This is a genomic window from Xylanibacter brevis ATCC 19188, assembly GCF_000621725.1.
GTDB lineage: Bacteria > Bacteroidota > Bacteroidia > Bacteroidales > Bacteroidaceae > Prevotella > Prevotella brevis.
Window position 1 is genome coordinate 1 of record NZ_JHXM01000008.1, and the last position, 115,343, is coordinate 115,343.

At 43.2% G+C, this 115,343-nt stretch carries 107 protein-coding genes and 2 pseudogenes (1 of these 109 running past the window's edge); 46 read left to right on the top strand and 63 right to left on the bottom strand.

Annotation, left to right across the window (positions count from 1 at the left end):
• The first annotated feature begins 677 nt into the window (after window positions 1-677).
• From T433_RS14690 to T433_RS0105105, 23 genes are all read left to right on the top strand, one after another.
• Window positions 678-1,694 carry a Fic family protein gene (locus tag T433_RS14690; protein ID WP_162164172.1) on the top strand — a complete coding sequence of 339 codons (1,017 nt, stop codon included), beginning with the start codon at window positions 678-680 and terminating at the stop codon, window positions 1,692-1,694.
• A gap of 117 nt (window positions 1,695-1,811) precedes the next feature.
• On the top strand, window positions 1,812-2,120 hold the full coding sequence (locus T433_RS0104990) for a hypothetical protein (protein WP_027455074.1): 309 nt from the start codon (window positions 1,812-1,814) through the stop codon (window positions 2,118-2,120).
• Between the two features lie 7 nt (window positions 2,121-2,127).
• A complete protein-coding gene (locus tag T433_RS0104995) occupies window positions 2,128-3,327 on the top strand; it encodes a hypothetical protein (protein ID WP_027455075.1) in 1,200 nt (399 codons plus the stop codon).
• Window positions 3,317-3,874, top strand: a complete 558-nt coding sequence (locus T433_RS0105000) for a condensin complex protein MksE (protein WP_027455076.1) — start codon at window positions 3,317-3,319, stop codon at window positions 3,872-3,874. Before T433_RS0104995 ends, T433_RS0105000 begins: the two co-directional genes overlap by 11 nt.
• The gene (locus T433_RS0105005) at window positions 3,858-7,511 is read left to right on the top strand and encodes an ATP-binding protein (protein ID WP_027455077.1); all 3,654 of its coding nucleotides are present in this window, start codon (window positions 3,858-3,860) and stop codon (window positions 7,509-7,511) included. The genes T433_RS0105000 and T433_RS0105005 overlap by 17 nt, the downstream gene beginning before the upstream one ends.
• 2 nt (window positions 7,512-7,513) lie before the next feature.
• Window positions 7,514-8,341 (top strand): DUF7281 domain-containing protein, encoded by an 828-nt coding sequence (locus tag T433_RS0105010; protein ID WP_027455078.1) that lies wholly within the window; start codon window positions 7,514-7,516, stop codon window positions 8,339-8,341.
• Window positions 8,342-8,345: 4 nt separating this feature from the next.
• Complete coding sequence (locus T433_RS0105015) at window positions 8,346-8,681, top strand: GmrSD restriction endonuclease domain-containing protein (protein ID WP_027455079.1); 336 nt, start codon at window positions 8,346-8,348, stop codon at window positions 8,679-8,681.
• A gap of 85 nt (window positions 8,682-8,766) precedes the next feature.
• Window positions 8,767-9,327 carry a methyltransferase family protein gene (locus T433_RS14695; protein WP_081778375.1) on the top strand — a complete coding sequence of 187 codons (561 nt, stop codon included), beginning with the start codon at window positions 8,767-8,769 and terminating at the stop codon, window positions 9,325-9,327.
• Window positions 9,328-9,389: 62 nt separating this feature from the next.
• On the top strand, window positions 9,390-9,857 hold the full coding sequence (bcp, locus tag T433_RS0105025; RefSeq protein WP_027450413.1) for a thioredoxin-dependent thiol peroxidase: 468 nt from the start codon (window positions 9,390-9,392) through the stop codon (window positions 9,855-9,857).
• 383 nt (window positions 9,858-10,240) lie between these two features.
• On the top strand, window positions 10,241-12,997 hold the full coding sequence (locus T433_RS0105030; protein ID WP_044109257.1) for an AAA domain-containing protein: 2,757 nt from the start codon (window positions 10,241-10,243) through the stop codon (window positions 12,995-12,997).
• 847 nt (window positions 12,998-13,844) lie between these two features.
• Window positions 13,845-16,952 carry a leucine-rich repeat domain-containing protein gene (locus T433_RS0105040; RefSeq protein WP_162164173.1) on the top strand — a complete coding sequence of 1,036 codons (3,108 nt, stop codon included), beginning with the start codon at window positions 13,845-13,847 and terminating at the stop codon, window positions 16,950-16,952.
• A gap of 5 nt (window positions 16,953-16,957) precedes the next feature.
• Window positions 16,958-17,125, top strand: coding sequence for a hypothetical protein (locus T433_RS16425; protein ID WP_155808386.1), 168 nt, complete (start codon window positions 16,958-16,960; stop codon window positions 17,123-17,125).
• A gap of 991 nt (window positions 17,126-18,116) precedes the next feature.
• Window positions 18,117-18,704, top strand: a complete 588-nt coding sequence (locus T433_RS0105050; RefSeq protein WP_027455082.1) for a hypothetical protein — start codon at window positions 18,117-18,119, stop codon at window positions 18,702-18,704.
• A 60-nt stretch (window positions 18,705-18,764) separates the two neighbouring features.
• Complete coding sequence (locus tag T433_RS0105055) at window positions 18,765-18,941, top strand: hypothetical protein (protein WP_027455083.1); 177 nt, start codon at window positions 18,765-18,767, stop codon at window positions 18,939-18,941.
• Window positions 18,942-19,998: 1,057 nt separating this feature from the next.
• Window positions 19,999-20,376 (top strand): single-stranded DNA-binding protein, encoded by a 378-nt coding sequence (locus T433_RS0105060; protein WP_027455084.1) that lies wholly within the window; start codon window positions 19,999-20,001, stop codon window positions 20,374-20,376.
• Between the two features lie 87 nt (window positions 20,377-20,463).
• The gene (locus T433_RS0105065) at window positions 20,464-20,886 is read left to right on the top strand and encodes a single-stranded DNA-binding protein (RefSeq protein ID WP_027452765.1); all 423 of its coding nucleotides are present in this window, start codon (window positions 20,464-20,466) and stop codon (window positions 20,884-20,886) included.
• A gap of 22 nt (window positions 20,887-20,908) precedes the next feature.
• Entirely contained in the window at window positions 20,909-21,130 is a 222-nt protein-coding gene (locus tag T433_RS0105070; RefSeq protein ID WP_027455085.1) for a hypothetical protein, read from the top strand.
• 989 nt (window positions 21,131-22,119) lie between these two features.
• Window positions 22,120-22,395 carry a hypothetical protein gene (locus T433_RS16735; RefSeq protein WP_027455086.1) on the top strand — a complete coding sequence of 92 codons (276 nt, stop codon included), beginning with the start codon at window positions 22,120-22,122 and terminating at the stop codon, window positions 22,393-22,395.
• A 12-nt stretch (window positions 22,396-22,407) separates the two neighbouring features.
• Window positions 22,408-22,794 (top strand): hypothetical protein, encoded by a 387-nt coding sequence (locus tag T433_RS0105085; RefSeq protein ID WP_044109262.1) that lies wholly within the window; start codon window positions 22,408-22,410, stop codon window positions 22,792-22,794.
• A 25-nt stretch (window positions 22,795-22,819) separates the two neighbouring features.
• On the top strand, window positions 22,820-23,365 hold the full coding sequence (locus T433_RS0105090) for a hypothetical protein (RefSeq protein ID WP_027455088.1): 546 nt from the start codon (window positions 22,820-22,822) through the stop codon (window positions 23,363-23,365).
• Between the two features lie 57 nt (window positions 23,366-23,422).
• Window positions 23,423-23,719 (top strand): hypothetical protein, encoded by a 297-nt coding sequence (locus T433_RS0105095; protein WP_027455089.1) that lies wholly within the window; start codon window positions 23,423-23,425, stop codon window positions 23,717-23,719.
• Window positions 23,720-23,833: 114 nt separating this feature from the next.
• Window positions 23,834-24,676, top strand: coding sequence for a type I phosphoribosyltransferase (locus T433_RS0105100; protein WP_248616486.1), 843 nt, complete (start codon window positions 23,834-23,836; stop codon window positions 24,674-24,676).
• Entirely contained in the window at window positions 24,660-25,172 is a 513-nt protein-coding gene (locus tag T433_RS0105105; protein WP_248616487.1) for an SLOG family protein, read from the top strand. The genes T433_RS0105100 and T433_RS0105105 overlap by 17 nt, the downstream gene beginning before the upstream one ends.
• A 152-nt stretch (window positions 25,173-25,324) precedes the next feature.
• Here the strand turns inward: T433_RS0105105 and T433_RS16905 are convergent, their stop codons facing one another.
• Window positions 25,325-25,456 carry a hypothetical protein gene (locus T433_RS16905; RefSeq protein ID WP_282706090.1) on the bottom strand — a complete coding sequence of 44 codons (132 nt, stop codon included), beginning with the start codon at window positions 25,454-25,456 and terminating at the stop codon, window positions 25,325-25,327.
• Between T433_RS16905 and T433_RS16175 the strand changes: the two genes are divergently transcribed.
• On the top strand, window positions 25,431-25,994 hold the full coding sequence (locus tag T433_RS16175; protein ID WP_248616488.1) for a BCCT family transporter: 564 nt from the start codon (window positions 25,431-25,433) through the stop codon (window positions 25,992-25,994). The two genes, T433_RS16905 and T433_RS16175, sit on opposite strands and share 26 nt — an antisense overlap.
• Before the next feature lie 220 nt (window positions 25,995-26,214).
• Here T433_RS16175 and T433_RS0105125 read toward each other — a convergent pair whose 3' ends face one another.
• From T433_RS0105125 to T433_RS0105190, 13 genes and pseudogenes are all read right to left on the bottom strand, one after another.
• A complete protein-coding gene (locus T433_RS0105125; protein WP_027455093.1) occupies window positions 26,215-27,246 on the bottom strand; it encodes a YeiH family protein in 1,032 nt (343 codons plus the stop codon).
• A 79-nt stretch (window positions 27,247-27,325) separates the two neighbouring features.
• On the bottom strand, window positions 27,326-28,219 hold the full coding sequence (locus T433_RS0105130) for a LysR family transcriptional regulator (RefSeq protein ID WP_027455094.1): 894 nt from the start codon (window positions 28,217-28,219) through the stop codon (window positions 27,326-27,328).
• 16 nt (window positions 28,220-28,235) lie between these two features.
• Window positions 28,236-29,531: a Y-family DNA polymerase gene (locus tag T433_RS0105135; RefSeq protein WP_027455095.1), complete on the bottom strand. Its 1,296-nt coding sequence runs from the start codon at window positions 29,529-29,531 to the stop codon at window positions 28,236-28,238.
• 31 nt (window positions 29,532-29,562) lie between these two features.
• Window positions 29,563-29,970 carry a hypothetical protein gene (locus tag T433_RS0105140; RefSeq protein WP_027455096.1) on the bottom strand — a complete coding sequence of 136 codons (408 nt, stop codon included), beginning with the start codon at window positions 29,968-29,970 and terminating at the stop codon, window positions 29,563-29,565.
• A 21-nt stretch (window positions 29,971-29,991) separates the two neighbouring features.
• Window positions 29,992-30,426, bottom strand: coding sequence for a LexA family protein (locus T433_RS0105145; RefSeq protein ID WP_027455097.1), 435 nt, complete (start codon window positions 30,424-30,426; stop codon window positions 29,992-29,994).
• A gap of 1 nt (window position 30,427) precedes the next feature.
• Window positions 30,428-30,865: a hypothetical protein gene (locus T433_RS0105150; protein WP_027455098.1), complete on the bottom strand. Its 438-nt coding sequence runs from the start codon at window positions 30,863-30,865 to the stop codon at window positions 30,428-30,430.
• A 30-nt stretch (window positions 30,866-30,895) separates the two neighbouring features.
• On the bottom strand, window positions 30,896-31,552 hold the full coding sequence (locus tag T433_RS0105155) for a CatA-like O-acetyltransferase, family 3 (RefSeq protein WP_044109265.1): 657 nt from the start codon (window positions 31,550-31,552) through the stop codon (window positions 30,896-30,898).
• Window positions 31,553-31,568: 16 nt separating this feature from the next.
• Window positions 31,569-32,918 (bottom strand): hypothetical protein, encoded by a 1,350-nt coding sequence (locus T433_RS0105160; RefSeq protein ID WP_027455100.1) that lies wholly within the window; start codon window positions 32,916-32,918, stop codon window positions 31,569-31,571.
• Between the two features lie 24 nt (window positions 32,919-32,942).
• Window positions 32,943-33,884: a carboxylesterase family protein gene (locus T433_RS0105165; protein ID WP_027455101.1), complete on the bottom strand. Its 942-nt coding sequence runs from the start codon at window positions 33,882-33,884 to the stop codon at window positions 32,943-32,945.
• 102 nt (window positions 33,885-33,986) lie between these two features.
• A pseudogene (locus tag T433_RS14705) lies at window positions 33,987-34,555 on the bottom strand (DapH/DapD/GlmU-related protein).
• A 225-nt stretch (window positions 34,556-34,780) separates the two neighbouring features.
• Window positions 34,781-35,161 (bottom strand): MmcQ/YjbR family DNA-binding protein, encoded by a 381-nt coding sequence (locus T433_RS0105180; RefSeq protein ID WP_027455103.1) that lies wholly within the window; start codon window positions 35,159-35,161, stop codon window positions 34,781-34,783.
• On the bottom strand, window positions 35,158-35,844 hold the full coding sequence (locus tag T433_RS0105185; RefSeq protein WP_027455104.1) for a nitroreductase family protein: 687 nt from the start codon (window positions 35,842-35,844) through the stop codon (window positions 35,158-35,160). The genes T433_RS0105180 and T433_RS0105185 overlap by 4 nt, the downstream gene beginning before the upstream one ends.
• On the bottom strand, window positions 35,841-36,485 hold the full coding sequence (locus T433_RS0105190) for a recombinase family protein (protein WP_027455105.1): 645 nt from the start codon (window positions 36,483-36,485) through the stop codon (window positions 35,841-35,843). The genes T433_RS0105185 and T433_RS0105190 overlap by 4 nt, the downstream gene beginning before the upstream one ends.
• A gap of 293 nt (window positions 36,486-36,778) precedes the next feature.
• On the opposite strand from T433_RS0105190, the gene T433_RS0105195 reads away from it, so the two are divergent.
• The 8 genes from T433_RS0105195 to T433_RS0105230 all read left to right on the top strand — a co-directional run bounded on the left by T433_RS0105195 (window position 36,779) and on the right by T433_RS0105230 (window position 43,955).
• Window positions 36,779-37,864, top strand: a complete 1,086-nt coding sequence (locus T433_RS0105195) for a hypothetical protein (protein ID WP_155808387.1) — start codon at window positions 36,779-36,781, stop codon at window positions 37,862-37,864.
• Between the two features lie 13 nt (window positions 37,865-37,877).
• The gene (locus T433_RS0105200; RefSeq protein ID WP_027455107.1) at window positions 37,878-38,324 is read left to right on the top strand and encodes a hypothetical protein; all 447 of its coding nucleotides are present in this window, start codon (window positions 37,878-37,880) and stop codon (window positions 38,322-38,324) included.
• Between the two features lie 3 nt (window positions 38,325-38,327).
• On the top strand, window positions 38,328-38,690 hold the full coding sequence (locus T433_RS0105205; RefSeq protein WP_027455108.1) for a hypothetical protein: 363 nt from the start codon (window positions 38,328-38,330) through the stop codon (window positions 38,688-38,690).
• A gap of 25 nt (window positions 38,691-38,715) precedes the next feature.
• Window positions 38,716-39,213, top strand: a complete 498-nt coding sequence (locus T433_RS0105210) for a hypothetical protein (protein WP_155808388.1) — start codon at window positions 38,716-38,718, stop codon at window positions 39,211-39,213.
• 79 nt (window positions 39,214-39,292) lie between these two features.
• Complete coding sequence (locus T433_RS0105215) at window positions 39,293-40,180, top strand: helix-turn-helix domain-containing protein (protein ID WP_155808389.1); 888 nt, start codon at window positions 39,293-39,295, stop codon at window positions 40,178-40,180.
• A 242-nt stretch (window positions 40,181-40,422) separates the two neighbouring features.
• Window positions 40,423-41,880, top strand: a complete 1,458-nt coding sequence (gene mobV, locus T433_RS0105220; protein ID WP_027455111.1) for a MobV family relaxase — start codon at window positions 40,423-40,425, stop codon at window positions 41,878-41,880.
• Between the two features lie 83 nt (window positions 41,881-41,963).
• A complete protein-coding gene (locus T433_RS0105225; protein ID WP_027455112.1) occupies window positions 41,964-43,424 on the top strand; it encodes an OmpA family protein in 1,461 nt (486 codons plus the stop codon).
• A gap of 33 nt (window positions 43,425-43,457) precedes the next feature.
• The gene (locus T433_RS0105230) at window positions 43,458-43,955 is read left to right on the top strand and encodes a hypothetical protein (RefSeq protein WP_027455113.1); all 498 of its coding nucleotides are present in this window, start codon (window positions 43,458-43,460) and stop codon (window positions 43,953-43,955) included.
• 229 nt (window positions 43,956-44,184) lie between these two features.
• On the opposite strand, the pseudogene T433_RS14710 reads toward T433_RS0105230, so the two are convergent.
• The 17 genes and pseudogenes from T433_RS14710 to T433_RS0105310 all read right to left on the bottom strand — a co-directional run.
• Window positions 44,185-45,279: pseudogene (locus T433_RS14710) on the bottom strand (zincin-like metallopeptidase domain-containing protein); the annotation flags it as partial.
• 5 nt (window positions 45,280-45,284) lie between these two features.
• Entirely contained in the window at window positions 45,285-45,899 is a 615-nt protein-coding gene (locus tag T433_RS0105240) for a hypothetical protein (RefSeq protein ID WP_027455114.1), read from the bottom strand.
• Between the two features lie 37 nt (window positions 45,900-45,936).
• Window positions 45,937-46,128 (bottom strand): hypothetical protein, encoded by a 192-nt coding sequence (locus T433_RS14715; RefSeq protein WP_044109270.1) that lies wholly within the window; start codon window positions 46,126-46,128, stop codon window positions 45,937-45,939.
• Window position 46,129: 1 nt separating this feature from the next.
• Window positions 46,130-47,680: a glucosaminidase domain-containing protein gene (locus T433_RS0105245; RefSeq protein ID WP_044109271.1), complete on the bottom strand. Its 1,551-nt coding sequence runs from the start codon at window positions 47,678-47,680 to the stop codon at window positions 46,130-46,132.
• Window positions 47,681-47,746: 66 nt separating this feature from the next.
• The gene (locus tag T433_RS0105250; RefSeq protein ID WP_027455116.1) at window positions 47,747-50,254 is read right to left on the bottom strand and encodes a MutS N-terminal domain-containing protein; all 2,508 of its coding nucleotides are present in this window, start codon (window positions 50,252-50,254) and stop codon (window positions 47,747-47,749) included.
• 24 nt (window positions 50,255-50,278) lie between these two features.
• The gene (locus tag T433_RS0105255; RefSeq protein WP_248616489.1) at window positions 50,279-51,652 is read right to left on the bottom strand and encodes a hypothetical protein; all 1,374 of its coding nucleotides are present in this window, start codon (window positions 51,650-51,652) and stop codon (window positions 50,279-50,281) included.
• A gap of 72 nt (window positions 51,653-51,724) precedes the next feature.
• Window positions 51,725-52,456: a DUF4134 family protein gene (locus T433_RS15850; RefSeq protein WP_081778379.1), complete on the bottom strand. Its 732-nt coding sequence runs from the start codon at window positions 52,454-52,456 to the stop codon at window positions 51,725-51,727.
• Complete coding sequence (locus tag T433_RS0105265; RefSeq protein WP_027455118.1) at window positions 52,363-52,644, bottom strand: hypothetical protein; 282 nt, start codon at window positions 52,642-52,644, stop codon at window positions 52,363-52,365. Before T433_RS0105265 ends, T433_RS15850 begins: the two co-directional genes overlap by 94 nt.
• A gap of 23 nt (window positions 52,645-52,667) precedes the next feature.
• The gene (locus T433_RS0105270; RefSeq protein WP_027455119.1) at window positions 52,668-53,498 is read right to left on the bottom strand and encodes a M23 family metallopeptidase; all 831 of its coding nucleotides are present in this window, start codon (window positions 53,496-53,498) and stop codon (window positions 52,668-52,670) included.
• A gap of 28 nt (window positions 53,499-53,526) precedes the next feature.
• Complete coding sequence (locus tag T433_RS14725; RefSeq protein WP_044109272.1) at window positions 53,527-54,231, bottom strand: hypothetical protein; 705 nt, start codon at window positions 54,229-54,231, stop codon at window positions 53,527-53,529.
• Window positions 54,232-54,260: 29 nt separating this feature from the next.
• On the bottom strand, window positions 54,261-54,929 hold the full coding sequence (locus T433_RS0105280; RefSeq protein ID WP_081778380.1) for a hypothetical protein: 669 nt from the start codon (window positions 54,927-54,929) through the stop codon (window positions 54,261-54,263).
• A 43-nt stretch (window positions 54,930-54,972) separates the two neighbouring features.
• The gene (locus T433_RS0105285; RefSeq protein WP_155808396.1) at window positions 54,973-55,641 is read right to left on the bottom strand and encodes a hypothetical protein; all 669 of its coding nucleotides are present in this window, start codon (window positions 55,639-55,641) and stop codon (window positions 54,973-54,975) included.
• Window positions 55,642-55,702: 61 nt separating this feature from the next.
• The gene (locus T433_RS0105290) at window positions 55,703-56,194 is read right to left on the bottom strand and encodes a PH domain-containing protein (RefSeq protein ID WP_027455122.1); all 492 of its coding nucleotides are present in this window, start codon (window positions 56,192-56,194) and stop codon (window positions 55,703-55,705) included.
• A gap of 2 nt (window positions 56,195-56,196) precedes the next feature.
• Window positions 56,197-57,723 (bottom strand): toprim domain-containing protein, encoded by a 1,527-nt coding sequence (locus tag T433_RS0105295; protein ID WP_044109275.1) that lies wholly within the window; start codon window positions 57,721-57,723, stop codon window positions 56,197-56,199.
• 23 nt (window positions 57,724-57,746) lie between these two features.
• Window positions 57,747-59,393: a hypothetical protein gene (locus T433_RS0105300; RefSeq protein ID WP_027455124.1), complete on the bottom strand. Its 1,647-nt coding sequence runs from the start codon at window positions 59,391-59,393 to the stop codon at window positions 57,747-57,749.
• A gap of 24 nt (window positions 59,394-59,417) precedes the next feature.
• Window positions 59,418-59,642, bottom strand: a complete 225-nt coding sequence (locus T433_RS0105305) for a hypothetical protein (RefSeq protein ID WP_027455125.1) — start codon at window positions 59,640-59,642, stop codon at window positions 59,418-59,420.
• A 31-nt stretch (window positions 59,643-59,673) separates the two neighbouring features.
• A complete protein-coding gene (locus T433_RS0105310; protein WP_027455126.1) occupies window positions 59,674-60,432 on the bottom strand; it encodes a DUF4099 domain-containing protein in 759 nt (252 codons plus the stop codon).
• Between the two features lie 217 nt (window positions 60,433-60,649).
• Between T433_RS0105310 and T433_RS0105315 the strand changes: the two genes are divergently transcribed.
• The 14 genes from T433_RS0105315 (at window position 60,650) to T433_RS0105380 (ending at window position 83,462) form a co-directional block, all read left to right on the top strand.
• Window positions 60,650-61,300, top strand: coding sequence for a M23 family metallopeptidase (locus tag T433_RS0105315; protein ID WP_044109276.1), 651 nt, complete (start codon window positions 60,650-60,652; stop codon window positions 61,298-61,300).
• 196 nt (window positions 61,301-61,496) lie between these two features.
• A complete protein-coding gene (locus T433_RS0105320; protein WP_027455128.1) occupies window positions 61,497-61,718 on the top strand; it encodes a helix-turn-helix transcriptional regulator in 222 nt (73 codons plus the stop codon).
• Window positions 61,719-61,823: 105 nt separating this feature from the next.
• The gene (locus tag T433_RS0105325; protein WP_027455129.1) at window positions 61,824-65,087 is read left to right on the top strand and encodes a helicase-related protein; all 3,264 of its coding nucleotides are present in this window, start codon (window positions 61,824-61,826) and stop codon (window positions 65,085-65,087) included.
• 3 nt (window positions 65,088-65,090) lie between these two features.
• Window positions 65,091-65,735, top strand: coding sequence for a DUF4391 domain-containing protein (locus T433_RS14730; protein ID WP_044109278.1), 645 nt, complete (start codon window positions 65,091-65,093; stop codon window positions 65,733-65,735).
• Between the two features lies 1 nt (window position 65,736).
• Window positions 65,737-67,677, top strand: a complete 1,941-nt coding sequence (locus T433_RS0105335; protein WP_027455130.1) for a site-specific DNA-methyltransferase — start codon at window positions 65,737-65,739, stop codon at window positions 67,675-67,677.
• Between the two features lie 5 nt (window positions 67,678-67,682).
• The gene (locus T433_RS14735) at window positions 67,683-69,722 is read left to right on the top strand and encodes a DUF262 domain-containing protein (protein ID WP_044109280.1); all 2,040 of its coding nucleotides are present in this window, start codon (window positions 67,683-67,685) and stop codon (window positions 69,720-69,722) included.
• Between the two features lie 83 nt (window positions 69,723-69,805).
• Window positions 69,806-71,047, top strand: a complete 1,242-nt coding sequence (locus tag T433_RS0105345; protein WP_162164175.1) for a hypothetical protein — start codon at window positions 69,806-69,808, stop codon at window positions 71,045-71,047.
• 2 nt (window positions 71,048-71,049) lie between these two features.
• On the top strand, window positions 71,050-73,023 hold the full coding sequence (locus T433_RS0105350; RefSeq protein ID WP_052357005.1) for a site-specific DNA-methyltransferase: 1,974 nt from the start codon (window positions 71,050-71,052) through the stop codon (window positions 73,021-73,023).
• A gap of 3 nt (window positions 73,024-73,026) precedes the next feature.
• Window positions 73,027-76,137 carry a restriction endonuclease gene (locus tag T433_RS0105355; RefSeq protein WP_027455133.1) on the top strand — a complete coding sequence of 1,037 codons (3,111 nt, stop codon included), beginning with the start codon at window positions 73,027-73,029 and terminating at the stop codon, window positions 76,135-76,137.
• A gap of 2 nt (window positions 76,138-76,139) precedes the next feature.
• Complete coding sequence (locus T433_RS0105360; RefSeq protein ID WP_027455134.1) at window positions 76,140-77,222, top strand: hypothetical protein; 1,083 nt, start codon at window positions 76,140-76,142, stop codon at window positions 77,220-77,222.
• Between the two features lie 37 nt (window positions 77,223-77,259).
• The gene (locus T433_RS0105365; RefSeq protein WP_027455135.1) at window positions 77,260-78,333 is read left to right on the top strand and encodes an AAA family ATPase; all 1,074 of its coding nucleotides are present in this window, start codon (window positions 77,260-77,262) and stop codon (window positions 78,331-78,333) included.
• A gap of 5 nt (window positions 78,334-78,338) precedes the next feature.
• Window positions 78,339-79,763 (top strand): VWA-like domain-containing protein, encoded by a 1,425-nt coding sequence (locus T433_RS15855; RefSeq protein WP_052357006.1) that lies wholly within the window; start codon window positions 78,339-78,341, stop codon window positions 79,761-79,763.
• A 6-nt stretch (window positions 79,764-79,769) separates the two neighbouring features.
• The gene (locus T433_RS0105375; protein WP_027455136.1) at window positions 79,770-82,325 is read left to right on the top strand and encodes a UvrD-helicase domain-containing protein; all 2,556 of its coding nucleotides are present in this window, start codon (window positions 79,770-79,772) and stop codon (window positions 82,323-82,325) included.
• 69 nt (window positions 82,326-82,394) lie between these two features.
• Window positions 82,395-83,462, top strand: coding sequence for a DUF4238 domain-containing protein (locus T433_RS0105380; RefSeq protein ID WP_081778381.1), 1,068 nt, complete (start codon window positions 82,395-82,397; stop codon window positions 83,460-83,462).
• Between the two features lie 70 nt (window positions 83,463-83,532).
• Here T433_RS0105380 and T433_RS0105385 read toward each other — a convergent pair whose 3' ends face one another.
• The 32 genes from T433_RS0105385 to serS all read right to left on the bottom strand — a co-directional run.
• On the bottom strand, window positions 83,533-84,051 hold the full coding sequence (locus T433_RS0105385) for a glycoside hydrolase family protein (protein WP_027455138.1): 519 nt from the start codon (window positions 84,049-84,051) through the stop codon (window positions 83,533-83,535).
• Window positions 84,048-86,237: a type IV secretory system conjugative DNA transfer family protein gene (locus T433_RS0105390; protein WP_027455139.1), complete on the bottom strand. Its 2,190-nt coding sequence runs from the start codon at window positions 86,235-86,237 to the stop codon at window positions 84,048-84,050. The genes T433_RS0105385 and T433_RS0105390 overlap by 4 nt, the downstream gene beginning before the upstream one ends.
• Before the next feature lie 24 nt (window positions 86,238-86,261).
• On the bottom strand, window positions 86,262-86,909 hold the full coding sequence (locus T433_RS0105395) for a hypothetical protein (protein ID WP_027455140.1): 648 nt from the start codon (window positions 86,907-86,909) through the stop codon (window positions 86,262-86,264).
• Window positions 86,910-86,930: 21 nt separating this feature from the next.
• On the bottom strand, window positions 86,931-87,440 hold the full coding sequence (locus T433_RS0105400) for a hypothetical protein (protein ID WP_027455141.1): 510 nt from the start codon (window positions 87,438-87,440) through the stop codon (window positions 86,931-86,933).
• Window positions 87,441-87,443: 3 nt separating this feature from the next.
• Window positions 87,444-88,289: a conjugative transposon protein TraN gene (gene traN, locus T433_RS0105405; RefSeq protein ID WP_027455142.1), complete on the bottom strand. Its 846-nt coding sequence runs from the start codon at window positions 88,287-88,289 to the stop codon at window positions 87,444-87,446.
• Window positions 88,290-88,312: 23 nt separating this feature from the next.
• Complete coding sequence (traM, locus tag T433_RS0105410) at window positions 88,313-89,539, bottom strand: conjugative transposon protein TraM (RefSeq protein WP_027455143.1); 1,227 nt, start codon at window positions 89,537-89,539, stop codon at window positions 88,313-88,315.
• Window positions 89,517-89,939: a hypothetical protein gene (locus T433_RS14745; RefSeq protein WP_081778382.1), complete on the bottom strand. Its 423-nt coding sequence runs from the start codon at window positions 89,937-89,939 to the stop codon at window positions 89,517-89,519. The genes traM and T433_RS14745 overlap by 23 nt, the downstream gene beginning before the upstream one ends.
• A 12-nt stretch (window positions 89,940-89,951) precedes the next feature.
• The gene (traK, locus tag T433_RS0105420; protein WP_027455144.1) at window positions 89,952-90,566 is read right to left on the bottom strand and encodes a conjugative transposon protein TraK; all 615 of its coding nucleotides are present in this window, start codon (window positions 90,564-90,566) and stop codon (window positions 89,952-89,954) included.
• Between the two features lie 20 nt (window positions 90,567-90,586).
• A complete protein-coding gene (locus tag T433_RS0105425; protein ID WP_027455145.1) occupies window positions 90,587-91,717 on the bottom strand; it encodes a hypothetical protein in 1,131 nt (376 codons plus the stop codon).
• A gap of 1 nt (window position 91,718) precedes the next feature.
• Entirely contained in the window at window positions 91,719-92,462 is a 744-nt protein-coding gene (locus T433_RS0105430; protein ID WP_044109282.1) for a DUF5045 domain-containing protein, read from the bottom strand.
• A gap of 58 nt (window positions 92,463-92,520) precedes the next feature.
• Window positions 92,521-93,246 carry a hypothetical protein gene (locus T433_RS0105435; protein ID WP_027455147.1) on the bottom strand — a complete coding sequence of 242 codons (726 nt, stop codon included), beginning with the start codon at window positions 93,244-93,246 and terminating at the stop codon, window positions 92,521-92,523.
• On the bottom strand, window positions 93,239-95,788 hold the full coding sequence (locus T433_RS0105440; protein WP_027455148.1) for a GumC domain-containing protein: 2,550 nt from the start codon (window positions 95,786-95,788) through the stop codon (window positions 93,239-93,241). The genes T433_RS0105435 and T433_RS0105440 overlap by 8 nt, the downstream gene beginning before the upstream one ends.
• Entirely contained in the window at window positions 95,785-98,502 is a 2,718-nt protein-coding gene (locus T433_RS0105445; protein ID WP_027455149.1) for a TraG/VirB4 family ATPase, read from the bottom strand. The genes T433_RS0105440 and T433_RS0105445 overlap by 4 nt, the downstream gene beginning before the upstream one ends.
• 106 nt (window positions 98,503-98,608) lie before the next feature.
• Complete coding sequence (locus tag T433_RS0105450; protein ID WP_027455150.1) at window positions 98,609-98,911, bottom strand: DUF4133 domain-containing protein; 303 nt, start codon at window positions 98,909-98,911, stop codon at window positions 98,609-98,611.
• Between the two features lie 26 nt (window positions 98,912-98,937).
• Window positions 98,938-99,294 carry a DUF4134 domain-containing protein gene (locus T433_RS0105455; protein WP_027455151.1) on the bottom strand — a complete coding sequence of 119 codons (357 nt, stop codon included), beginning with the start codon at window positions 99,292-99,294 and terminating at the stop codon, window positions 98,938-98,940.
• A gap of 121 nt (window positions 99,295-99,415) precedes the next feature.
• Window positions 99,416-99,769: a DUF4134 family protein gene (locus tag T433_RS0105460; protein WP_044109284.1), complete on the bottom strand. Its 354-nt coding sequence runs from the start codon at window positions 99,767-99,769 to the stop codon at window positions 99,416-99,418.
• Window positions 99,766-100,215: a hypothetical protein gene (locus tag T433_RS15860; RefSeq protein WP_052357008.1), complete on the bottom strand. Its 450-nt coding sequence runs from the start codon at window positions 100,213-100,215 to the stop codon at window positions 99,766-99,768. Before T433_RS15860 ends, T433_RS0105460 begins: the two co-directional genes overlap by 4 nt.
• A 216-nt stretch (window positions 100,216-100,431) precedes the next feature.
• Window positions 100,432-101,331 (bottom strand): toprim domain-containing protein, encoded by a 900-nt coding sequence (locus T433_RS0105470; protein ID WP_027455153.1) that lies wholly within the window; start codon window positions 101,329-101,331, stop codon window positions 100,432-100,434.
• 45 nt (window positions 101,332-101,376) lie between these two features.
• A complete protein-coding gene (locus T433_RS14755) occupies window positions 101,377-102,483 on the bottom strand; it encodes an AAA family ATPase (protein WP_044109286.1) in 1,107 nt (368 codons plus the stop codon).
• 2 nt (window positions 102,484-102,485) lie between these two features.
• Entirely contained in the window at window positions 102,486-102,953 is a 468-nt protein-coding gene (locus tag T433_RS0105480) for a helix-turn-helix domain-containing protein (protein ID WP_044109288.1), read from the bottom strand.
• Window positions 102,916-103,320, bottom strand: coding sequence for a helix-turn-helix domain-containing protein (locus tag T433_RS0105485; protein WP_248616490.1), 405 nt, complete (start codon window positions 103,318-103,320; stop codon window positions 102,916-102,918). Before T433_RS0105485 ends, T433_RS0105480 begins: the two co-directional genes overlap by 38 nt.
• Before the next feature lie 160 nt (window positions 103,321-103,480).
• On the bottom strand, window positions 103,481-104,251 hold the full coding sequence (locus T433_RS0105490; protein WP_027455156.1) for a hypothetical protein: 771 nt from the start codon (window positions 104,249-104,251) through the stop codon (window positions 103,481-103,483).
• Window positions 104,252-104,590: 339 nt separating this feature from the next.
• Window positions 104,591-105,649 (bottom strand): hypothetical protein, encoded by a 1,059-nt coding sequence (locus tag T433_RS0105495; RefSeq protein WP_027455157.1) that lies wholly within the window; start codon window positions 105,647-105,649, stop codon window positions 104,591-104,593.
• Window positions 105,650-105,674: 25 nt separating this feature from the next.
• Window positions 105,675-106,841, bottom strand: coding sequence for a site-specific integrase (locus T433_RS0105500; RefSeq protein ID WP_027455158.1), 1,167 nt, complete (start codon window positions 106,839-106,841; stop codon window positions 105,675-105,677).
• 248 nt (window positions 106,842-107,089) lie between these two features.
• Window positions 107,090-108,424 carry a tRNA uridine-5-carboxymethylaminomethyl(34) synthesis GTPase MnmE gene (gene mnmE, locus T433_RS16430; protein WP_044109290.1) on the bottom strand — a complete coding sequence of 445 codons (1,335 nt, stop codon included), beginning with the start codon at window positions 108,422-108,424 and terminating at the stop codon, window positions 107,090-107,092.
• Between the two features lie 18 nt (window positions 108,425-108,442).
• On the bottom strand, window positions 108,443-109,477 hold the full coding sequence (locus T433_RS16435) for a threonine aldolase family protein (protein ID WP_027455159.1): 1,035 nt from the start codon (window positions 109,475-109,477) through the stop codon (window positions 108,443-108,445).
• A gap of 25 nt (window positions 109,478-109,502) precedes the next feature.
• Window positions 109,503-110,378: a nucleoside phosphorylase gene (locus tag T433_RS0105515; RefSeq protein WP_027455160.1), complete on the bottom strand. Its 876-nt coding sequence runs from the start codon at window positions 110,376-110,378 to the stop codon at window positions 109,503-109,505.
• A 20-nt stretch (window positions 110,379-110,398) separates the two neighbouring features.
• A complete protein-coding gene (locus tag T433_RS0105520; protein WP_155808392.1) occupies window positions 110,399-111,295 on the bottom strand; it encodes a hypothetical protein in 897 nt (298 codons plus the stop codon).
• A 241-nt stretch (window positions 111,296-111,536) separates the two neighbouring features.
• Entirely contained in the window at window positions 111,537-112,286 is a 750-nt protein-coding gene (locus tag T433_RS0105525; RefSeq protein ID WP_027455162.1) for a tRNA 2-thiocytidine biosynthesis TtcA family protein, read from the bottom strand.
• 7 nt (window positions 112,287-112,293) lie between these two features.
• Window positions 112,294-112,662: a DMT family protein gene (locus T433_RS0105530; RefSeq protein WP_027450401.1), complete on the bottom strand. Its 369-nt coding sequence runs from the start codon at window positions 112,660-112,662 to the stop codon at window positions 112,294-112,296.
• A gap of 113 nt (window positions 112,663-112,775) precedes the next feature.
• The gene (locus T433_RS0105535) at window positions 112,776-115,157 is read right to left on the bottom strand and encodes a bifunctional dihydroorotate dehydrogenase B NAD binding subunit/NADPH-dependent glutamate synthase (RefSeq protein WP_027450400.1); all 2,382 of its coding nucleotides are present in this window, start codon (window positions 115,155-115,157) and stop codon (window positions 112,776-112,778) included.
• Window positions 115,158-115,299: 142 nt separating this feature from the next.
• Window positions 115,300-115,343, bottom strand: the final stretch of a protein-coding gene (serS, locus tag T433_RS0105540; protein ID WP_027450399.1) for a serine--tRNA ligase. 1,276 nt of this gene lie beyond the right edge of the window; only the last 44 of its 1,320 coding nucleotides appear in the window; its start codon lies off the right edge, out of view — the gene reads right to left on this strand; its stop codon occupies window positions 115,300-115,302.

Below are 115,343 nucleotides of genomic sequence, written 5' to 3' on the forward strand. Positions count from 1 at the left end.
CCCTCAGAGGCACATACCCAGACAGGTCCGCAGAAGGTGATGTGGAAGTCCGCAGGAAGGCTCTCGGGGGCTGTCTGCCCCCTGCCGCTGGGCACCCCCTGAGTGTTTTTCATGGCGTGGGCTTCGCCAAGGCGAGTCAACGAATCCAGTATGAAGTCATATTCTCAGATGAAAAGGTCAACGTTTCCAGTACGAAGTCCACTAACCCGGGAAAAGAGACAACAAAAACAGGAAAGCAGACAACCTAATCAGAGAGATAAGTCAACAAAATCAGTATAATAAACAGTAATTAACAAAACAGTAACAAATCAAGGCTCTGAGGGAGTCAACACTATACAGGGAAAGACATGGCTTAATGCCCTTGGCATCGTTTTACCAAATGTATTCTTCCCCATAATTGTATCTTATTGAGCGCAAAGTTAAATAAAAATGTTTAATATAATAAACATTTTTAAGAATATTTGTGCTTTAACACATGTTTTTGGTTCTTTTGGTCTGAAAACTGCGCTCCGTCTGTCGATATAGTGGAACTTTTGCTGTTTTTGCTTTCATAATTTGTTAAAAGACTAATATTTTTGCCTCTGTGCTCATATTTTTAGCAAACAAATCATTATCTTTGTAACCTATAATGTAATGATGTGTAACATAGAACGAACACAGGTCACAAGAAAAGATACATGACAGATTTACAAAAGAAATATAGTCAGGCAGACGAGAACAACCGAAAACTATCTGCTTATCGTCCACTGCCACCAGAGACACTAAAGTCGCTGCGTGAATACTATCGTGTGGGGCTGACCTATACCAGTAATGCCCTGGAGGGCAACAGCCTGACTGAATCTGAAACCAAAGTGGTTATCGAGGACGGATTGACGATAGAAGGCAAACCACTACGCGACCATTACGAGGCTGTTGGTCATGCGAAAGCCTACGACTACATTTACAATATCACCGAGAAAGAAGGGTTGGCGGAAGAAGATATCCTCTGTCTGCATCGTCTGTTCTATCAGCAGATTGATTCTGAAAAGGCAGGCCACTACCGCAACGTTAAGGTGTATATCAGCGGCAGTCGCTATGCCGTTGCTGCTGTATCGAAAATCCCTGATGAGATGCAGAAACTTGTCAGGTGGTACAACGAAAACGAGAAGAAACTGCATCCTGTGGAACTGGCCGCAACGTTGCACCAGCGTTTCGTGTTTATTCACCCATTCGTTGATGGTAACGGACGTGTGGCCCGACTGTTGATGAATCTAGCTCTGTTGCGTAATGGCTATACTATCGCAATCATTCCAGCTATCCTTCGTCACGAATATATCTATTCGCTCGAAACAGCTCATACCCGCCCAGAGGTGTTCACCGACTTCATTGCCGACCGTGTGGTAGCCACCCAACTCGACCTGCTAAGGCTGATGAGAGACGATGATACTGTAAATGATACTTTAAATGATACTGTAAATGATACTGTAAAACGCACGAATACCTCTCTGTTGTCCAAAACTGAACAAGCGGTACTGGATGCTATTAGTACGCATCCCGATTACTCTTATGAACAACTGGCGGCAACTTGCGGCGTCTCGCGCCCAACCATTGCCCGAACAGTCAAGTCACTACAGATTCATGGACACATACGTCGTGTCGGTTCTGATAAAACAGGTCATTGGGAGGTGATTAACGAAGTTATACGTGAATCTTGAAACCAAAAGTAGGCTTATACCTTCGGAGTGGGTTCGTAGTAGGTTCGTAGATGGAAGAAGAAAGAACGCTCATTGGAGTATGCAAAGTTAAAAAGTAAAACGATAATAGATAAGAGAATGGACTACGATGGCAGATTTATCATGCAGAAGACGGTGGATTGGTCGCTGTTGAATGACGGAATGACCATTCCTGTGTCAGCATGTGCGCCTATTTCCTGTATCACTCGTTCACAGAACAACGACTCCACGAACATTATTATCATCAGTCCCCGCTCGAGCTCCGCTCGCTTGCTACCATCGGGACGCAAGAACTACCATCGTATTATTCATAAGAACAATCCGCACTTCAACCGCAAGAAGTTCCAGTTTGAATTTGCAAATGGAGAGGTGTTGAGGCTTAAGCTTTATGAGCATTTGAAATTTTGATTGCATAATGGAGATACTTTCACATTTCAGAACGATAGAAGAACTCACGAAAACACTCTCGCGTGAACAAGGACTGCTAAGTGAGATGTTTGAGAAGCGAAAACTGATGAAGTTTCCGTTGGGATTGGCTTTGGAACTCGTTGGCGGAAATGAGACACGCCTCAGAAGACTCGTTGATTATGGTGTATTGGTAGAAACAGGGAATACCATAGAGATAGAAAGCGACTACCTGAACTTCTTCGAGGAGGTACTGAATGTCAACGAAGAAATAAGCGTGTTGAGCGTTCAGGAGTGCATCAATACGCTGAAAGAGTACATCGGCTATTTCCTGCAAGAGACCAATACCAACCGAAAAGCAGGATACCAGGACAGTGTGCGGCAGCTGCTGAAAAAGACTGGATTCAGAACGCTGAAGAATGTTGTAGATTTGAAACGCAATATGGACAATGCGTATAAGCAAGAGCCCAACTACATCATCAAGAAAAAGAAACTTCAGAATCTAGACGAGAAAAGCCACAGTATCCGTTCGATGATACGTGAGTGTGAGAAACTGATGGATAACGAACATGCTTTCTTCTTGATGGCCAACGATCCACACATGGCCAAGACATGTAGCGATGTCAAGCATGACTTTGTGGAGGCTTATCATGCTCTTATGGAGATAGACAGGCAGATTATTGTATATATCAACCAGATAGAGCAGCAGAACCAACTCTATAAGAAGATACGTAAGCTCAAATATTTGCAAGACCAGTTACTCATCAAGACAGACACCAATCTGTTACAGGTGTTAGAGGACAGCAACCCTCTTTGGATGGAATCACGACAATACAGCAAAATTCGTCTTTCATTGGAAATATTGAGAGAGAGTGACCAAATAGTAGCAGTTTTGAGACGAATAGCTGAGCGTAACGGCTTGAAGAAAACAGCCAGGACAGAAGCAGAACCGCTGACAGATGAAGATTTGCAAGAACATACTCAAAGACTGAAGGAGGTGGATCCTGCTGAAGTGTGGAATGCGTTCTCGGCTTCAAGTTATAATCTGTTTGATTTCATCTTGAGATACGACTATAAGGCGAAGCTTGATCTAGAAGATCATACAGCGCTCTTCTGCCAGTTGGTCATCCTTCATCCAGACGAATGTAGGATGACCGGGAAATATGCAACTTATCAAGACATCGAATATCCTATCATCTATGCGAAATAACACTCAAAGAATATACGAGCGACTGAGCCGAGGAGAATTCCTCTCGGTTGATAGTACGGACACCTCTATCCGTCATTTATATGAGGATATAGAGGAAAATACAGAAGATTATACAGACTATTTTAAGGAAATTGGTCTGCAACTGGAATCAGGAAATGGCTATTTCTATTTTTCACGAATAGACGAAGGAAAACAGTCTATTGAACAGAAGTTGGATAGCTTTTCCAAGTGGCTCGACTACTTAGACTTTTTGAAGTGTTATAATCAGTCGTTTACAGCAGGTTATCAGTTCCGTAAGAGTCATCTGATAGAGCAGATAAGCCTGGACATTGAACTGAAAGAGAAAGCTGGACATCTGTTTAAGAAATACGGAGTAGGCTCTTATTTGGAGATAGTAAACAAGCTGCTTCAGGAAATGCTGAGTATGGGCTTTGCAGAGTGCATCAGCGAACAGGATGAGACCTATAAAATTACTTCGGCTTTCCGTTATGCCGAGGAATTGGTTAACATGATTCAAATAGCCAACGAAGATGAAGTACCTGAATAAGATCATATTTATCAATAGTGCTAACATACCGTATGCAGAGATTTCTGTAGATGGCAATGTGCATTTTACTGGAACTCAGGGCGTGGGAAAGAGCACCGTATTGAGGGCGTTGTTGTTTTTCTACAATGCAGACAAGCACCGTTTGGGCATTCAGCAGGGACAGAAGTCTTTCGATGAGTTCTATTTCCGTCAATCAAACTCTCATATACTATACGAGGTGATGCGCGACAATGGGGCCTATACTATTTTGGTAAGCAGATACCAAGGTCGTGCATCGTGGCGATTCATCGATGCACCTTATCAGCGCGAATGGCTCGTTGAGGATGATAAACAGGTTTTAAGCGACTGGGTGAAGATACGTGAGCGTATCGACAAAAATGTGGCTGTTTCTGCAAGAATAGATTCGGGCGTGATGTTCAAGGACATCATCTTTGGCAACACCCATGATCATAAATATACCCGTTATGCTTTGGTGCAGAGTGCTCACTATCAGAACATTCCGCGAAGCATACAGAACGTGTTTCTGAATACCAAACTTGATGCCGATTTCGTGAAGAACACTATCATACAATCGATGGCAGACGAGGACTTGCCTATAGACTTGCAAACCTACAGACGACTGGTGACTGATTTTGACCGCGAGTATGACGAGATAGACTGTTGGTTCAAGCAGACACGTGATGGAAACTACCCTGTGCGTCAACAGGCATTGAAGATAGCCGAACAGGGAAGGCGAATTGTGGCACTCGACCAGCAATTATTGGATGTGTGGCGTATGCTGAATCATGCTGTGGCAGAGAGCGAACAGAAGATTCCATTTTTGGAGGCTGAAGCGGCAGAAATGAAAACGAACATCGAAAAAGAGCGCACACATGAAAAGGAGCTCACAACAGAATATGACAAGGATAGAGATGCGTTAAACCAAGAGTTAGGAGGCAAGAAGGGTAAGCTAAAGGAGATAACACAAACCAGAAAGGACTTCGAGGAACTTGGCATTGAGGAGAAACTGGCATTGGCGGCTCGTGAAGAGAGCATCAAGCAGGAAGCTGCCGACAAACAAATGTTGTTGGATGATCTTTTGAAAACCCATGCATCCATAGAAGAAAAGTACAATATTGCCCGAGGGAAGCTGGAGAATGCCCGGCAGGCGTTCGATATTGCACAAAAGGAGGCTTACTATCAGAAGCAAGAGGCGTTGCAAAAAGAACGCAAACGACTGGAAGAGGAGCGCACAAAAAACAGAAATGTTATAATGGACGCCTTCAATAGTTGGCGACATGAGTCTGACGAGCGATTGCAAATGCTGCTGGCAGAGCAAAACAGGGCCGACAATGCCGTGAAGGAGTTGCGTCTGTGGCATCCAAAGGCCGAGGAATTGTCCCAGATAATGGAACAGCTTAAGCAATTAGAGGTGACAGAAAAGGAGAACGCAGCACAGCAGACAGCCGTCAGAAGCCAGATTGCCCAGGTGGCTGCTGCGTATGAGATGAAGGAGACAGAACTGAAACAGGCCTCTCAGCATGAGCAAGAACGCTTAGAGGAAAGCCGCACTCAATGTAAGGAGCAAATCGCCAAGATAGAAGTGTTGCTGTCACATCTCGATGGTTCGTTGTATCAGTGGCTGACCGAAAATGCGGAAGGATGGGAAAAAACCATTGGTAAAGTGGTTGACGAAGAAAGAATACTGTATGCGGGGGGATTGGAACCGCAGTTGGATACAACTGCTTCCGCCAGTCTGTTCGGCATCAAACTGAACTTAAACGACATTGATGCTGTCCATCACACACCAGATGATTATCGTGAAGAGAAAAAACGTCTGGAAGAGCAATTGCAACAGACAAACCGAGAATTTACACAATTACCCACCACTCTTCAGGAAGACATCTCGAAACTTGGGAAGAAATATGCCATTCAGCTCAATCCTCTCCGTCAGCAGGCAACATTGCTAAAAGTGGAGGAAGAACAGATTCCCATGAAGCGGCAGAATCTGCAAAATCAGCAGCATCAGTTAGAGATGGAAGAGCAAGAACTGATAGCACAAGAAAAGGCTATCCGTGAACGATCCTTCAATGAAGCCCTACTGAAAGTTCAAGCAGAAAAAGACGCCCGCGAAACGAAAGAGATCAAGAACAAAAAGGAACTCAAAGACCTTGACACTGCCTTTAACAAGGCGTCAAAAGCCCTTGACGAAGAATTACGACTGTTCAAGGAATCGCAAGCTAAAGAGGCAACTGTCCGTCATCAAGAGTTCGCTGCTCAAAAGGTTCAATTAAACGAACAACAGAAGGCAGAATTGGCTGGTAAGGGCGTGGACGTAACGCTGCTGGAGCAATATCGAAAGGCTCTGGACGCTCTCAATGAACTGCTGAAACAAATAGAAGCAGAACGCTCAACGGTGATTCGGTTCCGCGATGCAGAGCAAAACCTGTTTGCCAAGGAGCCGGAAATCAAGAAGAGTATCAAGGAAATAGAGCAACAGCTCACGATGATGCGCCAGCGCTATGAAGACAAGCGTGCCCGTATTGAGAAGAAACGGCAGGAGATAGAAGAACGTCAAAAATCGATTCTGAAGGAATTGACACACAGACGCGAGGGACTGAACCAATATCACCAGATGGTGGAGAATGAGCATCTGGTCCCTGATTCATTCGTTACGGATGATAAGGTGGTAGAGAGTCATCAGGACTGCCTGCAACTCATCAGCCAACTGAGAGGAACAGTCAATCAGAAGCGTGAGACGATGGAAAAGCTGAAGGATACAGTTGTTAACTTCAACCGCAATTTCAAGCCTCAGAATGCCTTCCATTTCAACACGATGCCTGTGACGGATAATGACTACCTGCAGATTTCCGTTGATTTGCAGGACTTCATGGATAATAACAAGATAGAAGAGTTCCGCTGTCGCACCAGCGAGCATTATAAGGACATCCTGGGACGTATCTCTACGGAGATTGGAGCACTGATGAAACGCCGCTCAGATGTGGACAGTGTGATACTGGATATCAACAGGGATTTCGTAGAGAAGAACTTTGCAGGAGTCATTAAGAGTATCGAACTGAGGGCGAATGATTCGTCAGACAGGCTCATGCAGTTGCTTATCTCCATACATGACTATACGGTGAAAAATGCTCTATCGATTGGCGAACTTAACCTTTTCTCGAGTGACAATCGTGACGAAGTTAACCGCAAGGTAGTGGACTATCTAAAAAATCTCTCCCATCAGTTGCAAGATGAGCAAACCAGACCAACAGTATCACTTGCTGATGCTTTCCGTCTGCAATTCCGTGTGAAAGAAAACGACAACGACACCAATTGGGTAGAACGTATAAATAATGTAGGATCTGATGGTACGGATATTCTGGTTAAGGCAATGGTGAACATCATGCTCATCAATGTATTCAAGAAGAAAGCTGAGCGAAAGAGCGGTAGCTTCATTGTACATTGCATGATGGACGAGATAGGAAGACTGCACCCCAACAACATCAAGGGCATCCTACAGTTTGCTAATTCGCGCAATATCTATCTCATAAATAGTTCACCCACATCTTATAATCCATACGATTACAAATACACCTATTTGCTCAGCAAACATGGGGTAAAAACTAGAGTGGACAAACTTTTGAAACGGACAAAATAATTATGGCTATAAGTGCATCTATAAAAGCATTGATCTCTGGTGAGCAGGTTGCTGGCTCAAAGTTGAACTGTAAGCTACTTGATGAACTGATGGCAGAAGGTTTACTGCTGGTAGCGACTCGTGGTTCTAGAAAAACATATCGTGCCCGTGATACAGAAGCGCTGAAAAGATACCTCATTGACAAAGATGAGAGTTATCGGATACTTGAAGTGACCGTTACAGATTCTCGCGCTTCATTGGCTGTAGAAACAGGGAATTCTAAACTTCTGAATGTTCGTTCTTGCCCAGGATTTCCCGTGAACAGCTATGAACCCATTACATGCTTGCTTCGTGATAATGTATTTGTGGTCAATCCTCCGGATGGCAGTTTTGTGTTCATCGACGACTGGAAGCATTTTTCCGTTCCAGAGGATATCGTTGTAGTTGGAATAGAGAATATGGAGAACTTCCGTATGATTCGTCAGCAGAGAAAGATGTTTGAGTCTTTATTGGGAGGCAAATCACTATTATTTGTCTCACGCTATCCACAATCGACAGATTTACGTAATTGGCTTAAAAGTATTTCGAATAAGTACGTTCACTTTGGCGATTTCGATATGGCAGGAATTAGTATTTACTTGACTGAATTCCAAAAATATCTTGGTGACCGTGCTTCGTTTCTGATACCGTCTGATTTAGAACAGCGATTGTCACAAGGTTCTTCTGTTCGATACAACGCCCAATACGACAAGTTCCACACACTTCATTGTTCAGACAAAAATATACAGTCATTGCTTGAGTTAATCAATAAATATTGTCGTTGTTACGACCAAGAAGGATATATACAATAGTAGTATGAATAATCATCAAAATCATATTGACATTCTTCCTGTTTCTGAGTGTTTGCTACTAAATCTGTCAATACCAGAATATCAAAGGCCATATAAATGGAGCGTGTTGAGTATAGATACTATGCTTTGGGATATAAACAATGCCATTCAACAAAGTTTTGTATTCTCAGATTACAAGTATCGTATCGGTACAATAATCCTTCATAAGTCGGACCAAATACTTGATGTGGTAGATGGTCAGCAACGATTAATTTCGCTAACATTGATATCCAAATATTTGGATGCCGATTTTGACAATGCTATTCTGCAAACAATGGGTGCCACAGGGACAGGTGACTGACATGTTGATGCTGATGGTAGGGCACAAAGGGGTCTGACCTTATTGTGCCCTTCCGTTCGAGAAAACCTAAAAAGAAAAGAGAAATATGAAAGACAGGTCTTTGAACTTTAGAGTGTTTAAGGCGATTTTGGCATTGCCCGTCACTGTAGGTGTTTTGATCCCCGCAATCCTATTGTACCTTTCTGGTTGGCAGTGGGGCGATGGCTGCCTTTGGAGATTGATGGTAGGGGCGATCTGTCTTCTTGCCGGTTTGACGCTGGCAATATGGACTATCAGACTATTCCAGAATAAGGGTAAAGGAACGCTGGCTCCATGGGACGCCACAAGACATCTAATCACTTCCGGCCCCTATGCCTATGTCAGAAATCCTATGATTACTGGAATCATCCTGATTTTAACTGGCGAAGCGTGCTTGCTGGGCTCTTATGCAATCGGCATCTGGACTGTCCTATTTCTTGTTATCAACTTGATTTATTTCCCTTTGTCGGAGGAGCCGGGGCTGCGTGCACGCTTCGGAAAGGAGTATGACACGTATTGCCAGAACGTGCCTCGATACATCCCACGGCTAACACCATGGAAACGGAGGGAATCATTTGGGACAGGAACTTTGATTCACAGCAATGAAGCTCAGTCAGAAATAATGTGAGAAGTTTGGTGTTCTCAATTTTTTGTGTTTTTTTTGCATCATTGAACAAAACGGAAACGATTATGACTATTGGAGACAAGGCGCCCGAGATTCTGGGTAAGGACGAACAGGGACGGGACATCCGTCTGAGTGATTACAAGGGACGTAAACTAGTGCTATACTTCTACCCGAAGGACAATACGAGTGGATGTACAGCAGAGGCTTGCAGCTTGCGCGACTACTACAGCGAACTGCAGGGTAGGGGCTATGAGGTGGTTGGTGTGAGCAAAGACTCGGCTGCTTCGCACGTGAAGTTTAAGGAGAAGTTCCAGTTGCCGTTCCCCTTGATTGCTGACATCAATCATGAATTGCTGGAGGCGATGGGTGCTTGGGGTGAGAAGAATATGTATGGCAAGAAGACGATGGGTACCATACGCACTACTTTTATCATCAACGAGGAAGGCATCATCGAGAAGATATTTGCAGGGAAGCAGGTGAAGACCAAGGAACACGCTGAGCAAATTTTGCAGAATCACGAGACGGTTCTTTGATTCGCTGAAGATGGCTGATGTAAGAGGGCTGATGTTTGATGTATGAAGGCTGAAAGTATTACGGACTTACGAATCTACGGATACACGGAAATAAGAACGGAATAAATGCGTTATACGAAATATGGACAAAGAGAACAAACTGATATTGTACAAGGATGAGGAAGGCAGGGTGAGTGTGAATACTCGCTTATGGAATTGAGCGAAGAGGAAACTCGAAAGAAATTCTTACAAGTTCATCAAGAGGGCAAAAGACAAGTGCGTCGAAACCCGTGAAACGGTTGAAAAATCTTAATGATAACTCGGATTGTGGCGACAGCAGTGGAACTGGCGCATCTTGAATCTATCAATATGATAGAAAATGGAGTTAAAAAGAAGGGGAAATAATGGATTATAAAAAGCCAAACACATTCATCATCATAAAAGGGCAGCCCAAGGCTTTGCAGATAGAGCAGTTTCGGATGGGCGATAATGGTGTGTACGACGTGAAGTTCAAGTCTTCACCTCGTACATATCATTATAGGTATAGTGATGTGGTTTGGTTGAAGGATGCCGTCTGGCATGATCATCTGCATTGTAAGGTTTACATCGGTGGAAGAGAACAACATAATGTTGAAGACATTCGTTCCTTCCAACATGGTGAACAAACGCATTGGCGTATTACATTCAACAATGGTTATGTTCAAGACTACCTTTATGGTAGTATTCATGTGGTAGAATCGTGTCTGGCAGACGACATCGCAAATAATGCTTTTGAATTCCTAAAGCGTATTGCACAGGTTAATGAACTGGGAAAGGATGAAGAGCATGGTGGCATCCTTCCTGCACTTTATGAAAAGATAGATTTCATTGATAAGGAGTTGGCCGCAGCCCCATATCTTAACCCAAATGTATATCATGTCAAGAGGCATCGTGTATCTGACCTGATTTTCCCTTTTGGCTGTAACTCCAGTCAAGAAAAAGCTGTTACCGCTGCCTTTGAGAACCAAATCAGCGTGATTCAAGGGCCTCCAGGAACTGGAAAGACACAGACGATCCTGAATATCATTGCCAACATCTTGGTACAGGGAAAAACGGTGATGGTGGTCTCTAACAATAACTCTGCAACAGCCAATGTGTTGGAGAAATTGCAGAAGTATGGACTGGACTTCATTGTGGCTCCATTAGGAAAAAGGGAAAACAAGGAGGCCTTTGTCAGTAACCAACCTGTTGTGCCAGATGAATTACAGACTTGGAGTTTGTCGATGACAGATTCGTTCCAAGAGAGACGAAGAGTGGCAGACACCTTGAAACAACTGCGGAAAGTATTTGAGTTGCAGGAGAGTTTGGCTTCTGCGAAGCAAGAGCTGAAGGCAATAGAACTGGAGTGGGAGCATTTCAAGCAGGACAATCAGATAGGCGAAGAAACATATTCGCCTAAAAGAACTGCTAAATCCCAGCGCATTATGAATCTATGGCTTCGCTATCAAGCTTATGTTGAGGGCGATATCGTTTCATTCAGCACATTCGGTCAATTTGTGGAACGTATCAAGTGGGCTTGGATGAATTTTACCAGGAAATATCTTCTTGGCGTAAAGTCACCATTAGATAGAAACAATATTCAACCGACCATTTTGGAGCTTCAGGCATTGTACTACATTGTGAGAATTAAGGAATTAAACGACCTTATATACCACCATACAAGTTTGCTCGCCTCATATGACTCAAAGGCATTGACGTCTGCACTAACAGACCATTCAATGGCCGTTCTAAAAAATGCTCTCAATGGCAGATACTGCAAGGAGCAACGCCGGATGTTTAATGACGTGAAAGAGTTGCGCCTTTACGCAGAAGAATTAGTGAATCAATATCCTGTTGTTTTGAGTACAACGTTTTCTGCAAGAACAGCTGTCCCTGATATGGTTTATGACTACCTTATTATGGATGAAGCTTCGCAGGTCTCTATTGAAACTGGTGCTTTGGCTCTTACTTGTGCTAAGAATGCTGTAATTGTGGGTGACACCCTCCAGCTCCCGAATGTGGTTACGGATGAAGACAAGTTGAAATTGGACAGCATATTCAAAGAATACAAGGTGATGGAAGGGTACAACTGTGCTGAGTACAGCTTTCTGCAGTCTGTCTGTGCAGTCATACCAAACGTCAAGCAAACCTTGCTCAGAGAGCACTACCGCTGTCATCCAAAAATCATCAACTTTTGCAATCAGCGTTTCTATGGTGGGAATCTGTTGATTATGACAGAAGACAATGATGAATCCAATGTACTGACAGCTGTGAAAACAGCTCCAGGACATCATACGCGTGGTCACTATAACCAGCGCGAGATAGATGTGGTAAAGGAAGAAATCATGCCAAACTTGCAAGATGAAACGGATATTGGTATCATTACACCTTATAACCAACAGGTGAATGAATTTAACCATCAGATTCCCACTATAGAGGCCGCCACCATTCATAAGTATCAGGGGCGAGAAAAGGACGCCATCATCATGAGTGTTGTGGATGACGAGATAAGCGATTTCGCAGATGATCCCAATTTGTTGAATGTCGCCATATCAAGAGCGAAGAAACACTTCTGCCTGGTCGTTTCTGGTAACGAACAGGAGCGAGCAGGAAACATCACAGATTTGGTAGACTATATCGCCTACAACAATTTCTCCGTAACGGAGAGTAAGATCAGCTCTATTTTCGATTATCTTTATAGTCAATATACAGCTGAGCGTATGGCTTTTCTTGCAGGTCATCGTAATATTTCTGAATATGATTCAGAGAATCTGACATTCTCATTGATTGAGAACATCATTCATGAGTACCCTGAATACGCTCACTTGGGTGTGTTCTGTCACACTCCGCTAAGGACCGTTGTAAGAGATTGGTCGTTACTCAATGATGAAGAGTGTAAATACATCTCTCATTATTCGACTCATCTTGACTTTCTCATAGTAAATCACGTTACAAAAAAGCCAGTGCTTGCGATTGAGACCGATGGGTATAACTTCCATCATGAAGAAACGGACCAACATCGACGTGACGAAATGAAGAACCACATTCTTGATGTATATGGTTTGCCCTTGCTTCGTCTGTCAACGACTGGTAGTGGAGAAAAGGACAAGATGATAAAAGCATTAAAAGATATAACGAGCTAAAATTGTCCGATGAATATTGATATATATTTATTATCCCCGCTGAATCTACTTTCCCACGCAGAATCTACTTTCCGACGCAGAATGCAAAATCTGCAAATATAAGTCGTTGATAATCAGTATAAACGCCTTTGTTTTAAGGTGTCTAAAGTGACTCCGAGGGACGGTAGGGAGACGCAAAACAGGCAAAAATCTACAAATATGACTGCCGTCAAAAAAAGGAAATGCAAACATCTGCAAAATCGTTTTTCCAGTTCTTTGCACGTTCACACTTTTTAACGCAGATTTTTGCACATTATTGCAATCGCTGTGAAGCGAGCAAGGAATGAATCTGTTGTGCTCTTTAGTGATGCTTATTGTCATTTCTAATCATTTTTTTGGTAGGGAATTTATAGAAGGCTTCGTTGTCGAAAAAAAGGTTTAGTTTGGATTATGGATATATAATATGGGAATAAACTAAACCAAACGGGAGTGCTATCAAACTGAATAATTGGCTTCTCTTTTCTTTTGATGGCAATTGTATCTCTATTTATGGTTTTATGCACGTTTTTTGTTTTTAAATTCGTGAAAAATATGAATTTGGAGATAATATTCTATAAAACAGAGTGATTTTAGACGAAAACAGTACAAAGCTAATATTTTTTATTATATTTGCACCAAAATTACTTAGTTTGACATTACAAAAGTGGATTGAAGATAGAGCTATTCATGGTTTTCCTACGTTTTCTGTTGAGGATGTTAGGGCTGCTGACTTGTGCTCTTCAGAACAGATTCTTCAAAATGAACTTTCCAGACTTAGTTCAAACAGGACTCAAAGATAAAATATTTAATTACTAAGAACTATATGAAGATGAGAAGACTACTATTTTTAGTAACAACCATGTTCTTGATGGTGCAGGGTGCAAGTGCTTGGAACGGCTCGGGATCATCCGGAGACCCATACCTTATCGCAAGTCCTGCCGACTGGGAAACGTTCGCCACGAGTACTAACGCCTATAGCGAAACGTTTTTCAAGTTGACTGCCGATATCACTGTGACCACGATGAGAACCAAAACATTCTCGGGCACGTTCGACGGAGGCGGAAACACGCTGACCTTCAATTACACCGCGACAGGTGATAACGCTGCGCCATTTGCATATATCACTGGCGCAACTATCAAGAACCTTAGGGTGGCAGGTACCATAAATACCGGATATAAGTTTGCCGCCGGTATTGTAGCCATCAGCAACGGAGGTTCTATAGAAAACTGCCAAAGCAGCGTTACCATCGACTCCAGTACAAGTGGAGATGGCACTCACGGCGGATTGGTGGCAGACAGTTACACAGGTACGCTCGACATCAGCAACTGTCTTTTCGACGGCAAGCTGTTGGGAAAAAATACCACAAGTTGTGGTGGTATTGTGGGTTGGCACAAGCAAGGTACTCTCAATATTTCTAACACTCTCTTTGCTCCGGCGGAAGTTACAGTTCAAGGAGGCGCCATCTTCGCCCGCAATGGTGCAACAAGTCTTACCAACTGCTATTATATCTCCGACTGGTCTGCTGCTACCGATCAGGGCACCAATGCCAACAGCATGACTGCGGAAGCTTTAGTGGCAGCGCTGAACAACGGCACCAAGAACTGGTGTGTTTATCGTGGCAATGCCATTCCTATTATGGTGAACCTGGTTATCAGCACTAAGGCCCAGTGGGATACGTTTGCCGCAAATGTGGGCAACTACGACGGCAAATATGTGCAACTAAGCGCCAATATCGGAACGGCCAAAATCCCAGTCACTGCAATGAAAAGTGGTGAATTCAAAGGTGTTTTCGATGGCAACGGATATACACTGACTGTCAACCTTACAAATAGCGGAGGAAATGTAGCGCCTTTCTATTATCTCTATGGAGGTACTATCATGAATTTGACAGTGTCAGGAGGTGTAACCACTGCAGGAAGTTTTAACGCAGGATTGGTAGCAAGAACTCATGGCGGAATAAATTATATTCAAAATTGTATTATTCATACCAATGTTGCAGTAAAAGACTATGGCGGAGGTGTTGTGGGACATGCCGACAATGCTTCATCTCTTACGATAAGTGATTGTATCTATGACGGAACAATTACACATACAGGTGACTATGCTGGTGGATTTATTGGCTGGTATAACAATAACCAAACTTTGGATCTCGTCATGACCAATTGCCTGTTCAAGGGAGACTATACTGGAAATGGCCAGTTCCATCCGATAGGCGTTAAAAAATTGGACGGAATCTTTAAAAGTATCAACTGTACGAACTGCTACTATACGAAGAATCCCGCTAACATAGCCGACACTAGAAGAACTTTCACAGACGGCACCAAAGTATGCGAATTGAGCTTGGGTGATAATATCATTGCGACGGGCAGCTCGTGTACTTTCGATGGCAAAACTTACCACTTGGGTACTGTTTCGCTGTCCTATACCCCCTCTAAGTCCACGCTTTTTTATATGATAGATGGTAACGAAATTAGTGGAAATAGCTTTACGATCAGTAAAGATAATCAAGCCTTTGATGCAGGTGCAGTAACCATAACGGCAGGCGACACCTCAATTACCTATCACTATGGGGGAACTAATAACACCATCTTGTATATTGACGTAAATAACGGAAATAGTAACATGGTTACCCATCCTTGGACGTCAGGAGCCAACTATTCGTCCATTACGAGCGTCGTCATTGGGGATGGTGTCACGAGTATTTGCGGCAATGCATTCAAGCAATGCCCGAATCTGACTTCCGCTTCCATCGCCTCTACGGTGACGAGCATTGACAATCAGGCGTTTTCCGAATGTGGAAAGCTGGAAACGGTAACCTTTACTGATGCAGACAATAGTCATCTGACAATCATCCGACCCAACGCCTTTGCCAATTGCGAGAAACTCTCTTCCATCACAATTCCCGAAGGCGTGGGGGAAATCGGTGAATTTGCGTTTGTTTGCTGCTCCGCTTTGGTTTCCGCCACTCTTCCCAGCACGTTGTCAACAATGGGCGTTCATGTGTTCCGCGACTGTACTAGTCTGGCTTCTGTCTTTTGTTTAGCATCGACTCCTCCAACAGGAGGGTCAAACATGTTCAACAGCAATGCCTCCGGTCGCAAAATCTACGTTCCTGCTGGAAGTGTTGGTGACTATAAGACAGCAGCTTACTGGAGCAGTTATGCCAGTGATATTATAGGCATTCAGTTTCTTACACTCAATGAAAGCACGAGCAACTCGACTGCAATCCAAAACGCCAACGGCCAAATGAGCGAAGTTACACTGAGCGGCCGCACCCTCTACAAGGACGGTAAGTGGAACACGCTGTGCCTGCCCTTCAACTTCTCGGCGGAGCAGATAGCAGCGCACAAGGACTTCGCAGGAGCAAAGCTGATGGAGCTGAATACGAACGGCAAGAACGGCTTCGACGCGACGAACGGCACGCTCTACCTGGCATTCAAGGAGGCCACGGCCATCACTGCCGGAGTGCCCTATCTGGTGAAATGGGACGCTGCTGGAGCCGACTTCACCTCGCCCGTGTTCTTCGGCGTGACGATCAATGCTACGGCTACAACCACGGTGAGCAACGCCGACACGGGGCTGGCGGAAGTACAGATGGTAGGCTGCTACTCGCCCGTATCGGTGGATGCCAACGACAAGAGCATCCTGTTCCTAGGCGACAACAATACGCTCTACTACTCGACCGAGAATCGCAACATCCGCTCGTGCCGCGCCTACTTCTCGGTACCGTACCTCAAACAGAATCCCGGCGCCAAGACCCGCGCCTTTGTATTGAACTTTGACGATGAAGAGGCAACAGGCATTCTGGAAATCTCTGCAGATTCAAAAGAAAAAAAGGATGATGCATGGTATTCACTTGCCGGTGTGCGCCTGAGCGGAAAGCCTGCACAGCGCGGAATATATATCAACAATGGAAATAAGGTCGTAATTAAGTGAAAGATATGAAAAAGGATTATATGAAGCCCGCCATGTGCGTGGTAGAACTACAGCATAAGACACACCTGCTGATAGTCAGCGAGACAAGTAGCATCAGCTCCACCGGCCTCGACAGCGGCGAGGAGATTGGCGTAAGCGATCAGGGCGGCGGCAGCAACATTTGGGACAGGTAAATAGTGAAATATGAGCGGAGGTTTGTAAACATTAGTGCCCTCCGCAGGGCAGCGCTGCTGAGCGTAAGCAGGAGAGACACTGCACGCTCAGCGGCGCTATTGCGCGGCCGCAAGGATGCTTTACTTTCCCACGCAAAACCTACTTTCCGACGCAGAAGTTACTATCTGCAAATATAAGTGGCTGATAATCAACGTAAATGCCTTTGTTTTAGGGTAACTAAAGTGACTCTGAGGGACAGTGGGGGGACGCAAAATAGGCAAAAATCTGCAAATATGACTGCCTTCAAAAAAAGAAAATGCAAACATCTGCAAAATCGATTTTCCAGTTCTTTGCACGTTTACACTTTTTAACGCAGATTTTTGCACATTCTTGCAATCGCTGAGAAGCGAGCAGCGAATGAATCTGTTGCGTCCTTTAGTGATGCTCATTGTTATTTCTAACCCTTTTTATAGTAACGCACTTGGTGACCTTTTATTGCTCCATATAAGACGAATACGTTTTTGTCCCTGGGGGACAAATTCGAGTAGTGATTTGTCCCCCGTCAGTCTTCAGTCGTATTCGAGTTTGTCCCTTGTAAAGTAATGCTGGTTTCATAGCCGGAAGATAAAAGGTTTAGTTTAGGTTATGGATATTTAAAATGGGAATAAACTAAACCGTACCTTATCCAATTAAACCGAGCTACCTCTCTCTCTTTTGGACGGCAAATATAATTATATCCTCAGAATCCTTCGTGCGCGTATGCGTGTATAATAATAAGGACTGCCGTTTCTGCCTTCGTGAGTCGATGAAATTAGGTTGCAAAGGTAACTGTTGTTCCTTCATCTACCCAAGGTGATCCATTAGTATGACTCAAAATCTCCACACCATACGGGTTGTATTTAGAGCCATAACCTTGTGCTGATGGTCACAACACCTTGTGAAGCAACATAATTTCTAATCACTCCCGAAAGTAGAGAAATCTACAGTAGGGAAATAAAAAACATCGAGATTATGGCAAATCAAGCAACGACCACCTACAAGGTAACAGGCACACGCAAAGCAGTGAATGACCTGTGGAGCACACTCCAAAAGATGGAGGTGAACAGTAAGAACATCTGGCTTTACCAGTTGGCAGAGCACTATGGCATCGATTATGAGAAGAAGGGTATCAGCGTCAGAGGTCACATCTATTGGGCAGAATTTGAGGCAGACGAAGCCAATGACTACTATTTGCTATCTTTCGACACAGAAAGTGCGTGGGATGCTTGCTCGGAGTTATTCGAGGAAATAAACCATGTGCTTGGTGACCAACTTTCTATATCATACAGAGTTTGCGAATGTGGCTGTGAAGTCTATTATGTGCATGATGAAGGTGACTTCTTCCCCGAAGAGGTGGCAGTCAGTTCCAGCGGTGAACCATTCGAGGATGCTTGTGATGACATCTACACCACCCTCAAAGATGCTATCAATGATTGGTGTGAGAAGATGAACATCGAGCAAGGTGAACGAACTGACGAGGAAATGATGAACTTCATCAATGAGTATGAGTATGACGATGATGACACCTACTTCTACATCCGTCAATTTACCTTTGAATAACTAACCTGCGGTGGTATGCGGTCGTTACTGATGGCATACCATCGCATAATACATACAACTATGTACACAGACGAAGATAACAGCACCGATTTGATTGGAGCGTTTTGTGAACTCCTATTCCCAAGGAAAGGTCACAGCAACGGCATCATCGTTGATGACTATGGTACTGAATGGCTTGTTCAGTTGACCAACGGCAAAGAAGTCCCTGTTTATAAAGACGAAGTTTTCATTGTATAGATTTTTGAGAGTCCATCTGTCGCATTTGACATTTGGGCTCTCTTTCTTTTGGACGGCAAAAACTGTTGTAGTTCCACATGTGGTTTGGAGAGCAATTCTGCAAATGATGATTCGATGATGATTTCAATCACCATCAAATCATCATAAAAATGACTCATTTAAGCCAGCTTTTCTACCAAAGAAGCTGTTCAAGTTACCCTTATAAGCTTATTTTGGGAATATGATGATTTCGTGATGATTCCAATCACCATCAAATCATAAGTTCTAATATCAGGCTTGACGTACAAATCTACCACATTCTTTCGTTGATGTAGTAGATTTGTACAAGAACCTTTATATGTTGAGTGTTTTCGGTGCAATGCTATCAACCATTGAATTTAGATTTTACCCACAATACTCAATAAACCTCTTATAATCCGTTTGGGAAGAAAACCTTCATTTTCATTGTATATTCGTTCTCTTGGAAAGGAAAGGCTTACTTGACCTTCTTCTTCGAGTTCATTCTTTTCCTCTTTCCTTTCCTGCAGGAGTTCTCATGCTGCTGTCTTACAGACCGCGTTGCTGAACATCCTAATTGCTTTTCCCCTGTCTTCTGTTGTAACCTTCCACTGCATTGCCTCGATAGCATGTCAATGGGCATCCTTCGTTTACCATACTTCCTGATGAATATGAATGATATGCTACATCTTCGCTTTGTCCTTCTCCGTCTGATAACCATTACGTGCCACCAATGAGCAGTTGACTGTCGAGCATCCTCCTTATCATATCTGTTACTGAATTGTTCTTATTCCGACTTCTTCATTTATGCCTTTTCCGGGCGAAGCGAGTCACACTTACTTTTTCCGTCGCAAAGTTAGTGCAAGCCGTATTCTGCAAGTACCAGGTGCCTTATTCCTCGGATTTTTTCAAAAACTTTTTGCCGTCTGTGCCAGCCAATAAAAACTTTTCCTGGCCCAAGGGTGAAATAATTCGGTAATTCCTTGCATTCCCATACTTTCCTTGCCAACTCTTAAAGCAACGTAAAAAATAAATGTTTCACTTCTAAAAATTCAAAAAAATGAAAAAGATCGAGAACAATTTCGCAGTAACAGGTTTCGTAGGTAAGGATGCAGAAATCCGTCAGTTCACAACCGCTTCAGTAGCACGTTTCTCATTGGCCATCGGTCGTAGCGAGAAGAACGGCGAAGAGAACAACCGCGTATCGGCTTTCATCAATGTGGAAGCATGGCGCAAGAACGAGAACGCCGATTCTTTCGACAAGCTCACCAAGGGTTCAATGCTCACCGTGGAGGGTTACTTCAAGCCCGAAGAGTGGAGCGATCAGGAAGGTGTCAAGCACAACCGAGTTCTGCTGGTAGCCACCAAGTTCTATGAGACTCCTGACAAGGAGGAAGCTCCGAAGGAGGAAAAGAAATCTAAGAAGAAGGCCAAGTAAGCCTTCTTCTTCCTCTTATGAGGAATCTCCCTAATGAAAGGGAAAAGTAAACTCGAAGATTATTCACCAACAAACAATTTCATAGTTATGATTTACACTCACACAATCGGTCGTATCGGCAAGGACTGTAAGACCATCACAGGCGCACACGGAACATTTATCGCAGTTGACATGGCTGTCGATGACTACTCCAAAGGTCAGAACATCACCACATGGGTAAGGGTACGCAGCAGCAGAGAGAACCATATCCGTTTGGCTGAATACCTCACCAAGGGCAGACTCATTCTTGTAGAGGGCACAATCTCCACGTCGCAGTGGACTGACCGCCAAGGTGAGAGCCACACGCAAATCTCCATCAATGCTGATAGCATCGCTTTCGTGAACGCTGGAAAGAAAGACGAGCAGGACACTGACCCGAAGAAGGCTGCCAAGAAAGGCGCAAAGGCTAAGAATACACCCCAGCCACCACAGGATGCTCCAGAGCCAGACGAGAAAGATTTGCCATTCTGATAACCCCTTAATCCCTTCAGTTATGGAATATCATATCGTCTATGCTAAGTTTGATGGATGCAAGAGCTTCAAGGCTTTTGATGTCAACGAGGGCAGACAAGTGGGCAATCTCATTTATGCCTCACTGGTTGAGAACACAGAAGATACCAGGGCTAAACTTCAGAAACTCGCAGACATGAACAAGAGTTGCAACCTCGTTCTCCAGTTGAGGAGAAACGGCAAGGTTAAATTTCAAACAACATAATAAGGTAACGGGCAGACCAACCATCTGCCCACAATTTTTATTCTCATGGATATAGTCGACAAAAAGAAGGAGCAGATAAAGACTCTGATTGAAAAGATGAAGCAAGAGGGAAAACCCATTGATTGGGCAACCGCCGTTCTATGCTGAATGTCAGTCCGTCCTGCTGTAAACGGCAGGACGGTCACTTGTTTTACCCTCATTTCATTATCCTTCAGAAAGTGTACTTCATCGGTGGAGCACAGCTGCACTGACCAAGTACACCTACTTCAGGAGAGGCAAACACGGAACAACTTGCTTCAGCTGCCAAGGATGATCGCATTGCGCACATGCTCAGCATCTGAAGCAAGTCCATCCGTTTGGTCGTTTGCCTTTATAATTTCATTTCATATTTCATCTGGACTTCTTATAGCAGCTACGCAGGTTGAATATTCTAATCAGAATACCTTACTCTTTGGTATTATAATGCTTCGCCCCACACCATGAAGCCAACCCCAGTCCCATTAACAGAGTCTTTATTTTCAGTCAGCAGAGCGTGACATGAAAGAAAAGACACAGTTACAGGGATTGGCAATCACGAAAAGGTGTCCAGTCATCTTCAAACAGGGTCGGTGAGATCGCAAGGCGAAAACTCACTGACTCTGTTTTTGCTAACAGTACACCACTTCGTCGGGAAGATTGCTTTTCTGGAATTTGGCTTCACCCCATCCCAAACTGTTATATTCTTACGACTATCCCTTTTCTAACCTGATGTACATAATTCTTATAATCTACGCCCACACCATTGTCTAAACAGCATCCTCAGTTTGTCATAGAGGGAAAACTCTTGTGGTCAAACGAGTTGATCATAAGAGTTTCCTCACTCTGCCAAAGGTATGTCAAGGAGACTCTATCAATCATTGACAGAAGGTATTTGGCAAAACTAAACACTTTGCCAGATACTTTCAGTCTTTTATGCTTGATGGAGACTCCTCTTCCTGACATACTGGCTGATGATTCCTGTTTGGACAATCCCGCCCCACCTTTATAAGTTGTTATACAAGACATTTTCTGTCATATCCTTCAAAGCCCGTGAAAAGGAATTCTTCTGCAAAGGTAGTTTCGCCATTCAAACCGTCAAGAATAGCATGGCTTCGCTTTCAACAATCTTCCTTTTCGCTGAAAAGAGTATTCTTGAAACTATTTTTGCCTTATTGCCTTGCTGTCACCTTGAAAAGCAGAAAAATTCCCAATCACAGGCTGAAAGGCTTGAAAGAAAGGGAAAATAAAAATTTCAGAATATGGCAACAACAAATTTCAACAACCGACTGATAACGCCAGAGCTGACTGAGGCACTGAGCAGTTATCCCCTGTATTCTCAGGACGCGAAGAAGAAGGATGCAATGTGCATCGCAGTGTTTTATCTTGGCAATATCCGCTGGTACATCATGGAAGGTCAGCAGGAGGGCAATGACTTCACGCTCTATGGTATTGTTGCAGGTCTGCAAGAAACCGAGTACGGCTACCAATCCGCAACCGAAATGGCAAGTATCACCTATGATGCAAGCGAGTACGGACTTGGCACATTAAGAATTGAGCAGGACAAGGATTTTAAGCCTTGCAAACTTGCAGACATCAAGGACGAGGAACTGCAACTTTTCCTTTCACGGCTCTATGATAAAGACTAATGTATACCCCCAAATATTGAAGATTATGAAAATTATCGTAATGGACAGCGCAAATGTGCGTATCGAGGTATTAAATGTTCCCGACCACATGATTGAAGAGGACATCGAGCAGTTCTTGGCAGAACATGACTATTCGCTCAATAACATTTCATGGATGGCTGCACCCATCGACTTTGTGCCGGTGCAGTTCCATGAATATGGTATCTGCCATTCGGATGGAGAAGAGTTGCACTTTGTTCGTCAAGGAAAACTCAAAGACTTCTCTATCTATGACAGTGTGCAGGAGGTGAAGCACCGTGAGCAGGAGGAACTTGCCGAAAAGCTCAGACTTCGTGGCGAGAAGGTGGATGATGGCTATGAGTGGCACTTTGAGGGTGAATGTCCCATCGTTGCAGCTTATGACTATGATGAGCCATGTGATGTGGTTATCCTTTCTGTCAGAGTTGACAAGGACGGATATTTCACCATCATTGGCGACGAGAAGAATGACCGAGGTAACGAGCACGAGATTGATATTGACGAAATCTTTGCAGGTCATTTGGACTTCATCATTTCCGAAATAGGAAAGTAAATCACTTTGGGGATAGGTGGCAACTCCGCTGCCTATTCCCAATAATAGCCAACCATTATGAAACAGATTTTTGTAGTTTACGAAACTGACCCCTGGCATAGTACCAGCCATAGAGAGTGCGCTGGAGTCTTCACCAGCAAATGGGCTGCCGTGAATGCCATTGTGAAAAACCACCGCATAGAGCTGGATGAGTTCTTCAGCGAGGAAGAGATAGAAAAGACCTCAAAACGAGTGTTGGAAGCCGAAGTTAGACGCAGACTCCGCAAAGAACTGGAGTTTGCCTATCAGACACAAGGCTATGAAACCAACTATGACATTGAGGTATGGAATATCAATGAATGGTATCTGACATAACACTAAAGATTGTGGAACGATGCCTTGAATGGCTGCTTCGCCCTTCAGATGACGGATCCGAAGGGCGAAATGGCTGTTATAATATCCTTGCAGGTTAATACTCTTGAACTATACATGAACTACAGTTCACTTGATGGTTTCACCAATCTCCATGTCGGACAAGTGACAGCGGAAAGTTTTTTCTGCGAAGTTATCACGTCCGCGTCAAATAGCAAGTCGTACTTTGTGAACAATCTTCCTTTTCGCAGAAAAGAGTATTCTTCACAGCAGACTTGCCTTATTGCCGTTACCGTACTTCTGGAGGCAGAAAAAATCTTCCCTGGTCACGGTCCGAAAGGATTTAATGAAAGGGAAATAAAAAACGAAACGGCAATGAACATGGTCAAGGTTTTCATCAAGGGTCAAGAGGACAAGGAACTCAGCAGTTTCCTCCGTTACTATCCAACTCGCATCAAGAATGTGGGCATAGATGGCGTATTCGACCGACAGACTATCTTTGATTTCAAGGATGGCTGCAATCAGCCCCAAGTGGCTCAGTTCGTAGCAAAGGAACTTGTAAGAAAGTTCGGGCGCAAGATTGGAAAGGTGGTTTTCTCATGTGTCCCTGCAAGTAGCCAAGAGCGCAACGAGACGCGCAACAAGGCTTTCTCTGCACTTGTATGTCAGTTGTCGGGAGCCATCGATGGTTTTTCCCATGTCAAGGTCAATGGAGAGCGGTCTGCAGTTCATGGCACAAAGATGAAGAAAGAGGTTCGTGCCAAGCGACTTGAAGAGAGCAACACCATAGAGGTAGATGCAAGTTTCTTTAAGAACAAAATTGTATGTGTTTGGGATGATGTGGTGACTACGGGAACGTCCTTTTGTGCCTATGCAGCGCAGTTGGAGAGTGTCGGAGCACACGTAACTAATGGCATCTTCCTTGGAAAGACTTCATATAGATATGTACCAACTTATTGATGATTATATGGAACAAAGAAAATTTAGCAGGGCGGCAACAGCCGCCTTTACTGGGCATCGCTTTGTCGATGCTTCACAGAGGGAACACGTCAAGAAGCGGCTTTCAAATGCTGTGCTTGATGCTTATGGGCATGGCATCCGAAATTTCATATCCGGCTTTGCCATTGGGTTTGATATGATGGCGGCAGAAGCGATCGTTTCACTGAAACGTAGCTATCCCGACATCACATTGATAGCTGCAATTCCCTTTAAGGGTCAAGCCAGTCGTTTCGGTTTTTATGACCGAAAGCGATATGACAGGTTGCTGGAGGTTGCTGATGATGTGATTGTGCTCAGTGAGAGTTATTATCCAAGGTGTTTCTTGGACAGGGATGAGTTCATGGTGAACAACTCCTCTAAGCTCATCGGCTATTATGATGGTCGAGAGAAAGGTGGAACGTTCTACACCATTCGTAAGGCAATGGCTCAGAACATCCCTATAGTGAATGTGTTTTGAAATCTAAAAGTTTGATTTATGGGTGATATTGGAAGCATTATTATCATCGTCATAGTCTTCCGCGTCATCTTCCTCGTGCTTAGTGCATGGTGGAGAGGTGATAGCAGGAATGACTTTAGACGTGACAGATAGCAGTCTGGCATATAGCCACACTACTCTTCTTCGATGTCGTCAGGCCACCAGAACTGTTGCAGTTCGTGGATGATGTCATCCCAATCCTTCATGGTGAACGTACCTTCGCTCTTTATCTTTCTTTGGATGACCGTCTTTGGAAATGGAGCCATCTGGATGGATAGAAATGTATTGGGTGGTACACTCAGTAAACTGGTGAATGAACCAGATATTCTGCTATTTGCATTCTTCGAGAGTTTCCCGATGGCTAAGGCTATCTGTGTGATGGCAATTACGATGATTGCTATTTTCTTCGTTACTTCTGCTGACTCAGGTATCCTGGTAATGAACAGTATCTCTACTTCCAATCATCCTCATTCTCCTAAATGGCAGAATGTATTCTGGGGAGTACTCATGGCTGTTATAACCATGGCGTTGATCTCTGCAGGCGGACTGAAATCATTGCAGACAATGACTCTCATATCAGCATTGCCTTTCGGTATCATCATGTTTATACTCTGTCTCTGCCTCTTTAAGGGTTTGCGCACCGACGAACTGTATAATTCGGCGCACATGCCATACGGCAGCCGTAACTGGAATGGTGAGCACTGGAAACTGCGCCTGCAGCAAATCGTCACTTTCCATCAGAAGAGCGACATCAAGCGATTCTTTAAGGAGAAAGTTGAGCCTGCCTTCGCCGAGCTGCAATAGGAGTTTGCTAAGTATGGCATTGAGGCCAATATCCTCAGAGGTAAGAATGGTCCGCTATCTATCGAACTCAATATTCCTCATGATCGCATTCGCAACTTCCGCTATGGCGTGACAACGGAAAAGCTGCAGATGGCCGATGTGCTCCGCGAGTACGACCGTTATATCAGTATCGTAGCCGATGAGCGCAACGCCATGGTATTTGTGGACAAGAATCTGAAGTCTACATAATGGCAGGCACCATGTATTTTGCCATGCAGTAACCCCCACCTATGAGCCATATCCAGAGGATGAAGGCCAGGAGGAAGGGCTTGGCACCTGCCTTCTTGAATTTGTCTATACTGGTCTCTGCACCAAGGGCTGTCATCGCCATGGTGAGGAGGAAGGTATCGAGCGTATTGATAAATTCCACTGCGCTGGCTGGCAAGAGGTTGAGAGAATTGAATCCGATTACCACCAGGAAGAGAATAGCAAACCAAGGGATGGTGATCTTGCCTTTCTCGCCGTCCTCTCTGCCTGCCACATCCTTTGCCACAAAGAAGGCGATGACCAGCAATACTGGTACAAGCATCATCACGCGTATCATTTTTACGATGATGGCATTATCGGATACATCGGCACCCATCGCATTGCCAGCACCCACCACATGAGCCACCTCGTGAATGGTGCTACCTGCAAAGATACCCATCTGCGATGCTGGCAGATCAAATACGCCTGCACGATACAGCATGGGGTAAACAAACATAGAGAGTGTGCCAAATATCACCACCGTAGCAACGGCCACAGCAGTCTTATAAGGTTTGGGCTTGATGGCGCCATCTACACCCATCACTGCAGCTGCACCACAAATGGCACTACCACAGGCTGTAAGCAGGGCGATAGAACGGTCCATTTTGAGCAATCTACCGATAAACACACCCAGCAGGATGGTACAGGTCACCACAATGGCATCTACCACGATGGCGGGCAGTCCTACTGCGATAACATCCTGAAACGAGAGTTTGAAACCATAGAGGATGATACCAAATCGCAGGATTCTCTTGCCGGTAAAAGCGATGCCTGGCACCCATGCATCGGGCAACTGATTGCGCAGACTGTTGGCATACAGCATACCAAGAATAATACCTACTACCAGCGGACTAAAGCTAAGCGCCTTGACCAACTGCATATCACCAATGTAAAAAGCGGCACAAGCAAAGAGTGCCATGAGTAGCACACCATTGAGCATGCTGCCACGTTGTTCTGAAATCTTCATAATTTTGTCGTTTGTTTTTTTTGCCTGCAAAGGTACGAAAAGTTACGAAGAATACAGTCTATATGGTCATACAAAATAACTATCCCTTATAACCAGCAGTTATAAAGCGCTTGAATGATTTAGCGATTTCAGAGGTCTCGCCTTGCTTTTCCACGAGAGATAATTTGCGATTGATGCTCATCCCATCTATCTCCACTATGCGGAAGATATTGCTGTATATTTCCTTGTTGACCGAGCGTATGCTCACGATGCCCAGCGCATCTGATTTCTCTACATAATGCTTGATACCCTCTGTTGTTCCGAAGTTCATTTCTATGTCCAGGTCGGATAAGCTAATGCCCTGACGCTTAAGTGCTTGTTGCATCACGTCAAGAGTACCAGAGCCGAACTCTCTGATCACGATAGGGATAGATTTCAATTCTGCCAGCGAAATGCTTTCCTTCGTCAGTTGGGTGTTGTCTGAGCGAACGATAGCCACCAGTTCATCATCCATGAAGGATGTATATTTCAGTTGTGGCTGACGTATCACGCCCTCCACCATACCTATATCAATTCTGTCTGACGAGAGCGCATATTCTATTTCTCTGCTATTGCCACTCAGCATGGAGATGCGCACATCAGGAAACTGGCGATGAAAAGCTGCAATCATCTCTGGAACCACATATTGCGAGATGGTGGTACTTGCTCCAATACGCAGCTCACCTGTGGTATACTGCTGCAGGGCATTCATGTCGTAATTTAGTTTCTGGTAATTCTTCAGAATCTTGTTGGCATGATCTAGCAGCAACTGACCGGCCTTGGTCAGTTGAATTTTGTTACCCAAGCGCTCGAAAAGTCGCACATTATACTCCTTTTCCAGTTCCTGCACATGCTTGCTGATGGCAGGCTGACTGATAAAAAGCTCTTGAGAAGCCTTGGTAAAGCTCAAGTTTCGAGCCACACTCTGAAATACCTTCAATCGAATATCTATCATATTATTGAGTGTATTGTCATTTCAAAACTATAATGTCACTCCAACGAGTCGTTGGATTTTTACTCTTGAAATCATGCTTGATGGCATTGGCAAAGACGTTGGCCTTACCCTTGCCATCCTTCTGGGTGTATTGCTGACTGCCAAGAACAATGGTCTCAGTTCCATTGACCTTGTTGATGCGGTCGATAACGGCATCCAGTCGCTTCATCTTCTCAAACTGTTCCGCATTTGTGTCAAACAAGTCCTGCTGAATTGGACTGTTAGGCCCAATTCCCATAACGATGACACCTGCTTTCTTATAGTGATAGCCCTGACGGTAGAGTTTCTGAAGAACTTCATTAGCTGCTTTGACAATGGTGACAGTCGAGCTGGAGGGTGTGAGAAGACGCATTTCCTGAAAGTTCCAGTATTGAGGCAGGTCTTCACGGAAAGCATTGGTGTTGAGAAATACGCCTACGATGGACGCGACCGTACCTTGCTGACGTAGTTTCTCTGCACATCTGGCAGCATAGTTCGATACATGAGTACGGAGTCCATCAAGGTCTGTAATCATACCATTGAAAGAACGGCTGGTACAGATAGATTTCTTCTTAGCCATCTCTTCATTGGGCACACAGTCCTCTCCGTTCAGTTCTCGCCAAGTACGCTCAATAACGATGTTGTTGAATGTTGCTCGCACCCAACTCTGGTTATGCTCTGCAAAGTCATAGGCAGTCTTCACGCCAAGAGCTTCAAGACGTGCGGCATAACGTCGGCCAATGCCCCAGACTTCATCTATGGGGTATAGTTTCAATGCTTTGATACGCTTCTCGTCTGAATCGATCATGCAGCAATGGCGGTAGCCCTGGTATTTCTTGGCGAAATGGCTGGCCATCTTCGCAAGGGTCTTATTAGGTGCCAGTCCGATACTGACAGGCATTCCCACGTTTCGCTTGATTTTCTTGTGCAGCTCTTCGCCCCATGCTTTCAAGTCCATATGCTCCATGCCATCAAGATAGACAAAGCATTCATCGATGCTGTAACGGAAGTAGGCAGGTGCCTCCTTGCTGATGATTGAAACCACACGGCTTGTCAATTCACCATACAACTCATAGTTGGATGAGAATACGACAATCTTTTGATTGGGGAACTGCTCTGCCAGTTGGAAATAAGGTGTTCCGGCTTTGATGCCCATCTTTTTGGCTTCATTTGACCGCGCCACCACGCAGCCGTCATTATTCGAGAGCACAACGACAGGCTTGTCTTTCAAGTCTGGTCGAAAGACACGCTCACATGAAACGTAACAGTTATCGCAGTCAATGATGCCGTACATGGTTTCCAAGCATTGAATTATACTACATAAATTAGTCTTTGGCAGTTCTCAGATAGCCAATTACCATATTCATCCATCTACCATATCGAATATGCGGTGGAACACAGAGCAAGTCAGGACTGAGCTGATTATATATAGATTCAGCAAGGACAAGGAAATTTCCTGCTCCTAAGCTTATGCCTTTCCATCCGTTAGGAGTTTTTTCAACCTCGAAGAAACCGAATAAACAGCCTTTTAATGGAGGACAGACTTCATCGCACATTTCGATGGTCATATAGCCATAAGCATAATTCATACTATATTTCCGACCATCCTGAGCAATGACAATAATCTCACCCGGACTGCCTTGTGCGCCTCCATGAGCAAATGAAAATGCTATTACATTAAGATTTAGGAAATCCCTGTAATTTTTCTCATCTATGTATATTAAGTCCTCCATAATACAAATATTCGCATAATATCACTTCCATCTTTTTATAGTCCAAATCACCACACCCCACACTTCAAAGTCATCATCTGCATCGATGCGAATAGGCTTGAAGTCCTTGTTGGCAGGACGTAACTCAATATAGCCGTCCTTACGGTGACGTAAGTCGAGGTATTTGATGGTGAACTCGTCATTGATATATCCAACGACAATATCCCCATCCTGAGCTTCAACGGAACGGTCGATGACGGCAATATCTCCGTCATTGATACCTGCTTCAATCATCGAATCGCCTTCCACCTTGCCATAGAATGTTGCTTCTGGGTTCCGAATCAGATCACGATTGAAATCCAGTGTCTCATGGCTGTAGTCTTCAGCTGGAGAAGGGAATCCGGCTTTTATGCCAGGAGCGAATTGAAGCTTCAGCTTCTTTTCAAAGTCACCTTGTATAACTCGAATGCTTGACATATTATAAACTCTCTATTTGATATAGACACTTTCCTTTTCTATAGTGATTGGGAGATAATCTCTTAATGCTGTCAAAAGCTAATATGTAATCCTTTACACACCATTCCCATGCTTCTTGTATGACATAGTTTTTATCGTAAAGGATCCATACCAATTTGTCCCATTCGTAATTAGAAGCCTTTGGAACCATTGTTACAAAACTGCCTTTTTTCCCGCTTGGACGATTAGCTTTTACTTGATATCTTATATTGTTAAAAACAAAATCTGCACCTTTACTTACAGCTGTTTTGTCCTTCATGTATTCTGAATACTCATTTTCAGACATCCCGACTAACATGGCGGCATCATATTCGGAAAGGGCACTTGTAATTGATGGTGCAACCCCGAAGCTTTCTTGCCATTGCAAAGCAATATCTATAAGTTTATTTCTTAAAGTCATATCACACTCAGATAAATTGGAATTTACCCATTACCCCTCCACAAACGCCTTGATTTCTTGCTCCAAGAGGCGGAATACATTTGCAACCAGATAGCCATCTGCAATCGCATGATTCAGGCGGACTGTCACTGGCATAACAAGCCTACCGTTTTCTTCCCTGTATTTCCCCCAGTTGACAATAGGCGCAAAATACAGATGCCCGTCAGGCAGTTCTATGTTCAGCGAATCGTACGAGAGCCATGATATGAACGATGCATCAAACCAGTTCGGGTGGTTCGCCATATCCAGTCCGTATTCCCTTGTTTTCTTTGCCTCTTCAACATCCCGCAAAGCAGAAGCATAGAACTTTTCATAGTCCTCAAAGTATTCTGTATAGACAGGTGTGCATGTTTCCGTATCTTCATGAAAAACATACTGTGTGGGATTTATCACGTCGTAGCAGATGAGTTCATCCGTCTGCCAGAGATAGCCCATTCTGTAGTCTTCACGTGAATTCATCACATTGGAGAGAATATACAGGAAGTTGATATAAAACTTTGTCCCTGTTTTCTTGGAGTATGAAGCAAGTTCTGTTACGTCTATCCTCGCCGTTATGGAAGTAGAGCATTTACAATCTTCGGAAAAGTGACGGAAGACACCTTTCCTATAGTATTTATCTCTGTCAATTACCTTATAGTTCGTATTCATAATTGTAAATTCCGATTTATCTATCAATTAGCGTATATTCATTCTTGGCTTCCTCATCAGTCGCTTCAGGTTCCTTTATCCAGCCACCACGATAATCAGCAATGGGCGCTATCTGCAGTGGATGACGGTCAGTAATCTCGTAAGTCAGTCCCTGCTGATGCAGCTCGTCAAGGAATGTATCAAGATAGACATCGGTCGTAAACCGCTGCATGAAACTGATGCAGAAAATGCCAGCGGCAGCACTGACTTCCACCACAATCATATAGGCAGAGTCGGTCTCTGTGCGCATCTCCTTTACATACTGTTCGGCTGCGCCCAGACGGGCCTTCCCCACATAACTGAACATACACGAACCGTACTGCTGACTCAGTTGGTTTGTCGGAGCAAAGGCCTGATAGCGGGCTTCAAGCGTGGGCAGCGCCTCCACTCTGTCCATTCTGCCCTGTGTCTGCCAGAAGTAGTCCAGCAGATTGTCTGGATATGTCTGCTCCTTCACCATCTTACGGAATGTGGCTACCTGCGCTTCGAAATTTTTACCTTGTATGTCTTGTCCAAACGAAAGGAACAGTCCGCCGACTTGCGAATGATGTGCCGCATCGGTTCCAAGGGTGTGCCTCAGATCTACCGCTACGGTAACGGTTGGTGCCTGAGGCGCACTCTCTGGATGCAGACGGGCGATGGCTCTTGCAAGGAGCAGAGACAGGAAAGAGGTTGGCGTGGCACCGCAGGCGCGTACACGCTTCATCATCTGTTCCTCAGAGATACGTATCTGCACCACTTCCTTCTTATCAGCAAGGGGTACGATGGCATCGGTTGCCAGATTGATAACCTTGGGACGCTCGGGCAGTTGCTGCGGATGAATGCTCGTTGGTCTTGGTCCTGTGGCAGGATCTGTCCATTCTGTCTCGTCGATGATGTCACCTGCCACCCAGACTCCTGCAGAGTCTAATCCACAATCGTAGCGTCTGCGGCAGTATTCATAAAGCAGTGTCCGAAGGATGCGATAGGCGGCAGTCCCGTCGATGAGCGCATGAAAAAAATCCAATGCCATGCAATCGTCCCACCACGCGAATGCCATCAGATGTTCATTGGCTTCTTCACTACACAAGCATACCGGATGACGACTGTCCGTGACTTTCCAAGGCCGTGGATTGTCGTGATAGACATAGTGCTCGCTGCCATCAGCATCGCGTACTACACCGAGTTTGACGCACAGGTAGGGGTATCTCGTCCGTGTTGCTGCAACTGCTTCTTCGAGCAGATGCCCATCCACACCATCCTTCATCTGCAGAATGATGCGCACAGTCATAGGGTACTCATCATCGGCCCTGTTCAAGTAAAAACGCTCAATATATAATCTTTTCATCTGTCGGTTTGGATTTGTCAAAGTCTATTTACTCTGTTTGAACAGCCAGTCGCGAACTGCGGCAATCTTATATCCATAGTCGAAGGATGCCATGTGCTCCATGCCCTTGCCCGATTCGGGGAGTACGCTTCCTGCCTCCCAACGAATGAAGTTGATATTGCCGTCACGGGCAATCAGTTTTTCTGCCAACTTCTCTTGTTCCGCAGACGGCAATTTTGCACTCCAAGATGCAGAGTCAACCCTTGCATTATTCTCCTTCAGCACCTTCGCCAGGTCTCTCATGCCGCCGGAAGCCTTTTGGTCGCCACCAGCCACGATGTAGAAGAAATGCTTCTTGCCGAAGTCCTGCATCTTCGAGGTGTCCCACTGACTGCTGACGAAGAGTGAGGCAGCAAAGAGGTCTGGATGGGTGATGTTGAAGTAGAACGACATCATGCCGCCCATCGACTGACCGGTGGTGTATAGACGGTTGGTATCTATATTGTATTCCTTGCAGACCTTTTTAAGCAGACGTATGGTCATCTCCACCTCGTCCGTCGTGCTCCAGTCGTCCTGCACCGCCCATTCAGTGTATTGGGGAACCAATACGAACGCTGGATGCTCTTTCTGATCCCTGTCTGAGGCGAACTCCAACGCTCCATATCCCTGAGTGAGCGGAGCCGTCACGTCCTTACCTACGGTACTGGCATCGGCCATGAACAACACTAATGGGAGTTTGTGACCTGCCTCGGCACCTTCGGGAACAAGTAGGTTATAGGACATTATCTTACCCGTCTTGGCATCCTCAAAGGTGAGCTGTCTGAACTTCTTCAGTGTCTCGTTCTTCAAAGCAACAAACGCGCTGTCAGAATCCTTGTTAACACTCATACCGCCACCCATGCGCGGTCCTCTTTCTCCGCCCTTCTTCTGGGCACAGGCAGTCAGGCACATGAGTCCTACTGCCAGCAAAAACATTACTTTATTCATATTTTCTTGGAGTGTTTCGAGTCGCGGCTCTGGTCTCTACCAAGACCTTTTAAAATTAACTATTATTCAGTTCCAACAGATAAATTGGAATTTTTCTGTCTTTTATACTTCTATCTTTTTTATCACTTTGGCTGGAACGCCACCAACAATGGTATTCGGTTCAACGTCCTTTGTCACTACTGCACCAGCAGCTACTACGGCTCCATCGCCGATGGTTACTCCAGCAAGAACGGTGGCATTGGCTCCTATCCAGACATTCTTGCCAATATGGATGGGGCATAGCTCATGCTCTGACGCTTGGCAGGGTCAAGGTCGTGGTTGATGGTTGCCAGCACGACATTGTGACCAATAAGTGCGCCTTCGTCGATGGTGATACCACCCTGATCCTGGAACTTGCAGCCCATGTTGATGAAGACCCGTTCACCAACGACGGTGTTCTTGCCGCAGTCGGTGTGAAACGGTGGAAACATCCCAACCGTCTTGGGAACCTCTCGCCCCCAAAGCTGCTCCAGTAAATCGTGCAGCTGCTCTGGAGTATGATACTTGCCGTTAATCTCAGCCGTTATCTGCAGAGCTTCCTGAGATAGCTGATGAAACATCATGTGGACATCGCCGCCTCCGATGACAGGCTTGCCCGATGCCATGTAGTCACGAAATTCTTGTATTGTCATTGTTCTTTATTTTTCTTTTGTGAATTTGTAAACAGCCCATGTTGGTAGAATAACCAATACCAATAAGCTTATCTCCACCAATGCGTAGGAGCCGAAATAGTCAACCAATGTTTGGAATTTCAAAACTCCATCCACGAGGAATACCAGGAGGGCAAACCAGCAGATAAAGAATATTGCTGAATACTTGATTTTTCGATTCTTTATTTTCATTTTACTACAACTAAATCAATCTAATACAGATAAATAATTGGAGCGAATAGCCTTTGGAAGTTTCAATGCAATGAGTTGGTATGACTCTTTAATCAACCCCTTTACTATTGCTTCGTCCATTTCTTCATAATAGATGTCGCTCCAGTGCGTCTTGTTCCAATGATAGGCAGGTGTTACGGCAGAGAATTGTTCTCTAAGTTCGATATTCCTGTCTGGTGACAGTTTCAAGGCAATTCTTGAAACTCCGTCCTTCATATCATATCGGCCACCGCCTAACCATAGGCAGACGAATATCTTTCCCTCCAAGCGGAAGTTAAGGATGTCTTCACCAAACGCTTGGTCTTCGGTCACTCCTGCGAGGGACAGCGTGTATTCTCTGACTTGCTCGATATTCATACCCACTCAAAATTTACTTCTCCTGCACCAATTTCAAAGTGGTATTTGGCAATGCCCAAGTCCATCTTTGTATAGCCAATCATGGAAAATCCCTTCTTCGCTCTTATCTGATGACAGTTGTTTTTCACTCCAACGTGTTCAAACGAAAACTTCTGTTGGTTTACGGCTGTAGGAGCAAGCAATGCTGCTTCAATGCCTTTCTTAAACCATGATGGAGTGATGTCACTGGCATTGCTCACTTGCTCGACGGTCTTGATTTTATGGCTGACACCTTGTGTCTCACCATAACCGATGGCAATGTAACAAGCAATCTTCTCGTCTTCGCCAAGCTCATACGTTCCTGACACCTTCGAATAGGAGAGACCTACCCAACAGGTGTTTAATCCAAGTGTCTGAGCCTGTAACACCAGATGCTCTCCATAGTAGCCTATGCGTTCATCAAGATCTTCGGCTTTCTTTCCTGCCATGACAATATAGTTGTTGGCATTACGAAACTTCCCATATTTGGCCATTGTCCCTTGGAATGCCTTTGGCTCGTTAAGGATCAACTGCATGTGCAGCTTGCCTTCACAATTCAGAACGGCAATCTGCTCTTCCAGTGCCTTTACTACATCGTCTGTCAATGGCTCGTTTTTGTATGCCCTTACACTATGCCGGGCTTCAATAGCTTCTTGTAGTGTCATTGTTTGTCTTCTTTGATAATCGGGGTCTTCCTTTCGTTCCATTTCTTGATTGGGCCAGAATGTGGGCCACGATTTAGTGTTATGCCATATTTGCGCAGGATCCTGAAGATGGAACTTCTACTCTTGAAACCGCTGACAGCCCAAATATCGTCAATAGCATGGCCTCCATTGTACATGTTTACAATCGTAGCCTCTCGTTCTTGACGGGATTTAGTTGATTTAGTCTTGGTCTTGGCAGTCCGCAAACGCATGATATGGGTTGATGCCTTGCGAAGTGTGGCAACTTCTGCAGGGAGGGAACCAATCATGTCGAGGAAGTCTGATGTCTTCAAAGCTGGGAAGACTTCATCCTTTGAGTCAACCTTGTCGTGAATAGAGATAATGCGTATCACCTTGATACGGCATAGTTCGAGGAAGTAAGAAAGTTCTCTGGTACCACGCAACGCATTGCTGAATTTGCTCAATACCAGTTCATCACCTCGTTCAAGACTCATGAGAAGAGCTTTCCACTCTGGACGCAACTTCTCATCCTCGGCATTCTCTTCGACAATTTTCACGCAGCCGAATTTCTCCATCCAAGCCTTATCAGACTCGACGGATTCGTATGCCTCTGCCAGAAAGATATAACCTACCTTTGCCATATTTGTTTTCAGTTTGTTAGTGGGTGAAACTTGCGTTTTTACCTGTTTTATGATGCAAAGATACACTTTTATTTCCAATAATAATCATACTCAAATGATATTTGTGCATTTTTAATACTTGATACTCGACTGTCTATTTGCTTTCGAGTATGATTATTTCAAACTTCAAGTATCATTTATAACAATACTTAAAGTTACAATCATACTGCTCGCTATTTCGATTATTATACTTACCTTTGCAGCGGATTTCAAACAATTATCAGTATATGTATAGCACTAAACCAAATTGTTACATGAATACTTTAAAGCTTTACTCAATGTTGAAAGTCAACCAAAAGAAAGCAAAGGAAACAAAGTATAATCATACTCGCATTATATTGGCTATTTCTGCCACTATAATTGCCATCCTTTGTATGGCATCATGTGCCACTGACAAGTCGAAGTATCATTTCGATTCAAGTAAAGATGCTCTTACCAGTTATCATGTTTACTTGTCTGAACTACAGAAAAAGGAATCCTTGTCTTCAGATGATTTTGTAACCACCATCAGCAACTGGTCTGAGTTGCGTGATAGTGTTTACGCTTACATCAGCAAGGATTCAGCATTCTATGCTCATACTTATCTGTCTTCAGAGTTCTATAGCATACATGACTCTATCAGAACTGAGATGTTCAGACTTGCCGTTGGACAAGACAGAACACTCAAAGACGTTCTTAGAGTCAAGAAGTCCACCTCACAATATAATAATGAGGAGGACATCAAAACCACTTTTAACTCAGCCAAAGCGTTTTATGCCTCTCTTGACAGCCTTGAAGTTTTCAAAGCAGACAAAGGACAGACGCTTGTCTTATACAGAAAATTCTTTTCCGGCATAAACGATATCGAGTTTAAGAAACTCAACGATCTGAAATCAGTCATCCGTACTGAAGACAGATTATTCCGTACCTTCCTTACTCATATCAATGAATATAGTGATATATCTCTTGCTGATATTACCAAAGGTACAGAACAATTATGTAAGTCCGTCTATGGATATGCGACTGATGGAGAACTTGATGCCAAGGATGTTATGGTATATATGTCTATGCGCACGAACCGACGTTTGGTGCAGAACACCCAATCTTGTATTGAAAGCATCAGGCGCAGAGACAAGCTTACCGACAAGCAGCAGGAAGCTTATTACTGGATGCTCATTCAGCCTTACATAGCCATAGATTCCTTTGGAATGGCTATGCTCACCCCGGAACAGGAGAGGACGCTGCTCTCATACGCTGACGAGATTCAACGTATGGAACAGACTCACAAGCTCGGCAAGAATCACAGGAAACTTTCAGAAATGAGCAACCTCATTCTCAAACTTTACATTTCAGGACTCTAATCAAGACATCACTATGATACAAGAAGAAATCGAACAATTCAAGATGCTTGCGCCAGCCATTTTGCCAGAACTCTTCGATAGCGTAAGCATCGCAGAAACAGACATCGACGAAGAGAGTGCCACAATTTCCTACGCATTGTCTCACCAGTACGACCTGGAAGATGTAATGGACAAATTCGAGGATCAGATGGAACTTACCATCCTCTATCATTTCATCCCCTCTGCTCATACTGATTTCGGACACCAGTGCTGTGCTTACTCAGATACACAGTTCGGCCACATGTTCAAGATACATGCCAGTACGAATGCTTCTGGTAAGGTCGAGACTCTGACAGTCACAGTGTACGATTCCTTGGATGCCATGTGTACAGACCTCATGGAAGACCTTGACCGCCATGAGAATCGAGGAAAGTTCGTTCATAAGGTTCCGAAAGAAGACCTGTTGGTAGAGTTCTGCTAATGTATGGAGCTTGCTTTAATCAGACGAATAGCAGACATCATCAATGAACGAAGGACATGGATAAACGCAGAACTCAGTCCGAAACAGACTCCATATCTCATACCGCACGACGGCACTATTTCTGTATGCTACAGTTGCTCCCTGAACCTTCAGGTCATAGAAGCACGAAATGGCTACAAAAAAAATCAGAAGTGGATAATACCAGAAGTCGTACTGGAGAAATCTGCCAGAAAGATAAAGGCCCACGATGCAGCCTTTTGGGAACGGCTAACCACTGGGCAAATGAACTATCAGGACGTGGAACGTCTCATTCTTGATGCCACTTACGGCATAGTAAAACTCACACTCGATGAATACGGAATTTAATGTTTAACTCTAAAAACGTGTAAGTATGATATTCTCAATGATCCATCTGGTGCTTATCTCCGTGATAATCCTTGCACCTTGGTTTCTTTACAAGAACCCGTCGCGTCGGATGATACTGTTCTATCAGCGGATGTCCTACAGTACCCATTGCCGACTGTTCTATGGCAAGATTCTGCTGCTGACTCTCATCCTTTTCCACTTCGTCTGTTACTGGATGAAGCCAGGAGAATATGGAGTGATGCTGTCCACTGTTCTGGTGTTTTATCTTTTCTCGGCAAAACGTACTCTCTCACTGATCAATGGCATAAGAAACAGCCGTGGGGTCATGGCGTTTGTCTTCACAATAGCACTGGCACTATTGTTCACACCTCACATGTACAGTCTCGGTGTGACTTTGGGCTACATTCTTCTGGCAGCAGGGTTCTATCCATCAAGTCTGCTGGAGGGTGAAAAGCCATCCCATAAGGAGTTTGCCACCTATCAGGAATTTCAGGATGACATTATTCGGAACTACTACTTATAGCACCACTCAAAGTGGACACTCGGTGATTTAATCAACGTCTGCTATAGTCAGACAAGTATTCACAACTAAAGGATTGTAAATGGATAACAAGAATGTAACTTTGTATGGAATGGAGAATGACATGGCTCTTCTCCAATTCCTTCGCTCGAAAAATACTGAACGATTCACCAAACTCGATGCCTTCTGCTATTTGATTGGCAAAATGTCTGGACAAGACAAGGCGCATAAAGGCGACTCATCAAAAGACATTTCACCACTTTGTCATGGCGAATTCACAGGTTCAATCTCAGAGCTTGCCAATGATTGGCATTGGCACCGCGCCACGGTACGCTCATTCCTCGATGGACTGGAAAGCCTTGGTGTCATCAAGCGAGAACTCCAAGGGCGTGACTATACCTTCATATTGCGTACCCACACCAGTCTTTCTATTCCAATCATCACTTACGACACAGTGCTTGAAGTCGCTTACCTTCTTCTCCAACACTGGGACGAATACAATCTGTCTCCAAAGTTCCTGGCTGCTTATTTTGAAGCATACGACGGAACTATGAATGATGAAGATGATTGTTGTGATCCTGACTGGAACAGAGAAGACCATAATGCAAAAATCGTCTTAGAGTGTTTCTCTCATCTGGAATTTTCGGTCATCTTTAACTTACGATCCGATGACTCTCTTGTCCAGATGGTTGCATCCACTTTCAAAGGTGCAGGTCAATGGTCATGGACAAAATGGATGCAAGCTTTGATGTATATGGACTTTGTGCTGATGGGAGAAGATTTCCCAGACATTGATAAGTCTGATGAAGACTCATACAAGCACAATGCTTTTGTCTGTGACTTCTCAAAGCAAGACATGCGTCTGCTACGTGAACTGTTCTACAAGTTGAAGAAGATGGAGAAAGATGATTCCGAACAAACGGACTCAAACCACACTTCTTCTTCCCTTACTTCTCAGGATAACGAATGATGCTTTTAATCTGTAAACAGTCTTTTGATTTTTTCATGTAGTCCGGGAGCAAGCCCGGAGGCTGACCGAAACGTTAGCGCGATGGGCTTGCCCTTATCGGGGCACCAGGCTTGCCTGTTGTCCACTCAACGAAAGGGAGGGGTAGCCTAATACCCCTCGACCTAAAAGGACGAGGGAGAGGTGTCCAGATGAATTAGCAAGCTAAGGACACAGATAGTAACAAAAACAACCATACGAAGCGTATGAATGGAGCTAAACAGGTAATTGATTTCCGTGCCTCTAAAGGCTTTACGGTATCGCAGAGCAACGAGCATCTACGTGTCTATTCAGACAAGACACTGAAACATGCTCTTTCCATAGGCAACTATGATTTGACTCGTGAGCATCTGAATTTCGAGATAACCAAAGGAGGCAAAATACAGCCAGTCGATAAGACCAGGAGCATCCCAGAGCGAATCGCAGCAAATCTTGCAGCTCGTGGTATCAAGGATCCAAATGAGGGACTTGAAGAACCACGGTTCCGAACAGTGGTGAATTTCATCCTTGGAGGAAGCCGTGAGCGAATGCTTGAAATCGCTTTCGGTGACCAGAAGGTGAACCTGGCAAAAGGTGCTGATAATTCACACCTGAAACGTAGCAAGGATATAGAGCAATGGGCGAAGGATATGTACTACTTCGTCAGTGACAGATGGGGTGAGGAAAACATTGCAGCTTTCGTCGTTCACTTGGACGAAATGAATTTTCATGTGCATCTTACTCTTCTGCCTATAGATGAGAATGGTCACTTCGCCTACAAGAAGATTTTCGCAGGAAAGGACAAGTTTGAGTTCAAGGCAAGGACACTGGCCATGCATGATGCTTTTGCCAAGGTGAATGAGAAATGGGGCCTCTATCGTGGCACAAGCATCACTGAGACTGGAGCCCGACACCGCTCAACGGAAGAGTACCGCCGTTTGCTCGATGAGGAGTGTGTCACACTGGAAGACAAGATAGAGAACCATCGTAAGGTGCTGTCAGGTCTTCAACAGGAAATTTCACTGGCAGAACGTCGTGTGAAAGGTCTCACCTCAATGGTGCTCAATCTTGAAAAGGACAAGGAATCAGTTGAGAGAGAACTGGATAGTCTGGCATCTGCTGTTTTGGATAATGCTGATGGCAAGCTTTCCAATGAAGACAAGATAGCTGCTCTTCACAGACAACTCGCAGACATCAATGCTAAACTGGCAGATAAGAAACAGAAGCTGTCAGATGCAGAGGATAAACTTGACAAGCTGAAGAAAGAGGCTGAGAGCATCAAGGAGCGCACAGAAGAATTACGAGGTGAAGCTACACAAGTGGCTACTTCGGTGCAGCAAAAGGTACGTGATGAAGTGACCAAGGCACTCTATGAGAATGTGGTCAGTGATTTCAGATTGAGACTCCCACAGATGCCAAATGACGTTCAGCTTCAACTGGACGAATCAGTACTGATGGACGTTGCTGAACACGGGAACCAGATTGTGGCTTGCGCCATGCTTCTGTTTGCCGGATATGTCGAACAGGCGACAGAGTTTGCCAAAGGTCACGGTGGAGGAGGTGGTGGCCCATCTTCAGGATGGGGACGAGACCCCAAAGATGATGATCGTGAGTGGGCGCGTCGATGTGCGATGATGGCTACCAAGATGATGCGCTCTGGTTCTGGACGTAAACTGAAGCGATAATCCATTGCTGAAGTTGCCACTTGAAAATTCGATTATAGTCAATACATTGCTCAAAGTAAGTAATCTTAAAAAGTAAAACAAGAATGAAAAAAAAGATTGTAATCATGTCCATGTTATGCCTGGCACTAACTGCTTCGGCATCTGGACAATCAAATGAAGTTGACTCTTCCCACATGGAACCTGTCATCACCTCGGATGTCATGCTGCAATCCCTGCAGCCAACCTATCTCAGAAACGTCAGCGAAGGCTCAGGATGGGACAGAAACTGGTTCTTGGAGGTCAAGGGCGGAACATCTGCTTTCCTTGGCTCGCCTGTAGGTTGCGGTGACTTGTTCGATCGTCTCACTCCAGCTGTGCAGGTTGGTATCGGAAAATGGTTCACTCCAGCCGTCGGTGGCCGAATTGAGTTTCAGGGTTGCCAGTTCAAGAACGCAGAGTTTGCCACTATGAAGTACCAGTTCATACATGCTGACTTCATGTATAACCTGACCGCTTTCATTAGCCAGAATGAACTTGGACTATCCCGATGGGATGTAATCCCATTCCTGGGCATAGGCATGGTTCATAACTCAGACTGGTCAAGTGGAAACGGAAGTGGCACTAACCATCCATTCGCCTTTGCCTACGGTCTCGAAGCAAGATACCGAATCACTAACCGTCTGCATCTGCTTGCAGAGCTGAGTGGTATGACTACCATGAAGAATTTTGATGCCATAGGTTCTTCCAGTCGGTTCGGTGACAATATGTTTACACTGTCAGCAGGATTGTCTGTGACCATAGGTAAGGTTGGTCATAAAAGAATCATCGACGCAAAGCCCTACATGAGCCAGAACGAATGGCTGCTGGACTATGCAAATGGCCTTTCATCCCGAAACAGATACTTGACGAAACGTGTCCATGAGGATGAGCTTTGTATGGCAGAATATCGTAAGATTCTGGAGATTGAAGGTCTGCTTGACCTCTACAAGGACAGGCTGACAGACAAGGGACATACGAAAATCAAGTCCCTATATCCTAAGAATGATTATTCTGGCTTGAACAGTCTTCGCGCACGTCTGGCTAACCGAGGATGGGACGGTAATCCTAATACGATGCCAAGAGCTATGCAGAAACGTAATGGCGTGGAAGATACTGAGGATATCTATTCACTCGATAGCCTTTTCAACAACTCAGGCGTTACTGACAATGCTTATCTGAGTGCTATGCTCAACGGGCAGGAATACATTGGTGCTCCCATCTACTTCTTTTTCCATTTAGGTACGGATGTCCTAACCGAAAAGAACCAGGTGATGAACCTCGATGAGATAGCCAGAGTAGCCAACAAACATGGCCTTCAGGTGAAGGTCATTGGAGCTGCAGACAGTGCTACAGGTACGGAGTCCATCAACGATAATCTGAGCCGTCAGCGAGCGGAATATATACGTCGCTTGCTGCTTGACCGAGGCGTTGATGACAGTCGGGTATATACCATCTATGCAGGTGGCATAGACAAGTATTCTCCTGCTGAAGCGAACAGAAACACCTGTGTAGTGCTGTCTTTCTAAAGAATCTTTATAACAACCAATTTACAAACAATTATGATTGATATTGAAACTATTACCCCCCAGCAACTGCTGCTGATGCCCGTCGATGAGTATCTTCGTACCTTTGGCAACAAGAAAGCGTCTAAACGCGCTCTTGCCATCCTGTGTACCAAGTTACTGAAAAATGCAGACCGTCTGCGTATGAATCTGATTGGTGGCCGTCCACTGTCAAAAGACGGTGAACCTCTTTGTGTCGGTGACCTCATTCGTGTTCCACATCCATACCTCTACAAAGCGAGGATTGGACAGGACAGCCTTCACTTTATCTGTGAGGCTCTGGAGAGAAATGAGCTTAGACTGAATATGAACGACAAGGCCATCGAACAGTATATTGAGACTTTCGATATAAACATTACCAAACTCCGCATGGTGCTTGAGCTCCTTTGCCGTCAGTGCCTCCGTGAGAAGAAACGTGATTTCTCACGCATCTTCGACCGTAAGAAGGAAATTATGCCTGGCTTTGACTGCTATGTGCTTGTAACCAGAATTTAGGCGTTTCTTGATGGATATGTGATTTTGTCATAATGGTTTTTAATGAAGAAGGGCACCGCTCGTGATGAGTAGTGCCCTTCAACTTTGTTATAGAGGATGATCAGCGATGAAACCGATAGCCGGTGTTCTCCTCCTGTTTAGGAAGTGCTTTTGCTGCCAGAGGCTCAGACTGCTTTGCCTCTGTCTTGGCTTCCTCCTGTTCATTCTTCTCAGGAGTCTTCACGTCGTTGCTTTCGTCTCTCGTTTCCTGAACACCTTTGTCCAGCTGAAGCTGAATGGCATCAACCTTTTGGGTAATCATCTGTGATGCTTTCTTCACATCCGTCAGGATTGTCTTGATGAAGGTTGGTTCCTCCTTCAGACTCTCCAGCCAGCCTTTGAGATAGGCAGCTGAATCTTCCTTCAGATGCTTGGTCATGCCATAACGCTGAGATACAAGCGCAGCCGTCATTTCTGCCTTCAGTTCTTCGGTACTGTATTCCTTACTGCCGAAAGAGGTTGGTTTGAGCCTGTCCAACTGGTCTTCAGCACCTGTTGAATGAGCCATCTCGTGGAAAAGGTTGCTATAGAAGGACTCACCATCCTTGAACTGTGATTTCTCTGGTATGACGATTTCCTTCTTTGAAATGCTGTAATAGGCATTGTCACCATGAATAGGCTTGATGGGACAAATCCACTCGTTATGCTCAATCATGTGGTCAACTGGCTTGAAAGAGAAATCTTCTCCTTCTGCCACTTGTGGACGCACCTGCTGATTCTGTTCTTCCAGCTTGTGATACAGTTCCGGGCGAGCTTCCTTCAGGTTCGTCTGGTCAACGTTGAAGACGTTATAGACAGACAGTTTCGGATAGACGTTGTATTTTGCCTTTTCCTCTTCTGAAAGTCGCTTGTAGTCATCATACTTAATCTTCTCCTTTGTTTCCTTGTCAACACAGGTGAAGGTGGTGATGAATACAGGGATGGACTTGCTTCCTTTGTTGATGGACACCTTGGGTAGTTCATTGCCCTCTGCATCGGTAAGCTGCACCTTACCACCTTCCTTGTCCTTGCCGTAGTTGAGACCAACCACACGGTCGAAGGTACAGAATACAGGCAACTTGAAGCCTTCTTTCTCGCAGTGCATCATGAGCATCATGGCGTTCATGCCATTGTACTCCCTGCCTGAGAGGTTCTTTGGCCATGTGAGGGCACCCTCCGTAAACCAAGGCTTCTTCCAGTCGCTCTGAAGAGTTGAGATTTTCTCTATCATCATTTCGGCGAACTTTTCCAAAGCTCGGTCTTCGGCTGATGGCCCTGCATGGTTATATTTATTATCCTTACGCATAGGCTTTAGGTGTTAGGATTGTTAGCTGTCTTGTCCCACTTAGACACCTCACTGACACGGCAAGCAATGTCAAGACGGTCGTTATAGACAGACATCTGGAGTTCACCCTTGGCATTGATGCCAGCCTTGGGCTGCATCCAGTCCTTACGGCTCTCGCCAAACTGGAGGAAACGGATCCAGGTATAATCGTAGTTCTCACCGTTCTTCTCGCTGCTGAAGGCTGAGAATACACAGAAGGGATTGCCCTTCTTGTCCTTCTTCTCCTCAATCTTATTGCCGAGAGTGCCGCGAAACTCGATATCACCCTTGATGCTGTCTTCAGAACCTGCGCTGAAGGTGTTGATGCCTGTGGCAGAGAGATTCAGATAGAAAGCTTCTCCTTTCTTGTGGAAAGTGAGAGTGCCAACCACCTCGACACGATTGCCTACAGGATAGTTCGCAAGCTCCTCCTGAGAGCCGCCATCCTTGGCCACGCTGATTTCTACGGTCTTGTTGATGCCAGACTTGGCAGGGATGACCACGTTAATACCTAATGACATGAAGGGCTTACCCTCCTTACCTGTACGCATCTGCGCTGTGCGTGAGATGGTACCACAAACTGTTACATTACATTTAATCATAAAAGCTGAAAATTAGAAGTTAATATTAAGAGAAAAGTTATAGTTGCTGGTCTTCTGTTGCTGCATGTCTGATGTCTTCCGCTATCCAGCACAGTAAGGCAACCATGACAGAACAATAGATAATGCATCCAATCAGACCTAACAGGCAATAAAGTCCATAGATGATGCTGCCGATAATTGCTCCGGCTATCAGCAAGGTCAATACCTTATTGAAGATCCTTTCTTTCATGTTACTTTCTTTGAATGGATTGTTCCTGGTTCTGTTGTGCATCCATGCCTTGCTGATAGTTTTGGGACATCTGCTGTGAAACAACAATGCCGTTCACCACACTGGCTACCGCACGACGTTTGTCATCCTCTGAGAGGCTGCTGTTTCCCAAGGCTTGCTGGAGTCTTGTCATTTCAGCATTGGTGATTTCATGGGTGAAGTTCACCGTGCCGTTATCCACCTGAAGAAGTGGCCTGTTATCGGAAATGATGAGATTGCACACTTTCATCTGGGGGAGGAGAGAAGTCAGGTCTATCTGTCTGTTGGCTGCTGCATCAGTGACAGCTTGCATCTTTTCCTCCTCGCTCTTGTTGTCAATCTGGATTGCCAATGCCATCAGTGAGGTGAAAAGAGTCATGGCCATCTCTATCACTGGGTCACCATTTGGGTTCATGCTCATACCGCTGTCCTCCGAAGACAAGATTTTCTTCATCCATTCGTCAGGTGACATATTCGTGTCAATCTGCTGCTGGGCTGTGACAGTTTCCTGAGCTACAGGATTAGCAGCCTTATAGCTGGCCAACAAGTCTTTTCCGTTATGAAGCAGCTGTTGAGACAATCCACCTTTCTGGCTTATCTCTGCGATATATGCAGCTGGGTCAATATTGCGTTTCGTGCCGTCACTGGCAATGGTCTTGACCTCAAAATGCAAATGTGGCCCTGTTGTCCTGGTTCCTGTATTTCCTGATACGCCAATCTTCTGACCGGCATTGACATTATCTCCAACCTTCACGTCGATGCTCGACATGTGCATGTAGGTCGTCTGATACTTGCTGCCATCTTCACGGTTATACTCAATCGTAACCGACTTGCCGCCGCCAGTGTTGGCATTGTGGTTCACACCAACCACCTTGCCGTTGTTCTCTGTGGCAAGTAGTGCTTCGTTCTTGCAGCTTACGTCAATTCCTTTATGGAACTGCGTCTTGCTGTGATCCATTGGGTCACGACGGTTGCCGAAAGGTGAAGTCACAAGCATAAACTCCTCTCGTTTCAAAGGAAGGGAATAAAGACCATTGGGAGTGGGCTTTGCAGTAACACTATTGGCAGGAGTGGCAGACACATCCCCCTTGCGGTAGTCTGTGGTGCCAATCTTCTTTCCCTCTCTCTTAGCCTGTTCAATCACCATCTGGTCATATTTCTGCAGGTTTGCCCCTTCAATGACTCCAACGATGGTGCTGACATAGTTCTTGGCGGTAGCATAACCACCTGCCTTGATGCCAGCAGCCCATCCTTTGTAGTCATCAGCAGAGAGGTTCCTGGTGTATTTCTGGTAGCGGTCTGCCATGAGGACTTTACTGTGGTCTTCATAGCTCTGCCCAACGTTATCGTACTTCTTGAACTTCTCATTAGGCTTGTCATCATCGGCACGGACGTATGCGCCGTTGAACTCACCCTTTACACCGAAATGGTTATTGGCAGTTCTGGCGAGCATACTCTTTCCTTCTGCTGACTCAATGATGCCTTGGGCAAGAGTGATGGATGCAGGGATGCCATATCTGCGCATCTGCTCCATAGCTTCCGCTGCATGTTCCTCAATATATTTTTGTCTTGATGCTGTCACTTTCTTTATTCTTTTGGGTTATCGATGAAAGGCTTGATGCTTCTCTGGTTCTGCCTTTGCTTCCTTTTCAGAGGCAGCACCAGGTGTCACCAATTCTGAGATACCGCGCTTTGCCGTCTGCTTGGGAGCTTCCAACTGGTCACAGATGGCTACACGCTCTCCGGCACGGATGAGTTTTGGCAGATAAGTGTCAAGGGCATGGTAAGGGAATCCTGCCATTTTTACAGCATTACCATCAGGCCCTTTCTGCTTGGTGCTCTTAGTGAGAGTGATACCGAGTATCTTAGAGGCTTTCTCAGCGTCTTGCTGATAAGTCTCATAGAAATCGCCTGTGCGGAACAGTAGAAGAGCGTCAGGATGCTTGCTCTTTAAGTCCAGGAACTGCTTCATAATCGGAGAAAGGACTACGGCTGCTACGGCTTTGGTCTCTGCTTTGGTGGCTTCTTCCTTGGCTTTTTCCTCCTTACGCTCTTTCTCTTTCTGCTCTGGAGAGTTACGACGCTTTTCTTCTTCCTGCTTCTTCTCAGATTGCGTCTGCTCTTCCTTCTGCTCTTCCTTTTTGTCTTCCTCTTCATGGGCTTCGACATTCTTAGTCTGCTCCTTGGTTTCAGACTGTGCTTCCTGCTCTGTCTTGTCGGTACCAACGGCTACTGCATCGGTACGTTCCTTACGGAGCACGTCGGCAAAAAGGGATGCTGCAAGATGAGTCTTGTAGTCCTGTTTGTCATCAGCCAGCCACATACGCTGCCACTGCTGTTGATTGACCTCACGGGCTTGAAGCCTGTTGCCGTCGATGGTAGGTACGCACAGAATGACACTCGGCTTGTTGTCTGTGGCTTTGGTCTTGAAGATGTTCACACGCTCGATACGTGCCAACTCCTCGGCTGTAGCCTGACTCTTGAAGAGGTCTGTCTTCAACTCAGGCTTCTCCATAGCCATAGCATAGTATCTTGAAGCCATCTCCAGACGCATGTGGTCACTGGCTTCTTCATTGCCTTGCTTCATGGTCACGAAAAAGCGGTTGACATCTGCCTTGTCAGCATATACGGCAAAGGATGGCTCATTCTCTGGCTTCAGGAACATCGCCCACTTGCCAGCGTCATCCCTCAGCATAAGCACTTTGTCGAAAGCAACAGAGTTGGAACGGCTGACGGCTTCTGCAACATCGAGCTTGGCAAGGTCTCTCAGTTCCCAGTTGTTGAGCTTGGAAACGGAAACTTCCTTGCCAGCGAAGAAACTGTCATCAGGACGATAGCCCAATGAACCATCCATGTTGAAGAAGGAAACGGTCTCAAAGCCTTCCTTGCGCAAGGCTTTCTCGATACGTCCTTTGTTCATGCCTGGTATTTCGTTGTCCACCTCTAAGGAAGCACCTGCAGGGAGTACGACATCCGCTTTCTTTGCCTCGGAGTCACGTACTACGACAAATTCCTTGGTGTCTTTGTTGGGCAGGTTCTTCAGCTCATCAGCGACATAGTAGTGCTTGGGCTGTTCTGCCTGAGTTCCCTCTTTTTGCTGTGGGGATGCCAACTCAACCTTCTCACCACGCTCTGCCTTGTGAAGCATATCCAGAGCATTGTTGACATCCATCTCCACGACATCAATGAGACAGGGATTCTCTTTGAGTTCTCGCTGCCAGTAGTCAACCATTTTCATGCTTTCAGCAGAGAGCTTGGCAGGAAGTCCCAATTCAAGCATCTTACTGCCAGCTGCCAACTCGACAATAAGGCGTTCCTGCTTTGCTGCATCTTCAGGAGAGGTGTTTCCGTTGTTCATGCCGTTACGTCCCAGACGCTGTGCATTGCCTGTGGCACTTACCACCTGACGCATGAGTTCGTTGGTGAAGTCCTTGTAAGACTCGAAATCCTTCTCACTGGGCATATACACCGTATCTTTCTTGGAATCGTAATGGGCAACACCGCTGCCATCAAGACGGATGGGAACAAGGTTGTCGCGTGTCTTCAGGATGAAGTCATTGACTGAAATACGCAGGTGGTCACTCTCAGATTTGGAGTGCTCACGATCCTCAGAGGTTCCATGTGCCTTGACTTCCTGCTCATAGCGTTCCTTGTCAACGAAAGGAAGGGTTGTCTGGTCAATATTGAACAGAGCACGGACTTCACGGGTTCTGACTCCCTTGTATTCTGCCTGTTGCTTTTCGTCCAAAGCCTTGTAGTCTTCACGGCTGATGACATCTTCAGGATTATGCCTGTTGACATATTCCTTCCAGTTGTACCAGTTGAAGGGAACTCCCTTTTCCTTGGACTGTACTGACTCGCCGCGTTTCTTGGCTTCGCTGAAAAGCGTGTACTCGTTGGTCTTGTAGTTGTTCTGGTCACTGTGAAGTGCCATTGTCATGGCATTGAAGGCTGAGACATTGACACCTCGTGGATAGAAACGTGGTGCCGTCTTCTCTGATGGGTTCAACCATACACCGCCATTCTCCTTGGCTCTTTCCATTGCATTGATGAGAAGTTCAGCCTGTTTTTCGGCTGCTGCTTTCTCCTGTGGGTTCTTTTCCTGCATATATCTATTGTTTTAATGGGTTTGTTATCGTTGTGCAAGTGTCCTGGTCTGAGCCTGTTGCTCACTGGCTGCATAGTTCTCAGCTGCTATCTGTCGCATCTGGTCGTTCTTGGCAAGTACGGCATTGGCAAGGGTGTTAAGAGGCAGTGCGCCCTGATTGTATGCGTCCACCACTCTGTCCGGCAAAGCGATGGTACATGGAACCTTGTCGATGGTTGCAATCAGACAGTTGCCCTTAATCTGCGGTTGCGAGATTCGGGCATTGAGGGTTTCATCCTCATAGACTTTGTAGTTGCCCCGGACATTGGCATTTCCACCTTGTCCGTAGCTGACTCCATTGTGGTTGTCCAAGGCTTCGTGACCTGCCTTGTTCAAAAGGTTGAGTCCTCCCATACCGATAAGAACCATCTTCAGAATGGGATTCCTGACGAACATACCTGCCACTATACTGGCTAAAGGCAACATATTGTCCTTCAGACCAAGGGATTTGGTCTTACCTGTGAAAATGCCTACAAGCATGTCTGGCAGCATGGCCAGTACATAGCCGAGATTGTGTCCTATGTCGGAAATGCCGTTCAGACCAACAGAACTGAGCAAACCGCTCCAGCCATTCTGATTGGTCTGTTGTGGTTGCTCCTGCTGTGTTTCAGGTTGAGTCTGGGCGACTTCTTTTTGCTCTTTTACAGGCTGCTCCTGTGTTTCCGTTGTCCGTTCCACTGTTGGGGTGTTTTCTTTTGGTTTTGGAGATGACTTGGGTTGTTCCTGATTCCTTTTTGCCTGAGTAGCCTTGTATTCGGCTCTATGTTCGGGTGCAATAATCAAAGGAACATCATCGGTTTCTTTTGCTCCCACCTTGTCGATGGCAGCATTCAAGGCAAGGTCAACGCCAACAAACTTGGCTGCTCCAGACCAACTGCCACCGATACCGCCCATTGTCATATAGTCTGCGGCTGCTCCCAAGACATAACCTGTTCCTTTTTCCAAAGTGGATGGTTTATATCTCTTCTCAGCCTGTGCCGTGATATGGTTCTCCAGTGGTGATTTATTAAGTGCCTGGGGAAGATAGAAGATGGTGTTGGTTGCTGCCTTGCGCATGATATAGTCAATGGATGACTTCGGAATCTCATCCTTGATCATCTTTTCAATCATCATCTTCTCTATCTTTGGAGTGACGGTAATGTGCTGCTTTTTCAGCTCATCCTTCACCATCTGAATGTAGTCTTCAGTATGCTTGGAGTTCCATTTTCCCGTGTATCTGAGAGAGGCAAGACTGGCTGCTTGTGCCGACATTCCTCCGTCAGGCCCTGCTGCTCCAGCCATGATATATGGCAAGCTGCTGGTATGGATGGCCATCTCTTCAGACTGCTTTAACCGAAGGTCTCGCATTACTTTGTCCATTATTGGCAAGACCTTAGTCCTGAATAACTTATCGTTGCTTGTTTCTGCCATTACTTGAAGTGATGTTACAGATTAGTTATGGGGTAGATTACCCGATATTCTCATCAGCTGCTCAAACATGTCATGGTCGATTTGTCCTTGACGATAGGCATTGTGAATGTAGGCAAGAGTACGTCCATAGGAACCTTCACGTCCTGACCCGAAATGATCATAGATGTCCATCAGGTGATTGGCGACTGTCATATTCGTTTCTGGAGGGAAAGTTATCCAGTTTCCAGTTTTGTCATGGAAGGATGGTATTTCCGTGTTGATGCCAGTCTGTGAGATTCCTCCTTGGTCAGAGGCAAGGAAACCGTCTGAAGTTCCACTACCTGTAGATGAACTGCTGCTTCCTTCTGTGGAAGAACCACTGCCATCAACTCCGAAGAACTGAGGTAAGGCGGTAGCCATCAACACGAAGCACATACAGCTGCCTACAGTCATCATCATCCTCTTCCTGATTTGGTTAGGATTGGTCTGCATACTCAGATAGATGCTCATGGCACCTGCAACGGCTATCACGGCAGCTATCACATAACACACTCCCTGAACATAAGGAAGGTAAGAACCTACGCCGTCAGCAGCATCGCTCAAACCAGACAAGCCACTGTCTGCGAATGAGGACACTGCCATAGGCGTAACGAAAATTATGGAAAACAATCTTTTTGTTATCATAAGTTCAATTGGTTTAATATCTGTTCTTTTGTCTGTTCGATGGCGTGATGATAGACTTCCATCTGTTTTGGAAAGTATTCCTCTAACCATTCGTCCTTATCTACATTGTCATTGATGAACTTGATTGCCAGCATACGGTCAATCTCTATGGCTGCTTCTCCAGCCTCGCTGTTGTTGAACCATGCCTTTGTCCACCATCGGATTCCGCTTTTGTCTGGATAGACACTCACAAGTCTTGGTATATCGAAGCTCTGCACGTCAATCTCCAGCTCTGCCAGCGGATCAATGAGTCCGCTACTGGCTACGGCTCTGTCTTCAGCTTTTTTTTTTCGAGTGCGGACATCGTACTGAGAAAGACATGATGCCTCAATGCCAGATAATTGAGGAAATCAGCTATCAGCAGGTTCTGCACTTTCTCAGCCAATGGTATGCTCCTGGCACCCATACCCAAAGGATTTGCCATGCTGGGCAGGGTCTCATAGAAGTAGTTCTTCATCGCTGACATCGTGAAGATGTTGCGAAGCGCAAGTTCCGTATGCTCAGGAATGGAGTACAGGCCATTGCTCATGTCACTCATGTAATCCGGGAAGAAGCGCATCATCAGCTCTTCAATCTCCTTCTGGTCTTTGTCGTACATGGTATGCACGTCCATGTCGATGGTGACGAACTGAGGCACGGCACCTACCTGACCTTGCTGTTCCATTGTTTTGAGGTTGCCGTAAATCATGGTGAGAAATTCCAACGGGTTCATTTCCTCGCCATTGTACTTAACTTCCATGTGGAGCATGTCGGCACTCACAGCGACCACCTGACCTGCCTTTACTACCTGTCCGTAGTTGGCAAAGACATTGCTCAGATGGGAATAGGTCACTTCATAGTTGCCGTAGCGGATGACCTGATAGATGCAGTGAATGGCATCATTTCCCAATCCCGACACCTTACCTGTAGCAACAGCAGAAAGCAGGTAATGCTTAACATCGAAGTCAATCCCATGATGGAAGAATTTCTCTCCTGTCTTAGGGTGCTTCTGCTTGCCGTAGCCGAGCGACATCTCTACATCTTTGTTCTTCTCCTCAAACGGCATACAGTAGCCGCTGTCTGACTGGAGTATCATTTCATGTGTAAACTGCATATTGTTATCCTTGAAAATTAGTCTTTGATTATCTGCCCCTGTGAATCTGTTCCCTTGGCGGTTCATCCACCTGAACGACCTGTGCCTGTGGCTTCGGCAGCTCCCTCTGTGGTGTTTCCTGTGCCAAAGGCTTCTGCTGTCCACCTCCCAGCACCTGACTCATATTGGCATTGTTGCCAATCATCATCATGCCAAGGACTGCTCCGGCTATCTTTCCGAGCCATCCGAAACGTCCGAAAACAAGCAAGGCTGAAAGTACCAGTCCTGCAAGGCTGAGACCTGACACATTGCCTTTGCCAAGGTTGCTGAAGAAGTTACTGAACATATCGCCTCCGTTGCCAGAGAACACACCACGAAGGAAGTTTGACATGCCGCTCCACTTGCTATCCACACTGGTCATGGCATTGTTCATGGTATCGACAGCACCGCCAACGGAATCCTTCAGCTCAGTTACGGTATTGGCTACGCCATCAACCTTGTCACTGACCGTATCAATGGTATCTGAGCCTACGACAGCATCGCCAACAATACGAGCGACACTCTTATCCGTGGTCAGCTTTTCCCAACCGACGTATGCGGCAGCACCGCCGACAGCAGCGGTCTTGGTGGCTGTGCCGAGTCCCTTGATGGTTCTCTGAGGATGGATGACAGCACTGCCAACGGATGAAGCCGTTGCCTTGGCTGCACGGCCACCGTACTTAAATGTTGCTTTGAGTAATGAACTCCAACTCATATTCTATGCTCTTTAAGTTCAACAATCAATTATCTTCTCCCATTTCGCCTCCAGCGTTCCATACATTGCCTTGTGATACTGGCTTTGTCCGCTTCACTCCTGGCACTGTAATCAATCTCTGCCCACACGTCAGCAAGGGATGTATATTTCACCGCCTTGATAAGACGCTGGAGTTTCTTGTTCATGAGTTTGAGCTTGGGACGGATGCCAAAGATGATCTCCAGACGTTCCTTCTCAGTCATCTTGGTATTGGCGAGACAGACCTGACGGATGTCATTGACAATATCCACGCTTCCCATGATAATCTCCCGATAGATTTTGTTACGATTAGCGGAAAGTGCCACTGCAAGGGCATTAGTGGGATGAGCACTTAACTGATGGCTGAAACTTCCAAGGTTGTCAACCATCCTGTCAATCTCATGGTAGAAGCCGTATATCTGTGCTGCATAGGCTATGATGCTGTGAAAGTCATCAAGGTATTTGTTGAACTCCTTCTGAAGGTCTGTGGTAGCATTGACCTCCTCGGTAATCCAGATATGGCCTGTTGCCTCCAGCAGCATCATCTTTTCCTGTTGCTTCAGCTCTTTCTTGGCTTTGTCCGTATAGAGCGCAATCATTCCTGCCAGCACAGGGTCATTGCCCTGAGCATGGAGCATACTCCCACCAACTCCCCCGAAGGGGAGGGCGAGAGTCAGCATGATTATGACAAAGAAAGATTTATTCAACATGATTCATTCCGTTTTAGTATGCAGCTCTGGCACATCTTATCCATCGTCTGTGGGCCTGTAGTGCTATTTCCCCATTGGTACGGTCAAGCATTCCGGCGGTTACACTGTTCCATACATCAGTCATGGTGTAGTAGCGGATGGATAGATAGAGCTTGGTGAGTTTCTTATTGAAAGCATCGAGCCTGTCATTGAGTGCCCAAAGGGTCTTGCTTCTCTCTGCTCCAGTAAGCATATTCTCTGTACCTCCCTTGGCAATGGCATCCCTCAATGTTGTGTAGATGGTCACAAGTTCCGTGGCCGTCTCTATGTAGAGGTTGTTCATCGACATGGTGGCAACGATACCTTGCGGATTGTCGGCCATCGCTTTTCTCAGGTTGCAGAGATTGATGAAGATGCGTACACCGTCATCATATAGTGTGGTACAGGCTTTCAATGTACTGGCATAGCCGTCCACCGTCTTCAGATAGGAGTTGTACTTCTTTTCCCACTTGTGAATCATCGTAAACTCGGCTGCAATGCCGTTCTGAAGCAGTGCGGTCTTCTGCTGGTCATCAATCTGGGTCTTGATCTGACCATTGATGAGTTCATTGCCTTCTGCCAGTGCCACATATTCCAAAGGATTGCTTGAAGTTATCTGGGCATGGGCTTTCCCGAAACTCAACCACAAAAGGACAAATGCCATGAATGCGACTGTCCACCACCGTTGGTCAAAATGCCATCGGTCTTTGTTCATAGGATAGATGTTACCGATTGGTGATTTCATAAATGCCTTTTCTGCGTTTATTGTATTCAACTCTTTCTCTGATGATAGCCACCACATCGAGCTTTTCTTTCACTCCGTAAATGTCGAGCTTTGGATTGGTTCTGTCGCCGCTGTAGATGCTGACGGTCTTTAGTCCGAACAACTGTTCCAGTATATCCCTGCTCTCGCTGAAGTCCACGATGCGGTAAAGCTCAATGTAGTCGCTTGTCCTATGGAAGATGCCATGCTGGATGATAAGCTGCTCAGAGGAAACAATGAACCTAAGCTTGCACAGATACAGACAGCCGTAAAGCATCATAAGGGTTGTGATGGTACCAAGTATCAGGAATGGTGCCTTGAAGGTGATGGCTTCATGTCCGGCAACAAGGAACAGTACCATACTGACAAGGAACATCAATCCCTGACTGATGATATACTGCGCCCAATGTGGGCGAAGCGTGATGATGTTGAAGCGTCTGATTACCTGTTCCATAGTTACCGATGATAATGTCTTCGCTCTTCCTGGTCTGATGTCTCTACCTCCATTGCAACGTTGCCTTGCTCGTCAACACTGGTGGTATAGTCCACGTCATGCTGTATCTTCTTGTCATTGCCAACATCTTCGGATTCCACGTCAAGTGCTGCTGTGTCTTCCTTGATGTCAAGAGCCTTGCAAAGACTCTCCTTGAAAGTCTTCCATGCCTCCGATGCCTGGTTGATAGCTTCCTCTTTGTCGCATGGTGCTACAAGTCTGGAAGAACGCATCTCGTAGGCATCTTCATACAGGGCTTCATATCTGGCATAGAGTTTCTGGACTGACTTCGGAAGAAGGTCAATCTGCTCACTATTCGGATGAAGCACATCTTTCGTGGATGGTATGTCATCCGTTCCTTTTCTGAAGAAATCCACGTAAGCCTTGTATTCTTCAGGGACATTGCCCTTTGCCAGCGGATGATTCTTACGCTCGATCATGGCAAGCAGCTCCTCATTGAAGTCCTTATAGCCGTCATTGGTTTCCTCACGGACGACACGGTTACTTGGGACGTTGGCTTTCTCTGCCAAATCCCTGAACATGTCTGCGAACTTCATTCCGGCATCATCCATGTCAAAGCCCATGTGAAAAGTGGCATCCTTGGCAGTTCTCAATAATCCTTCAAACTGTTTTGCGGATGGATTACCGCCCGTAGAAGCATAGACACCACCAACAAGTTCCTTCTTTTCCTGAGTGGTTAGGTTACTGTCTTTACCTGCCAGCATTTGATAGAAAGCCATTGCATCGTATGCACTCTCAAAGATGAAGACTCGCTTGGCATCCTGTAGCTTGGTGCCAATCGGACTGGCAATCCAAAGCCCTTCACTGGCATTGGAGCCTCTGGCCATGCCTTTGTAAGATGTGCCGTCCTGCTTTCTTCTTCCCCTTTCTTCCAAACCGACAATCTTTCCGTCTGAAGATCCAGGAATGGTCATGGGGAAGGAGAGGTTCTTGTAAGTCTGGTCGCCAACAGTGCGTTCTGCAAGGACAAAATGGTGATGGAAAGCATACTGCGTACTGAGGTTGATACCTCTTGGCTGGAAATAAGGATAGAACGGCTTTTGCGTTTCCCTGTCATTGCCGTCAAAACGATGCAGCTTGTAATCATCTATCTTGAAAGGTGGAAGGTCACGCTGTGGATTGATAATCTTCTTTTCCCTTTCCTCGATAGGATTATTCAAAAGCCTGTTGCAGACAAGGTTGACGAGTCTGTCCTTATCCATGCCAGCCGTGTAGTCAGAGAACATTTCTGGATGCTCCTTGATGAAGCTGATTACGTTGTAATTCTTCCGCGTAGGCGGCTGGAAACAGCAAAGGCCATTAGCAGTGACAATGAACTTGTCACCACGAATACGTCTGCCCTCGCTGTCCAGCCTTACATACGACGGATAGCGCAAGCCGTCACGTCTGTTCAACGTGTAGCCAGCGTCTATCAGCACATCCTGAATACTGAGCTTGTTTTTGAAATCGTCGTAGGTGAGTTCTGCCATTTTGTTATCCTGAATAAATCCTTTTACCTTGTGTGCCCTAATCCTACGCCGTGTTCTCCAGCATTCAGTCCTGCATCAAAAGCCCTTGATGCCAACTCCTGCGGTGAGTCAACACCAGGCTTGAAATACACATGAGGTCTGTCAGGCCCATGATGCTCCATGAAAATGGAAGGCCCACTGTGATGGTGGAAGTCATGGGTCAGCTCATGTGTGATGGCAAGTCCGGCAAGCAAGGCTCCACCGATCTTTGCGCCCAAGCTGGTATTCATACCAGGAATGTTTTTCATATCCACCTCACTGAAGATGTGGGAGAAGAGCTTCATGCGATGGTAGTCATCGATGGCCATGAACTTATCATACTGCTTCTGAGTAATCTCATGGCTGATGCTCTCACCGTTGATGACCGCTGTCATGCGGTACTTGGCTTCGCCCTTGGCATCCTTCTCGATTTCACCCTGCTCATTCCTGACTGGCTCAACCTTGATGTCATCGACATTGACTTCACGACCATGCTTTCCCTCACGATACCATGCCTTGCCCTCATTGAGTTCATAGAGGGCATTGCCGTCAACATGAGCAACGGAACGGTCTTCAGGTTCAAGCTGAACCTGTCTGCCGTCCATAGTCAGGGGAATATTCGCCTGTCCCAGAATCAGTGTCTGACGGTCATTCAGTTCTGCTTCGACCTCTGGCTTCAGCTTAATGCCAATCTGCTCCTTGGAATTGAGCATATCCATCGTAATCTTCTCGCTGAAGTCGCCCTTGATGACATTGTTGAGTATGTCGAGACGCTGCTGAACAGGCACTTCCTTGATGGAGTTGCTTGTCAGCTTCTTGACTTCTTCCTCAGTCAGGTCATAGACGAAATCCTGCTTGGTGGCAGAGGATTGGATGGTGAGAGTCTTCTTTTCTGGATCAATCACGATACCGTGACTGTCCAGACACTCCTTGAACTTCTCATTGGAGAAATAGACCTTCGAGGTGATAAGCTCATTATATGGCTTAGCTGGTTCCAGCTTCCGTGGAGCCACTTCCATAGGAGTGATGACTGTCTGTAGGTCTGCCAGCACATCCTGTTTCGGAGGCTGTACGGCTGTCTGCTGTCCCTTGTAGTAGAAGCCGTAACCGCCATTCTGCAACTCTCCTGGTTTAATGCGACCGTCTGGACGGTCTGGAACCATTGGAGCACCCTGCATGAAGAGCGCACCACCGACACGTCGCATGTGGAAACCTGCTTGCTGTCGAGGTGTCCAGCCCAAGAAGAAACGGTCGTGCAGTCCCCACATGGGATGCAGCCCACGTCTGTCCCAAGCCATACGGCCATATTCACCGACACCAATCCTATAGCCGTGAAGTCCCATGGCAACACGTCCGTTGGCATTACGAGCGTGTACGAAGTTCCTTGGAACATAAAAGTCATTGCCGACAAGTGCCGCAAAGGTGTTGTAGGCATTCTTGTTGGCATAATTCGTACCCCAGTCTGTCATGGCTTTCATCTGCTGGGCAGAGATGGGATAGGTGAGAAGCGGAGAGTCATGCCCTTGAACTGCCAACTGAAAGCCATCGCCCTGACGGATGATGTGCGCTTGCATACCATTACGTCTGAGGATGTCTTGCAGCTCTGGCGACAAATCGCCTCTCAGTGGTAGAGAATTGGAACGTATCGACATAATAGTGTTGTTTAGATTCAACAATCAGGCATTGCCATCAGCCAGTGCCTTTTCAAGTTCTTCTCCTTTGTAGTCAACGAACTTTTCTGCCGACTCATCGCCAACAGACAGTCCACGATCTTTGCAGAAGTCAGCATATTCGTTCTGCCATTCTTTGGAGTGATGGTTCACATAGTCGAGCCAGCCAAACTCGCCGCTCTGCTTTTTCTGAACCAACTCGCTTTCGGAATAATACTTGTTTGTAGCCATTGTCCTTTCTTTTTAGGGTTATCGTTTTTGATTAACGCATGTGTCCCATGCTTCTGAGACCTGCCTTTCTCTGCTCATTCCAGAGTTCATCGGTATAGTCCTCTTCCTTGACGTAATCAAGATTGCCGTCATCACCCATGACCCAACAGCCGTAGATGCCGAAGGTGAACTTGTCCCAATCACGGGTTCGCTGTTCGCTCCACATCTTGGCATCGCCTGAAGATACACGTACTCCAGTGCGGTTGTTAAGGTCGATACCAACAGTGATTGGCTCATCATCATCGTCACGGACGAAGGTGACAGGCTCACCATTCTGGAGGTTGTTAAACTCGGCTTCGCTCAGATGGATATCCTCTGAAATGAACTGGAGGTTGCGGGCGATAACCTGAACTGGTGCAGACAATACCTGGTTGGTCTCGTTGTCAATCTGTACAAAGGAGCGTACCATATTGCCATTCTTGTCTGGAATGGTGCCAACGATAATCTTACCTTGTTCTAACAAAGTACGGCTCTGCTCTGAGAACAGTCTAAGATCTGCTTTCTCTATCTCAGGATAGAAGAGAGCATCAACATCGCCGTCCTCTTTACGGATGAGCTTGAAGCGGCTACGACTCTTGACCTCATTGCCGTCATTGTCAACAACCATAATAGGAAGAACGGGCGAGCGTCTTCCTTCGAGAATGTCATTGGTAATCCTGACAGGGAGGTCTTCAATCATTTCACGGGTCAGACCCAAACGGTCAAGGGTCTGGAATGGAATTTCGTTCTCGGTAAACTGCATTTTCTTCAATTTTTATCAGTTGATGAAACAATTTTGGCTGCGAAGGTACACCATAATTATTCATCTTAGCTGAAGAAAATACTAAATCAGGTCGATTTTGAGTCTTGATAACATTTGAGTATAATTTTGCAGGAGAAATCATACTCAAAACTTATCAAATGTTATAATCGTAAGGTATTGTCTAATGGTATTTTTCTTAGTGGCACAAGAACACTAACTTTGTACCATGAAAAAATCAATACTCGTAATACTCATATCGGCATTTGTTCCGATTGCAAGTTTCGCACAGTTCAATACCATCGGTGATGTTGCAAGTCGCCCATCAATCAAGATAATAAAGAATCCTTCAGAACAAACAGTTGCTCCGAAGGATAGTATTCTGCCGTCAGATACGGCATCCGCTGAGATTCCCGATAGGATAGAAGGGAAAGAAGAGAGGCTGAGGACGTACCTCAGTGTGTCCTTCCCTTTGAAGAAGATACATATTAACTCAAAGTTCGGAATGAGGATGCATCCTGTATATCATAAGTATATCATGCACAACGGCATTGATCTTCATGCACGACATGAGGATGTCCTGTCGATGCTGCCAGGCAAGGTACTTAGGGTAGGATATGACAGCCGTTCTGGGAAATACGTGACAGTACAGACGGCTAACTACACGGTCAGCTATTGCCATCTGTCAGAACAATATGTAAAGACCAATGACTACCTCCAAGCTGGAGAGCCATTGGGATTAACAGGCAATACTGGAGCATCTACTGGTGAACATCTGCATCTGACAACAAAAAAGGATGGCAAGGCTTTTGACCCTACCATCCTTATTGATTATGTGCGTTCAGTGAAGAACTCGTGCTTGAACGACTTGGCTTTCTAAAATATAATCATTCGCTGTCATAATCCATGTCGTTTTGTGTATTTGAAAATAAATGCTGAAAAACACACTGTGTAAAACACAAAAAATGCAAAAAACACAATAAAAAAGGTGTTTATTGAGAAAAAATTATGAAAATTGAGTTGACTTTCAATTTTTATTGTTATTTTTGCAACAGTTTATTATAAATAATGTACGCATGGAACGCAAGATTAATCGCATTAAAGTTATGCTCGCTGAGAAAGGCAAGACTAATAAGTGGCTATCCGAACAAGTAGGAAAGGATCCTGCTACGGTTAGTAAATGGTGTACAAACATGGCTCAACCCACACTTGAAACTATGATGCAAATTGCAAAGGTTTTAGAAGTTGATTTGAATGATCTCGTTCGCTTCGAAGCATTGCCGGATATTGAGAAGTAAAAGCTGGCATACAAACAATTATTACGAGCCATTAACGTGTCATTAAAAATGGATTATTAAATTCATATATCAATGAAGTAATATCCGTTTGTTCGCATTATAATTATGGATTTACCCAAAGTTATCAATAATGTTTCAGAAAGAGTCGTTGACGATTTGAGAGTCAAATTGTCAAAATCTCCTATTGTCTCAATAGCTGCGGCATCTTTCTCAATTTATGCCTTTGAAGCTTTAAAGGAAGAGCTTGAAGGTATAGAAGAGTTACGTTTTATTTTCACATCACCTACTTTCATCAAGGAGAAGGTGAAGAAGGAAAAACGTGAGTTCTTTATTCCTAAATTATCGCGCGAACGTAATTTGTATGGAAGTGAATTTGAAATAAAGCTTCGCAATAAATTGGAACAAAAGGCGATAGCAAGGGAGTGTGCGGCATGGATAAGAAACAAAGTATGTTTTAAGTCAAATGCCTCACACGAAGCTATGGGTGGTTTCTTGCATCTGAAAGGTGATAGTCAGAATGCTTATGTTCCATTCAATGAGTTTACAACAACAGAACTGGGATGTGAGCGTGGCAACAATGTTTACTCCATGGTAAATGTTATGCCTTCTCCTTTTGCAGAAGAATATCTTAAAATTTTCAATGAACAATGGAATAATAAGGATAAGTTTGTTGATGTAACTGAACGAGTACTGGAATACATAGAAACAGTATATAATGAGAACTCGCCCGAATTTGTTTATTTCCTAACTCTTTATAATATCTTCAATGAATTTCTTGATGACATTTCTGAAGATGTTTTGCCCAATGAAAAAACTGGGTTTAAGACGAGCTTGATATGGAATAAGCTATATAATTTTCAGCGTGATGCCGTACTTGCTATAATCAATAAACTTGAAAAGTATAATGGTTGCATTCTTGCAGACAGTGTGGGTTTAGGTAAAACTTTCACGGCTCTTGCTGTTATCAAATATTATGAGAACCGAAACAAGTCTGTACTTGTTCTCTGTCCTAAAAAGCTAAATGAAAACTGGATAACTTTCCGTTCTAATTACAAAAATAACCCTATAGCTGGTGACCGTTTGAGATATGATATTCTCTTCCATAGTGACCTATCACGTGATAAGGGATTGAGTAACGGCATGAACTTGGAGCATATCAATTGGGGAAATTATGATCTTATCGTCATTGATGAAAGTCATAACTTCCGTAATGGTGGAAACATCGATGATGAAGATGATGTGGACATCTGGGATGAAGATGCACCAAAAAAGAAAGAAAATCGCTATCAACGTTTGATGAAGCGAGTGATAAGGGCAGGTGTTAAGACAAAAGTCTTGATGCTCAGTGCTACGCCGGTGAACAATCGCTTCAATGATTTGCGTAATCAGTTACAGTTGGCTTATGAAGGTAAAGAAGAAATCATAAACGAGGCATTGGAACTAGACAAAGGTATCGATGTCGTGTTTGCTAATGCCCAGCGTGCTTACACTTCATGGGCAAAGTTACCCGCTGAGGAGCGCACTACAGAGCGGTTGCTTGATAAATTAAGTTTTGATTTCTTCCAGTTGTTAGATGCCGTAACAATAGCGAGGTCGCGCAGTCATATCGTTAAATATTACGATACCAAAGATATCGGCAAGTTCCCGACTCGATTGGCACCAATAACCCGTCGCCCGAAGTTGACTGACCTGGATAGTGCTATCAATTTTTCTGAAATAGCCGAGTTGTTGAACAGACTTAATTTGAGTATATATACTCCATCACTTTACCTTTTAGAGAGTGCTAGAGAAGACTATGAGATAAACTTGGATGGCAGTGGTATATCTATAGATGGTCGAGAAAAAGGATTGAGAAAGCTCATGGCCACAAATATGCTCAAACGTCTGGAAAGTTCAGTAAATTCTTTCCGGCTTACTATAACCAGGATTGATGGTTACATTGATGAAACAGTCAAACAAATCAATGACTTTGAAAAGAATCGTGCAAACAAAACAATTGACGTGACCGATTTCTTGGATGATTTTGATAGTTACGATGTAGAAGATGACGCTTTGGTGGGACGCAAATCGAAAGTTAATCTGAATGATATGGATTACCTTAGTTGGCGTACAGACTTGTTGGCTGACAAGGAACGTCTTGATTTGCTTCTTCTCATGCTCAAAGATATTACGCCAGAACATGACAGTAAATTACAGATGCTATATCGGGACTTGCTGCATAAGTTCGAGCATAACATTAACGATGGCAATAAGAAGGTTCTTATCTTTACTGCATTTGCAGATACAGCTGATTATTTATATCAGGAGTTGTCTGACAAAATAAAGAAAGAGTGTGGACTGAATGTTGCGCTTATCACTGGAACAACTGATGGTAAGTGTACAATCCCCAAGTTCCCTCTAAGCTATAACAATGTCCTTACTTATTTCTCACCCAAGTCTAAGGATAGGGCAACAATTTTCCCAAAAGCAACAGATGAAATAGATGTTCTGATAGCTACAGACTGTATTTCAGAGGGACAAAACTTGCAGGATTGTGACTACTTGATTAACTATGACATCCACTGGAACCCAGTGCGCATCATTCAGCGATTTGGACGAATTGATCGTATTGGTAGTGAGAATGATGTAATCCAGCTCGTCAATTACTGGCCAGATATGGAACTTGATGATTACATCAAATTGAAAGGTCGCGTAGAGAGCCGAATGAAAGCAACAGTGTTGACAAGTACAGGCGATGACAATCTCCTTTCTGAAAACGAAAAGGGAGATTTGGAATATCGTAAGAATCAGTTAAAACGATTGCAAGAACAAGTCGTTGATATTGAGGATATGGACACTGGAATCAATATTATGGACTTGGGACTGAATGAGTTCCGTCTTGACTTACTTGCTTATATCAAAGAAAATCAGGATGTAGAACATGCTCCGTTCGGCATGAGTGCTATTGTTCGTGGTAATGACATTGTGAAGCCAGGTGTTATATTTATCCTTAGAAATAGAAATAAGGATATTAACACTGATAAGAAGAATTTACTCCACCCATTCTACATGATTTATTTGTCTGATACGGGTGAAGTTATATGTGACTATCTACATCCTAAAAAGTTGCTTGATAGCATGAGACATATATGTAAGGGGAAAGATAAACCTGATATGGACTTATGTCAAGCATTTAACAAAGCTACTGCGGATGGTCGAAAGATGGGGCACTATAGTGATTTGCTGCATAAGGCCATAGAAAGCATTATCAGTGTAAAAGAAGAATCTGACCTTGACAGCCTTTTTTCAGTTGGCGAAACAACTGCATTATTAGGTGATATTAAAGGGTTGGATGACTTTGAATTGATTACATTTTTAGTAATAAAGTAGTGTATGATAAAATTCCCAGATAGCACACGTGTAGGAAAGAATGTACCGAAAAATGTTTTTTATAAACATTTGGAGGTTAATACCAAAATGAAACGTATCTTCGTAAACGAAGTAGAGCGTATCACTTGGGCATATAAGTTTGCTCCTTCAACATTAAATGTTGCGGATGGGAAAGCCGTTCATGAGATTACTGTCTTTGAAGTGGATATGAAGGTTATGGAGTGTCCAACAGAAATGTTCGTGTTTATAGACAAGAACCTTCCCAGACATACCATTTTTATATTAAACAATGGCAGTAAAAGATGCATGGTTATCAACTATAAAGAAGCAGTACCTGGTAATAGTACTCAACCCTATAAGGTGACAAAGACTTATCAGAGTGACTGGCAAAATGTTTCGGAAGGAAATCTTCAAATTGAGGGGTCATCAATGGATGCTCTCTATGAAAATTTTGTTCGACAGGTAGCTGGAACTCAAATATCCGAAATGGGTGGAACACTAAAGGAGGATATTAAAATAAGTTTAGAGCAACAAACATTAAAAAAAGAGATTGAAGCTCTAAAAAAACGTATCGCTCTTGAACGTCAGCCGCAAAAGAAGTTTATGCTACATAAACAATTAAAAGAATTAGAAAATAAACTAAAATAATATGGATAAGCTGCAATTGATTGTCAATAATGGTGTTACAGATAACATCAAGAAAATAGCATCTTTGTTTCCGAATTGTGTTACAGAAACAACAGATGCAGATGGACAAACTAAGTTTGCTGTGGACTTCGATAAACTGCGTCAGGAATTAAGCACGGAAGTTGTTGAAGGCAAGGGTGAACGATTTGAATTTGTGTGGCCAGATAAGAAAAAGGCCATACTTCTTGCCAATTCACCAATTACGGCAACTTTGCGCCCTGACCGCAATCTAAGTAAAGATTTTGATAATACTCAGAATATTTATATCGAGGGGGATAACCTTGACGTGTTGAAGTGTCTGAAAGAAACCTATCTCAAACAAGTGAAGGTTATTTATATAGATCCTCCATATAACACTGGCAAGGATTTTGTGTATCAAGACAATTACACAGAAAGTGTGTCTGAGTATATAACAAAGTCTGGAGAATATGATGACCAAGGTAATCGACTCGTACCGAATATGGAAAGTAGTGGTCGTTTCCATACCCAATGGCTCAATAATATTTATCCAAGATTAAAGATTGCCAGAGACTTGTTAAAAGAAGATGGCGTTATCTTTATATCGATAGATGACAACGAAGTTGAAAACTTAAAGAAGGTTTGTGACGAGATTTTCGGTGAAAGCAATTTCGTAGGTCAGTTGATTTTGAAGACTGCAACCGACAACAACCCATCTCAAATTAACATTGAGCATGAGTACATGTTGTGCTATGCTAAAAGTAAATATGCTCAGAAGAATTGGACAAGGCAGAGTGAGGCTGCTGGTAGAATTATTGAGCAATATAAGCAGTTGAAAAAACAGGGTGGCAGCAATGAAGAAATTCAGAAAGAACTGCGTAAATGGATTAAAGCCAATAAGGACAACCTGCCACAAGTAGCACATTACAATAATGTCGATGACAGAGGTGTTTACAGTAGTTCCAGCAATTCTTCCAACCCCCATCCTGGAGGTTATATGTTTGACATCATTCATCCCAAAACAGGTAAGGCTTGCCCAAAGCCTGCCAATGGATGGCGTTGGCCAGAGAAAACTTTTTGGGCTTACGACAAAGATGGCGATATTGAATGGGGCGTGGATGAAACAACCCAGCCTCACGTAAAGAAGCGTATCGAAACATCTGTAGAGTATCTTCGCACGTTAATCTATGAAGATAATCGCGCTACAACCATGATGTTGGCTGAACTTTTCGATGGACATAAGATTTTTGATAATCCTAAACCTGTTAACGTATTGGCAAGGATTCTTGAATTTGTCACAAGTGACGATGACATTATTCTTGATTTCTTCTCAGGAAGCGCATCAACAGCTCACGCTGTAATGCAATTAAATGCTAAAGATAATGGCAAGCGTCGTTTTATCATGGTTCAAATACCAGAGAATACCGATCCTAAGAGCGAAGCCTACAAGTGTGGCTATAAAACCCTATGTCAAATAGGAGAAGAGCGCATACGTAGGGCTGGAGAGAAGATAAAGTCAGAAACAGATGCAGATATAGACTATGGCTTCCGTGTCTTAAAATTGAGCGACAGTAATATGTTGGATGTGTACTATACTCCAGCTGAGCTGAAGCAATCAGACTTGGAATTGGTTATGGATAATGTCAAAGATGGACGTTCTCCAGAAGACTTGCTTTTCCAAGTTATGTTGGAACTTGGTGCAACTTTGGACAGCTCAATTGTCATCAAAGATATTGCAGGAAAAAAGGTATATAGCGTAGCAGACGGCTATTTGGTTGCTTGCTTTGACTATCAAGTAACAGATGACGTGGTGAAAGCCATAGCTCAAATGCAACCTCAGTATGCTGTTCTGCGTGATAGCTCACTGGCTGATGATAGTACAGCCACGAACTTTGAGCAAATCTTCAAGACTTATTCACCGTCAACTACGACAAAAATACTATAAATGATATGGCAGAGCTGCAGGTCAGTAGAAAAAACATAGCTTCACTATTGAGCATGTCCGATTCAGCAAATAAGGATAAGCTCTATGTGATACCAGAGTACCAGCGTCCGTATCGTTGGGGCGAAAATGAGTGTGATACACTTTGGACAGACATAAAAAACTTTTTCAATGAAAAGCGGAAAAGTGAGGATGCGCCAAAAGAGTATTTCATCGGCACCATTGTAACCTGTACCGACGAAGCTAACAAGAATGAAATAAACATCATCGATGGTCAGCAACGTATGACCTCATTGATGTTACTTCTCCGTGCTTTTTACTTGAAACTGGAGAAGATGAAGGAACTATGGCCTAATGATGAGGATATTGAGGGACTGATGCAACAGATTGAACCATGCATTTGGAAAGTTGATAAGATGTCGCGCAAGGTAAAGGATAGAACCTTGTTGAAGATTGATAGTCGTGTGGCTCTTGATAAAGATAACGACGACTTTAAAAATATTCTTTGTACAGGTGAGAAGCGAAATAGTAATTCCGCCTATGCAAAGAACTACACTTATTTCTTTGACCAGTGCGAAAAGTTCGCTGCAGAGAACACGATGATGTGGAAGGAGTTGTGTCTAACCATACTCAATGACTGCATTGTGTTCCCAATTGAGTGTGAAGACCTCAACTCAGCCCTGACGATTTTCAGTACGCTGAACAATCGCGGTCTGCCATTGTCCGATTCTGACATTTTTAAGGCCGAATTATATAAGAAATTGAAGACTCCAGATGAGAAGTCTGCATTTACTGATGAATGGAAAAACCTTGAAGAACTTGTCGAGGACAGTGGACTAAGTATCAATGATATGTTCCGCTTTTACATGCACGTAATCCGTGCAAGAGATAATGTCACCGACAATGAGAAAGGACTTCGCAAGTTCTATGCAGGTGATAATTATAAGTATGATGAACTTCATAAGGATAATTTTTTTGAAAATATAAAAGACTTGGCTAAGTTCTGGGTTAATACATACGACAATGTAGGGACGTTCGACGAAGATAATCTTTATTACACCAAAGAAGCAATTAAGTACATTCATTGTTTGGTGAATTTCCCTAATGATTATTGGCGCTGTGTAGTTAGCGTGTTCTATATTAAGCATCGTGGAGAAGATGATTTCAAAGAACACATGGAAAAGTTCATGCGTGGGTTGTTGTCGTACATGCTTGTTCAGTTTATTGTCAAGCCACAGGTGAATGCAATCAAGCCGCCAACTTATAAGTTCTGTATAGACATCTACCACAATGGCGATACAGTATTCCAGAACATAATGCCGATAGATTTTGCCGGCTTGATTGAACGATCATCACGCACAAGTGGCAAAGTGGTAAAAAGCGTAATACTCCTTAATTCTTATCTCTTCGATGTCCAGAGCAAGTTGCTAACTGGAAAGTTGGAGATAGAACATATCTTGCCGAAACGATGGAAGGAAGCTAACTATGCAGGTTGGACTCGTGATAGCGCAGAAGAGCATCTCGAAAGTATTGGTAATAAAATACCCTTTGAGAAGCGTCCTAACATTCGTGCTGGCAATGGATATTTTGGTGAGAAGAAACGGTACTATATTACATCACACGTAAAAGAAGTTCAAGATCTTGCAACTAATCACACTTCTGATGATTGGTTGCCAGAGGACATTGAACGTAGGCGCGATGAAGTATGCAATCGTTTAATTACATTCTTCAGTCAGAATCTTGTCAGTAGCGTAACTGAAGTGGAGCAAGAATCACAGCTTTTATTTGCAAAAAAAGGTAAGGAAAGCGTTAAACTTGATAAGGTTGTCGGTAATGGTATTACACGTTATCGTCTTGCGATAAATAGGAACATACCTAATCCAACTGCAATGCAAGCCATTTCTGGTACAATACCAGTAACGACTACCATACAGGAGTTTGCAGACATCATTCAAGCAAAGAATGCTATTGACTTTGGTTTCTTTGCCTCGTTGCAAGAAGAACAAAGCATTAGCGATGAGTTTAAGGCGATATTAGAAAACGAATAAATGTGTTCATTATGAAGTATAAATGTTTTCATATTATCATGATTTCATGTGTAGCGATGATAGTTTATGGCTGTTCATCTGTTATGAAGAAGGCCAAAGTTAATGCATCGTACAATTCAGAAAAAGGGTCTATTTCTGTGGCTTTAGAAAATATAGATTCTTGTAACTATTCGTTGAAGATAAATGAATATGTCATTGGCAATGGAACAATCAATGAAAATGGAGAGTTAAACATTTTGAATCAGATTAAAAGCAAAGTTGACATCTGTAAGGAGGTGGCGTTGCTTGCTGCCAAAAACAATAATGAATTACAAGTATCTTTAAGTCTGACAGACCTATTGGACACGACATTTATTTATCACCTTATTCCATCTGTTGTTGTGCAGGATGATAATGTACAGTTTACAGGTGTAGGTGCAATGGTCATATCTAAATCTGCAAGTAGGAATGTAGATGAAGAGTTGAAACGTTGGCTTTTCCGCAAAAATGAAGTTGTTAGTGATAGCCTATTCTCAAGTATACGAACAAATTATCTTTATTTGACAGAAACTAATAATAATGATTTTGTTGTACGTGGCGAGATACCTGTGGTACATAGCTTATCTGGGAACAAATATTCTGTATCATGCAATATGAAAGCTGATTATTATGCTGTAGTTGCGTGCGATAATCAGAAATTTATAGATAAGTTCGTAGAGAATTCAGTAGTTAAGGACTATAAGAATTTAAGTACATCAAAATCTAATATTGTTTGTGTTCCGGAAGACAATGAAAGTGGTTATTTCTGCATTGTGTTATTGGGAATAAATAAGGATTATTCTTATCAACAATTGCCTATTGCAGTAGTAGCAATGGATAATGTGGCTCCCAACAACAATTACCTACCCGGAGTCTTTGAAGGATTTAACTTTAAAAACAAAACAAAAGTACATATGCCTAAAAATGCAACGGAGATATTTGGAAATGCATCTGTTCGTGCAGCACACTGGGATGGTAATGGATTAGAATGTAATGTTACTTTTCTTGTCAATTTTGCTGGTGATGCAAAATCTGCAACAATTCATAGACGAGGGGAATTATGCTATCCAGATAAATACCTTGGTAATCATTTACCTGTGGCTAATAAAGTATTGTTTGCAAAAGACGGTTATGAACAGAGGTTTACATGGAAGATGCATTTCGACGATGGTGATAATGAAATACCAGTGACTGTTGAAGATTATCATGGTAACAAGAGAGAGTATAATGTGGTAGTTCGTGCTGAGTTTGTTAGAAGCGATGCACCACAGATTGACATAGATAATAACATTGATATATATAATTAACAATGGATATAAATAAAATGAAAATGCAGACAAGGGATGGTGTTGCTGACAACATAAGTTGGATTTCAGAGAAGTTCCCGAACTGTGTTACAGAAAAGATTGACGCTGCCACTGGTGAAGTTAAGTTGGCAGTGGATTTCGATATGCTCCGGCAAGAATTATCATCGGAAATTGTAGAAGGCAAAGATGAACGCTATCAGTTTGTATGGCCTGACAAGAAGAAAGCAATTCTTCTTGCGAATGCCCCTATAAATGCGACTCTTCGTCCTTGTGAAGAAGAGAGTGAGGACTTTGCTAATACCCAAAACCTTTATATTGAAGGTGACAACCTTGATGTATTGAAGTGCTTGAAAGAGACTTATCTCGGCAAGATTAAAATGATATATATCGATCCGCCCTATAACACAGGAAGTGATTTACTTTATAATGATTCTTTTGGGGATAGCTATGAAGACTATATAGAGTTTTCTGGTCAATATGATGAACTAGGTAATCGCTTAGTTCCTAATTTAGAGAGTAACGGCAGGTTTCATACATCATGGCTTAATATGATTTATCCGAGACTTCGAGTCTCTAGAGATTTATTAAAAGATGATGGTGTGATTTTTATTTCAATAGGTGAGGGCGAAATAGAAAACATAACAAAATGTGCTGATGAAGTCTTTGGTGAATCAAATAGAATAGGCATCGTCCCTCGAGTAATGAAAAGTGGAGGTGGAAAAGGTTTTTTCTTTTCACCTAACATTGATTACATTATCATATATGCAAAAAATATAAATAGTGTAACATCTTTCAGAGAACCCATATCTGAAGATATTATCAACCGCTTATATACTTCTATTGAAACTACAGGGGATAGAAAAGGTGAAAGATATAGACCATTTGGGCTGTATCAATCATCATTGGATTCCCGCCCCAATCAAAGATATTATATTGAAGCACCAGATGGCTCTCTGATAATTCCACCAGGCAATGCAATGCCAGAAGAGAATAAGGATGGCGCATTTGTAATTCCAAAATCTAATGAAGATAAGGTTTGGAGATGGTCTCGAGAAAGGTATCTTGAAGAGAAAGCCAAAGGAAATATTGAGTTCAAAAAATCCGATGGTGTATTGATAGATAGTAATGGAAAGCCTGCAAAGTGGAACGTATATACGAAAATATGGCTTTCAGACAGGCAAGAAGAGGGAATGACACCTGTAAACTTTATAACTAAATATGAGAATAGACATAGTGCTAAAGAACTCAAAGAACTTGACATTCCTTTTGATTTTGCAAAGCCTGTTGGATTAATAGCCTTTTTAATGCAGCTATTGTCGTTTAATAAAGAAGAAATCATTCTAGATTACTTTTCTGGCTCTGCAACGACAGCTCATGCTGTTATGCAATTGAATGCCCAAGACAACGGCAAGCGTCGGTTTATCATGGTACAACTTCCGGAGGAAACAGATAAAAAGAGCGAGGCTTATAAAGCTGGCTATAAGAACATCTGCGAAATTGGCAAGGAACGTATACGCCGTGCAGGTAAGAAAATAAAATCAGAAAGTCCATTGACAACTCAAGATCTAGATGTTGGCTTCCGTGTCCTAAAACTTGACAGCACTAACATGGAAGATGTCTATTACGCACCTGCTGAGGTAAAACAGGAACAACTTAACTTGTTTGCCGATAATGTCAAGCCAGATAGAACAGGAGAAGACTTGCTTTTCCAGAGTATGCTTGACTTAGGTGCAACACTCGATAGTAAGATTGAGAAAATTGAGGTTAACGGCAAGGTTGTTTATAATGTTGCTGAAGGCTATCTTGTTGCTTGCTTCGACAAAGAGGTTTCTGATGACGTGGTGAAAGCCATAGCTCAGATGCAGCCTCAGTATGCAGTTTTGCGCGATAGCTCGCTGGCTGATGACAGTACTGCCACGAACTTTGAGCAAATCTTCAAGACATTCAGTCCTACCACAACCTGTAAAATTTTGTAAGTTATGAAGCTGAAATTCAAAGAACAACAATATCAGTTAGATGCCGTAGAAAATACTATTCGTGTTTTCAACGGACAGCCCAATCATGGATTGGCAGAATATGTCATTGACAAAGGAAAGTCTTATATAGTTCAGAACGGCAAGAAGATTCTCGTTCCTCATCTTGACTTCGATGCCGCAGGATTTAAGAACAGTGACATTGTTCTTACAAGAGAAGAGATTCTTGATAATATTCATAAGGTACAAACTGACAGCAATATTAAGTTGTCTAATGACTTGGTGGACAAACTTGGTCATTGTCAGCTCGACATAGAAATGGAAACAGGTACAGGTAAAACCTATGTTTACACTCGTACTATTTTTGAGCTCAACCAGCATTATGGCTGGTCGAAGTTCATCATCGTTGTGCCAAGTATAGCTATTCGAGAAGGAGTAAATCAAAGTCTAGAATTTACTGAAAATCACTTCATGGAGATTTACAGTAAGAAGATACGCCATTTCATCTATGACAGTAATAACCTCAGCGTTATCGATACAGAGTTCTCTCAGTCAAATGATATTTGCGTTATGATTATAAACACGCAAGCCTTTGCAACTATACGAGAAGGTGCAAACAACAAGGCTGCACGTATTATCAATGACCGTAGAGAGGAGTTCGGGTATCGTAAGCCTATCGATGTGATTGCAGCCAATCGTCCTATAGTCATACTAGACGAGCCACAGAAAATGGGTGGTGCTGCTACACAAGCATCATTGGCTCGTTTCAATCCACTTTTCACTCTTAACTATTCCGCTACTCACAAAGAAGCTCATAATCCAGTTTATGTGCTCGATGCTCTCGATGCTTACAACAAAAAATTGGTAAAGAAGATAGAGGTTATAGGTTTTGAACTGAAAAACCTGCATGGCACAGATAAATATGTATATCTGGAGGACATTATTCTATCTCATACAGAGGCACCTAAAGCTCGTTTGGGATTTGAATATCAGGCCAAGTCTGGAAAGATAAGCCGTATCTTCAAGAAACTTGGTGAGGGTGATAGTTTGTACTATGAAAGTAATGAGCTGGAGCAATATAAAGATTTCACTATTAGCGACATCCATGTTGACCAGAACAATGCTGCATATAGCTTCGTAGAGTTCTCTAATGGAAGAAAACTTTACGTCAAGGACATCATTGGAGATGTGACAGCAGAGCATAAAGCACGAATACAGATACGTGAGACGATTAAGGCGCACTTTAGAAAAGAAAGTTCATTGTTCCATAAGAATATAAAGACTTTGTCTCTCTTCTTCTTGGATGAAGTGGCTAATTACCGTCAATACAATGATGAAGGTGAACAAATCCTAGGACGCTATGGCGAGATATTTGAGGAGGAATATATAAATGCCCTAAATGAGGCGCAAGATATGTTCGATCCTGAATATATGGATTACCTTCGTGGTATTGATGTGAAAGATACTCATACAGGTTATTTCAGTATAGATAAGAAGAATAGAGCTATTAACAGTGAAGTTAAGCGTGGCTCTGATATTAGTGATGATATTTCAGCATACGATCTTATCTTGAAGAACAAGGAAGCACTTCTGGATATTAAACGTCCTGAGCGTTTTATATTCTCACACTCTGCACTTCGCGAAGGTTGGGATAATCCTAATGTCTTCCAGATATGTGCATTGCGTCAGAGCAATAGTGTGTCACAGAAACGTCAAGAAGTTGGTCGTGGTCTTCGTATTTGCGTCAATACAAGTGGAGAACGAATGGATTCAGAGTTTCTTGGTGATGAAGTCCACAATATCAATAAATTGACAGTTATTGCGTCTGAAGGATATGCATCATTTGTAAGTGACCTGCAAAGCAAAATCAAGGAAGACCTTTATGATCGTCCACCAAAAGCCGACATCGATCTGTTCAAAGATACCTTCCTATTCACTGAAGCCGGAGAAAAAGTACAAATCACTCAGGCTGATGCTCAGGAGATTATCGTACAGTTGCGTATGAATGGTTATATAACAAAGAAAGGTGAGGTTACAGACAAGTTCCGTGAGGACTTAAAGGCAGGAACTCTTCCTTTGTTTGAAGACAACCTGGCTCCTGTTTCAAAAGCTATTTATACTCGTGTTCAGACAATCTTTGATGATACTGTCATTGAGAAGATGATTGATAATGGTGGCAAACCGCAAACTCCAGAAAATAAATTGAATGATAACATTCATATTAAGGAGTTTAAGGAATTGTGGAAACGCATCAATCATAAATATGCTTATACATGTGAGTTTAGTTCTGAAGAGCTGATTCAAAACTGTGTGGCAGCAATTGAAAAAGAACTCCATGTGTCTCAATTGTCTTATACTACCACTAGGGGTACACAGAAAAATACTTTAAGAAAGGTTGACTTCACTGGTGGGGATATAATGGATAAAGGAAAGTCTGATACTGAGGTATTGACAACAGCGATAGTTTCTAATGTTCGATATGACCTTATCGGTAAAATTGCTTCTGGGGCAACATTGACTCGTAAGACCGTTACTGAAATCCTCATGAAGATTAGTCCTATTAAGTTCAATATGTATAAGGCTAATCCCGAAGAATTTATCTCTAAGGTAACTCAGATAATTAGAGAGCAGAAATCTTCGATTATTGTTGAGCACATAGAGTATAATCAAATTGAAGGTTCGTACGACATGGATATTTTCACAGCTGAAAAGCATACTTCAATGGATAAGGCTTTCAAGGCTAAGAAGAGTATCATGGACTATGTGTTCACAGATGGAAATGCCAAAGAGAGTGTAGAACGCAAGTTCGTTGATAAATTGGAAGAAGCCAATGAAGTAGTCGTATATGCAAAACTTCCGAAAGGATTCCATATTCCGACACCTATGGGCAACTATTCTCCAGACTGGGCTATTGCTTTCCAGGAGGGTAAAGTTAAACATGTCTATTTCGTTGCGGAGACGAAAGGAAGCATGTCTTCTTTACAGTTGCGCGATATAGAAAAGAATAAAATCAAGTGCGCTGAAAAGCTCTATGAAAAGCTTGCTCGTGAGGATGTTAAATTCTCATTCGGAAAGGTTGATAGTTTTGATTCACTCTTAATAAAAGCAAACGAATAAGTATGTTTACAAACTTCAGAAAAGAAACATCGGAAAGAAGTGATACAACGAATTGGGCTAAACAATGCCTAATTCGTAACACTCCTTACCATTACGAAGGTATAGAAGGATGTAATGAGAACAACAATAATGTTGTTACTCATTTGTTGGAACGTGCAAGAGTAAACTATGATAGAAGGAATGATATGCCTATCGCAGATGTTCTTTCTGAAATAGTAAAACTTGAAACTGTACCAGTTCTAATTCGCAAGATCAACTTTGCTAAAGCTTTTGGTCTTAATCTATCTTATGTGTTATATTGTGACGAAACTCAGGGAGTTTGGTTATATGAATTTAATTCAATTGATTCCTTGATATTAGTCCAGTATTTCAGCTCATATAAGGATTTCTCTAATTGGATAGCTTCTATCAAAGGATGGAAGTCAAGTAAACCTTTTAGAGAAATTGACGATTTACCTCTTTTTGATAAAATTTTAAGAAAAGAGGGATGTGCTTGGCCTACAAATATAGACTGTTTTGTTTCGGATGAAAACAATAAGCCAATAGCTGTCTTGGAATTTCAAAATGCCAATACTATATCTGTAAAGGAACATTGTAATAACGAGTATTTTCTTTGTAAACAAACCTATACTAATAAATGGGGATATATTGCATATCATGATGATATTAGACGTTGGGTTTCACAAGAAATACTAAGAGTACAATCTGGATTAAGACTTTTTGTAATTACCTGGGAAGTTGGTAGCGAGGATTTTGTTCTTAAAGAAGTTGAAAAAATTACGTTCCCTCTACTTCCATATAGTAATAATTGGACACTTCATGGTCAGTATCAGGCTGATATGCATGCGTTTTCTATTAATAAAACAAAAGAGAATGCATTGAAAATAGCTCAGAAATATAATACATATAATTTGGAATATGAAGCTCCACAAATGAAAACTGTAGTAAATAATCCACCTCTTAATGGAAAGAACAAAACTTTTCCATATATTTATTACAGCTACAAATGGAAGATTATGAGTGACGGAATGGAGTTGCCAAGATTGTTTAAGAATCTTATTGAACTTGACGATGTGGTTGTATAGTTCTGCAATATGTTTATTGACTTAAAAAATTATAATTATGAATGTTAAGATTGATATTCAAGACTTGAAATATATGCTGGATAACACGCCAGCAAGTCAAAACATAATGCTTACTGGTCGGCATGGTATAGGTAAATCTGAAATATTGACAAACTATTTTGCAAAAAAGGGGATGAAGGTGGTTGCTTTATTCCTCGGACAAATGAGTGATCCAGGAGACCTTATTGGCCTACCAGACAAATCTGGCGAGAAAACAGTCTTTCGCCCTCCTTATTGGTTTCCTCTTGACGGGAAACCTATTGTCCTGTTCCTAGACGAATTAAATCGTGCCAGACCTGAAGTCTTACAAACTATTATGGACTTAGCGTTGAATCGTAAACTTGCGGGGCGGGATTTACCAGAAGGAAGCCGTGTAATTGCAGCCGTTAACGAGGGAGAGGAATACCAACTCACAGATCTCGATCCTGCATTGGTTTCTCGTTTTAATGTATTTAGATTCGAGCCTTCAGTCCAAGAGTGGATTTTGTGGGCCAAAAAGAATGACCTTGACCCTCGCGTCATTGGATTTATATCGGAAAATGCACAATGGCTCGACAAAGATCCAAATGCAGAAGAAGGTGCTGATACAGGTTTGGATAAAACGCCTGATAGACGTGCCTGGAAACGTGTATCAGATGTAATTAAGCCTATACCTAAGCTGGAGAGTCGCGACATTAAACTTATTTCAAGTATCATAGGAGTAAAAGCGACGAATCTCTTTGTAACGAAGATGGCACAAATCAAGCAAGTCGATATTAAAGATTTACTGAAAGATTTTTCTAAATACGGTCCACAGCTTGTTACTTTCAAGCCACATGACTTTGTTGTTATCAATGAGGATATTTTCCAATATCTGGAAGCCAACACCTTCTCTGATAGTGATTCTAAGACTATTGCAAAGAATATAATTGATTATATCGATTTCTTGGAAGTGCAGAAAAAGAGGGAAACCTTTGCAAGTTTTGCCAATATGTTTATACAAGACATATACAAAAATGGTCAAAAGTTTATTTTCCAATATTGTCCATCAATCGCACAAAAGTTGTTCATGTACACCTCTCAAATTAAATAAGTATCTTGGATAATAGAATTCAACATATTATAGAGCGATGGTATTTATCTGAGCCGGCTTTGTTTCAGATATTTGGCACCCACAATCTCGAAAAGAATGAGAAAATATCATGTCCTTTTCGTTGTGGGAAAGGTGTTATTGAGTATTCTCCGAAATTAGTAGAAGAACTAAATGATGAATCTCTAGAACTCTACTTGAAGGCAGAAGTCATAAGAATATTACTTAAACACCCATACGACAGACAGCCCGATTTATGTAAGCGTGAATCCATGAGTACGGGAAGCAATCTCGTGCTCTCAGACAATTACGATTTCACAAAAATCAATTTGCCAAAACCTTCTGACTATAATCTTGAATCAGAGCAAAGTTACGAATGGTACACTTTTCGTGTTGAAGCGTTTTCATTAACAAAAGACAAGGGTAATATACAAAACGAGATTAGTCATAATGAAAATGGTGAGGGCAAAAATGAAAATCAGAAAAATGATGAACCACTTGCCAAGGATAGCAAGGCTGACAATTTAGGCGACTCAAAAGATGGAGGACTGTCCCCAAGCGATGATAATAATGGGCTGTCATCAAATTTTGAGTTGCAACTTCCAGATGGAACTATTATAAAACTGCCAAACAAAAATAAAGGTGAAACCAATTCGCAGTCTCGTGGTAATTTAGATAATAATAACAATAGTAGTACTGATTATCCTGTAGAGAACAGAGAATTCCCAAGTTCACAAGATGAGATGAACAAACAAGACTTATCAGCATTGTGGGAAGAAGACAGCTTGATGTCAAGCCAGATTGATATAGAAATTGATAAGATTCAGCAATCAAATTCGTGGGGAAGCCTTGCAGGTAATATCTCAGAACAAATTATTGCGAATACTAAAGCTCGTATTGATTATCGAAAGGTTCTCTCTGGGTTTAGGGCTTCTATTTTGTCTTCGAAAAGACATCTCACAAGGATGCGTCCCAACAGACGTTCTGGCTTTGATAACATGGGGTCAATTCGGAGATTTAATACAAAACTATTAGTCGCAGTTGATGTAAGTGGATCAATCGATAAAGTCTCTCTTAGTCACTTTTATTCTATAATCATGCGTGCTTTCAAATACGGCATAGAATACATTGACGTGGTTCAATTTGACATGAAATTATCTGAGCCACAATCATTGGAAGTCGCTCAACAGAAAATCAAAAACTTTACCATAACAGGTAGAGGAGGAACAAGCTTCCAACCTGCATTTGATTATGCTGCAGAACATCCTGAATATGATGGTCTTATTATTTTTACCGACGGTTTGGCACCAGAACCGCGTAAACCAAAAAAACTTAAAGCAAAAGTTGCATGGGTGCTAAATGATGAAAAGAACTATCAGAAAAGCAAAGAATGGATGAAGAAAACAGGAAGATGTTGTACACTAAAACTATAACATAACATGAAAGAATATATTTATGATCCAGACCAAGAGAAAATCGTAGATTTCTTTGGTGACCAGGCACTCGTATTGGCTGCTCCTGGTTGTGGAAAAACTGATGTTTTAAGTCGAAGGATAGTAAAAGCGCATCGAGATTACGCAGTGGACTATTCCGAAATGTTGTGTATTACCTTTACAAATAGAGCCTCTCGTGAAATGAAGGAACGTATAAAAGAAACGTTAGGAGATATTCCTTCTGATTTGTATGTTGGTAATCTTCATAGGTTTTGTATACATTTTTTGTTTGACAATGAACTTGTTCCACTTGACACCAGTCTAATTGATGATACCGATCAACAAGACATTATTACAGAATTGCTCGGATATACGCCAAAGGCTTATGAGATTTCACAGGCTTTGGATAATTCATGCAAGATATTTGAGGAAGAAAATCATTTTCCTGTAGAGATGCGTCTTCATGCAAATGCGGATTACAGAGGTTCCTCTACTGGAAGACAATACTATGAATATAAGAAAGAGAATGGCATGATCGATTTCGATGATGTTCTAATGCTAACATATAAGATAATGTCATCACCTGATTATGACCGAAGTAAATACATAATGTCTTCTTATTCATGGATTCAGGTTGATGAAGTTCAAGACCTAAACCCATTACAGTTCGCCTTGATAGAGTTCCTGAAAACTAGTAACCCTACCGTTCTATATCTTGGAGATGAACGTCAGGCTATTTATGGTTTCTTGGGGGCAGATGAAAAAAGTATCGCCAAATTAAAGCAGAGATATAGTAATAACATTTTTCGTCTTTCTAAAAATTTTCGTTCTCCTTTATATCTTTTAGATATGCTGAATGATTATGCAGTGAGTCATTTAGGTATTTCATCAGAAAATCTTCCAACAACAATTAACACGCAGCATCTTGATGATGCCTTAATAGTTGTCCCTTGTTCATATGAGGAAGAACAATATAGCGTTCTAGCTACCTTGGCAAGAGATATATACTTTAAGGCTCCAAATGAAAGTGTTGGAATTTTGGTTCGCAACAACAATCAAGCCGAAGCATTGTCTGCAAAATTGGATGAACATAACATATCGCACTTGACCATAACCAAGAAAGATATGTTCAAAATGGTAGATTTTAAAACCATTTATAGCCATCTGTCTGTTGTTGTAAATGATACACGATATTCTGAATGGGCAAGAGTCTTGTACCAGACAAAAGTCATTGAAAAACTTGGTGATGCAAGAAAATGTATACGAAAAATGAGGGATTTAAGTCTTTCTCCGACAGACTTGTTATTCTATTCAGAAAGTTCCTACTCATATGAATTCTGTCAATCCTACAATAATAAAGAGATTGTAATATTTGACACAGAAACTACAGGACTTAATGTATTTGAAGATGATATTATTCAGATAGCTGCAATCAAAATTCGTAACGGAGCTGTTGTTGAAGGTTCTGAATTAGATATTATTATTGAAACGAATAAAGAAATTCCTCCTTATCTAAAGAAAGACTTTGTCAATCCCATGGTAGAGGAATATAAACGCCGCAAATCTGGTTTAAGAAATAATTCCTTTGAATATTTTATGGATGCTCAGAGAGCATTTGATTATTTCATCAACTATGTTGGTGATGCAGAGTTGTTGGGGCACAATGTTAATTACGATATTCATATATTAGAAAACAATATAAGAAGAAGGACTAACTTAGACTTCGTATGTCCTGTTTATTGGGACACATTGAAATTGTCAAGACTTCTTGATTCAACTTTACGCAAACATACTCTTGAAGAGCTTCTTAAGGTTTATAATCTACCAGGGACTAACTCTCACAATGCGATGGATGATATTCTGGCTACAAAATCATTAGCTAAGTATTGCGAAGAAAAGTTAGCCCTAAAGCTTAATGCTCAGTTGACATTCTTATCAAATCCAGTCCTTCAGAAGATTCAGAATAGGATGCAAAAGAATTATTATCCAATATACAAACATACACTGGATAAGTTATATGACATGGAAATTTCAGAAGAGAACACTTTTAATTATGAGTTCGACTATCTGTATCGTACATTGCTGGAAAAAAAATATATAAAAGAGATTCGCATGTTCGAGTACATGAAAAAACTCTTTGATAAAGTTGTCATTGACCACGAAAAAGATTTGTATTTTAACCAGCAACTCGTTAATCATATTTATGAATTTAGAACATTCAATGAAGCCGATCTCTATCAGAATGACATCATAAATGAGCATGTTCATATAATGACCATTCATAAATCAAAGGGACTTGAATTTGAAAATGTTCTTATTCATAATGTTACAGAAGGAGTAATACCTCATTATCGGTCTTCTAATCCTATCGAAGATGCCCGTGTTCTATATGTCGCAATGTCAAGAGCAAAGAAGAGGGTTTGGATGACTTATGAAAGAACCCTTTCAAGATTCATAACAGCTTCGACAGTTTACTCTCATTTTGAGCCAATGCTCGAAGGCAAGAAGGATAAACTGTTAAAGTTTGAGGAAAGTTTTGTTCAGTTCTCTAAACAAAATTAGAGTTATTTTTCACTTGAAAGGTAATTTAAGATGAAAGTAGTTTAGGAATGGTGATTGAAATGACTATATATGGCAGAAAAGAAAAACCATCACTTTGTTCCTCAGTCTTACCAGCGTTTGTTTTCAAATGATGGTAAAAGCATAGGTGTATATAATATAAAGAAGAATCTTCTAATTAACCAATCTTCAATAAAAAACACAATGAGTAAAGATTACTTTTACTCAAAAGATCAGAATGTAGAAGATGCTCTTGCAGAGATAGAACGTTTATGCATGTTAGCATTCCATAAACTGGATAATAATAATGATTATAACTTACATGAGGTTGAACGATTAAATATCTTAACGTATGTGATGATGCAACTTGGTCGAACAGTCTTTATGTCCGAAAGACTAAGTGATGATGTAAATGAAATGTCGTTAGAAATATTTAAGCGGTGTACTGGTATGGAACAAGTAGATCCTCATTTAGAATTTCGTTTTGATGAGCCTTCATTATTTTCATTAAGTGTCTATGCTGGTATGGTAGTAAACATGGCTGATTTGTCATTCAAATTAGTTTGTATAGACTCTAAATGTGAATCTACTTTCATAAGCTCCGATTGTCCTGCTTTTATTATTAATCCATATTTTGATTTTTTAGGATATGCTGGAGTGAAAATACTTGGCTATAAAGGCGTATGTATAATGATGCCACTAACCCCGAGGCTGTTGATATTGTTTTATGATTCAAGTGTATACAAAATTGGAAACAGAAAAGGTAAAGTAATGATAAGTGAGTCTAAAGAGATTGAAACAATCAATATGCTTATCGCAAATGAGGCAAATGAACTACTCGTTTTTAATCCAAAACATGCAATAACATCGTCATTAAAAGTTTTTGCTCAAAAAGCAAAATCAAATAACAGACCATTCAAATTATATTATAATACACAATGTAAAATTCGCTTTTTTCACATTCTTGATAAAGCAAAATCTCTAAACATAAATTCTTGTTTTCAAGAAGATTTGTTTAGAGAATACACAAACTATTTGTCAAAAAATCCTGATATTAAAAATGATCTTGAAAAGTTAGGAGGTTCTGCATCAGAAGAAGACCGTCGCAACTTTTATGAGGAACTGAAAAAAAGAAGATAAAATTTTCTATCGGCTAAGCTGCCATAATTCAAAGTATTGCATAGATACAACTCAATACGTTTGCATACAATCATTCAGAATATAGAAGTAATAGCTCTGCATAACGACGACGTACAATTGAAGGTCTACTTTTGCCCTTCCAGTGGCAAAACTGGACGTAATCGTCTTTGAAATTTCGGTTTCCAGCCTCTATTTTCTTCAGAAGTATGCTTTTGGGATATCTTGTTTTGCTTCCAAGAATCCTATAAGGCCCAATATTATATGCTAATGCAGCGAGTAGGAGGGAGTCTTTTCCGTAACGCTGGAACATAGTGCATAGTTCTTTCAGGTCTTTGCGCAAGAGCGCATCAGCTTCCCTCAGAGACATATTAGAAGAGTAATGCTCTCCTGGTCTTAGCTTGTGGCCATAGCCAACATAAGGATAATCCTTCTTACGATGGATTCCCTCATAATATTTGATGCAGCAGACAGCTCGCTCAAATGGTTGTAGTGCAAAAATAGATGCTTGTTTTGGCGACTCATTTGCCTGAGCATCCATGCCCAGACAAAGAGTAAGGAATAAAGTTGTTAATACTGTTCTGAAAATCATTTGGTCTTGAATTTGTTTATTTCGTCTATCATGTTCTTCACGTCGAGATTAACCTGGCAGAAGTTCTGGTATAAGATACGTTCTTTGGCATCTTTTGACGGGAATTTGTAGAATTTGGGTAGTTTGAAGTTCTCGTAATCGGCTTCTTCTGCCTGTATCTCCTTCATGTCAAAGTCAGTCTTGCAGTAGAACTTTGAGGTCTGGAACTCTGCTGATTCCTGTATGTTCATAGAACCATTTCGCCCTGTCTTTGTCTTGATGAAGTCACGAGCCGTCTGACCAGCTATCCATCCTGTAGGCATATCCGAAATCTTGGATGCAGGAACAAGGCTGTCCATGTTCTCATTCAGGTTGATGGAGGTTTTATCTCTGTCGATGGTTACACCTTTCTTCAGTTGAACCACCTTGCCAAAGATGTCATTGGATAACCATTCAAGTGTTTCCTTGGCACGTGCAGAGCCAGAAACGACATTGCCTACAGTTGTAATAACCTTCTGCATTCCTACCTTGCCATAGTCAGATTCAAGCTGGGGGAGTTCCTGAAAACCGAGAGCGACACTAACCTTGTTGCTTCGGGCAGTACCGATAAGACGGTCAATCTTATGGAAATAAAGCGTAGGCAGCTCATCGACGATGATGCTTACAGGAATGTTCTTTCCTTGACCAGTATTGACACGAGTGACCAATCTGTTCAGGATAAGGGCATTCAATGCGCCAATAATGCTCTCCATTTCAGGGTCATTGGCAATAAGAAGATAGCTTGGATTTGCAGGATCACTGACTTTCAAATCGAAATCATCACCATCCTTGTGAAAAATCCAATAAGATTCCTTAGTGGCCAGTCGTGAAGTATAGACACGCAGCGTACCAATCATACCTTCCAACTGTTCCATCGCATTATTCTTCATGGCTGTCTGGAAAGGGCCGAGAAGTGGCGCAACCTCTGGGTCTGTCTCTAATACCTCAAAGATTATCTTGTAGTCCTGATTGAGGAAAGAGAGAATATGAGGCATGTCACTGTATTTGCCAAGCCAGTAGGCAGGCTCCACCTCCCTGCCTGAATTGTCAAAGACACGGCCTGTTGGCTTCGGTCTGTGTGTTTTGGGTTCTTCCGTCATCTCTGCAATCAAGGGATTGCCATCCTTGTCATAAGGCACTTTCTTGTAGGACACGAAGAAATAAATGCAAGCAGCCAAGAAGTTGACAGCTGATGTCTGGAAGAACTGGTCACTACCGCCACCACCTTCCTTCTTTCCCTTCTGTAGAGATTCAAGCAATGTCTCAGCCGTTTCACTGGCAGCAGCAAGGTTGCCTATGTACTTCTGCTGGATTGGGTTTACACGGCGTGAATACTCTACATCCACGAAGTTGATGATGTTGAACTTGAAATCTCTGCCAGCCTTTTTGTTGGCGGCAAGGTTCTTGCGATAATGGTAGTATAGCTTCTGGGCAAGTGTAGGAAACTTGTAGTCGTACACTACCATAGCAAAGCCCTTTGCACTATGCTGACGGATAAACGGCTCTATGATGCTGAAGGTCTTACCAGATCCAGGAGTACCGACAACCCATGTGCCACGGAAGGGATTCACGATGTTCACCCATCCTTTACGGAACTTTGACTTGTAGTAATAGCGCATAGGTATATTCACGCTATACTTATTCTCGATCAGTTCCTGGCATTGCTCGAATGATTCGTTCTCGAAGTTGAATCTGTCTTTCAGAAGCCCTTCCTTTAGGAACTTCGAGATATTATCAAGTGCTACATGAATCAGAATGGTTCCAAGGATGGTAGTTGCCATGTAAAGCCAGATGTTCAGCGGAATCATGTAGAATCGCATGTCCATTCGATAGCCGAACAGCCAGACGGACAGGATTGTAATACCAACACCACTGACAAGTGGATAGAGAACCTGCCGTCTTGCATCAAACTCCAAATGCTTCTTATTCCTGGTTCCAATACAGGTGATGCATATAATCACGAATGTTGCAATCTTACTCCAAATAAGATTCCCATCCAGATAGATGAACCATCGTTTGATTCGGTCGTGGACATCGCAAACTATGCCGCCCCAGTAGTCAAGCAGTTCCGGGTCAATGGCATACTCGAAAAACTCTAAGAGTAGCGACACATATATGACCGCACGAAATATCTTATAGGCAGTTTGAAGTTCTTTGGTTTCTTCCATTTCTTACTTAAATCGTTGCAAACTTTAATTGTATAAAGTGATGATTGGGCGTACTTTATGTGATTGTTCTTTAGGTGTTTCTTGAAGTGCTCCAGAAGCAAGAGAGAACAGCCATGCCTTAGCCGATTCCATATCTTTCACCTCAGTTGAAGTCCAATACCAGCACTCGTCAGGATCGTCAGATATGACATCGCCGCCACACTTTTTGATATAGTCATTTACCGTGTTCTTTGCTCCATAAAGTAGGCGTATCTCGGCCACTGATGGTATGTAGGCACTCTGTCCATATTGCCACATGTCAAAGACTGCTGTTGCAGCTGGAGATACTCCAGATGAGTACATGGAATGAGTATTCATGTTCCCGTCGAAAGCGGTAATGTTGGCCGAAGTATTATGCTTAACACCGATACTGTCGCTGTATGCTTCAGGCGCAATGTCCCAAAGATAAACGGCATAACCAGTTCCCTGTGCCTCATTATTCTGGTTGATATGAAACACTACGGCAATAGGCTGTTTCCTCTGACTCTTCATGTCTTCATAGCGCACAACCTTTCCGTCTGTACATAGTATGTCACAGGTCTTCATTGCCGTATCAGGAAACTCACGGTGTTCGTCGCAACTTGTTATGGCTACCATCATAAGGGCAGCACAGATAGTATGTAATAGCTTCATTTTACTCTGTATTAAGTTAGATTATCTTGTAGGAATTTTGAATCCAAGGGTAACTCCAGTACGGAACAAGTCCTTTCTGTCAGGCAGCATCAGGTCACATTTGGCTTGCCAATAGAGCACCCATCCGTGTCTAAGAGCATAATTGTGCTCGTAGCCAACGTGGATGCCCCCTAAGAACTTGTCTGTATTACTACCAGCACTGGCTCCGATGCGTAGATTGCCATGATTGTTACGACCTCGCCACACACAAGGCTTGTAGGCTACACCAACACCCCATGTTCGGTAGTTCTTCCAGAATGATTCTGGACAGACATGACCGCAGCTTTCGCACTCATCCCATTTGAGATAGCCATTAACAAAGTATTCCCAAGCGTTATGGTACTTGGTTTCGTGTTCCCATGAAAGTGTAGCATCGAGTCCACGCTCATAGAGTAGTCCCATGCAAAAGGTAATCCTGTCACTATGTGACTGAGCAAAAGATGAAAGGGAAATAGAACCCAAGATGGCGATAATAGCAAATAACTTCTTCATTGTTTAGTCCTCCTTCAGTAAAATAGCGTTGAACGAATCGGCATAGAGGACATCCTCATAGTCAATGTTGAGCATGATGGTACGTCCACTAATCTGCTTCTCTGAAATCTCGATAGATAGCACCTTGTCATTGGGGAAGGTCATCTTCTTCAGAACAACGACGTTACGATAGCCATACTTGAACGTCTTGCTTTGGTCGAGGACAAAGGCAGGAGTAAGCTCGATAATCTGCGAGTTAGTAGCCTTCGACTGCTTTTTGTCTGCCAGTTTGAAGCGCATTTCATCAATGTCAAAGCGAATGTTCGTCTTGTTCTCCACAGAGAAGTCCAGGAAGAAGTATTCTCCAACGGAATAGATATTGTTCAGACGTATCATCATTCTATGCTGTTTGGTACTGACATTACGGATTCGGGCAGTCGAGTTCCAAATGGAACGAGCGTACTTTGCCATATCCTCAGTACTCATTGATACGGATGGATTGTTATACGCTATTCTCTCTTCTGGCTGGATTTGCTTATCAGTAACAGCTTCCTGAAGTCTGGTTGTATAGAGAAGGGCATATTGAGTTCGGTATCTTTCTGTGACAATGGTGACAATGGCAAGCACTTCACCATCGGCATGTGCGCCCTCCTTGGGCTTCAGTCGGATAGAGTTGTTAATGGGTTGGTCACCAACCACCATGTCGGTACTGATGTCAACGAAACGGATTGGCTCAGAAGCCGTGATGACGGTAGTCACCTGTTCGTTAACAGTGAGTTGTTCCATCTCTTCATACGTCTGCTGTGCCATCAGAGGCATTGCAAACAAAGCACAGATTAGTGATGTGCCGATTTTCTTGAAAGTCTTCATGTGCATTTTATTTGAAAATTGTTTTAATCGTTTTTCTTCTCTTTGCCGTTGACCAGATAAACAAAAGTGCCATATTTAAGCTTTGCTGAGTTCTTCTTAATGGACTTGCTAATGGCATTGCTCGTCTTCTGTACGGCATTTGTGATTGCTTGGTTGCCCCATTGAATGAGAGAGTTTCCTGTTGTGGTTGAACTTGACGTTAGAGCTGAAGAGTTGTTCATGGCTCCACTTGCTACGTCCTTCGTGGTCTCTCGGAAATTACTGCTTGGGACATATAGACCTTCCAATCCGTCTGTGTCGTAAATCGAAAGGTTGACCTTGATGATGTTATCATTGATGAGTATGCTCTTGATGTTTCCCTTGACACGCTGACTGCCAAAGCCACTCATAAGTGCATAGATGTACGTTCCCTTGGGAACTACAATGTCATTAATTTCAATGTCATCAAGCAGACGAAGCCTTACACGAGAACCATCTACAGCCTTTACGTTCTCATCAATGATGGCTTTGATAAGGTTCGGTTCAGGGTCATTCTCAGTAAGAGTATTGAAATAATCGGAAGTGACTTTGACCTTCTTCACTACCTCCTGCGCTTCATCATCATCAGAGACTCCTTTAACAGCTCTTTCATTCACGCTGATTTTACCTTCTACTTTGTCTGAAGGTTGACTGTTTGCAGGTGCATTTTCAGCATTATTATCAGTTGGAGGTGTCATTGCTTGCTGACCTTGCAGTCGTGCCTGAGCAAGCGCACGGTTGAGTTCCTCCATTGCTTCCTGTTCACGCTGCTGACTACGAGCGAGACGGTCAGCTTCAGTCATGCCGCTACCATTCGCGATTTCTTGACCTTTTTGCGCACTCGCTTGTAGGTGTCTCTCAATCTCAGCGAGCTTCGCGGCTTCCTGGGATTCGAGTAATTGACGCTCCTCGTCTGAATACTTGGAGTCGTAAGATTCTTTTTCTTCTTCATTGTTTCTGTCTATATTTTCCATTGCAGTTAAGTCATCGATCTTGCCGTATGACTTAACCATACTCTCATATTTGTTACCAATACCGTCACCCTTCATCTTCGCATCAGGCAATACAGGGTTCAGGTATTCTGTGGTAGTAAGGCTGTTGTCTGGTATCTCAGCCTTTTCCGTATGGAAGAGGTCAATGACGAAATATCCGACAAAAAGCAAAGGAAAATAGATGATGAGGGGCAGCATGTATTTTGGCTGCTTCCAGTTAATCTTCTTCAGAATGTCCATTGTCTTTATTGATTTTAGTTTGTGATTCTATGAACTCCTTGTTAACACTTACAGGCATGGTATGGACGGAACTGATAGCATGTTTAACTCGCTTATGTCGATTCCTGACCAACTCTTCCTGTACTTCAGTAGCAGATTTCTGAGACTGATGGGCATTATATACCTTGCCCATACGAATGAGATTTCCGGCGAAACTGAGAATGATGAAACCAAAGACGATGGCTAAGAAGAGCTTCTTGTGGTCATTGGCAAACTGCTGGATTTTGGCAGCTGCTTTGTCAATCTTTGTTGCTCTGGCAAACTTGCGTCCGGCATCGACCTCTCTTTCATAGCGGTCTCGATACTTCGGGTCATCCTTGTCGGGCATCTTTTCGCCCATAATCATTTTCTTCCAAGACATAGCTGTATGTTGTTAGTATGACATCTTTGTTTTCTGCTCAATGTCTTTATTCAGCAGGGTACGCCAGTTGGTGATAAGCAAACCATGAGGGTTATTGTCTGTACGTGGAACACGTTTTATCTGTCCTGCTGTCACCAACTCTCGCGTCAGGATGCTGGAACGACGTTCTATCCTCTGACGACCATAGTAGGTAAACTCCATCTTATCCTTGTCAAACTTGATGCTGTCACAGAAGATGCTAAAGACGGCACTCGTACCCATGATGTTAGAGTAGAACCCTTTTTCCTTCAAAGTGTTGTACTGTGCCAAACCTGTTTCATCAATCAGGTACATGGCTTTCTCCATCGTGTATTTGATGTACTTGTCATCAGGGGCAAGCGTGAAGAAGAAATGATGGAACATTTCGATATGGCTTTTGGCTTCCACATCGAGCGTTTCTTCCATCGTACTTCTTTGAACCAGGATAGGAACGTTACCATCCAACACATACACTTTCTGCTGTGCATCTGCCACCATCACACGGGCTGTCCAGATACTGGAGATACTGATGATGATGCAACCCACCAAGAAGAGGGAGCATATTATCATTACCAGTTTAATTTTGTTTTCGAGATTCTTGATAACCATAGTTTTACTATTTCGTTTATTTATAACATCTTACTAATCATGCCTTGGGTAGATACCTTTGCTTGCTGTGCTACACCTTCACCGAAGTTACGGGTAGAGAATGCCGTATCACCTTCAGGAATCATCCATGCTGCAAGGTCTGGTACAAGGTTTAGACATTTGAGTGCAACGATGCTTGCTGCCATCAGATAACCTGCTGAGAAGAAGGAGTTCTGAAGGTATGCTGCCATTGTCTGCTCACTCTGCGTAATGGCTTCAAGGTTTTCTACCTGAATACAGAGAACTATGTCAAAGAGCAACAGTACATAGAAGCCGACGAAGTACAGGCAAGCACCGTAGAAATGGACGGTGAGATAGCGTATAAGCCATTTCGCCCAAGCACCTTCCCATTTCGGGAGTAGTGAGAACGCCCATTGGATAGGCCCAAATATCGTAAGCATACCTAATAGGATCTGCTGGCAGTAGATGGTAGCCCACCAACCGATACGGAACACTATCAAGGCAATCAGCATGATAATCTTATCGATGCCTACGACAGCTCCAGCCGTAAGAGACGTGAACCATAGTTTTGAAGCATCCTGCTCCATGTTAGTCACTTCATCGACACCAGCCTGTTCCATTGTGCTCTCAATAAGATTGGGGTCTGAAGTACCTGTATGAGCCACGTCTGCCTGTGCCTGTAGAGCTGTGTACATGGTATCTCTAGTATAGATGAGTTCCTGGACTTCGGCGAACTTATCCTCTATCTGAGTAGATTCTGCCTCGTAGAGGTCATGCGTATAAGAGCCTATGCAGTTAGGAATGTATGATAGGAAGTCCAAAACGCACCAGCTGCTTCCGCTATTTGTCATGCCTGTATCTGCAGGTGGGTACCACCAGCATAGGATAATGCTGACAACAAGCGGCTTGAACAGCTTCATGATGTCAAGCGGTTCATGTTTCACCATCATCTTGTAAGCCATTCCAGCTGCTACAATGATGGAGAAGAGTGCTGCAAGAGCCATACACATCTGCAATATCCACCAGAAAGGCCCTTGTGAACCTGTGAAGGTAGCATCACAAAGGAACTCGTTGGTCTGGAAGATAACATCATCAATCTCCTCTTCAAGGATGTTGATGCCAAAGTCTGAAAGGATATTCGTGTCTGCCATATTATTCATGGATAATTATGCCGTTAGTATTTGAGCCACTATTGGAGTTACCTCCATTATTTCCCCATCCGGCCTCCCTCCAACGATTGTGAGCTGCCGTAGCAATAGCAGCACGATGGTCTGGCTTGTTATATGTTGCAGAAAGAAGATTTGCTGTTTTCGCTTTCTTGTTGAGTTGAACAAGATAGGCTATCAGCGTTTCATTCTGTTTGGTTATGTCTGCATAGATGGCAAGATACTCTTTCTTTCGCTGTGCATTGGGCATGTAAGCATCCTGAGTGGCTTTGATGGCACATTGAAAGATATGGTAATAGTCATTCCATCTGTCTTTGTCATGAATGGAACCACCAGCACTGACAATACGGTTGATATTGGTCTGGAAAGCGTTTAGCTTATCAGTTATCTTTGACCCTTCAGCTAACCAGGCAATGTCAATCTGGCGGTCTGCTATATTCAAGGCTTCAATCTCTGCACGTTTAGTTAATGCAGCCTCTATGGAGTCCGCATCTTCTACCTGAGGATAGACTGCTACTCCTGCAAGAGTACGGTAGGTGAGCTTGTTCTTTGATGCTGCTGATTTCTGGTAGCTGTGATGGGTAGCCCAATAGTAAAAGTCGGGGGTGAGGCATCCAGCACCAACCTCCTGAACCGTAATCTGGTTCATCTTAGTATTGTCATGATTGTAGGTCACATAAGACTGTGCATTTACTTGAATTGTTACTATCAATCCAAGTAAGAATGTCATTGATTTCAAATAGATTATGTATTTTCTCATAAAGTGATGATTTAATATCTGTTATGAACTAATATCCGAGGTAGCCAGCTCCTTTCCATCTTCCAAAAGCACCTTCGATAATCTCCTGTTTTGTCTTAGCACGATACACCTGACGTTTCCAATATCCTATACGAACCTGGATGTATTTCCATGTGTCGAAGTAGGCTTTGTTCAGATGTTTCTTTATATTGTCGAGGGACTGGTTTATACTACTCAGAACCAAGATTAAGTCAGATGTAGAACAGGCAGCAGCTCCTGTGGCATAGAGAACCAAATCACTCACAGACTTATATAAATTGTCTCCTTCATCAGCAATCTTTGCCAAAGCTCTGGCATTGATGGTGATGATAAGCGTATCGGTACTGACAATGTTTCCTCGCTCCAGACATTTCTTGTTGAAATCTTCAAGCATGTCCTTATAATCACCAATACGGTCACTGACTGTCTCATAAGTGTTATAGACATTGAGACTTGTTCGCAAGGTCTGATATAATATATCTATGACATCAAAGGCACGAGTGTATCTGTCGAGCTGGGCATTGATGTCTTTATAGCCGATATTTGCGTCACTTGAATAGTCATGCAGCAGTTTGTTGCTTGCTTCGAGGGTAGAACGGACAAGCAGAAGACTACGCTGTTCCTTATGGTCATAGATATAGGCTTCGACGGATGGTATATCGAAACCGAACTGTGCTCTCGAAATGGTAGGAAACAATGACAAGAGCGTAATAGCTATGATAATAATTCTATTCATCTTCATCATCGTATTTTCCGTTATAACTATCTGAATGGCTGCTATTGGCAGCATGTCTGAGCCAACGCTTCCTGCATTGCTCTACAAGAGTAAGTCTGCGGCCTTGTTCATCATTGATATAGGGTGCAATAGTCCTCAATATGTCAATGATGGAATGCTTGTAATGCATCATTTTCTCCAGAGAAACAAGGTCTGCATATATCTTCGTCAGGCGAGTGTCGATGTCTCGCGCAATCTCCAGACGGTCGCTTGACCAAAGAAGATGGTAAGTGTCATCCGTATCATCAGCCTCTACAGGTTCTGTCTTTGCGTATTCCACAGACGTATCACAGTTGGGATATTCACGGGCAATCTCTGCAATCTTGGCATTTACTTCAGCAGCTTTTTCCGCATCGCTCTTCTGCGGATCGAGGTCAAGGACGGCTACAACTTGTGTATCGCTGTAATCAGTAGTAAGTGTCCATGCTATCTGTACGATGGCACGGTGTATCTTGATGCCAAGGAAATATTTCGGGCCACGAGCTATCGAGACTGTTGCCCTGAAGGTGATAACTCCATTGACGTTTGGCATGGTAGCTGTACGGACGAAAGTGTTACCTTCCCAGGAACCACTGCCATTCCATGTAAGATTATAAGCTGTCTTATAGTCCTGCATGATGGCAGGTATTCGATAATAGTCATCTGTTTGGGCAGACTCACTGTTGATAGCCTCCTGTTTGGCTTGATTGTACTGAGCCAAAAGGTTTTCCCAATTACTCTTTTCTGATGTAAGAGAGGCAATCTGATTCTTGTTGGTATTATATTGCTGCCTATAGGTGGCTGCATCATTGATACTTGCATTGGCTATCTTCTTGATTAAGTCTGCATTTTGAGCTTCCAATGCAGCTATCTGAGACTGAAGCATGGCAATCTTACTCTCTGCCTCGCTGATTTTTCCATCCAGTTCAGAAGTGTTAAATCCAGATTCTGTGATGGAGGTGGACATGGCACATTGTTTGGTGTGGTTACTTACAGAACCACCACAACTGCTGCACTTGTATTGGGTTGAACCCTCTCCAAGTTTAGCTCCATCATGGCAGGTCACGCTGATAGTGGCAGTTTCGCAACCTGCAATCTTCTGGGCATCGGTTGCCTGATAGTATTTCTTTGAATCTGAACCGATGTAGTAGGTGAAACCTTCCTCGTTGTCATTATAGTCAGCCAGACGAGCATTCAGACCAGCCTTGAAAGAAGCCAGATCCATCGTATAGGAGTCAAAGACATCCTCATATTTGATTTCTGTGTTATTCCAAGACTTTGTGACATGAATCTCGTAGGCATAAGCCTTGGCATATTGTCCGCTTCGGCTCTTGCTCAGAATATAGGCACTGCTCCAATAGTTGATATAGTAATAGAAGCCGTCATTACTGTTATTCAGCTGCTGGACTCGGCTACGACTCCACCCGGCATGATTCTCGGAGTTCTGCAAGGCGGCTTCCCATTGGCTGCTGTTTGGATAGAAGTTTGCGTCTCTGGTATCAATGCGATACCAATGATCTCCATAAAGGATGCTGTTATCATCGGTAGGAGGGTAGTAGTCGCATAGATTAACACTTCCTCTATCCACACGATAAATATACCAACGCTGGGTATAATATTGTCCCATTCCCTCACGGGCATAGTCTGTTAACCATGCCGTAGCGTTATAATTGGAGAGATTGAACAGGTTTGCTACTGCATCCTGACCACCAATCAGGTTAAGTAAAGTACCACCTGTATTGGTCGTAATGTTCTCATACAGGTTATATACGTTATCAGCAACCTCTATGACACTGGCTGTTTTATCCATGATAGTGCCACTAAAGTTACTATTTGCCAGTATTGAGTTGATAAGATTGTTTGCTCCAGCTGTGGCAATGTTAACGCCCATTGCATAGAGGTTATCAAGGTCTTCCTGAAGACTCTCTTTGCTGAAATTTGAAGGTATATCACCGATATTATCCAGAATGGCTTTCCAATCCACATCGCCAAGCTCTGAAAGCTTCAGGATGTCCCTAAGTTGCTCGTTGATTTCAAGAAATGCAATATCCCTGAAGCTCAGACTGCTGTTTGTGACGATAGACTCAAACTGATAGCACAGATTTTTCGTCTCATCACAAACCTTATAGAGGTAGGATCCCCAATACAAGGCATTTTGGGGACTTTTGAGCATCATTCCAGCTACAGTCCAAATCTTCGGCATAATCTTAGCCGAAACCATGTGATAAATACGTCGATAGTAATAGTTCTCTGTGCTGCTTGTCCAAAGTCCAAGGTCAGTCAAAGCCTTGCGGTCAAGGAACTTACTCGTAAAAATGCCAGCAGCAGCTACCTCTGCAGCCTGATAATGCTCTCGTATTTTGGCTATCTGGTCTGCATAATACATCTCTGTGGCAGCTTCAGTATTGAAGGATGCTACCATCTTAGCTACAGTTTCCTTATCAAAGTTGACACTGTAGTACTGTGCCTTGGCTGTTGCCAGGGCACAGATGATAAGAGAGATTATAAGCAGACATTTTTTCATGTATAACGCTTTTCAATTGGTTTTAAGTTCAATACATGCCCTGCTTGATTTACCTTTTGGGCAAAAGGCAGAGATTTACTGATACCAGAACGATCCCAATCACGGCAATATGCCTCGATTGCTTGCTGATGGTTGCATTTCAGTTCTCGCTTGTAGAGCTTCAAGGCTTCCTTCTCGGCTCTTTCAGTGGTGTAAGTCATGTAGCATTCATGGGGTTCTTCGACTCCAAAGACGGCTCCAACACTTCCTCGACGGATGAATACCTCACGGAAGAAACTGCGTCCTTCCTTGTTCTCCAGTCGATTGATGGTGAAAATCTTTTTGCAGTCCACATCAGTTAATCCAAGGATAGCCTTGATTTCATCAAATCTCTCACGGAACTTGCTCTGGTCAAGCAGCATCACCACATCGGAGTTGTTGATGATGGCCTCCTTCACAATGGGACTGCCAACAATATCCTGAATTTCCTGTGTTACCACACCGACACTTGCCCAGAACTTACGTGCTGTCTTGTAGAGGTACTTGATGTATTCTGCCATCATAGGGCTGGCAATAGCTTTCCATGCCTCTTCAATGACAAGCACCTTACGGTTTTTCTTGATACGCATTTTCTGGATGAATACATCCATAATAATAAGCGTGACCAATGGGAAAAGCAGCGGATCATCCTTGATAGAGTCAATCTCAAAGACAATGAATGTCTCATCAAACAGTGTAGAATCTAGGTCTTCATTCAGGGTCTTATCGTGATTGCCACCTCGGTAGAAGTCCTTCATCATATAGCGATAGGTACTGATGTCGATGCCCTGAATCTGGTTTTCCTGACAGATGTCGGGAATACGCTGCACACTGAACTCATAGAAGGAGTTAAATGACAGTTCGGTTACAGGAAGTTGTTTCCTGCGACTTTCTATCTCGTCAATCTGTGCCTCGATACGTGCCATACGCTCATTTTCTGTTTCCCTACTATTGACATTCTTGTTTCGGTCATCAATGAGCAATCCTTTCCGCAAGTCTTCACGTTGGGGTGGAGTAAAGCCATTGAAGCCGTTGAAATAGACATCATAGTATTCTGTGATGACTTGCTCAATAAGTCTTTCCTCCGTCTTAGTGACAGTTCCTTGCGTACCTTTCCATATCAGCATGATAAGGTTCTTCAGGAATCCTGTCTTTTCCACGTTCAGCTCCTCACGCTTGATGCGGAATGGATTCATGGTGATGGGATGTTCTTCTGTATAGCTGATATACTTACCGCCTACATATTCACATAAGCCCTCGTAAGAGTTACCTGTATCAACCATGACAACATCGGTATTTTGCTCCCACATCTGACGGACTACGCTATTCATGTGGAACGATTTGCCGCTACCAGAAGGGCCAAGGCAGAAAAAGTTGGAATTATCCGTAATCTTGTTTTTGCCTTCCTTTCCGCTAATGTCAATAGCTACAGGTACACCTTGCCTGTCCGTATAGTAGATTTTGAGGGGTGTGTCTTCACTATGCTGAATATGCTCCTTGTACATAAGACAAGCAGCAGCGTCGCTTAAAGTGAGGAATCGGTCATAGTCCTGGTTCATACCATAACAGTTGCCGGGGAAGGAGTTGACAAACAACTCTAACTGATTATAGGCTCGTTTGCTGATATGAATGCCAAGGCGACCAAAAGCATTCTCCAGATGGTTCGTACATTTTTGAATGTCGGCATCCTTGGGAACACCTACAATCAAATTGAAGTGGGTATATACAAGCTGTTTGTTCTCTCTTGCTATAACATCCTGCACCTTCTTAATATCCTCTACAGCAATTAAATTACTTGGATTAGGCATACTGGAGTGGCGATTCTTCTTTTTGTCCAACAATGCCAACTCACGTTTCTGATTTGGCATGAAGAACATTTGGTTATAGACAACCACATCTGCTGATGGGATGCTGTCAACCAAGGACACAAGATCGACAGGCATAGCGACGTTGTTCACTTCAATATTGGTGAATGGCCTGACAATTGAAGGGATGTTAATGCAGTCCACATCAACAAGGCTATACACCTTACATCGACGATCGCCCATGGAAATAGTCTCGTCATCGACCTTGAAGTTGGTCATCGACACAATCTTGTCGTTAAAGTTCATAGAGAAATAGCGGTCAACGTAAAGACGAGCTTCCTCACCACCCAAATAGGCAGAATCAACGCCACTGTCCTTTAGGAGGTCTTTTACCTTGCGGATTTTTACAAGGAAATCTCGCCATTTCTTGCTGTCAAAGGACAATAGACGGCTCTTTTTGTTCTCCTGAGTGATAATCAGATAAGTCTGGCTGTCTGTATAGGTACGGCCAGTAAAGTATCGGAAATAGCTTTCAGAAAGAAACTCATGATTATCTGAGGTCTCATCCTTGAACTGCTTCCTGACAAACACATCCTGCTTGTGGATGGCATAACCTTCTCCAAGCGTCTGTGCAATAGCCGTAAGCAAATGAGTGAACTCATAGTAGCTGTCAATATTGGCTGAGTACTTTTGAACGGGATTCTCGATCTTGATTATAGCTGAATATTCACCAGTCTTCGTGTAGAGAACACCAATATCATCTACATCCTCGATGGAGAAGTAGATGTCCTGGAATATCTTCTTGCGCTTACCGCCAGTTCCAAAGGCATAGACAGAAATGGCCATGCCTATGAGTATCGCGGTAAATGCTATGATGACATATAGAATCATTCTTATCTCCAAATTAAGGCAGACTCACCCTGTCGAAGGGGCGAGCCTACCGATTACATTTATTCAGATTTCAATACACTTGCTCATAAACTACACTCGATGAAAATTACATTCTTCGTGAACAAGCGTAGATAAACACACCGTGGTCTTCTTTCTTTGTGTGCAGACCTTTCTTCTGTTTGAAGAAGATAAGTCCGGCACCAGTACAGAGAGAAACAGCAAGAACAATCAGACCAACAACAAATCCCAAGATGCAGTAGGCAATTATGAAGCCAAGAATGGCACCGCCAACAGCGCAAGCTGCCCATGTGATGTAACGCCCTTGGATGCCCATGAACTCCAGAGGTTTCTGAAGTCCTTTGAACATTGGGTAACTAACGTATTCGTTGTGTTCTGTTCCTGCTGCCATAGTGTGTATCTACGCTTGAATCTGGTTTAGAGACCGAAGAAGAGAGGCAGAGCCTGTGCAGCTGCAACGAGGAAGATGCAAGCACCGACAACCATCATAATCTTCTTCTTCACGTCCTGCTCCTCGTTGTTCATGGCGATGTACACGGAGATCGCACCGACAACGGCAACTACGCCGGCGATGGCATAGCACAGCTTCACTACATAAGGAACATACTTCGCAATCTCCTCCGTAACGGTGGAGAGGGCATTGGTTCCTGCGGTGTAGTCACCAGCTGCGTTCTGCGCAAAGGTTACGGCAGTACCGCAAAGAAGCATCATGGCGAGCATCTTCATGCGATTGGCACTGAAGAGATTCTTAGCAAACTTTTTAATTTTCTTCATTTCTTTCTTACGTTTTACAGATTTTGTTAATTACTATTCACACGATTCTTCTCTCTTGGCCATTTGAGATTTTTTGTTATCCTGTTTATTTGTTATCCTGTCATTTATCGTGTTCGTTATCCTAAACGATGTTATATCCGAAGAAGGCTGGGAATAGAATGAATGCTCCAATCATGAACAGACAAGCCCCGATGAGCATCATAATGCTCTTAGTGATGTCACCTTCTCCAGTCGTCATCTTGAAATAGATCTGCAATGCGCCGATGATGGCAACGATAGCAGCAATGGCGTAGGAGAGGTAAACCACATACAGCATCATTGTAACTGTATAGTCATGCGCATTCGCCAAAGCATCCGCTCCCCAGCTGTAGTCAACACCTCCACATTTGGCAGATGCTAACATTGGCTGGAAGAGCAGGATGCCAGCCGAACAAAAACCGACAATCTTATGTGTTACACCCAAACCTGTTTTCATATGTTATTCCTTGAGTAGAAGATTTTCGGACCACCAGGCTTCTGGTTGAGCAGCATGTTCACCATAACATCTGCCTTAGTTTCACCTGTGCTGTCAACATCCACGTCTTCCATTGAATCCTGCAAACGCTGGCATTCTTCCTCGACACTGGTATGTTCCTTCTTAATCTTTTCCTGGTACTTGTTGGCATCGTCATCATTTTCAATCCAAGTGACGGACGATGGTTCTTCCTGTTCTTCAGTGATATCATCATTAAGATGGAATCCATTAGCATCTTCAGTAATGCTAATAGGTTCTTCCTGATTCTGCATCTGACTGACATCAAAGTCTTCCTCTTCTGTCTTAGGAACATCTTTCTTCGCGTACAAATCCTGCATGATGATTGCGGAATAGTAGATGACATAGATGACTGTCAGAACTAATACGAATATGGCAAATGCACTCATTTTGATACTTGAATTTTTGGTTCGACTTAAAATTTGTGAGTGCAAAGGAACATAGATAAATCTACATAAAATGAAGAAAATTTGAATTACAATCGAATATTAACAGGAGTTTAGTTTTGAGTATGATATTGCAGAAACAATCATACTCGAAAAGGAATATAAACAAAAAAAGGAGCCTCGGTTGAGACTCCTTATTTACATAGCAGCACAAGCTGGCTACAATTCGGAATTAGGCTGTTTCACCAGATAATCATTCAAATCGTTATAGGGATTGAATCTATGCGTCTCATCAATCACTATATCACCAAGAATATCTTTCATAGACTGAAATGTACGCTTGCCACCATCGTCATTGTCGAGATATGAGTGTACATATTTATATGATGGAAGCTCACTCAAAGCCTTATCAAGGCAGTTGATGGAGTTCAATATCATAAAATCACATTGATAGGGCAGGCAAATACGGCTACTCTTTATATCGGAGAGCATCATGTACGAAAGGAAATCCATAAAGCCTTCGAAAATAATGATATGTTCCTGGATTTCCTCATTACTCTTCCTAATAAGAGTTATGTCCTTATGTCCTATACATCCTTTATAATATTGGTTTCTGATTTCGTACCCTCCAATTCTATTGCGAAAAGCGATACCGAAATAGTGCTTGTCGCGCAGGTCATAATGGACTTCGCAACAATACACACGGCTTAGATTCACATCAATCTTCCGCTTCATCATATATGATAACAGGGCTTGATGTGTAAGTGGATGGTACGCTACATTGTGCATCTGCCCAGACTCCTGCCTTTTAGGTGGCGCATCTTTCCGATGATAAATAGCGTTAATAAAGGAGTTGCTTTTAGGCGCAAGTATGGTAAGAGCTTCACTGGTGGTCTTCACATTGTATAACCCTTTTATCAAGTCGAGAATATCACCCCCTTCTCCTAAGCCATAGTCAAACCATTCATTTCTACTGGAGTCAACCTTGAAAGAAGGTGTGTTCTCACTACGAATTGGGGAGTTGTACCAATAAATGTGTCCCTTTTGCTTTACTGCCTTGTGTCCTTCCTGTTCAAGAAAGTCCACTAAATTGATGAGTTTGGCTTGTGATATATTCATAGCTTATAATGTAAGTATGCCAGTACATATATATAAACAGTCAAACTAAACTAAACCGTCTTCATCGGTATCTTCTGGCTGTTTTTCAGATTCCTGTTTCTGGGGGACATACTGGTAAGCCTTATCCGTCTTTAGTATCAGTCCCATCTCAATCAGGTATCGGAGCAAGCTGATGATGGTGTTTCGACCTCGTGAATAACCAATGTTAGAATAACCATCCATCAGGAGGTTAATCATCTTTGAATAACCCAGTGGAGCATTATCGCCAACAACGCTTTCAATAGCCTCTCGATGTTGCTCTTCCGTTAATCTGGAGAAGTGCATCTTCTTGTCACGTCTGGCAAGTTCTGCCTTGTAACCTTCCACATAGTTTGGAAGACCGTTGTTGTCGATGCGAAACGCAAAAGGGGCAAATTCCTTGTCTCTAATGAACATGGCTTTCACCTCGCTCATGTTGCTGTCATCAATATTCTTGGTAATCTGGAGCACAGTCTCAGCCTTGTTGTTCAACTCGGAACCAATATGGCCACGGGTGTTGTCATCGCCTTTGTTCAAGTGAAGCACTGTGTGAATGTGAAGGTCATAGAAACTTGACCATCGCATCAGATCATTGATAATGTCAAGAGCCTCACTTGGGTTATTGATGTCCCTGAGCAGGTCACGAACACCATCGATGACAACCAAGCCATATCGTGAATCACCACGTAATGCCAGGCTGATGATGTCTCGTCTCTGTTCAGGAGTGTACTCACGCAAAACAAAGAAGTCGATGAGTCCGCTTTCCTTGTTCAATGGGAGGTTGGCCAGCTTCAGTATTCGCTCCAGAACCTTATGACAATGGTACTTGCTCTGTTCCGTATCAATATAAAGAATCTTTTTCTTGTCTTCAGGTAAGTGAGCCTTATATCCAAGAATCTCTTTACCTGATATGGCAGCAGCAACAATAGCAGAAACGTTGAACGTCTTCTTACTCTTTGGCTTGCCGACTGAAGCACTGAAGTTTCCAAGAGTTGCTATTGTTGCCCCTCCACAAGTGATGATTTCTGGAGGAAAAGCATATTCCTCAGTAACCTTCAGCTTAATGTGCTTTAATAATTGTTCAAATGTCTTCTGGTCAATTCTCTGATTGCCTAATGTTGTTATGTCCATCATACTTATTTGTTTTTATTGTACAATCCTTTTAATACTTTATCCATATGGGTGGCAGCATATTCTTCTATCTCTTCATCAGATAGAACTTTGTGCTTGGCAATCCACCTGTTTAGGTCATCCCTTCGGATGAATACAGTTTTTCCATTGGGCTTGTAAACAGGTAATTCGTGCTTGCTCGTCAATTTATATACAAGGCTTGATGACAGCCCAAGATAGTCTGCAGCCTCATTAACAGAAAGGTATTCTTTTAAGATATACATCTTCCTTTCTATGAAAAGCAAGTGGGATGTAAGTTCTTTAAGAGTTCCAAATCTTCTGAGGAAATATTCAAGGTTGTTAAGCTTGTTTACAGCTTCTTCTATTTCAGCAGTTTGATCGAGAATACTTTTGGCTTGTTCGAGCCGATCAAGTAAACTCATAATCTGAACGTTTTCATTCGGATTCTTGGTCGGTGTGTCTGGTTTGCTCATTTTCTTGATCTATTTCGTTAAACACTCTATTATGTAACAACCAATCGTCAAGTTCGCTTCTACTGAAGTAAATGAGCTTGCCTGTTGGCTTATAGTGAGGTATTTTCCCACCACTGGTAAGTTTGTACATGTGAGATTCAGTAATTCCGAGATAATCACATGCTTCTGCAACTGATAATACAGTCTTTACCTCACTGTAGAACCTGTCAACATGCTCAATCGTTAGCAATCTTGGATTGATATAATCCAGCTTTTCTTCAATACAATGAAGTCGCTTAGGGATGTCACTGGCAATAAGTTCGGTTAGACGTTGATCTATAGAAACAATCATTTCCAGAGTACTGTCAGATAAAGTCTTACGTCTCATCCTAATCACTATTTAAGTTAAACAAAATGAAGGAAGCCCTCCGTTACCATTGTAAACTGGTTACGGAGGGCAAAAGTACGTGTATTACAGGATGTGGGGAAGAGAGAAACGTGAGAACCAAGGTGATTCTCTCGTTTACACCCTGACCATTTCTTTGCAGTTATTTGTTCGTGTTTCTTTTTCTTTGATATTTCTGACCGACTGACCTAACTGCATCATCAATAATCTTCTCTTGTGCCGACATCTCTAAATCTACAATTGAATATAATGCAGAAGACAAGGACTTTTGTGTTAATGTTCCTTTGCCTGTTGAACTTACAATGCTACAGTGATGGGCAATGACGTTCTGCCAGTTACGAATGATAAGGTTGTAGATGGACAATTGATCGAAGAAGAATGCCACAAGTCTGTTATTGCGCGAATGTAAAGGCATCGTCATTTTACCATCCAAAAGAGAAAGAAGGTCGTCTGCGTCGATTATTTCACTGAAGACTTTTGCTTCGTTACAGCATCGAGCAAGAATATCCAAATCTGAATGCTCCAAACAAGCACATAGATTATAATCTGAGGCTTCTCTTACTTTGGTTGGTGCAACATAGTTGCGAGAAGATGGAAGAGTAGTGTTGAAAAGATGTAACATATCCATCAACTCAACATCGCTTACGTTTTCCTTATTGAAGAATTTCTCAACAAGGTCTCGACGCTTCGTAAGCAAAGAATCAAGAATGTGATAGTTCTTCTGGTGCTCATTCTTGCTCCAGGCATCAATGGCATCATGGAATTCGTGGCTATAGACAAAATCATCAGCATAACGCTGATAAAGTTTGCCCTGGTTAACAACTTCGACCTGATAGAGGTCATAAGCTTCGTGGAGCATTTCGAGTAAGCCCGAATCACCACTCTTGGCAGTGGTCAAATGACCTGACCACATAAATCTCTCGAAAAAGAGAGAGAGAGAAATTTTCTTTTCTCATTGCTTTTGATGTTTATTAATGTGAATAAAAATATGATTTGAAGGCTTTCGCCAATATTATTTTTCAACAAGTGGTAGCAATGAGAAGTATCTCTCTCTAAATAGAGATATTTCATTAGTGTATGCAGTTTTTTCCAATGCATATACTGTTGTATGATGTTATCTATTTTTGGTTTATCCATAATTAGATTACTTAGATTGTTAGGTGACTTTTATTTTAATGCGAATGACAACAAAAAGTGGACAAATTTGATTTGCCCACTTTTGATGTTGAATTATTAACCTATACAAGGTTATTTATTGTAGTTCATTGTTATACTCCGATGCTATACGTTTGAGTACTAAATCATATGTTTCATAAGTAGGCTTTTTTTGTAGTGAAACAATACCACTCTTCATTGTTCCTAAATTTGGTGGTGCTCCATTGATGGTGAAACACGCATGCGTTTTGACCCAGCAATTTTTATTCGTCTTAGTAAACGTGTGGTGAATGAAATAGGCGAGATGACGTTGATCACTTATCCATTCTACAGGACGCACGAATTTACTGTTTCCAAGATTGAAAATACTAAGGAAATTGTCGTAATCAGTTTCCTTGCTTATATATCCATATGCCACAAGCTCTTTGTACAAAGTGCGAATCCTTCTATTGCCGTATGCCGCAGTAAAGAAAGAATCTTCTTTGGGCTTAATAAGCAAGTTAAAGTCAACTTCTGGGTATAATTCCATAAGAGTCTTTGCTCTTTGAAATTGCTTGGCACTGATAGGAACGGAGGAGAGCTTATTTGCGTAATCAATATTCCATAGCTCCTCGAAGTGTGACCATTTATGTCTTGGTGCCAATTTTAATTCTTCTCCGATGGCAAAGCCAAGAATTTTGAGAGTATATAAATCTGTATCTCCTTTGGGCTGGAAATCAGAGGTCAGATAACCTGCTTTCACAGCTCTCTGAAATAGATTTTCTGCATCTTGGAAGGCAAATGCCTCAGGTAGGCTGGTAAATTTGCCTTTAGATGCTTCGATACTTTCGTTTACCAGTGACAGCAGCTTTGCCGTAGAGTCAATAACTTTGGACAAAGCATCATAGGTGCTGGTTTCTAAAACGGCTTTCCCTTCTTCTGCATAGTTCTTGATAATCTCTGACGAACCCAGAGCACTGATTAAATCAATAATTTTTGGATCAGGATTGAACAGGACGTATTCTATAACGTTATCAACCCATTGCTCAAATTCCATTAACTCGTCAGCATATTGGGATAGATGAACCTTACCCGTAACACCTATATCATAATTAAGCTGCTTGAAGAACTTGTTGAACTTCACAAAGCTTAGTACTGCTTCTTGTCTGCTAACCATATTGTAATAATGAATTAAGGGTTACTTAATCAGATATTTTAGGAATCAAGCTTACGGCTGCCTGTTTGTTCTTATCAAGCACCTTCGCATATATTTGAGTGGTGGAAAGTTCACGATGACCAAGTAATTTTGATACTGTGTATATATCAGCACCAAGGTCAAGCATCATTACGGCAAAGGTATGACGAGCACAATGGAACGTGATATTCTTAGTTATACCAGCAGCAAGAGCCCAACGTTTTAATTCAAGAGATATCCAAGTGCCGTAGGTGAATCCTTCAAATACACGGTCAACATCATTCCGTCGAGTACCAAGATAAGCAACAGCTTCTTCTGATATGTCCAGATATTCTTGACCACCAGTTTTCTTCTGCTTGAAAATGATGCGAGTGAAATTACCTTGTTTGTGGATTTCACCCCAAGTAAGTTTCTCTATATCACTCTTGCGTAGCCCAGTGAGGCATGAAAAGAGGAAGGTGGCCTTCAGAATAGGGTAGTTACATGGTGTGGCTGCAAGTTTCTTGACCTCTTCAATTGTCAGGTACTCGCGCTCAACCTCTTCTTGCTTGAATCCATCGATACCTCTAATAGGATTCTTAGTGATAATCCCTTTCTCAAATGCTTCATTGATACATGCGCGAAGCTTGTTGAAATATGAAACTTTTGAGTTTTGTGATAATCCCTCGAAAGCGTAAACACGCTTAGAACCTCCACGCTTTCTGGTATCTTTCTCTGCAGTGTTCAAATACTCTTTGAATCCTTGAATCCAAGCGGCGTCAATATCATCAAAAGTGGTAAACTCATCGCAATATATTTCGAGATGTTTAAGACAACTGTGCCAGTTGCCCCAATTACCCAAAGTGTCAGGAGTTTTCAAACGTTCTTCGCACATCTGGCGATAAAAATCAAGGAAACGAACTCCTTCCTGTTTGGGCTGTCCTATTTCATATTTGCCACTAAATAGGTCAAGTTCACGTTTGGCTCGCATAGAATTAGCTACTGCTAAGGTCTGGCGGTTTTGCTCCTTCTCAATAGCAGTATTGGGAACAACAAGGTAGAGCTTCAGATATTCTTTCACTCGCTTGCCATTAGAGTAGATGTCAAGATAGAGACTGGAACTTCCATCTGCCAGTTTCTTTTCACGAAGCTTGACTTGTCCTCGTTGAGTTGTTGATGTTTGTTTCTTTGCCATTGCCTTTATAGTTTTAACGAGTTACTACCAAATGTCGCCACGGGGGACAAAAAACCATCTTTCGGGGGACAAAAAATGGGGGTGCGTCACTCTTCGGGGGACATCTGGGGGACAAAGTTAGGCAAAAATCTGCAAACAAACAATACCTAAATCAAAAATCTGCAAAAATCCGAGCAATCTTTAACACTTGAAAACAAGGGATTTACGGGCTTATTTTTGCAGATTTTATGTGTTTCTTTGCAATTGGACTATTTTCCCACGCAGAAGTTTTTGAAGATATTTCCTAAAACTTCGTTGGGGGTTATCTCGCCACCGGTAATCTCTGCTAAGAAGTCGAGAGCTTGACGAAGATCTTCACTTAGGAGGTCTCCACTTATTTGCATTTCAAGACCGTCGATGACACGCTGGATAGCCTCGTGTGCTCGAACGAGCGCATCGTAGTGCCGGGCATTGGTGATGATGACATCCGATTCTGAAGTTTTAGGAGCTGCAGCTATGAGTTGCTGCTTGAGAGCTTCAAGCCCAATTCCGAATTTTGCTTGGAACTTCTCGGTCTTATTTTCGATATTGATGACTGTTTGGTCATCACGTGTCTCTATATCGGGGTAGGGAACACCGGGTTCTGTCATTAATAAGATGATGCGTGCTCGTTGTGCAGCAGCTTTGGAACGCTCTATGCCAAGGTTCTCGATCTGATCATCGGTATGGCGGATGCCTGCGGTGTCAATGAAGCGGAACGTGACTCCTCCTAACTGAATCGTATCTTCTATTGCATCTCGTGTGGTTCCTTGGATATCGCTAACGATAGCACGCTCTTCTCCGAGCAGGGCGTTTAGCAGGGTGCTTTTCCCGACATTAGGAGCACCAACAATGGCTACAGGAATGCCGTTTTTCAGAGCATTGCCAGTTTGAAAAGTGTTTGCCAGATGTGTGATGTGATTGTCGATGTTTTGGGTGAGTTCTTGCAACTCCTTGCGGTCAGCAAACTCAAGGTCCTCGTGGTCGGAGAAATCAAGCTCGAGTTCAAGTAGCGAGGTGAGCTTCAGCAGTTGATCGCGCAGTTGGGCCAGCTTAGAGGAGAAATGTCCACGCAGTTGGCTCATGGCAATTTGGTGAGTAGCCTTATTGGTTGAGGCTATCAGGTCGGCTACGGCTTCGGCCTGTGAGAGGTCCATCTTGCCGTTGAGGTAGGCTCGTTGAGTGAATTCACCTGGACCTGCCTGCTGGCACCCGTTTTCTATTAGTAGGGCCAGAACCTTGTTTAAAATATAACTAGATCCGTGACAAGAGATTTCTGCGCAATCTTCGCCAGTATAGCTATGTGGTGCGCGGAAGATGCTGACAAGAACTTCGTCAATGATGTCTGTGCCATCTTTGATGTGGCCATAATGAATGGTATTTGGTTGTGTATCGCTGATATTCTTGCTAAATACATGAGAAAGAATCTCAAACATTTTGGGGCCTGAAATTCTTATGATTCCGATAGCACCACCTGTGGCTGTGGCAAGAGCGCAGATAGTAGAAACCTCCCTCAATCCCTCCGTAAAGAGGGGGGAAGGTGTGGAAGGATTGGGGGTGTTCATTTTGTATCGAATTAAATGCTATTTAAGTGAATGGAGGGCATTCTCAAGCGTTTGCATGTCTTCATCGGTGGTAGCCCAACTAGTGACGAAACGGCAGAGTGCGTGATTGGCATCGACGGGCTCCCATGTCTCGAAAAGTACATGAGACATGAGCTGTTGCTTTTGGTCGTTTGAAAGAACGACAAATTGTTGGTTGGTAGGAGAGTCCTTGATGTCAATGCCTGCTTTGGAGAACAGTTGACGAAGCTGCATGGCTTTCTGGATGGCGTGCTTGGATAGTTCGAAATACAAATTGTCAGTAAAGAGTGCATCGAACTGTACACCTGCCAAACGACTCTTGGCTAAAAGTGCTCCATGCTGCTTGATGATGTTAAAGAAATGGCGTGGGGCATTATGATGTGGGAAAACAACAGCCTCGCCACAAAGTGCACCTTGCTTAGTACCACCAATATAGAATACATCGCAGTGGTGTGCTAGCCAGGGCAGGTTGAAATCGCATTCATCTGACATAAGTCCATAACCCAAGCGAGCACCATCAATGAATAATGGTAGCTGGTACTCCTGGCAGAGGTTGTAAATGGCTTCTATCTCAGAGGCTTTGTATATGGTGCCCAGTTCGGTAGGCATTGTAATATAGACAATGCCTGGTATTACCATATGTTCGTAAGACGAATCGGCAAAGAATCGTTCGTGGAAAGCACGAAGGTCTTCGGCTGTCATTTTGCCATCATGAGCAGGGAGGGTGATAACCTTATGTCCAAATGCTTCGACAGCACCCGATTCGTGTACGTTGATATGGCCAGACTCAACAGCAATTACGCCTTCGTAGCCAGTCAGCATGCCATCAATAACAGTGGCATTGGTTTGCGTGCCGCCAACCAAGAAGAATATGTCAGCATCTGGCGTTTCGCAGGCTCTGCGTATTTTTTCGCGAGCCTGTTGGCTCCAAATATCAGAGCCATAAGAAGAACTGCTGTTGTCGTTAGTCTCAATAAGACGACGGAGCACTAAAGGATGTGCCCCGTTGTTGTAATCGCTTTCAAATGAAGTCATTATTTAGTTATCCGTTTATATATGATTAAACTCTATCCAGTACTTTCTGAATGAGTGTGTCTATTGAATTCTTATATTCTGTGTTCATTTCTTTTGCGTAGCGGTTGGCAATGACCATGCAACAAGTCATTGCTCGATGTCCAAGCAGCGAGGCGAGGCCTGCTAGGGCACTGGATTCCATCTCGAAATTGCAAATGTGCATACCTTCGTACTCGAAACTTTCAATTTTCTCGTTTTGTTGTGGATCGGCAATGTCGGCACGAAGCTGGCGTCCCTGAGGACCGTAGAAACCACCGCATGCCACGGTGTAGCCACGCACCATATCGTCTTGTGCAATCTGATTGATAAGCTCAGCGTCGGCTATGGCTACGTAGGGTGCACCCTTGATGGGGTCCCATTGCATGTGTTCACGGAATGCTTTTTCCATTGGAATGTCACAAACGACATTGCGTCCAGCATAGAAATTTAATAGACCATCGAAACCGATGCTCTTGACTGAGGCGACAAAACATCCGGTGGGTGTGAAGGGTTGCAGACCGCCACAGGTGCCGATGCGCACCATGGTGAGTGTGCGATGTTCGTCGCGTTCTTCGCGTGTGTTATAATCGATGTTAGCAAGCGTGTCGAGCTCGTTGACCACGATATCAATGTTGTCGCAACCAATACCGTGGCTCTGCACGGTGATGCGCTTGCCCTTATATGTACCAGTGATGGTGTGGAACTCACGACTACTTACCTCGCACTCCTTGGAGTCGAAATGGGCCGCTACGGTATCTACACGGGCAGGGTCGCCCACCAATATTACTTTGTCGGCCAGCTGTTCTGGCTTTAGGTGCAAATGGAAGCATGAACCATCGGCATTGATGATGAGTTCTGAAGGTGCAAATTTCTTCTTTTCCATAGTGATTAGTATTTATGTTTTTATTGTAGTAAGGTGTCGTTCTGTTCCGCTTTTTCCTTTTTGCGAATTTCCAGTTGCAACTGTTCTAACTCTTGTTCGCTTTTAAGAATCTCGGAGCGCAGTGTCTGTCGTTCGCTTTTATTAGCTCGAGCGTAGTAATTGCGTGCCATACGTAGTGCCTTATTGAGCACTTCTGCCTGATGTCGTAGGTCGTCGAGTTCGGATGAGAACTCGCTAATCACTTTTTGACGTGTGACATTTGCCGTCTGTCGTGCTTCGCGATAGCGATTGAGTGCAGTCTTTCGCAGGTTGGAGTTATCCCATGTTTTGGCAATGCAGTTGATATCTGCCAAAGCGCGGAGTTCAGTTTCGGAGTAAGCCTCCGATTGATATACTTGTCGTGTTTCATTAGGTATGAACACGTAGATGCATACTTTACCTTGGGGCTGATGACGATCGGTGACGAAATATCCCAAATTATTGAACTCGTCGATGGCAAAGAAATAATCATTAGCGGTAGATGCAAAAGGCATACCAAGGTTTTCGGGTTTCAGAAATGTACCTTCACTACCGTCGTAACGAGTCACAAAGATGTCGTAGCCTCCAAGACTATTAGCACCCTTCTGTGAGAAATAAAGGGTGGTGCCATCGGGCATCATAAAAGGGTAGTTGGCTGATGCCTCTTTATTGATGCCTTTAGCTGCTACAGGAGTGGTCCAGGTGTTGCCAATATAATCGCTCACGCAAATATGTGAAATCGAGTCTTTGGCATCAAAAACAGTCGTCAGTCGAAAGTCTTTTAATTCATTGGTAAACTGCCCTAGATTATTGTTTTGTACCAATGTTCCACAATCTTTGGCAATAGGGATGAAACGCATAAAGTCGGCAGAGTCAACCACCAAACTGTCGATGAACATAATTTTTTGAGTGGCTTCCAGCATCTGGGCTATGCGTGAATCTTCTTGTACAATTTCAACTACGGGCTTCTTAGTGTTTTTCTTTGACTTTTTCTTCTGTGCATAAACACTAAAAGGCATCAGTAGGCCTAGAATAAATAGAATTGTTATATATCTTTTCATCTCTAATCCTCGTTTTAATAAACAAAGGTACAAATTAAAACCATACAAGGATATAAAGAGAATGGATTATTAACTGAATTTAAGAATTTTCAATTAGTTTTCCTTCTCTTACAAGTGCGTTCCAAAGGCTATGGCGTGTTTCAGGATTCATTTGCTCCACTTTGTCGTATAGATGCTTGATATTTGTTCGATTGCTCTCGTGCTCGAAGGGACATAGTTTGATTTGCTTCTGATAACCTCGCAGCTCAGCATAGCGCTGAATGTCCGATTCTTTGATAAGACAGAGGGGGCGTATGATTTGCAGAGGCATCTTCTTCATTTGCAATAGTGCAGGCATCGTTCCAAATCGTCCTTCGTAGAATAGATTCATGAGTGCCGTGTGTAATATGTCGTCCTGATGGTGGCCTAAGGCTATTTTGTTGCATCCCAGCTCCTGTGCCAAATCAAAGATTTTCTTGCGGCGATACCATGAACAAAGAAAACAAGGCTGCTTTTGTTTCTTGATGTTTGTTTCTGTCGCATCACCTATTTCAAATCGAGTGGTGCATACGTGCAGTTTGACACCAAGTTCATCACAGAATTTCTGCAGGTAATCAGTTGACGTCTCATATTTTATATTCTCCATTCTCACATGAACGGCTTCAACCGCAAATCGTGGATGTTGTATTCTGGCTCGTTTAGCCAATAATTCCAACAAGCAAAGGGAATCCTTGCCACCCGAAAGGGCCACAAGGATATGATCGTCGTCGTTGATTAAATGATAGGTTGCAAACGCCTTTACGAATCGATCCTTTAATCGTTTTTCTAATAGTTCTAATTCTGTTCGCATGAACCCTTTACTTCATAAAAACCAGATAGACAGCACAGATAATGAGAAGGAAGGCCAGAATATGGTTCCAATGCAAGTGGTCGCCTTGAAATAGTATGTTGGCTATGATAGCAAAGACTGCTAATGAGATACATTCTTGAACTACTTTCAACTGTACTAAAGAAAAGGGACCGCCATTGCCAATGAAGCCCATACGATTGGCAGGTACCTGACAACAATATTCAAGGAAAGCAATGCCCCACGAGAAGATGATAACGCCGATGAGTGGCCAGTTACTGCTGACGCCTGTTTCCTGAAGTTTTAAATGCCCATACCAAGCCAGCGTCATAAATACATTGCTCAATATAAGCAAAATAATTGTGTAAAATCCGTTCATAATTTAAGGTTATAAGAAGAGTGAAAAGTGAAAACCTTTTTCCGGAATGCATTCAACCGGGAGTTTTTCCACTTTTCACTCTTTACTATTGTTTAATTACTTGTTGCTTATCATTATTTACTTTGTAAATATGCGTCCATGTTCTGAGCAGCACGACGGCCGTCACCCATAGCAAGAATCACGGTAGCACCACCACGCACGATATCGCCACCCGCAAATATTTCTTTGCGTGAAGACTGCATCTCTTCTGAAACAGCGATAGTGTTCTTTCTTCCCAGTTCAAGTCCTACGATTGATTTCGGTACGAGTGGGTTGGGAGATACACCAACGGCCACAATAACCTGATCGACATCAAGGGTAACCGTCTTGCCCTCAACAGGAACAGGACTACGACGACCTGATGCATCAGGCTCACCCAGTTCCATTACCTGTAGCACAGCCTGCTTAACTGCACCCTGCTCATCGGCAATATATTCGATAGGATTATGCAAAGTAAGGAACTTGATGCCCTCTTCCTTGGCGTGCTTAACCTCCTCAAGGCGGGCAGGCATTTCAACTTCTGAACGGCGATAAACCAATGTGACATCTGCCCCCAGACGCTTGGCTGTACGGCAAGAGTCCATAGCGGTGTTACCACCACCCACTACGAGCACACTCTTGGCAGGATTCAGCGGCGTGTCGGTCTTAGGATTGGCTGCGTCCATCAGGTTTACGCGAGTGAGATACTCGTTGCTTGACATGATGTTGATAGAATTCTCGCCAGGGATATTCATGAAGTTGGGCAGACCAGCACCAGAACCTACAAAGATACCCTTAAAGCCTTGTGTCTCCAGTTGTTCCACGCTGATGGTTTTTCCAACGATGACGTCGGTCTGGAAATGAACACCCATCTTAGCCAGGTTTTCGATTTCCACATCTACAATCTTGTTGGGCAAGCGGAATTCAGGAATACCATATTTCAATACACCACCAATCTCATGAAGCGCTTCAAATACGTAAACATCGTATCCTTTTTTCACCATGTCGCCTGCAAAGCTCAGTCCGGCAGGACCAGAACCTACAACGGCAATCTTTATGCCGTTGGCAGGTGCTATCTCGGGCAAGCTGATGTTGCCGCTTTCGCGTTCGTAGTCGGCAGCAAAGCGCTCCAAATAGCCAATAGCAACAGGCTTTGAGTTCATCTTTAGATGGATACATTTGCTCTCACACTGCTTCTCTTGTGGACAAACGCGTCCGCAGACAGCGGGTAGGGCAGACGTGTTTTTCAGTACTTTGGCGGCTGCTAAGAACTGTCCTCGCTCGATGTTCTTGATAAACGATGGTATGTTGATGTTAACAGGACATCCCTCTACACAACTAGGTTTGGCACAGTCAAGACAGCGTTTAGCCTCCAGCATCGCCATCTCTTTGGTAAGGCCGATGTTCACTTCCTCAGTGCGAGTGGTGGCACGATAAACGGGATCAAGTTCGGGCATCACCACGCGCTCTATCTGTGTGCGCTCTTTTGGTTTCATGCTTTGCTGTAACTCCTTGCGCCAAGAAGCGTTACGATCGGTGAGTACCTCAATGGAATCTGAGCCCCCTAAGTTAGGGGGTTGGGGGTCTGAACCTGCGTCAGACTTTCCCTTGTTCAGACCCCTGTCGTCCCCTAACTTAGGGGACTCAGAGGAATCTAAGTGCTCCTCATAGTGAGCCAGTTCCTCTTGTTCTTCTTTTTTAAAGGTGCCCATACGCTTGAACATCTCGTCCCAATCGACGAGTGCTCCGTCAAATTCGGGACCATCGATGCACACGAACTTAGTCTTGCCACCGATGGTGAGACGGCAGGCACCACACATACCCGTACCGTCAACCATGATGGTGTTGAGCGATACTTCGCAGGGAATGTTATGCTTTTGAGCTGTTAAGTTTGAGAACTTCATCATGATTGGAGGACCAATGGCAAATATCTTGTCCACATGTTCCTGCTCAATGAATTTCTCTATACCAACGGTCACTACGCCTTTCTCGCCATAGCTACCATCGTCGGTCATAATGATGACTTCGTCAGAACTCTCACGTACCTTATCTTCTAATATAATTAAGTCTTTAGAACGTCCGGCCATCACAGAAAGAACGCGATTGCCTGCAGCCTTGAGCGCCTGGATGATTGGGAGCATTGGAGCTACACCGAGACCACCACCAGCACATACCACTGTGCCATAGTTCTCAATCTTGGTAGGATTGCCTAATGGACCAACAACATCCGTTACATAGTCACCCACGTTGAGGGCACAGAGTTTCTTAGATGAAAGACCCACCATCTGAACTACCAGCGTAATGGTACCCTTGTCAATGTTTGCACCTGCGATGGTCAGTGGCATGCGCTCACCATTCTTGCCTACGCGTACGATTACGAAGTTACCGGCTTTGCGGCTCTTCGCAATTAGCGGAGCTTCAATCTCGAAGAGAAAAACTTTCTCTGAGAATTGCTCTTTTCTGACGATTTTGTTCATTGCATTAATTCGTTAGCTTCAATTTGTTTGAATTTTGAATGCAAAGATAACAATTTGTTTTTAATTGGCCACGCTTTTTCGCAAAAAAAGATGCAAACAAATAGTTTTGCTTGCATCTTTCTTTTTGATATGTTGATTATAACTAATCAATTATATCGCATCCCATATAAGGTACGAGTGCAGCAG

Coding starts and splice junctions, on each gene's coding strand:
- traK (WP_027455144.1), bottom strand. CDS start 90,566: ATGGTTATCAAGAATCTCGAAAACAAAATTAAACTGGTAATGATAATA.
- T433_RS0104990 (WP_027455074.1), top strand. CDS start 1,812: ATGGACTACGATGGCAGATTTATCATGCAGAAGACGGTGGATTGGTCG.
- T433_RS0105105 (WP_248616487.1), top strand. CDS start 24,660: ATGTACCAACTTATTGATGATTATATGGAACAAAGAAAATTTAGCAGG.
- T433_RS0105085 (WP_044109262.1), top strand. CDS start 22,408: ATGGCAACAACAAATTTCAACAACCGACTGATAACGCCAGAGCTGACT.
- T433_RS16435 (WP_027455159.1), bottom strand. CDS start 109,477: ATGACTTCATTTGAAAGCGATTACAACAACGGGGCACATCCTTTAGTG.
- T433_RS0105165 (WP_027455101.1), bottom strand. CDS start 33,884: ATGAATAAAGTAATGTTTTTGCTGGCAGTAGGACTCATGTGCCTGACT.
- T433_RS0105160 (WP_027455100.1), bottom strand. CDS start 32,918: ATGAAAAGATTATATATTGAGCGTTTTTACTTGAACAGGGCCGATGAT.
- T433_RS0105305 (WP_027455125.1), bottom strand. CDS start 59,642: ATGGCTACAAACAAGTATTATTCCGAAAGCGAGTTGGTTCAGAAAAAG.
- T433_RS0105225 (WP_027455112.1), top strand. CDS start 41,964: ATGAAAAAAAAGATTGTAATCATGTCCATGTTATGCCTGGCACTAACT.
- T433_RS0105195 (WP_155808387.1), top strand. CDS start 36,779: ATGAATACTTTAAAGCTTTACTCAATGTTGAAAGTCAACCAAAAGAAA.
- T433_RS0105155 (WP_044109265.1), bottom strand. CDS start 31,552: ATGAATACGAACTATAAGGTAATTGACAGAGATAAATACTATAGGAAA.
- T433_RS0105055 (WP_027455083.1), top strand. CDS start 18,765: ATGTACACAGACGAAGATAACAGCACCGATTTGATTGGAGCGTTTTGT.
- T433_RS16425 (WP_155808386.1), top strand. CDS start 16,958: ATGAAAAAGGATTATATGAAGCCCGCCATGTGCGTGGTAGAACTACAG.
- T433_RS0105355 (WP_027455133.1), top strand. CDS start 73,027: ATGAAGCTGAAATTCAAAGAACAACAATATCAGTTAGATGCCGTAGAA.
- T433_RS0105140 (WP_027455096.1), bottom strand. CDS start 29,970: ATGGAGGACTTAATATACATAGATGAGAAAAATTACAGGGATTTCCTA.
- T433_RS0105060 (WP_027455084.1), top strand. CDS start 19,999: ATGAAAAAGATCGAGAACAATTTCGCAGTAACAGGTTTCGTAGGTAAG.
- T433_RS16905 (WP_282706090.1), bottom strand. CDS start 25,456: ATGGCTCCATTTCCAAAGACGGTCATCCAAAGAAAGATAAAGAGCGAA.
- T433_RS0105145 (WP_027455097.1), bottom strand. CDS start 30,426: ATGTCAAGCATTCGAGTTATACAAGGTGACTTTGAAAAGAAGCTGAAG.
- T433_RS14755 (WP_044109286.1), bottom strand. CDS start 102,483: ATGATGGACATAACAACATTAGGCAATCAGAGAATTGACCAGAAGACA.
- T433_RS0105350 (WP_052357005.1), top strand. CDS start 71,050: ATGGATATAAATAAAATGAAAATGCAGACAAGGGATGGTGTTGCTGAC.
- mobV (WP_027455111.1), top strand. CDS start 40,423: ATGAATGGAGCTAAACAGGTAATTGATTTCCGTGCCTCTAAAGGCTTT.
- T433_RS0105525 (WP_027455162.1), bottom strand. CDS start 112,286: ATGCGAACAGAATTAGAACTATTAGAAAAACGATTAAAGGATCGATTC.
- T433_RS16735 (WP_027455086.1), top strand. CDS start 22,120: ATGATTCCTGTTTGGACAATCCCGCCCCACCTTTATAAGTTGTTATAC.
- T433_RS0105095 (WP_027455089.1), top strand. CDS start 23,423: ATGAAACAGATTTTTGTAGTTTACGAAACTGACCCCTGGCATAGTACC.
- traM (WP_027455143.1), bottom strand. CDS start 89,539: ATGGACATTCTGAAGAAGATTAACTGGAAGCAGCCAAAATACATGCTG.
- T433_RS0105215 (WP_155808389.1), top strand. CDS start 39,293: ATGGATAACAAGAATGTAACTTTGTATGGAATGGAGAATGACATGGCT.
- T433_RS0105000 (WP_027455076.1), top strand. CDS start 3,317: ATGCGAAATAACACTCAAAGAATATACGAGCGACTGAGCCGAGGAGAA.
- mnmE (WP_044109290.1), bottom strand. CDS start 108,424: ATGAACACCCCCAATCCTTCCACACCTTCCCCCCTCTTTACGGAGGGA.
- T433_RS0105485 (WP_248616490.1), bottom strand. CDS start 103,320: ATGAGACGTAAGACTTTATCTGACAGTACTCTGGAAATGATTGTTTCT.
- bcp (WP_027450413.1), top strand. CDS start 9,390: ATGACTATTGGAGACAAGGCGCCCGAGATTCTGGGTAAGGACGAACAG.
- T433_RS14695 (WP_081778375.1), top strand. CDS start 8,767: ATGAAAGACAGGTCTTTGAACTTTAGAGTGTTTAAGGCGATTTTGGCA.
- T433_RS0105125 (WP_027455093.1), bottom strand. CDS start 27,246: ATGAAGATTTCAGAACAACGTGGCAGCATGCTCAATGGTGTGCTACTC.
- T433_RS0105230 (WP_027455113.1), top strand. CDS start 43,458: ATGATTGATATTGAAACTATTACCCCCCAGCAACTGCTGCTGATGCCC.
- T433_RS0105530 (WP_027450401.1), bottom strand. CDS start 112,662: ATGAACGGATTTTACACAATTATTTTGCTTATATTGAGCAATGTATTT.
- T433_RS15850 (WP_081778379.1), bottom strand. CDS start 52,456: ATGGTTAGAGGAATACTTTCCAAAACAGATGGAAGTCTATCATCACGC.
- T433_RS0105390 (WP_027455139.1), bottom strand. CDS start 86,237: ATGGAAGAAACCAAAGAACTTCAAACTGCCTATAAGATATTTCGTGCG.
- T433_RS0105090 (WP_027455088.1), top strand. CDS start 22,820: ATGAAAATTATCGTAATGGACAGCGCAAATGTGCGTATCGAGGTATTA.
- T433_RS0105435 (WP_027455147.1), bottom strand. CDS start 93,246: ATGAATAGAATTATTATCATAGCTATTACGCTCTTGTCATTGTTTCCT.
- T433_RS0105380 (WP_081778381.1), top strand. CDS start 82,395: ATGGCAGAAAAGAAAAACCATCACTTTGTTCCTCAGTCTTACCAGCGT.
- T433_RS0105070 (WP_027455085.1), top strand. CDS start 20,909: ATGGAATATCATATCGTCTATGCTAAGTTTGATGGATGCAAGAGCTTC.
- T433_RS0105470 (WP_027455153.1), bottom strand. CDS start 101,331: ATGAATATATCACAAGCCAAACTCATCAATTTAGTGGACTTTCTTGAA.
- T433_RS0105430 (WP_044109282.1), bottom strand. CDS start 92,462: ATGACATTCTTACTTGGATTGATAGTAACAATTCAAGTAAATGCACAG.
- T433_RS14715 (WP_044109270.1), bottom strand. CDS start 46,128: ATGAAAGAAAGGATCTTCAATAAGGTATTGACCTTGCTGATAGCCGGA.
- T433_RS0105010 (WP_027455078.1), top strand. CDS start 7,514: ATGGCTATAAGTGCATCTATAAAAGCATTGATCTCTGGTGAGCAGGTT.
- T433_RS0105200 (WP_027455107.1), top strand. CDS start 37,878: ATGATACAAGAAGAAATCGAACAATTCAAGATGCTTGCGCCAGCCATT.
- T433_RS0105425 (WP_027455145.1), bottom strand. CDS start 91,717: ATGGCAGACACGAATATCCTTTCAGACTTTGGCATCAACATCCTTGAA.
- T433_RS0105460 (WP_044109284.1), bottom strand. CDS start 99,769: ATGAAAACAGGTTTGGGTGTAACACATAAGATTGTCGGTTTTTGTTCG.
- T433_RS0105385 (WP_027455138.1), bottom strand. CDS start 84,051: ATGATTTTCAGAACAGTATTAACAACTTTATTCCTTACTCTTTGTCTG.
- T433_RS0105325 (WP_027455129.1), top strand. CDS start 61,824: ATGGATTTACCCAAAGTTATCAATAATGTTTCAGAAAGAGTCGTTGAC.
- T433_RS0105300 (WP_027455124.1), bottom strand. CDS start 59,393: ATGTCGATACGTTCCAATTCTCTACCACTGAGAGGCGATTTGTCGCCA.
- T433_RS0105150 (WP_027455098.1), bottom strand. CDS start 30,865: ATGACTTTAAGAAATAAACTTATAGATATTGCTTTGCAATGGCAAGAA.
- T433_RS0105450 (WP_027455150.1), bottom strand. CDS start 98,911: ATGGCAGCAGGAACAGAACACAACGAATACGTTAGTTACCCAATGTTC.
- T433_RS0105040 (WP_162164173.1), top strand. CDS start 13,845: ATGAGAAGACTACTATTTTTAGTAACAACCATGTTCTTGATGGTGCAG.
- T433_RS0105285 (WP_155808396.1), bottom strand. CDS start 55,641: ATGGCATTTGTCCTTTTGTGGTTGAGTTTCGGGAAAGCCCATGCCCAG.
- T433_RS0105440 (WP_027455148.1), bottom strand. CDS start 95,788: ATGAAAAAATGTCTGCTTATAATCTCTCTTATCATCTGTGCCCTGGCA.
- T433_RS0105375 (WP_027455136.1), top strand. CDS start 79,770: ATGAAAGAATATATTTATGATCCAGACCAAGAGAAAATCGTAGATTTC.
- T433_RS0105480 (WP_044109288.1), bottom strand. CDS start 102,953: ATGAGCAAACCAGACACACCGACCAAGAATCCGAATGAAAACGTTCAG.
- T433_RS0105270 (WP_027455119.1), bottom strand. CDS start 53,498: ATGCAGTTTACACATGAAATGATACTCCAGTCAGACAGCGGCTACTGT.
- T433_RS0105185 (WP_027455104.1), bottom strand. CDS start 35,844: ATGACACTACAAGAAGCTATTGAAGCCCGGCATAGTGTAAGGGCATAC.
- T433_RS0105455 (WP_027455151.1), bottom strand. CDS start 99,294: ATGAAGAAAATTAAAAAGTTTGCTAAGAATCTCTTCAGTGCCAATCGC.
- T433_RS0105445 (WP_027455149.1), bottom strand. CDS start 98,502: ATGATTCTATATGTCATCATAGCATTTACCGCGATACTCATAGGCATG.
- T433_RS0105495 (WP_027455157.1), bottom strand. CDS start 105,649: ATGGTTAGCAGACAAGAAGCAGTACTAAGCTTTGTGAAGTTCAACAAG.
- T433_RS0105210 (WP_155808388.1), top strand. CDS start 38,716: ATGATATTCTCAATGATCCATCTGGTGCTTATCTCCGTGATAATCCTT.
- T433_RS14735 (WP_044109280.1), top strand. CDS start 67,683: ATGGCAGAGCTGCAGGTCAGTAGAAAAAACATAGCTTCACTATTGAGC.
- T433_RS14725 (WP_044109272.1), bottom strand. CDS start 54,231: ATGAGTTGGAGTTCATTACTCAAAGCAACATTTAAGTACGGTGGCCGT.
- T433_RS14745 (WP_081778382.1), bottom strand. CDS start 89,939: ATGTCTTGGAAGAAAATGATTATGGGCGAAAAGATGCCCGACAAGGAT.
- T433_RS0105500 (WP_027455158.1), bottom strand. CDS start 106,841: ATGGCAAAGAAACAAACATCAACAACTCAACGAGGACAAGTCAAGCTT.
- T433_RS0105335 (WP_027455130.1), top strand. CDS start 65,737: ATGGATAAGCTGCAATTGATTGTCAATAATGGTGTTACAGATAACATC.
- T433_RS0105030 (WP_044109257.1), top strand. CDS start 10,241: ATGGATTATAAAAAGCCAAACACATTCATCATCATAAAAGGGCAGCCC.
- T433_RS0105135 (WP_027455095.1), bottom strand. CDS start 29,531: ATGTACGGCATCATTGACTGCGATAACTGTTACGTTTCATGTGAGCGT.
- T433_RS0105515 (WP_027455160.1), bottom strand. CDS start 110,378: ATGGAAAAGAAGAAATTTGCACCTTCAGAACTCATCATCAATGCCGAT.
- T433_RS0105005 (WP_027455077.1), top strand. CDS start 3,858: ATGAAGTACCTGAATAAGATCATATTTATCAATAGTGCTAACATACCG.
- T433_RS0105015 (WP_027455079.1), top strand. CDS start 8,346: ATGAATAATCATCAAAATCATATTGACATTCTTCCTGTTTCTGAGTGT.
- T433_RS0105490 (WP_027455156.1), bottom strand. CDS start 104,251: ATGTGGTCAGGTCATTTGACCACTGCCAAGAGTGGTGATTCGGGCTTA.
- T433_RS16175 (WP_248616488.1), top strand. CDS start 25,431: ATGACCGTCTTTGGAAATGGAGCCATCTGGATGGATAGAAATGTATTG.
- T433_RS14730 (WP_044109278.1), top strand. CDS start 65,091: ATGATAAAATTCCCAGATAGCACACGTGTAGGAAAGAATGTACCGAAA.
- T433_RS0105315 (WP_044109276.1), top strand. CDS start 60,650: ATGAAAAAATCAATACTCGTAATACTCATATCGGCATTTGTTCCGATT.
- T433_RS0105365 (WP_027455135.1), top strand. CDS start 77,260: ATGAATGTTAAGATTGATATTCAAGACTTGAAATATATGCTGGATAAC.
- T433_RS0105180 (WP_027455103.1), bottom strand. CDS start 35,161: ATGAATATCGAGCAAGTCAGAGAATACACGCTGTCCCTCGCAGGAGTG.
- T433_RS14690 (WP_162164172.1), top strand. CDS start 678: ATGACAGATTTACAAAAGAAATATAGTCAGGCAGACGAGAACAACCGA.
- T433_RS0105130 (WP_027455094.1), bottom strand. CDS start 28,219: ATGATAGATATTCGATTGAAGGTATTTCAGAGTGTGGCTCGAAACTTG.
- T433_RS0105400 (WP_027455141.1), bottom strand. CDS start 87,440: ATGAAGAAGTTATTTGCTATTATCGCCATCTTGGGTTCTATTTCCCTT.
- T433_RS0105360 (WP_027455134.1), top strand. CDS start 76,140: ATGTTTACAAACTTCAGAAAAGAAACATCGGAAAGAAGTGATACAACG.
- T433_RS0105250 (WP_027455116.1), bottom strand. CDS start 50,254: ATGCAGGAAAAGAACCCACAGGAGAAAGCAGCAGCCGAAAAACAGGCT.
- T433_RS0105245 (WP_044109271.1), bottom strand. CDS start 47,680: ATGGAGCAGATGCGCAGATATGGCATCCCTGCATCCATCACTCTTGCC.
- T433_RS0105280 (WP_081778380.1), bottom strand. CDS start 54,929: ATGCTGACTCTCGCCCTCCCCTTCGGGGGAGTTGGTGGGAGTATGCTC.
- T433_RS0105535 (WP_027450400.1), bottom strand. CDS start 115,157: ATGAACAAAATCGTCAGAAAAGAGCAATTCTCAGAGAAAGTTTTTCTC.
- T433_RS0105240 (WP_027455114.1), bottom strand. CDS start 45,899: ATGATTAAATGTAATGTAACAGTTTGTGGTACCATCTCACGCACAGCG.
- T433_RS0105205 (WP_027455108.1), top strand. CDS start 38,328: ATGGAGCTTGCTTTAATCAGACGAATAGCAGACATCATCAATGAACGA.
- T433_RS0105255 (WP_248616489.1), bottom strand. CDS start 51,652: ATGGACAAAGTAATGCGAGACCTTCGGTTAAAGCAGTCTGAAGAGATG.
- T433_RS15860 (WP_052357008.1), bottom strand. CDS start 100,215: ATGAGTGCATTTGCCATATTCGTATTAGTTCTGACAGTCATCTATGTC.
- T433_RS0105065 (WP_027452765.1), top strand. CDS start 20,464: ATGATTTACACTCACACAATCGGTCGTATCGGCAAGGACTGTAAGACC.
- T433_RS0105320 (WP_027455128.1), top strand. CDS start 61,497: ATGGAACGCAAGATTAATCGCATTAAAGTTATGCTCGCTGAGAAAGGC.
- traN (WP_027455142.1), bottom strand. CDS start 88,289: ATGAAGACTTTCAAGAAAATCGGCACATCACTAATCTGTGCTTTGTTT.
- T433_RS0105295 (WP_044109275.1), bottom strand. CDS start 57,723: ATGGCAGAACTCACCTACGACGATTTCAAAAACAAGCTCAGTATTCAG.
- T433_RS0104995 (WP_027455075.1), top strand. CDS start 2,128: ATGGAGATACTTTCACATTTCAGAACGATAGAAGAACTCACGAAAACA.
- T433_RS0105345 (WP_162164175.1), top strand. CDS start 69,806: ATGAAGAAGGCCAAAGTTAATGCATCGTACAATTCAGAAAAAGGGTCT.
- T433_RS0105190 (WP_027455105.1), bottom strand. CDS start 36,485: ATGGCAAAGGTAGGTTATATCTTTCTGGCAGAGGCATACGAATCCGTC.
- T433_RS0105050 (WP_027455082.1), top strand. CDS start 18,117: ATGGCAAATCAAGCAACGACCACCTACAAGGTAACAGGCACACGCAAA.
- T433_RS0105520 (WP_155808392.1), bottom strand. CDS start 111,295: ATGTTCATCGACAGTTTGGTGGTTGACTCTGCCGACTTTATGCGTTTC.
- T433_RS0105290 (WP_027455122.1), bottom strand. CDS start 56,194: ATGGAACAGGTAATCAGACGCTTCAACATCATCACGCTTCGCCCACAT.
- T433_RS0105395 (WP_027455140.1), bottom strand. CDS start 86,909: ATGAAGCTATTACATACTATCTGTGCTGCCCTTATGATGGTAGCCATA.
- T433_RS0105100 (WP_248616486.1), top strand. CDS start 23,834: ATGAACTACAGTTCACTTGATGGTTTCACCAATCTCCATGTCGGACAA.